The following is a 113,154-nucleotide window of genomic DNA, read 5'->3' as shown; positions in this document are numbered from 1 at the left end:
CTTTTTTTTCTTGGCGTCGGGAATCACCCCTGCGCGCCGGTGCGGCCCGACTCGTACAGGAACCAGACCCGTCGCTCGGCCTCATCGATCCAGTTCTCGATCAGGCTTGCGGTTGCGACATCGCCATATTCGTCGCAGAGCTCGTGCACGCGCCGCATCTCGCGCGTGAGCTGCTGGTTGTCGCTGCGCAACTCCGCCAGCATATCCAGGGGATCGACATAGTCCGCATCGTTGTCGAGGATGCGCTGCTCGCGCGCGATGTGGCCGATCGAGCGCAGCGTCGTGCCACCGATCTTGCGGGCGCGTTCGGCGATCTCGTCGGTCATCGCAAAGATCTGGTCAGCCTGCTCGTCCAGCAGCAGATGATAGTCACGAAAATGGCTGCCCGACATGTGCCAGTGAAAGTTCTTGGTCTTCAGATAGAGCGCGAAGACGTCGGCGAGCAAAGCGCGCAGCGCGGCGGGAATGTCGCGGTTCGCGTTGGCGCCGAGATCGGTCGGGCTTTGAAGGTCTGCTTTGGTCATGTTCGTTGATCCTTCGGTGAGGAGACGACCCCTTAGCAGCGCTGCACGGGTGGTTCTTTCGTCATGCGCGCGACGATTTCGAATTCGCACGCGGAGCGGAAGTGGGACCGATGCTATTTCCACACCGTCATTGCGAGCGCAGCGAAGCAATCCAGAATCTTTCCGCGGAGGGACTCTGGATTGCTTCGCTTCGCTCGCAATGACGGAGGAGGACGAACCAATCCCTACACCGGATCGAACGCCCGGATCGGTGGCAGGTTGCCGGTGAACTTCTCGACCTCGACCGTCGTCAGCTGCCCCGTGCAGCCCTGCGCGAAGGACGAGGTGCCGATGTCGCGGGTGAGTACGTTGGGATTGCCGTGAACGCAGAGCGGGGCGTCGTCCTCAGGGTCCATCGGATCGTACCAGGCGCCGGTCGGAAGCTGCACGACGCCGGGTGCGATGCCGTCGGTGACGTGGACGGCGGCAAGGCACGCACCGCGGTCGTTGAACAGCCGGATGATGTCGCCGTCCCTGATGCCGCGCGCGTCGGCATCGCGCGGATTCATGCGCGCGACCTCGCGGCCGCGGTGCTTTGCGGCCAGCGAATGGCCGCCGAAATCGAGCTGGCTGTGCAGGCGCGTGACCGGCTGGTTGGCGACGAGGAAGCACGGTGCCCCTCGCTTGGGCATGTCGGTCTTCTCCAGCCAGACCGGATGGCCGGGGCAATCGGCATCGCCATGGGCGGCGATCTTGGCCGAGAAGATCTCGATGCGGCCGCTCGGCGTCGGCAGCGCGTGATTGACCGGATCGTCGCGGAAGCGGCGCAGCCGGCCGCCATCGTCGGGCTGCTGAGGCACGACCAGACTGCCGCGCTCCCAGAACTCGGCGAAGCTTGGCGCTTCGAGGCCGCGCTTGGCAAGCGAGGCGCGGGTCGGCTCATAGAGATATTCCAGCCACTGGCGCGACGTGCGCCCCTCGGTGAAGGGTTCACGCGCACCGAGACGCTCGGCGAGATCGGCGAAGATCTCATAGTCGTCGCGCGCAAGGCCGAACGGCTCGGCGATCTGGTGCATCGCGACCATGAGAGGATCGTTGGTGGAATAGCCGATGTCCTCGCGTTCGAGCGTCATCGTCGAGGGCAGCACGATGTCGGCGTGCCGCGCCGTCGCGGTCCAGGCGAGCTCGTGCACGACGAAGGTGTCGAGTTGCGCAAACGCCTTGCGCAGGCGGTTGATGTCCTGGTGGTGGTGGAAGGGATTGCCGCCGGCCCAATAGACGAGGCGGATGTCCGGGTAGGTGCGCGTCTCGCCATTGTAGCGATAGGTGGTACCGGGATTGAGCAGCATGTCGGCGATGCGCGCCACCGGAATGAAATCGGCGACACCGTTGCGGCCCTGCCCCAGCGTCGGCCCCGGCACGTCGTTAACGCGGCGGCCGTAATAACCGATCGCCCCGAGCGAATAGGCATAGCCGCCGCCGGGCAGGCCGATCTGGCCGAGGGCTGCCGCCAGCACCATGCCCATCCACACCGGCTGCTCGCCATGTTCGGCGCGCTGGAGCGAGTGCGAGACGGTGATCAGCGCGCGCTTTCCGGCGAGGCGGCGCGCCAGCTTGCGGATCGTGCTCGCATCAACGCCCGAGATCGCGGCGGCCCATTCGGCGTGCTTGACCTGCCCGTCGCTCTCGCCGGTGAGATAGCGCAGGAAGACCGGCCACCCCTCGGTGTAGCGATCAAGGAAGGCCTGGTCGTGGAGGTTCTCGCTGACCAGCGTATGGACGATGCCGAGCATCAGCGCGGTGTCGGTGCCGGGCACGCAACTCATCCATTCGGCACCGGCCTCGACCGGCAGATCGTCGCGCAGCGGGCTGACCAGGATGAACTCGCAGCCGCGCTTGCGCGCCGCCGCCATGGCCCCGCGCTCGACATGTTTGCTGATCGAGCCGCCGGCGACCATGGAGTTCTTCAGCGCCATGCCGCCGAAGGCCAGCACGATGTCGGTCTCGGTCGCAATCTGCTCCCAGGTGACGTTGCGCTTGGTGATGTCCTCGTAGCCCGCCAGGATCTGCGGCAGCAGCACCGAGGACGCACCGGAGGAATAAGTGTTCACCGAACGTACATAGCCGCCCATCGCGATGTTGAGGAAGCGATGCACCTGGCTCTGGGCGTGATGGAAGCGGCCCGCGCTCGACCAGCCATAGGAACCGCCGAACACCGCGCCGGGTCCGCGCGTGTCGCGGATGCGGCAGAGTTCGTCGCCGAGAAGGTCGAGCGCCTTCTCCCAGCTCACCGACACGAATTCGTCGCGGCCGCGGCGATCGTCCGGGCCCGGACCACGCTCGAGCCAGCCGCGGCGGATCGCCGGCTGCGCAATGCGCGCCTGATGGCGGAGCGCGCCGGGGAAATTATCGATGATGCCGTTCGGATCGGGATCGCCCGCATAGGCCCTGACCTCGAGCCCGGCCGCGCCGTTACGCGCCGAGAACACGCCCCAGTGGGAGGTGTGCGGCTTGAAGCCGTCCGAGAGGTCGAGGCCGGGGTCGGGGAAGCCAATCGTATCGTCCATCGCGAGATCCTTGTTCCGGGCGTGGCACGGTTCAGCCGCGCCCCGAGTCAATTCCGGTGGCAGTATACCGATCCACCCCCCGATGTCGTCGGGGTCAGGGTCGGCGGAAATGCTGGGCTCTCGTGCGCAACTACATCTTGGTGAACATTCGGCCAGCGATCGACGACGATTCCACCGCCAATTTATTCTTTTATTTTCAAAGCCTTATCGGATCGCATTCAGAGTGCCTGGGTCGAACCATTTGCAGGCACGCGAAATCTCCTGCAGCGACACCGAAATGGAAATGTGCGATATGCCGCCCGTCCCCTCAGCAAACATCGGCCTCATCATGATCCAGCGCGTCTTGCCCTACGAAGGACTGCTCCACGAGGTGGTCGAGCACAACGGTGTGCTCTACATCGGCGGAATCGTCCCCGAGGACACCAGCCTCGACATGTCGGGCCAGGCCAGCGACGTGCTTGGGCAGCTGGCGCGCCTGTTGAAGACTCTCGGATCCGATCTAGCCAACGTCCTTCAGGTGACCATCTACATGACCAACCTGAAGGAGAAGGCCGAGTTCAATGCGGCCTGGAAGGCGCATTTCGCAGAAGCGCATCTGCCGGCGCGAGCCGCAATCGGCGTGGCCGACCTCGGTCCTGGCGTCAAGCTCGAGATGACCGCGATCGCCGCGCGACAATAGCGGCGTACAGCTTTGGGGCTCGCTTGCGTCGTTCCAAAGTCAGTCCAGCTTGATCCAGACGCCCTTCGTTTGCAGGTATTCGTCGAGATGCTCGGTGCCGCCCTCGCGGCCATAGCCGCTCATCTTGTAGCCGCCGAACGGCATTGCGGGATCGAGCGCGTGATAGGTGTTCACCCATACCGATCCTGCGCGCAAGCTGCGCGAGATGATGTGGGCCTTGCTCACATCGCGCGTGAAGACACCTGCCGCGAGCCCGTACGGTGTCGCATTGGCTCTTTCCACGGCCTCGTCGAGGGTGTCGAACGGCAGCGCGGAAATGACCGGGCCGAAAATCTCGTCCCGGGCGATCTGCATGTCGTCGGAGACGCCGGCGAACACCGTCGGCTCGACGAAGTTGCCTTTGGCGAGACTGCCCTCCTTCGCGCGCCGGCCGCCGGCCACCACCTTCGCGCCCTCGTCGCGTCCGCTTTGCAGGAAGCCCTCGACCTTGTCGAGCTGGCGCTGGGACACGAGGGGTCCGATTTCCGTCGAAGGATCGGCGCCATCGCCGATCTTCAGCGCCGAGGCGAACTTGCCAAGCCGCTCGACCAATTCATCATGGATTTTACGCTCTACGAACAGGCGTGAGCCGGCGATGCAGATCTGGCCTGAATTGGCGAATGCAGCCATCGCGGCGATCGGCACGGCCTTGTCGAGATCGGCGTCGGCGCAGACGATGACCGGCGACTTTCCGCCAAGCTCAAGAGACACCCGCTTGAGGTTGCCGGCCGACGCGCGGATGATCGCCTGTCCGGTCGCGGTGGATCCCGTGAAGACGATCTTGTCGACACCGGGATGTTCGGCCAGAGGCGCGCCGGCTTCAAGCCCGGTTCCGGTCACCACGTTGACGACGCCGGGCGGCACGCCAGCCTCGTTCATCAGATCCGCGATCAGCAGCGGCGTCAGCGGCGCCTCTTCCGAGGGCTTGAGGACGATGGTGCAGCCGGTCGCGAGCGCGGGTCCGATCTTCCAGACCGATGCGGCCGTCGGCGCATTCCACGGAATGATGGCGCCAACCACGCCGATGGGCTCCTTCCGCGTGAACGAGACGATGTCTCCCGGAAGCGAATTGTCGACCGTCTGCCCGTGGAGCGCGGTCGCCATGCCGGCGTAGTATCGCAGCATGCCGATCACGCGGAGCTTGTTCGCCCGCGTCCGGGCGATCGGCATTCCCATATCCGCCGTATCGGATTGGCTGATCTCCTCCCAGTGCTTCTCGAACAGGTCGGCGATCCGCAGCAGCAGCGCCTGCCGCTCGAACGGTTTGAAGCGGCTCCATGGTCCGACGAAAGCGCGACGGGCAGCAGTGACCGCGGCATTGATGTCGGCGGCCTCGCCGCAGGGGACACGACCGATGACTTCGCCTGTCGCGGGGTTGCGCGTCTCGAAGACCTTGCCCGAGCGGGCATCCACCCACGCGCCGTCGACGAACATCTTTCGGGTTCGGCCGTCGACCGGAAATCGGATCTCAGCTTTCGTCATCGCAGTACTCCTGTCTCGACCGAGGCGATGGACCGATGCCCCGCCGTTGTTTGTTTTCGTGCTTTCATAGCGGTGATTCTTTGCCTCGGGCAGAGGCCGCCAATGTCAGGGCTGACCGGCCTTGGAAGGATCGATCGATATCTGGCGCTTCAGGGTGCGCAGGCCGAACGTCGTCCGCGACTGCCGGATGCCCGGGATCCTGTACAACGCCTGTCGCAGGAAGCGCTCGTAGTGATCGGTGTCCCGCACCACGACCTTGATGAGATAATCGTACTCGCCGGTCACCAGATAGGCTTCCATCACCTCCGGAATTCGCGACAGCGCAGTGCCGAAGCGCTCGAGCACCTTGTCGTCGTGCTTGTCCAGCGAGATCTCGACGAAGGCGATGTTGTTGTATCCCAGATTGGCGTGATTGAGCACCGCGACATATTTCTCGATCGCGCCGTTTTCCTCCAGGCGCTTCACCCTGGTCCAGCACGGCGAGCTCGAAAGCCCGACCTGCTCCGCCAGCGCACTCGTCGTCAAGCGGCCGTTCTCGCAAAGCGCCGAGAGAATCCGGCGATCCAGCTGATCGAGCTCCTCGACGGGGCCGCGCTTGGATGGCATCAGTCAATCCTTCTGTCTTTTTGTATTCTGACGGGAAAACCTTCCGCAAATTCGGCCAACACACCCGAAATTTGGGAAATTTTCTCGAACTGAGAGATTATCATTGTGCCGGGAGAGAACGCGACATGCAACCTCGACAGCGCCGGTCCGTCAGCGTGGTCGCCACCACGTCCGACCCCTTTGACGGGATCGTCCGGCTTGTCCTGGACGCTGCGCGTTTCGGCTTTGGCCTCGACCAGGTCTCGATGATGACCCGCTCCGATGGCGGCCGGACGATACGGATGGTCCTCGATGTCCAGCCTGCGGCCGATTGCGCCGACATCGCTGAACGGTTGTCACGCCATCCCGCGATCACCGACCTTCACGTCGCAGAGTTCGCGCGCGAGGACTCCGGTCGGCCGGGCGCCGTCTCTTTAGAACCGGCAAACGAGCGGATGCTCCCATGACCAGCCCCACGCCCCTTCATTTTCATGTTCCGGAGCCTGCAAGCCGACCGGGAGGCAAGCCGGATTTCTCAGGCGTCTCGATTCCGAAGGCAGGCTCGGTCCGGCGCCCGCCGGTCGACGTGCCGCCCGAAGAGATTCGTGATCTCGCCTACTCGATCATCCGCGTGCTCAATCACGAGGGCCGGGCAATCGGGCCATGGGTGCCTGATCTCGCCCAGGACGAGCTCGTCGCCGGCCTGCGCCACATGATGACGCTGCGCACGTTCGACGCGCGCATGCAGATGGCGCAACGGCAGGGAAAGACATCCTTCTACATGCAGCACACCGGCGAGGAAGCGGTGAGTTGCGCGTTCCGCATCGCTCTCGGTCCTGATGACATGAACTTCCCGACCTACCGCCAGGCCGGCCTGCTGATCGCGCACGACTATCCGCTCGTCGACATGATGTGTCAGATCTATTCCAATGAGCATGATCCGCTAAAGGGCCGGCAATTGCCCGTGATGTACTCTTCGAAAAAACACGGCTTCTTTTCGATTTCGGGCAACCTCGCCACGCAGTTCGTCCAGGCGGTCGGCTGGGCCATGGCGTCGGCGATCAAGCGCGACAACCGCATTGCCGCCGCCTGGATCGGCGACGGCTCGACGGCTGAGTCGGATTTCCATGCGGCGCTTGTCTTCGCCTCGACCTACAAGGCGCCGGTCGTCCTCAACGTGGTCAACAACCAGTGGGCCATCTCGACCTTCCAGGGCATCGCGCGTGGCGGCTCGGGCACCTTCGCGGCGCGCGGCCTCGGCATCCCCGCGCTCAGGGTCGACGGCAACGATTATCTTGCGACCTACGCCGTCGCCAAATGGGCGATCGAGCGTGCCAGGCTCAACCTCGGGCCAACACTGATCGAATACGTCACTTACCGCGCCGGCGCGCATTCGACGTCGGATGATCCTTCCGCCTATCGGCCGAAGCACGAATCCGAGGAGTGGCCGCTGGGCGATCCCGTGATCCGGCTCAAGCAGCATCTCATCGCAGCCGGCGCCTGGTCGGAAGAGCGCCACAAGCAGACCGAGGCCGAGGTTCATGCCACCGTCATCGCCGCGCAGAAGGAAGCCGAGGCTTTCGGCACCCTGCATTCCGGCGGCAAGCCCTCGGCGCGCGATATCTTCGAGGATGTCTATGCCGAGCTGCCGCCGCATCTGCGGCGCCAGCGCCAGCAGATCGGAGTCTGAGCCGTGCCGCGCATGACGATGATCGAGGCAATCCGCTCGGCGCTCGACGTCTCGATGGCCCGCAACGACGACGTCGTGGTCTATGGCGAGGACGTCGGCTTTTTCGGCGGCGTGTTCCGCTGCACGCAGGGGCTGCAGCAGAAATACGGCGTCTCGCGCTGCTTCGACGCGCCGATCAGCGAATCCGGCATCGTCGGCACCGCAATCGGCATGGCGGCCTATGGACTGCGGCCCTGCATCGAAATCCAGTTCGCCGACTACATGTATCCGGCTTACGACCAGATCGTCTCGGAGGCAGCGCGCCTGCGCTATCGTTCGGCCGGCGACTTCACCTGTCCCCTCGTCATCCGCATGCCGACCGGCGGCGGCATTTTCGGCGGGCAAACCCACAGCCAGAGCCCCGAGGCGCTGTTTACGCACGTCTCGGGACTGAAGACCGTGGTGCCCTCCAATCCCTATGATGCGAAGGGCCTCCTGATCGCGGCCATCGAGGATCCGGACCCCGTCATCTTTCTGGAGCCGAAGCGGCTCTACAACGGCCCGTTCGACGGTCATCACGATCGCCCGGTCACCGCATGGGCCAGGCATGAGCTCTCCGAAGTGCCGGAGGGACACTACACCACGCCCCTCGGCAAGGCCGTGACGCGACGCGCTGGCGAAGCTGTCACCATCCTTGCCTATGGCACCATGGTTCACGTCGCTCTCGCTGCCGTCGAGGAGACGGGTGTCGATGCCGAGGTGATCGACCTGCGCACCCTGCTTCCGCTCGATCTCGAGACGATCGTGGCTTCCGTCGCCAAGACCGGCCGCTGCATCGTGCTGCACGAAGCAACGCTGACCTCCGGCTTCGGCGCGGAGCTGACGGCGCTGGTGCAGGAGCACTGCTTCTATCATCTCGAAGCGCCGGTGATGCGCGTCACCGGCTGGGACACGCCCTACCCGCATGCGCAGGAATGGGACTATTTCCCCGGCCCTGCCAGACTCGGGCAGGCACTGCGCGATATCGTGGAGACACGCTGATGGGCGAGCGCAGCGTCAAGCTCCCGGATATCGGCGAAGGCATTGCCGAAGCCGAACTGGTCGAATGGCACGTCGAGGTGGGCGATCTCGTTCGCGAGGACGATCTGCTTGCCACCGTGATGACCGACAAGGCCTCGGTCGAAATTCCCTCGCCGCTCGCGGGCGAGGTCAGCTGGATCGGCGCCAAGATCGGTGAAGCGGTGGCGATCGGCTCCACGCTCGTGAAACTCAAGGTCGCCGGCGATGACGCCTCGGAGCCGGCAGACGAGGCGCCGACGAAAGACGTAGCAGTGCCATCGCCCGTGACGAAAGCCGAAGCTCCGGATGCTCGGCCGGCGTCCCCTGCCCGCGTTCCCCCCGCGGCGATCGAGGCCCGGCCGGCGACCACATCGGCAGTCCGCCGCGCGCCGGGCGAGAAGCCGCTGGCCTCGCCCGCCATACGCCTCAAGGCGCGCGAAGCCGGCATCGACCTGCGTCAGATCCACGGCACCGGCCCCGCCGGACGCATCACCCATGAGGACATCGACGCCTTCCTGTCGCGCGGACCGGCGCCGGTCCACGGTCGCGGCATGACCCCGAAGACCGCCGTCACCGACATCAAGGTGGTCGGTTTGCGCCGCCGCATTGCCGAGAAGATGGCGCTATCGAAGTCCCGCATTCCGCACATCACCATCATCGAGGAGGTCAACGTCTCGCCGCTGGAGGATTTTCGCGCGTCGCTGAACAGGAAGCCGGCGCCGGAGCATCCCAAGCTGACGCTGCTGCCCTTCCTGATGCGCGCCATGGTCAAGGCACTTGCCGAGCAGCCCGCGCTCAACGCGCTCTATGACGACGAGGCCGGCATCGTGCATCAGCACGCCGGCATCCATATCGGCATCGCGACCCAGACCCCGGCGGGCCTCGTCGTGCCTGTGGTGAAGCATGTTGAGGCGCGCGACCTTCGGGACTGCAGCCTCGAGCTGAACCGTCTCGCGCAGCGCGCCCGCGAGGGCACCGCGACGCGCGAGGAACTGACGGGATCGACGATCACCATCACCTCGCTCGGCGCGCTTGGCGGCCTTGCGACCACGCCCGTGATCAACCACCCCGAGGTCGCCATTGTCGGCGTCAACAAGATCGCGGTGCGTCCGGTCTGGGACGGCACGCAGTTCGTGCCACGCAAGATGATGAACCTCTCCTCCAGCTTCGATCACCGCGTCATCGACGGATGGGACGCCGCCGTCTTCGTGCAAAGGCTCAAGGAGCTGCTGGAGAACCCGGCGACGATCTTCGTCGACCCCTGAGGCAGAAGAAGCAATGACCGAGATCACCTGTCAGCTTGTCGTTATCGGTGGCGGCCCCGGCGGCTATGTGTGCGCGATCCGCGCCGGCCAGCTCGGCCTCGACACCGTCCTCGTCGAACGCGGCAAGCTCGGCGGAAGCTGCCTGAACGTCGGCTGCATTCCCTCGAAGGCGATGATTCACGTTGCCGAGGAATTCGAGAAGCTGACCGAGGCCGCCAGCAGCAAGACGCCGTTCGGCCTGACGGCGGCAGAGCCCGCGCTGGACTTCAAGCGGGCGATCGCCTGGAAGGACGGCATCGTGCAACGGTTGAACAACGGCGTCGCCGCGCTGCTCCGCAAGGCCAAGGTCAAGATCGTTCAGGGCCATGCACGCTTCCGCGACGGCAAGACGATCGTCGTCGAAACCGAGACCGGCCCGAAGACGATCAAGGCCGAGACGGTTGTGATCGCAACTGGCTCGGCACCCGTCGAGCTGCCGTCCCTGCCGTTCGGCGGCAGGGTCATCTCCTCGACCGGTGCACTGTCGCTCGCAGAAGTGCCAAAGTCCCTTGTCGTCGTCGGCGGCGGCTATATCGGGCTCGAGCTCGGGACCGCCTTCGCCAAGCTGGGGAGCAAGGTGTCCGTGGTGGAGGCGCTGGACAACATCCTGCCGCTCTACGATGCCGAGTTGACGGCTCCGATCACAAAACGCCTGAGCGCGCTCGGCGTCGAGGTGCTGACCGGCGCCCGGGCGCTCGGCCCGACCGCCCGAGGCGACGGATTGCGAATCGAGACGGCCGATGGCCGCGAGCGCAGCCTCGCGGCTGACAAGATTCTCGTCACGGTCGGGCGCGCGCCGGTCACGGCCGCATTAGGGCTGGAGCAACTCGTGCTCGACATGGACGATCGCTTCATCCGGATCGGCCAGCATTGCGAGACCTCGATGCGCGGCATCTATGCGATCGGCGATGTCACGGGAGAGCCGATGCTGGCCCATCGCGCCATGGCGCAGGGCGAGATGGTGGCGGAAATCGCCGCCGGCATGCCGCGCGCATGGGACAAGCAGTGCATCCCGGCAATCTGCTTCACCGATCCCGAGATCGTCTCCGCCGGCTTGTCACCGGAAGAGGCTCGCCAGGCCGGCATTGACATCAAGGTTGGACAATGTCCCTTTGCAGCCAACGGCCGCGCGATGACGCGCCATGGCGAGCCCGGCTTCGTGCGCGTCGTCGCCAGGGCCGACAATCAACGCGTCCTTGGTATCCAGGCCGTTGGACAGGGCATCTCGGAGCTTTCTGCCGCGTTTGGCCTGGCGATCGAGATGGGCGCTGTCTTGCAGGACATCGCCGGCACGATCCACGCGCATCCCACGCTGGGCGAAGCGATCCAGGAAGCCGCATTCAAGGCACTCGGCCACGCGATCCACGTCTAGGCCTGCCCCCGGGCGGAGGCCAGACGAAGGGCGCCTCAGGCACCGATGACCTTGGCCATCGGTGCCAGCGTGACGCCCGCTGCGTCAAGGCGCGACTTCAGGCGTTGCGCCATCGCGACCGCGCCCGGCGTATCGCCATGGACACAGACGCTGTCGATGCGGGTCGGCAACTGCGCTCCCGACAGGCACGTGATCGCGCGGTCCTCGATCATGCGAATGACCCGTTCGGACGCGACCTCGGCATCATGAATGACGGCTCCGGCGAGGCGGCGCGACACCAGATTGCCGTTGTCGGCATAGGCGCGATCGGCATAGATCTCGCGCACCAGCGGCAGGCCGAATTTCTCGCCGGCCCGCTCCGTCTCCTGGCCGGGCATCACCACGAAGATCAGGTTGCGATCGATGGTGCGGATCGCACGCGCCACGGCTTCGGCGAGGTCGCGATCCTCCGCGGCGATGTTGCCGAGCGCACCGTGGGTCTTGACGTGGCGAACGGAGTGACCGGCGTCGGACGCCAGCGCCATCAGCGCGCCCACCTGGTAGAGCACGATCTTCTCGATGTCGGCTGGACGCTCGCCCTGGATGGGCCTGCGGCCAAAACCCCAGAGATCGAGAAAGCCGGGATGCGCACCGGCTTGCACGCCATTGGCCTTCGCCTCGCTCAGAGTGCGATGCATGACGAGCGGATCGCCGGCATGAAAGCCGCAGGCGATGTTGGCGGAGGTGACGGTCCGCAGCATCTCGGCATCATCGCCGAGCGTGTAGACGCCGAAACCTTCGCCCATGTCGCAGTTCATATCGATCAGAGTCATCATCGTCCTCATTTGGCGTGCAGGTTCGATATACCCGTGATACGCGGTGCACGTCACGACAAATTCGGCGCACGAAGCCGCGGCAGGTCCGCCGAGATCACGATTGCGATCTTTGGATATCCTCCGATCCAGCGTAGCGCCATGCCCACGAGCGACCAATTGCTGGCGCGCAATCTCATTGACGGTGTGATTTCGGCACTCGATTGAACAGAGGTTGGCGCCGAGCGCCCTCGCGTCACTTCGGGTTTGGTTCCGTCAAGCCTGCGCCCGGCTCGTCTAGCCGCCCATCCCTTGCCAGCCGGACCGCGTTTCCGAGCGCACGCGCCACGTTCAGCACCTCCTGCTGAAATTCGCGGTTTTGGTCCAGCTCCCGATGCGACGTGGCATATGTCTCCATATAGCCGACGTAACCGTCGAGCTCTCCGAAGCGCCCCGCCGAGATCAGGTGCATGTCCGTCAGCCAGTCCGACAGGCTTCTGCGCACACCCTCGGTGCCGACACTGTCGCCGTGAACCACAAGACCGAAATGGCGGCCGGCGAGATGACGCGGATAGGACCAGCCTTTCAGCTCGATCGCCTTGGCTTCATCCGCCTTCTTGCCGTGCGTCGAGGTCGGATCGGGATTTCCCCCATCGGCGCACACGAGGCGGTCCATCATCGCCTTGAGTCCGGCCGGGACATGATACCAGTTCACGGGCGCTACGATCAGGATGCCGTGGGCGGCGACCCAGAGCGGATAGATCTCATTCATCCAGTCGCTGGTTTGGCCCAGCGAGTAGTTCGGATAGCAGCTGCACGGCCAGTGGCAGAGCGGCATGGCGGTGGAAACGCAGGCTTTGCAGGGATGGATGCTCTTGCCGAATTCCGAGGTCAGGCGGGAGAGATCAAGGATATCCACCGCAAAGCCCATCTCGATGAAGACGGGCTCGGCCATCTTGACCATGCGCCAGGTCTTGGACATCTCGCCAGGACAGGTGTGCTCGCTGCGCGCCGACCCGTTGATGATGAGGACGCGGGAAGGCGCACTGGCGTCATCATGCCGCCGCTGGGCCTCGAGGACCGCAGACCGGGCATTCAGCCAGTCAACCGCAAGATCGTAATCCGGATCGGAAAAGCCAGCCCCCGCCTTTCGGGTCACCGGCGCCTTGCGCGAATGACTGTAGGCATCCCAGGCCGCTCCGATCACAGCATCCAGCTCATGCTGCAGGGGCGCAAACGAGGGATCAACAAACTGGTCCCTGTAGCGGCGCTCAAACTCCTCGCGCGACAGTTTGACGGGCGGCATCCCCTTGCGAATGTCCGGATCCGTCATGCCGCCTCCTCTGGATATCGGTGCGATCCGATCAACCGGAAAGTGCCGCGAGCGGTTCCTAAGGCAGGAGGGCCGAAGCGGAAAAACGCCCGTGGACGCAACATATCCAGCGCCGGGACGTTTCCCGACGAGGGAGCGTTGCGACAGATGGCTCGCGTACTTATCGGAACCTCGGGCTGGCACTACGCCTCGTGGCGAGGCCCATTCTTTCCAAGCGATTTACCGCTGAAACAGCAACTCAGCTATTACGCCGGTCAATTCGATACCACCGAGCTCAACGGCGTCTTCTACCGCACGCCAACGCCAGAAGCCGTCAAAAGCTGGCGGTCGCAGGTCGATGGAGATTTCGTATTCGCGTGGAAAGCTTCCAAGTTCATCACGCACTGGAAACGCCTGTCCGACAACTCCAGAAACAGCCTTGCGCTGCTGGAAGACCGCATTTCCTTGCTCGGTCCGGCGGCGGGGCCGATCCTGTTTCAACTTCCGCCCCAGTTCGAAGCAAATGCCGACCGCCTTGCCTCCTTCTTCAAGCTGCTCTCCAGCAAGCGCCGCTACAGTTTCGAATTTCGTCATCCGAGCTGGTATCAGCCTCGCATCCTGCGAATGCTGGCCGACGAGAACATTTCGCTTTGCCTGTCGGATCATCATGACGCACCGGCGCCGTGGCGACGGACAGCGGATTTCGTCTACGTGCGCGGTCATGGACCGAGCGGACGCTATTACGGCCATTACCGTCGGCCGGTGCTTGCCGAATGGGCCAAGCGCATCAATTCCTGGAAACGCCAGGGCTGCGACGTCTATGTCTATTTCGACAACGACCAGAAAAGCGCAGCACCAAGCGATGCCCTGAAGCTTCGGTCGCTGCTATAGGTCGCGCGCAGGACCGCATTGCTATTCGCGCCAGAATTCCGCGAGCTCCTCCGCGGTCACCAGATCGACCTGGCCATGGAAGCGCGTGCGATACATCGTCATGAGTGCGTCATGGCCGACGTCGGATGAACTGCACAGAGCGTCCTCGACGATTACGACCCTGAAGCCGAGATCGACCGCACTCAAGACCGTCGACAGAACGCAAACATCGGTTTCGGCGCCTGTGATGACCACCGTCCCGATTCCTTTTTCGATCAACGAGGTTGCCAGCGCCGGATTGCTGAACGCCGAATAGGCCGGCTTGTCGATGATGCGAGCGGGCGGAGCGTGGCGTGCCAGGGCCGGCACCAGGTCAAGCGCCGATGCCGGGAGATGGTCGCGGGTGGCCTGCTCCCAACGCCGGAAATAGCTCCGCCACTGCCCGGGACGATCCTCCGGGTGTTGCGGAGTGATGAAGCGCGAAAACACGGTTCGAGCCTCGTAGCGCGATACGACCGTGACGATCGTCGGCAGGACTCGCTCCATCCACGGAGTCTCCCAGAGACCGCCGGGAGCAAAGATGTTCTGCATGTCGATGCAGAGATGAACGGCGTCGCGAATCTCCGCGACCTCCGACTTGTTATCCCTCATTATCTTCCACCATCCGCCTGCATGACCCGTACTCACGAGCCCAACCGCCTGCGCCAGAGGGTGCGGTGCGGCGCGCGGACTACCGGCCACTGCAGGCCTGCCCAAGAAACCTGAAACAAGAACGCTGGTTCCAGTACGCATCCGCGAGGAACAAGCAGGAGCCTGGCTTCTTAACCGGACAGAACGACGTTGGAGGTCAGCATGGGCGACACCACGATCAAGAAAGTTTCGGCCAGCCACTCCCCGGTCGGGGAGATGGGACAAACGTACCTGGTCTCCGGAAAGCACGTTTCAATGCGCTTGTGGCAGAACGAGGCGCCGCAACAGGGCGCGACGACGCAGCGAGAATACGAGACTGTTGGCTATGTCATTGCGGGGCAAGCCGAGCTCACGCTTGAAGGGCAAACGATCAATCTGAAGCCCGGCGATTCCTGGCTTGTTCCAGCACAGGCGAAGCACGCCTACCGGATTCAGAAGACCTTTACCGCGGTTGAAGCGACAGCACCGCCGGCGCAGGTGCACGGGCGCGACGATTGAACGGCCGCGCCGACCGGCGCGAAGGTGCACCGGCCAAGCCGTGACGTCGCGATGCTCCTCGCGCCGATTGTATGGCCTTGGATTATGTAAACCGGCGCAGCAGAACCAGCCGCCTCCTCTCCTGAAAGGTACGTAACGCTGACCGCTCCATGAAGCGACCGTACCGCCACAGGGCGTGATGTCGTGTGGCCAGCCGTCCTGGATCACCCCACCGGCCTGATTAGGAACCCCCGCGACGAAACCGAATTGGTACCGCACAATTCGGAGGACTTCGCATGGATGGAATCATTTATCTCGTTGGGTTGATCGTGATCATCATGTTCATCCTGTCTCTGTTCGGCTTGCGGTGATCATCATGGAAACGCTGGTGAGAGCCGAAGACACGACGGTGCGCGAGCAAGGTCGACTGCAGCCATGGAGCCTGCAATGGTCGCCTGTCATTGCCGGCGCCTTGGCAGCATCGGCGCTTTCGCTGATCCTGATCTCGTTTGCGACCGCCCTCGGGCTTGGCGTCGCCTCGACGGCACCGACTTGGCGAGACGCATCGTTTGCGCTTTGGCTGCTCTCGGGCGTCTATCTGATCTTTCAAGCCCTCATCAGCTTCGGATGTGGCGGCTATTTCGCCGGACGCATCCGGGCGCCCTATGCTTCCGTCAACGAGGACGTCGCGACCCGTGACGGGATGCATGGCGTCGCCTCCTGGGCGCTTGCCGTCGTGATTGGCGCCGTCCTGACCGCATTGGTTGCGTGGGCGGCCAGCAAGCCGTCATCGACGATGCAGGCGCCTTCGTCTTCCGAACCATCGGTCCTGAGTTACGAGCTCGATCACCTGTTCCGCGCGCCGCGTCGGCCGCCGAACGTGGATCTAAGCGCCGAAAGAGCTGAGGCCGCGCGCATCCTGATGACGTCGTCCAGCCACAACGGCGTTCCGACCGACGATCGCGCCTACCTCGTCCAGCAGGTCACCGCGCTGACCGGCCTGACCGGACCAGATTCGGAGAAGCGGGTCGATGCGACGATTGCGAACGCCAAGCAAGCCATTTCCAGGGCGCGTGCGGCGAGCATCATCCTGGCTTTCTCGGCAGCCGCTGCATTGCTGTTTGGAGCCGTTGCCGCCTGGGCCGGCGCCGCGGCAGGCGGACGCCACAGGGATGGCGCACCACTTTCCGCCTGGATGATGCATTCAAATCGCTGGTCAAGCCGCCCGGCAAAGACGCCGCAGTCCATGCCTTAACGCGAATTGAAACACGATCGCAAAAAAGGGCGCTCCGGTAACGGGGCGCCCCTTTTTCAGAACACGACAAGGCGAGCGCGATCAGCAGCCCTCGTCGTCGGCAGCGGTTGACTTGCTGGCGTCGGCCGCAGTGGATTTGGTCGATTGCTCGGCCGCCGTCGGCTGGCTTTGCATCTGCCGCTGGGCATCCTGCGACGAGGTCGCGGTACCCTCGGTCGCCTTGTTCATGGCCGAGGTCGGCGGATGCTCCTTGGCATTCGATGAAGCAACTCCCGTCGTTTCACCGGCTTTTCCTGTTGTCACCGGCCCGGAGCCGGCATCCCGGCTGGCCGTATTGCACGGACCACCGAGCGCGATGGTCGAGCTGAGCGCCAGCAGAGCGCCGACCAACATTGACTTTTGAAACATGACAATCTCCTTCCTCGCTTTCACCGGCTAGTGCCTGGCGGAGCCGGGTTCCGCCATCTTGCTATGCTGCTCAACGTCGTGCCGCACCCCACGTTCCAGGCGCGGACGCGCGCCGCTATCGGTCACCCAACTTCGCAGCTTCTACCTTAGGCCGCTTCGCTGATTTCTGCCGAAGCTGATCCATGCGGCATTGCAGAGGCTTCTTGTCCGGGCGCCAGCGCAGGATCTTCGTGCCGTGGCGAAACCGGCCGCCGGACACATGGTCGTAGCAGACCTCGACGACGTGAACCGGCCGCACCGGCTGCCACTCGGCAGATCGCCTGGTCGACCATCGGCTGGGCCCGCCCGGGGTCTTGCCGGTGAAGCTGCTCCTGCTGATGATCTTCTCGAATTTCTCGGTGAGGCCAGGCCTGTCCGACACCTTGATCGCCGACGTGAAGCCGACGTGGTGCAGGCGGCCGGCCTCATCGTACAGCCCAAGCAGCAGCGAGCCGATCACCTTCCGTCTGCCCTGCTTCTTCTCGCCATATCTGAAGCCGCCGACCACGCAATCGGCCGATCGCAGCAGCTTGATCTTCTGCATCCCGTCCCGCGTGCCGCTGCGGTAGGCAAGGTCCAGCCGCTTTGCGACGACGCCGTCGTGGCCGTCCTCGATATACTGCAACCACCGTTTCGCCTCGGCAAAGTTGCGGTTCGCCGGCGACAGTTCGAACACGTCGTTGCCCCGGAAGTAGCGCCGCGCGAATTTTTCGAGCGCGAGCCGCCGTTTTGCCAGCGTCAGCGCTGCGACATCCACCTCCGCCGATCGCAGCAGGTCGAAGGCAATGAAGCGCGCCGGCGTTTCCCGGGCAAGGCGCTTGATCCGGCTGGCTGCCGGATGGATACGCTGAAGCAGGGCATCGAACGAGTAGCCGTCGTCGAGCTGGACGATCAGCTCCCCGTCGAGCACGAAGGAGCCGGCAGATATGGCTGATGCGGCGGAAGCGACTTCCGGAAAATAGCGGACGAGGTCGCGGCCGCCTTTCGACTGCATGCGAACGCCTCGGCTGTCGCGAATGAGCAGGCAACGGAAGCCGTCCCATTTCGGCTCGTATTGCCATTGCGCCCCGCGCGGAAGCTCGGTGACGGATTCGGCTTCCATCGGCTCCATGGTCAACACTCGCAAGACGCCTTGATCAGGGAGACGTTGTTCGTCCCCGTTCAAACAGGTTTGGCTGGATGTGCCGTCCGCGGATGACGGTCGTGCAGCAGCCGCGCAAGCGCTTCGCGCTCCGAGGCATGCCCCTTCATCGCCGTCTCGAACAGCGCCTCTTGGACATCGCGCGGCATATCACCCCACACGTCCATGGCGGCCCGGCCCAGCAAATAAGCGAAGCGTTCGTCGGCCATGTCGATCCTCCCTCTCGTGCCTGAGGATAGGAACTGCAGGCGCCTGCCCGCGTTCCAACCCATTAATTGGAAACGGAGGCATTGACGGACATGGGGACAACGCGAAGGCGTCCAGTGCGGCCTAGATGTCGACGCGCAGAATGGATTGCCGGGGTCGCGGCGTGAGCTCGGAGGCCAAACATGGGCAAGACGAGGGGTTTGCAGCAGCGGATCGTCGGCACGACCAAGCAGGCCGTCGGTGAGGTCATCGGAGACCAGGATCTGCACGAGGACGGCAAGACGCAAGCGCAGCGTGGCCGCGAAGAGCAAGACAAGCCGAGCGAACTCAATCCGTTCAAGAAACTCAACAAACTCACGTGAGTGCAACCGCGCCGCCCGCCGCTCCAGCCGGGCCGACCGAGGCAAGCGCAGCGGCGCGCGTGGGGAGCCAACGCCGTTCGCGCTGGATCGCCGCGATCGAGCTCGGCCTGATCAGCAGCACGTTTTCGACGATCGTCAGCCAACTGTTCGCGGCGCGGATCGGCCGTGATGCGGCGGTCGATTGGATGACGGTTGCGACCATTCCGACTGGCGACTGGGCCATCACTGCCGAACCGGCGTGGAGCGCGATGCTCGCCGGGGTCGCCTTTCACCAATGGGCGGACTTCTCCTGGGCGTTGCTGTTCTTCGGCGTGCTCGGCCGCTGGACGGCGAACCTGCGACCGCTCACGATCCTGCTGCTCGCGCTGCCGTGGGCAGCGGTCTCCTCAGGCATGGAGTGGTTCGTGCTGGTGCCGCTGTTTCCGTTCTGGCAGCCGCTATTCACGCTGCAGCAGCCGTACTGGATCGGGCTGCTTGTCCATGGCTCGTCGGCGATGATGTATCCTCTGTTCGCTCGGCTGCGCTGGGCACGAGGCAACGGGCCGGGGCAAGACTTGCGCTTCACCAATGCCTGGATCACGGGGGCGTTCGTCGTCATTGCTCTGCTCGGAACGATCGCGCTGTTCGGCAACCATGGCTACGAGCCGCCGTGGCTTGGCCACGACAGGGATGCGGACCAGACCTATATCCGCCACATGACCGCGCACCACGCCCAGGGCATCGAGCTGGCGCGGCTTGGCGCCGAACGCGCCCAGGATTCGCATCTGCGCGCGCTCGCTATGCTGATGGTCGCAAGCCAGACCGGCGAGAACCGGATCTTCGAGAACTGGTGGCTGAGCTGGTTCGACACGGAGATGCCGGATTGCGACGCGCAAGAACGTGCCGCGATGCCCGGCTTCCTGACGCCGGCGGAGATGCGACAGGTGAAGACAGCGCCGCCCGGCCAATTCGACACGACGTTCGTCGAAGCCATGAGCAGGCATCACAAGGGTGCGGTCAAGATGGCCGACCAGATGTGGCATAGCCGCGGTGATCTGCGCTTGCGCGTGATGGCTCATGCCATTCGCCACGAGCAGCAGGGCGAGATCGCGCTGATGCAAGGCGCGAGCGGCCTTGCCGCGGTCACCACGGGTTTGCGGAACATGCTCGGCGACAACGTCAATTGAGTGCTGGGGAGCTTGATCCGAGCATCGCTCGCCAGCGGGCACCGCGACGAAATCCGTCCCTGCAGGGAGATTTCAACAACTCTAGCCAAGCGCCTGGCTGGCAAGCGCGTAGGTTACCGGCGTCTGTCCGGAGCGATCATTGGGATCACGAAACTCTCCCCCCAGCGACATCGTCGTGACGGTGTCGAAAAAGACAAGCCCACACCGGGCCAGGAAGGAGCAGAACTCACCGTCGGCCAGATGCGTGTCGATCCTCAGAAACTGTCCTTCATGAGCCGCGACATGCGGCGCGACGACCAGGATCGCATCCTCGTCGCTTGACGCAACGACGGGCCCTACGACGTGCCCTCGCCCAAACGGGCGGCACAATGCGAACGCTTCGAGACGACCATGCCGATAGAGTCCGAACCCCGCGGATTGTCCGAGGAGCGCCGCAAGCAAATCGAGGCGCGAGGCGCCAAACGCCTGCGCATCCAGTTGAGCGATGGCCGGAAGGTCTTTCCGAGTCAGCTCCCGCAGCTCGCCCCCTTCGGAAGGATTCGGCACTTCGCCGGATCGCTGCACCTCGGCTTGGCGCTGGAACACCGTTCGTTCGCGACGAAAGCCGAGCGACAGATAGAGCTTGCGCGCTGCACGTGTGGCATTGAGGCGGAGATTGCGTCCCTTGGAGGCGGACAGAATGCGCTTCATGAGCCACTGGGCTGTGCCAAGCGCCTGAAGACGGGGCGAGGTGATGACCATGCCGACGGTGGCGAAATCCCCCCCATGGGGAAACCACATGGCCGATCCCAGCACCCGCCCGATTTCATCATGAACGACGATGCCGTGGCCGGTGTCACGCAGAAACTGCCAGTCCTCCGGGCGGTGCGGCCAGCCGACACCGATCGAGAGGGTGTAAAGTTGATCGAGCTCGACCGTGTCGATGTCAACCGCGCGCGCATCGAATGCGTCGATCGTCAGCGAACGGGTCGTGCGGGATTTCATGTCTCTCCCTGGTCGGCCTGACATTGGTCGCAGTAGCGTCTTCCGACGTCGCTCCGGAGCCGCTGCGGCGCTCAGCATAAACCGCGCTTCGCCGCAGATTACGTTTCAGAACAGCCATCTGGCGAAACAATCCACCAAATCGCGATTGCATTCGGCACCGGATCGAACGCCACTCCGATAGCATAGTGCAATCGGGTGAATTCGCCATGCCCTGCGTGCCGAAATCCCCGGCGGACAGCGCCGCTCGCGCGGTCATCGACAACTTCAAGCGATATGAAGCGGTCTCGACCTCGTCGGGCTCCTGGATCGGACTTGTGGTTACTTAAGAGGAGCCCAACTTGCTGCTGAAACGGATTGATCCCACCCCCACTTTCGCCCCGAAGGAATCCGGCCCGATCCCGGAGCGGCTCATTGCCGGCGCGCCGCACTTCAAGACCTGGGCGCAGGACGAGGCCAAGGGTGAGCTGGTGCATACCGGCGTGTGGGAAGCAACGCCGGGCGAGACGCGCTCCATCAAGGGCGAGACCTTCGAATTCTGTCACATCCTCGCCGGCAGGATCGAGATCACGCCGGATGGCGGTGAGCCAATCACGTTCAGGGCAGGCGACAGCTTCGTCATGAAGCCCGGCTTTACCGGCGTTTGGAAGACCATCGAGACCGTCCGCAAGATCTACGTCACGGTGTCATGAGCCCTGAGCTTCGATCCCGACCGGATTCAGCTGCCGATGGGCCACTTCATCGGTGATCGGCTACGGGAGTCTCCCGGTCTGCTCCCGCTGCACCGGCCTTCGGACGGCGCGCTCTACGAGCGCACCGAGGCGATCACGACAGCCGTACTTTCCCGTCTCTCCTGACCAAAAAGGCGCAACAGATGCAGAACCTGAACGACCAGCAGCTCTTCCGCCAGCAGGGCCTGATCGGCGGCCAATGGCAAGCGGCGCTCTCGGGCGCGACGATCGACGTGATCGACCCGGCGACGCAGGCCGATCTGGGCACTGTCCCGAATATGGGCCGCGATGACACGCGCGATGCCATTGCTGCCGCCGCGAAGGCTTACACCGCCTGGCGCACAAAAACCAATGCCGAGCGCGCCGCGCTTCTGGAAGCCTGGCATGGCCTCATGATCGCGCATCTCGACGATCTCGCGCGCATCCTGACGCTGGAACAGGGCAAGCCGCTGGAGGAGTCGAAGAGCGAGATTCGCTACGGCGCTTCCTTCGTCAAATGGTTCGCGGAGGAAGCCCGTCGGATCGGTGGCACCACGATTCCCTCACCCACTCCGGACCGGCGCATTGTCGTGCTCAAGGAGCCGGTGGGCGTGTGCGCGATCATCACGCCCTGGAATTTCCCGAACGCCATGATCACCCGCAAGGTGGCTCCGGCGCTCGCCGCGGGATGCACCGTCGTGATCAAGCCATCGGACTTCACGCCCTATTCGGCGCTGGCTCTCGGCGTGCTGGCCGAGCGCGCCGGCATTCCCGCCGGCGTCATCAACATCGTCACCGGCCTGCCGAGCGAGATCGGCGCCGAGATCATGGCCAACGAGACGGTGCGCAAGATTTCATTCACCGGCTCGACCCGCGTCGGTTCGCTGCTCATGCGCGGTGCCGCTGACAGCGTCAAGCGCGTGAGCCTCGAGCTCGGCGGCAATGCGCCCTTCATCGTCTTCGACGACGCCGATCTCGACCTCGCGGTCGAGGGTGCAATCATGTCGAAGTTCCGCAATGGCGGCCAGACCTGCGTCTGCGCCAACAGGATCCTCGTGCAAGCGGGCGTCTACGACGCCTTCGCGGCCAAGCTCGTCGCCCGCGTCAAGTCCATGAAGGTGGGGTCGGGCTTCGAGCCGGGCGTGGCGATCGGGCCGATGATCAACGAAGCGGCGATCAGCAAGATCAACCGCCATGTCGCCGACGCACTGTCCAAGGGCGCGCGTATCGCCGCGCAGGCGGCGGGCTTGCCCAAGGGTCCGCAATTCACCGCGCCGATCGTCCTGACAGGGGCGACCACCGACATGGTGCTGGCGCATGAGGAGACATTTGGTCCCGTTGCGCCCCTCTTCCGCTTCGAGACCGACGAGGAGGCGATCGCCATCGCCAATGCGACGCCCTTCGGCCTCGCCGCCTATTTCTATACCCGCGACCTGAAGCGGTCCTGGCGTATTGCGGAGGCGCTCGAAGCCGGTATGGTCGGCCTCAATACGGGCATGGTGTCGACCGAGGTGGCGCCATTCGGGGGCGTCAAGCAATCCGGCCTGGGTCGCGAAGGCGCGCAGATCGGAATCGAGGAATACCTCGAGATGAAGGCCTTCCACATCGGCGGATTGGGCTAGGCGGCGGCAATGGAGAGGGCGCATGACCGTGCCCTCTCGCGCATTTGGGTGACGGTCCGGGACGGCTCAGCTCCCGACGCTACTGAACGCGATCGAGCATCTTGTAGTATAGTCCCACCAGCGGCAGGAACCACGGCTTGCCGAAATGACCGGGCACCGCAGGCCAGTCGAGGCCCTTCATGGGGTTTCGGTCTTCGCGTCCGAGCATCGCATCGGCCATGGTCATGCCGAGATGGGTCGACAGTTGCGCGCCGTGACCGGCATAACCCATCGCGTACCATAGCCCGTCCTGATAGCCGGCGCGCGGGAAGCGGTCGCTGGTCATGTCGACGAGCCCACCCCAGCAATAGTCGATCTCGATGCCAGCGAGCTGCGGGAAGGTTCGCGTAAGACCGTCGACGAGAATGGCGCCGCTCTTTGCGTCGGAACGCTGGTCCGATGTCGCCGAGAAGCGAGCGCGCCCGCCGAAGATCAGGCGGTTGTCAGGAGCAAGCCGAAAGTAGTTGCCGACATTCATCGACGTGACGCAAGTGCGGTTGCCGGGCATGGTCGCCGCGATTTCCGCCGCGTCCAGCGGACGGGTCGCGACGATGAAGCTGCCGACGGCGACGAGGCGTCGCCGGAAGTAGCCAAAATTGGGCGTGGTATAAGCGCCCGTCGCCAGCAGCACCTGATCGGCGGTGACGCTGCCGCGAGGCGTCGTCAGGCGATGGCGCGATCCTTCGCGTGCCTGCGCGGTGACCGGCGCCTGCTCGAAGACGATCGCGCCGCGGCGCTTGGCGGCCTCCGCCAGTCCGACGCCATAGCGTCCCATATGCATCATCGCGCTCTTCTTCGAGAGCATCGCGCCAAAGAAGGGTGAGCCGATCTCTGCGCCGAGATCCCGGGCAGACAGCAATGCGGTGTCCGGATCAACCTCGCGATGGACCGCTTCGAAATTGCGCGCAATCGCGTCGAGATGCTTCGGCTTGGAGGCGAGCTTCAGCTTGCCGGCGCGGCGAAAATCGCATGCGATGCCCTCCTCCGCGATCAGCGCCTCGAGCGTGTCGATCGAGGCATCGAGTGCGTGGTACAGCGCGACGGCTCGCTCCTTACCCAATTCCGCCTTGGCGGCGAGATAGCTGTGGGCGAGACCGTTGTTGAGATGCCCGCCGTTCCGGCCCGATGCGCCGCCGATCACCCGGTCTGCCTCGAGCACGACGACCTTCGTTCCCGCCTTGGCCAGCTGGCGCGCAGCCCCCAGGCCCGTGAAGCCGCCGCCGATCACGGCGACGTCATAATGCCCTTCGACGGGACCTTCGGAGCCGCCGGAAAAGCGCGGTGCGGTATCGTGCCAATAGGAGACGTATTTCACCGCAGATCCCGCCGGCTCAGAGTCCGAACACGCCGGGCAGGCTGCCGATGTCCTTGATCTCGACATAGCCGTAATAGGGGTTGGCGGGCTCGTGCCCCCGATTGACCCAGACCTTGTTCTTGATGCCGAGGTCGTGCGCCGTCATCAGGTCATAACGAAAGGACGAGGAGCAGTGCACGATGTCCTCAGGCCCGCAGCCCAGCGTATCGAACATGAACTCGAAGCCTTTCATGCGAGGCTTGTAGGATCGGGCCTGTTCGGCGGTGAGCGCGGCGTGAAAAGGCGCCCCGAGCTTGGCAACGTTGGACGGCAGCTGCGCATTCATGGCGTTGGAAAGGATGACGAGCGGAATCTCCTTGGCGACCTTGGCAAGGCCGGCAGGAACGTCGGGATGCGGTCCCCAGCTCGGCACGCGGTCATAGACCAGCTGCCCATGCTCGGACTTGAAGGAGACACCGTTGCGCTTGCACGCACGCTCCAGCGCATTGTGGATCACGTCGGCATAGGGCTTCCAGTCGCCGAGAATCTCGTCGAGCCGATACGCCGCGAAATCCCGCACGAGCGCAGCCATTTGCGGTTCAGGAAGATGCGCGCGATAGAGGTCCTGCGCCGCTTCCGCCATCTGGAAATTCGTCAGCGTGCCGTAGCAGTCGAAGGTCACGTATTTCGGGCGAAACTGGCTCATCATCCTATCCTGGTGCGCTCGCGCAATGTCAGGGCTGCAACAATAGAACCTCAACGCGGCATAAGATGCGGCTTTTTCGCCGGCTGCGGTGGAAGATATCGTTCCCGCCGGGCCCTTCAGACGATCTGCACGTCACCAAGATAAGAAACTGGTGCCGGACAGGAACACGAGTCAATGACCCAGAGCACCATATCGCTCACGGCCCTTCGCCCCGACCATCTCGAGGGCGCGTTGCGCCTTTCGCGCCAAGCCGGATGGCCGCACCGCCTCGAGGATTGGCAATTGGCGCTCGATCTCAGCGCGGGGTTTGTCGCCCTGGATACGAATGCTTCAACCGTTGTCGGAACGATCCTGATGACGCCCTACAAGCGGGATGTCGCGACCGTCAACATGGTCATCGTCGATGAAGCCGCCCGCGGCCGCGGATTGGGACGCAAGCTGATGGAAGCGATCATCGAGCAGGCGGGATTGCGCGCACTGAGGCTGGTCGCGACCGGCGAGGGCCTGCCGCTCTATCAAAAGCTCGGCTTTTTCCGGACCGGAACGATCATCCAGCACCAGGGAACGGTCTTGCCCGTCGCCACGCCCGCCAATGTCCGGCCGGCCGAGTCGCACGACATCTTCGGGATCCTAGAGCTCGACAGAAGCGCATTCGGCGCAGACCGCAGATGTCTGCTTCGGACGCTCGCGGAGGTCGGCCAACTGGCCGTACTCGATCGTGGCCAGGGGATCGCTGGATTTGCGATGTCGCGCGGCTTCGGCAGAGGTGAAGTGATCGGACCTGTGGTTGCAGCGAATGTCGACGACGGAAAAGCTCTGCTCAGCTTTTTCATGGCCCGAAGCGAAGGGCGTTTCGTTCGCGTGGATACTGCCGAAACCGCGCAATTGAGCGCCTGGCTTGCGGAGCGCGGGCTGATCCAGGTTGGCGACGGCATCGCCATGCAGCGCCCCGTCGCGGTGCAGTCCAGCCCCTCCACATTCACGACATTCGCCCTCGCCAGCCAGGCTTTTGGATAAGCGGAGACTTTGATGCTGAGCAATTCGCTCATCGAGCTCGACCGGGCTCACCTCATCCACCCGGTCGCGTCCTACCGGGGCCACGAAGCCGCCGGCGTCAAGGTGCTGAAGTCGGCCAGGGGAGCGATCGTGACGGACGCTTCCGGACATCAGCTGATCGACGGCTTCGCCGGACTCTGGTGCGTCAATGCCGGCTATGGGCACGAAAGCATCGTTGCGGCCGCCGCCAGGCAGATGCGGGAGCTTCCCTACGCGACGGGCTATTTCAGCCTCGGCTCGGAGCCCGCGATCCGGCTTGCGGCCGAATTGGCACAGCGCGCACCCGGCGACCTCAACCATGTCTATTTCACGCTCGGCGGCTCCGACGCCGTCGACAGCACGGTCCGCTTCGTCCGTTATTACTGGCACGCGCGGCGCGAGCCGCAGCGCGAGCATTTCATCTCGGTCGAACAGGGCTATCACGGGTCGTCGACCGTCGGTGCCGGGCTGACGGCCCTGCCCGCCTTCCACGCCGGATTCGGCGTGCCGCTCAGCTGGCAGCACAGGATCCCCTCGCACTATGTCTATCGCAATCCGGCCGGCGAGGACGACGACGCCATCATCGCAGCCTCGCTGGCCGCGCTCGACGCGAAGATCGAGGAAATCGGCGGCGCGCACCGCGTCGCCGCGTTCTATGCCGAACCGATCCAGGGCTCGGGCGGCGTGCTCGTACCACCGAAGGGCTGGATGAAGGCCATGCATGCGCGGTGCAAGGCGCATGGCATCCTCTTCGTCGCGGACGAGGTCATCACCGGGTTCGGCAGAACAGGGCCGCTGTTCGCATGCAGCGAGGACGACATCATCCCCGACCTCATGACCGTCGCGAAGGGATTGACCTCGGGATACGTCCCGATGGGCGCAGTCCTCATGTCGGATCGCGTCTACGACACGATCGCCGATGCGGCGGGCTCGAGCGCGGTCGGCCACGGCTACACCTACTCCGCCCATCCTGTCAGCGCCGCGGTCGCCCTGGAAGTGTTGCACCTCTACGAAAGCGGCCTGCTCGAGAATGGCGCGAGGGCGGGTGCCCGTCTGATGGCTGGCCTTCAATCGCTCAGGGATCACCCCCTTGTTGGAGACGTGCGCGGCCGCGGCATGCTGGCCGCCGTCGAACTCGTCACCGACAAGCAACGCAAGACGCCGCTTCCTGCCGCGGCCGAGCCGGCAAAACGCATCTTCGACCGGGCCTGGAAGAACGGCCTCGTCATCCGGGCCTTCCCCACCGGCGTGCTGGGTTACGCGCCGCCGCTCTGCTGCTCCGAGTCGGAGATCGACGCCATCATCGCGCGCACCGCCAGAACGCTGGACGATACGCTGGCTGATGCCGAAGTTCGCGCCGCACTGCGATAATAATAGGCATGCACAACGAACCGGCTGGAAGCAGGTCCGAAACACTGGAAACAGCGACATCTTCGCAATTTTGTGCCGCGGCTCGCGGTTTTTTCGGCCAAAGCCGCGGAACTATCCTGCGAGACTTTGATCGCAGGAAAGAAGTGCAGTTCTGAGTGGAAACACGGCACCGTCGTTACGACGGACCGCGCCGGCATCCACCACAACGGCGCGGCAGAACAATCTGCCGCTCACCGCAACACGAGCCGTAGCCTTAGCCAGCGAGGGGATTGACATGAACGACACGACGAACTGGTCCTGTTCAGACGATGCCACGATCGAGAACGCCATTCGGCGCGGGGCTTCGCGCCGCGATCTTCTGAAGCTGATGCTCGCCAATGGCGTGGCCATGGCTGCGGCCGGCACGATCTTCGGCCGCGCGTCGGAAGCAGTGGCGGCGACGCCGGTGAAGGGCGGCGCCCTGAAGGCCGCCGCCTGGTCCTCGTCGACCGCCGACACGCTGGATCCGGCCAAGGCCTCGCTCTCGACCGACTATGTTCGCTGCTGCTCCTTCTACAATCGCCTGACATTTCTCGACCAGAGCGGCGTGCCCCAGATGGAGCTCGCCGAATCGATCGAGAGCGGCGATGCCAAGACCTGGACGATCAAGCTCAAGAAAGGCGTCACCTTCCACAACGGCAAGGAGCTGAGCGCCGACGACGTCATCTTCTCGCTGAAGCGCCATCTGGACAAGGCAACCGGATCGAAGGTCGCTGCGATCGCGTCCCAGATGACCGACTTCAAGGTCGTCGACAAGACGACCGTCGAGGTCACGCTGGCGAGCCCCAACGCGGACCTGCCGACGATCCTGTCCATGCATCACTTCATGATCGTGGCCGACGGGACCACCGACTTCTCCTCGGGCAACGGCACCGGCGCCTTCAACTGCAAGCAGTTCACCCCGGGGGAGCGCTCGATCGGCGTGCGGAATCCGAACTACTTCAAGGGCGGCCCGAACGTCGATTCATTCGAATTCTTCGCCATCCCGGATGAAAACGCGAGGATCAATGCCCTGCTGTCCGGGGACATTCATCTCGCCGCCTCGATCAACCCGCGATCGGTCCGCCTCCTCGACGGCAGGGATGGCTTCGCGCTGTCCACGACCACGTCGGGCACCTACACCGACCTGAACATCCGCATGGACATGGCGCCCGGCAACGTCAGCGATTTCGTCGAGGGCATGAAATACGTGGTCAACCGCGAGCAGATCGTCAAATCGGCCCTGCGCGGCTTCGGTGTCGTCGGCAATGACCAGCCGGTGTCGCCCGCCAACGTCTATCACAATGCGGCGCTCAAGCCGAAATCGTTCGACCCTGACAAGGCAAAATTCCATTTCCAGAAGGCCGGTGTGCTCGGCCAGACCATCGAGGTCATTACCTCCGAGGCGCCCGGTTCGGCGATCGACATGGCCATGATCATCCAGGCAAGCGCCGCCCAGATCGGCATGAAGCTCGATATGAAACGCGTGCCCTCTGATGGCTACTGGAGCAATTACTGGCTGAAGGCGCCGATCCATTTCGGTAACATCAATCCGCGTCCGACACCCGACATCCTGTTCTCCCTGCTCTACAAGTCGGATGCGCCGTGGAACGAGAGCCGCTTCGTCTCGGAAAAATTCGACAAGATGCTGCTCGAAGCCCGCGGCTCGCTTGATCAGGCCAAGCGTCGCGAGATGTACAATGAGATGCAGGTCCTGGTGTCAGAGCAAGCCGGCACCATCATTCCAGCCTACATCTCCAACGTGGACGCCATCACTGCCAAGCTGAAGGGGCTGCAGCCCAACCCGCTCGGCGGCATGATGGGCTACGCCTTCGCCGAATACGTCTGGCTGGCCGCCTGACCGGCACAAGGCAAGGTCGCAGCTCGGGGTCCTCGGATTGGAACCCGAGCTGACCATAATGAGCGGCGTGGCGTGGGAGGACGAATGTGAGAGGACAAGTTTCGTCGCTCGTGGTGAGGCGGCTTCTCATCGCCTTGATCACACTCGTGATCGTTTCCTTCGCCGTCTTCTTTGCCACCACTCTCCTGCCGGGCGACACGGCCACGATTCTGCTCGGGCAGTCCGCGACACCTGAAGCCGTCGAGGGCCTGCGCAAGGCGATGCATCTCGACGATCCCGCGATCATCCGCTTCCTGAGATGGGTCGCCGGCCTGTTCCAGGGCGATTTCGGCAAGTCTTACGCTAACAACGTCCCGGTCGCCACTCTGATCAGCGGACGGTTCGTCAACACGTTGAAGCTTGCGGGATTGACCGCTGCGATTGCCGTGCCGCTCGCGCTGACGCTCGGCATCACCGCTGCGATGTGGCGCGGCACGCTGTACGACCGCATCGTGACCGTCGGAACCATCGGCATCATCTCGGTGCCGGAGTTCATGATCGCAACGCTGGCTGTGCTGCTCTTCGCGGTCTACCTCAAATGGCTGCCGGCGCTTTCTCTCACCAACGAGGTCAAGTCGCTCCACGACCTGGTGCGGATCTACGCGATGCCTGTCATGACGCTCACATTCGGCGTTTCCGCGCAGATGATCCGCATGACCCGCGCCGCCGTGGTCGAGACATTGAACACGCCCTATGTCGAGATGGCGCTCCTCAAGGGCGCCTCGCGCCCCCGGCTCGTGCTGCGACATGCACTGCCGAATGCACTCGGCCCCATCGTCAATGCGATCGCGCTCTCGCTGTCGTACCTGCTCGGCGGCGTCATCATCGTGGAGACCATCTTCAACTATCCCGGCGTCGCAAAGCTGATGGTCGATGCCGTTTCGACCCGTGACCTGCCGCTGATCCAGACCTGCGCGATGATCTTCTGCCTGGGTTATCTGGCACTGATCACAGCCGCCGACATCATCGCCGTCGTGTCCAATCCGAGGCTCCGATGACGAATCCGACCTCGTCAGGCTGGCTCAGCATGCGCTTGGGCTATCGCTTCAATCTCGTGGGCGTGTCGGCCCTTGGCATCATCCTCCTCTGGGCCGGCGTCGCCCTGTTCGCTCCGCAGATCATTCCGCATTCCGTGGGCGAGATCGTCGACACCGACTATTTTGGCCCCGTGAGCCGGGACCTGTGGTTCGGCTCCGACTATCTCGGCCGGGACATCTTCTCGCGCATCCTGATGGGCGCACGCTACACGCTCGGCATCTCGCTCGCCGCGGTCTCCATCGCCTGCTTCAGCGGCGTCGCGCTCGGAATGACTGCGGCAGTCGCCGGAGGGTGGTTCGACAGCATGCTGAGCCGGTTTCTCGATGCGCTCAACTCTATACCCAGCAAGCTGTTCGGCCTCGTCGTGGTCGCCGCGGTCGGCTCGTCGATCCCGGCACTCATTGCGACGCTATCGGTGATCTACACGCCCGGCGCCTATCGCTTTGCTCGCGCCCTCGCCGTCAACGTCAATACGATGGACTTCATGGTGGTCGCCCGAATTCGCGGCGAACGCCTGCCCTATCTCATTGCCTCCGAGATTCTTCCTAACATTCTCGGTCCCGTGCTCGCCGATCTCGGCCTGCGCTTCGTCTTCATCGTGCTGCTGCTCTCCGGCCTGTCCTTTCTCGGGCTCGGCGTGCAACCGCCCTACGCGGATTGGGGCGCACTAGTTCGCGAGAACATCGGCGGGCTGCCCTTTGGCGCACCGGCGGCGATCTTCCCGTCGCTCGCGATCGCAAGCCTCACCATCAGCGTCAACCTTCTGATCGATAACCTGCCGCGCAGGATCCGCGACCGGAGCGCCGAATGACGGGAAACCTGGTCGAGATCCGCAATCTCAGGGTTGAGGCAACGACCGACGCCGGCAGGCGGGTCGAGATCATCAAGGGCGTCAGCCTCGACATTGCCGAAGGCGAGATCGTCGCCCTCATCGGCGAGAGCGGCTCGGGCAAGACCACGATTGCCATGACGCTCATGGGCTACGCCCGGCAGGGCTGCGCGATCACCGGCGGCGAGGTGCGTGTGGGCGGCGTCGACATGGTGAAGCTTTCGGAAGCGGAGCGCGCCGGCATTCGCGGGACGAGCGTCGCCTATGTGCCGCAGAGCGCTGCGGCCGCCTTCAACCCTGCGCTCACCATCATGGATCAGGTCATCGAGGTGGCGCGGATCCACAGGCTCATGTCGGCCACTGAGGCACAGGCGAAAGCTCTCTTGCTGTTCAAAGCCCTCTCGCTGCCGGAGCCCGAAACGATCGGCAACCGCTACCCGCACCAGGTCTCGGGCGGTCAGTTGCAGCGCCTCGCCGCCGCGATGGCCCTGATCGGCCAACCGAAGGTCGTCATCTTCGACGAGCCCACCACGGCGCTCGATGTCACGACGCAGGTCGAGGTGCTGCGGGCGTTCAAGTCCGTCACGGCGCAGCACAACATCGCCGGCGTCTACGTCTCGCACGATCTGGCCGTGGTCGCCCAGATCGCCGACAGGATCGTCGTGCTCAAGGACGGCACGGTCCAGGAAATGGGGACGACCAACGATATCCTCGAGGGGGGCCACCACCCCTACACCAGGGAGCTGCTGGCCGCGTTCAGGCCAAAGACTCTGCAGCGGCAGCCTGACGGCGAGGGCGTGACGAACCGCCCGTTGCTTGAGGTCGACAATCTCACGGTCGGCTACGGACCTCGCTCGCGCGATGGACAGCCGCTGATCAATGCCGTCCAGGCGGTCAGCCTCAAGCTGGATCGAGGGCGGAATCTTGGCATCATCGGCGAGTCCGGCTGCGGCAAGTCAACGCTTGCCCGGGCGATTGCCGGCATCCTGCCGGCCCATGCGGGCGATATCGTCTTCAACGGGCGCGAACTGGGAAAGGCCGGCCGCAACCGCACCCGCAACGAGCTCCGCCAGATTCAGATCGTGTTCCAGCACGCGGATACCGCACTCAACCCGGCGAAGTCGGTGGAAGACATCCTGAGGCGTCCCCTAGCCTTCTATCATGGCATGAGAGGCAAGACGCGCGATGCGCGCGTCAACGAACTGCTCGATCTGGTCCGCCTCCCCAAATCCGTGCGGCATCGATTGCCGGGAGAACTTTCAGGCGGCCAAAAACAGCGGGTGAATTTTGCCCGGGCACTCGCCGCCGAGCCGACGCTCATCCTGTGCGACGAGATCACATCGGCCCTCGATACGGTCGTGGCGGCCGCGGTGGTCGAGCTGCTGAAGGAGCTGCAGCGCGAGCTCGGCATCTCCTACATCTTCATCAGCCACGACCTGTCGGTGGTCGAGGCGATCTGCGACGAAATCATCGTGATGTATCGCGGTCAGAAGGTCGAACAGATCGCGTCGACCCGCCTGGCAGCACCGGAGCACCCTTATACGCGGCTGCTGCTCTCTTCGGTGCCCAAGCTCGACACCGGCTGGCTCGACAATCTGGAACAGGATGCCGAACAGGTGCGGGCCTATTGCCATCCGTAGGCGCAGCCGGATCAAGCCGGAAACAGGCTGGTCAGCGGCATCTGCGAGCGGACGATGGGCGACTTGAGGACGACGAAGCTGAAATACTTGTCGATGCCGATATCCATGTCCGTCAAACGCTCCATGATCGTCTGGTACTCGCCGATGCTGGCGGTGACGAACTTCAGCATGTAGTCGTAGCCTCCCGAGACCAGATGGCATTCGATCAGCTGGTCGACCTTGTCGACCGCCGACAGGAAACGAGCGAAGTCGATCTGTCGATGGTTCTTCAACGTCACTTCGGTGAACACCGTCAGCGTCTGTCCCAGCTTGCGCACGTTGATCTGGGCGGCATACCCCTCGATGTACCCCTCGGCCTGCAGTCTCTTCACGCGCATGAGACATGGGCTGGGCGACAGATTGACCAGCTCGGCAAGCTCGACATTCGTGATGCGACCGTTCTTCTGGAGTTCGTGGAGGATCTTGATGTCGATCCGGTCCAGCTTCATTGGCGACTCTCCATTGAGCGCGCGCCGGAAGGCGCAGCAGAAAATTGGGCACAACGAGCCAAAAGCTCACTTATCCTGCATCCATTGTCCACCACTGAGATCATACCGATCGATTAGAACACAGTTTTGCTGCCCCCCGAGTATGCAGCATAAAGTGCTGAGCTGCCATCGAATCCGGCGCCGCGCGGGGCGATCCCCGGCTTACGATGCGCCCAGCGAAATCCAGGAAGCCAGAATGCCCGCACCACTCAGCCACATCGAGACCTCGCCGGAGCTTCCCCGTGACGCCGACGTGGTGGTCATCGGAGGCGGCATCATCGGGGTGTTCGCGGCCTATTATCTCACCCTGCGAGGGCTCAGCGTCGCACTCGTGGAGAAGGGACGGATCGGAGCCGAGCAGTCCAGCCGCAACTGGGGCTGGTGTCGGCAGCAAAATCGCGATGCCCGCGAGCTGCCGATGGCGACAAGGAGCCTCGACCTGTGGGAGAGCTTTGGCACCGAAAGCGGCCAAAGCACCGGTTTTTCTCGCTGCGGCCTTCTGTATCTCAGCAACGACGAGGCCGAGCTCGAGGGCTGGGCGCGCTGGCGCGACTTCGCTCGGACGGTCGGCGTCACCACGCAAATGCTCGATGGGACCGCGGCAACGCAGCGCGGCGTGGCGACGGGGCGATCCTGGAAGGGCGGCGTCTTCTCACCAACCGACGGCATCGCCGATCCCGCCAGGGCTGCACCGGCGGTGGCGCGCGCGATGCTCAGGCGCGGGGGCACGGTGCATCAGATGTGCGCAGCGCGCGGGCTGGAGACCGAAGGCGGCCGCGTGAGCGCAGTGGTGACGGAGCGCGGCACGATTCGCACGCGTACCGCCATATTGGCGGGCGGCGCCTGGTCCTCGTCCTTCTGCCATCAGGCCGGCATCCGCCTTCCGCTCGCCTCGATCCGCTCGTCCATCCTGTCGGTGTCGGAAGGTGCGAAAGGCCTGCCGGACGCACTCCACACTGCCGCTGTTTCGGTGACGAGGCGTGGTGATGGCGGTTATACGCTCGCCATCAGCGGCCGGGGCCGCGTCGATCCGACTGCGCAGCAGCTGCGCTTCGCCCCGCAATTCCTGCCGATGTTTCTGCGGCGCTGGCGCAGTCTGCTCCCGGGCGGCCTCGAAGGCGTCTGGTCCGGACACGAAACGCTCCGGCGTTGGCGCCCGAGCGAGCCGACACCGATGGAGCGCATGCGCATTCTGGATCCCGCGCCCGATCAGAACACGATCGAGCTCACGCACCGGCGCGCGCTCGAACTGTTGCCCGCACTGAAGGACACCAAGATCACCGCCGCGTGGGGCGGCTACATCGACTCGACGCCCGATGGCGTGCCGGTCATCGGAGAGACGTCCGGCCTGCCTGGGCTGATATTGGCCGCAGGCTTCAGCGGCCACGGCTTCGGTATCGGTCCCGGAGCCGGGCACCTCATCGCGGATCTCGTGACTGGCGCCGCGCCGATCGTCGATCCCCAGCCTTATCGGCCAAATCGATTTGCCGGACTTGCAGTCGGAAAGGTCTCTGACTTCTAGGGATCGCAACCGAGAGGCGCGTTGCTGCGAGACCATGGGGCGCAGGCTCAGCCGATACCGATCTTGCGCGCCGTCGCATTGACCATGTCGCCCCAGATCTTCTCGTTCGTCAGGAGCAAATTCGAGGATAAGTTCGCGTCTGGTGCCTGCTCACGTCGACCGGCTCGATCCGCACCTGCACGTCCTTCGGCTTCGCCTGATAGGGCGAGGACGTGATCAGGATCTCGGCGCCGGCCTCTGCATAGGCCGCAGCATTCGCCGCGTTGACACCGCCGGCGGCGGCGATGATCGGACGGGCGCGCGTATAAGCCATCGACGCCATGCGCCTGACCAGTGCGGCAATCTCGGCTGGCGAAAACTTCTCGGCCTGGATCACGTCGAAACCGGCGACTGCCGCGGCAAGCGCGGCATCGGCCGTCTTCACCTCGATCACGAGCTTCTTCTCCGGCGCCGCTCGGCGCAATCGCTCGACCGCCTGAAATAGCGGCAGATCGCCGAGAAACGCGCGGTGCTCGGGAAACACCAGCACCGTCTCCGAAAGACCGAGCCGGTGCATGACGGCGCCGCCCGCCTTCACGGCAGCTACCGCAAAGCGTTTGGTGCCCGGCACGTTCTTGCGCGTGCAGGCAACTGGAATCTGCGGCGCGACCGCCCTCGCGGCGTCGACGATGGCGCGGGTCTCGCTGGCCACGCCCGACCAGATCTCGATCAAGGTCTGCGCGACTTTCCAGCTCCGCAGCAAGCTCGCGGCCGGACCGCGTGCCTGAAGGATCGGTGCGCCCTGCTCCAGCGCCGTGCCGGAGGCGGCGAACAGCTCCACTTCGCAGCCGGCGAGCGTGATGATCGCGGCGGCATCCTCTGCGAGCGCCAATACCATCGGCGCGCGCGCGGCAAACTGCATGACGCCCCCGGTCGCGCCGATTCCGAGCGCCTCGGTGGTGAGATCGCCGTAGGGCACGTCGTCCTCCAGCAGGCGCTCAAGCTCGGCGCGCGACGCAACCGTCGTCATATCGTGCTTCCCTTCACTGCTGTCGGCTTGCCGACGACTTTGTCGCAAACCCGACACGGATCGTCGGTCCCGCCGCCGCGAGGGGCAGGAAGTTCCGCTTTTGACGCCCATTTCTGCAAGCCGCGCACCAGACTCCGGTCGGCGCATCCGGCACGCCGATTGCTGAGCCCATCATGGCCGTCACCTCGCAGCAATCAGGCTGGTGCGGAGGCGGTTACCGTCCGCTGGAGTTCATCATGAAACTGTTTCGTACGATCGCCGTCGTCGCAGGTTTTCTGCTCGCATCCATCGGGGCGCAAGCCGCGCAGACTAATGTTGCCGTCGCCGCCAACTTCACCGACGCCGCCAAGGAGATCGCCGCCGTCTTCAAGCAGAAGACCGGACACGAGTCGCGCTCAACTTGTCGGCATCGCTGCAAAAAGATTCCGTCGCACTTGCACGCTTTGTCATCCAATCCACGGAATTTACCGTCGAAATGCGCGACACGCTCGAATCTGAGATTTCCGCATTGATCCAGCGCAAATCGGCAAGGTTTCTTTGGAGGCGGGCAATGGCCGCATGATCATACGTGCTGCCCTCCGTTGATCGGTACTTCCGCACCTGTGACATAGCTGGCCGCCTCCGAGCACAGGAAGAAGATCACCTTGGCGACCTCGTCCGGCGTGCCGACACGGTGCAGCGGGATGATCGGCGCCAGCTGCGCCTCGGTCTCCGGCGACAGAATGTCGGTCTTGATCTCGCCGGGCGCGATCGCGTTGACGCGAATTCCGAACGGCGCGTAGTCGTGCGCCATCTCGCGGGTCAGGCATGCGAGCGCGGCCTTCGACGTCGCGTAGGCCGTGCCGGCAAATGGATGCACCCGGGAGCCCACGATCGAGGTGACGTTGACGATCGAGCCGGCCGCCCGCTTCAGCTCGTCGACCAGGCCCTGCGCGAACAGAACCGGCGCGAGCAGGTTGACGTGGAACACGCTCATCCAGGTTTCGACCGGCGTCGTCAGCGAATTCAACCGCCTGCCGTCAGCGGCCTTGGGCGAAATCCCGGCATTGTTGATCAGTGCATGCAGCGGCCCGCCCCCGAGCCGCTCCTTGATCTCGGCAACCGCGCGCGGCAGCGCGCGATGATCGCTCAATTCGACCTGCACATGGTTGTCCGTCCCTGAATCCCAGGGGCACCGTTCACCGTCGAACGGTTGCCGTGAACAGGTGATGATCCGCCAACCGGCTTCCGAAAACAGCTTCCCCGTCGCATGGCCGATGCCGCGGGACGCGCCGGTCAGCACCAGCGTTTTCCGCTCGCCATGTTGCGCCCGCGACTTGTCGCCGTGAAACGGACACAGCGAGACATCGGGTGCCGACGTGCCCGCAGGTGCACCATCGCGCTTCAGGAGATCGAGCGTCATGTCAACTCCTCACCGCGTCCGACCGGACACCAGACAATGACAATGGGAGCAACTTTGCAGGATTTGGGCCACGCCCTGCCGCCCGATCGCTGCGGTTTTCGCGGTGGGATGTCGGCTTCGCGACATGCTGCAAGGTTTGCAACAGGCGCGCGTGCGCTTTCGAACCAAAGAGCGCCATCCCGGCGCAAACTCCGTTCCTGAATGCCGACCGGCAGTTGAGAGCTGTTTTTCAATCATTCCAAATGGCCCGGCTCTTGCTCTTCCTGTTCCAAGCTTGATCGCGCCCTGCTGCACTTTCCATGCAACGTGGTTTCAGATGCCCCAGCCGAACGACCACCGACTCTTTGCCGTTATCCTCGGCACCAACGAGATCGCATCTGCGATCGCTCTTCAGCTCGTCCGCGCTGGATATTGCGTGGTGCTATCCCACGATCCGGATCCACCGGTGATCCGGCGCAAGATGGCCTTTCACGATGCACTCTTTACCGACACCGCGCAGCTCGAGGACATTGTCGCCGAACGTGTCGATGATGGCGTGCAGGTCTATCAGGCGCTCCGCCGGCCGCCGCAGGTCATGGTCACCTGGCTCGGCCTGCTCGACCTGCTTCCGGTTCGTCACATCGACCTCCTGATCGATGCCCGCCTCCAGAAGCGCCGGGTCACGCCCGATCTCAGGCGGCTCGCCCGGCTGACCATTGGTCTCGGCCCCGGCTTCTCGTCGGACTTCAATTGCGATGTCGCTGTGGAGACCCGGCCGGGCAAGATCGGGTTCGTCACCGACGCGCGCTGGACCGACGCCGCCGATGGTGTCGCGAGTTCGCTGGGAGATGTCGGCGCAGAACGTTTCGTCTACTCGCAGTTCGCGGGTCGCTGGCACACGCCGATCGAGATCGGGACCCGCGTCTACAGGGATCTGGTGCTCGGCCATCTCTCCGGTGTTCCGCTGCTTGCGCCGCGCGACGGTATTTTGCGCGGCATCGTCCGCGACGGCAGCGAAGTTCCTGCCGGCGTGAAGCTGCTGGAGGTCGATCCGCGCGGCCGCGATGCCCAATGGACGGGAACGGACCAGCGCGGGCGCGCCATTGCCAATGCTGCGACCGCCGCCGTCAGGCTCCACGCCGCGCGCCGCTCGACACACAGGAACCCGGCATGATCGTCTGCTCCTGCAACGTCATCAGCGATCACGACATCAGAGGGGTGGTGTCGACCGGCGACGAGCTTTGCTCGGCCGCGCAGGTCTACGGTTGCCTTGGCTGCACGGTCCGGTGCGGGCTGTGCTCCCATTCCGTGAGGCGAATTCTCGAGGAGCGGCCGGCGCGCGACATCCGATATGCGCCGGTCTTGGAGCCATAGCCGCCCTCACCGGGCGGGGTCCGGAACGAATGGAGTTTGCAACATTCTGGCCGTGCGGCGTCCGACCACAAGGCTTCAGGGCGAGACCAGCTTTTTGAGCAAGAGTACGTGTGCCTCTTGATGGAAGTGCTGCGGGATCGCCTGGATCCCGCGACCGACCCGGATGATCGAAATCAATGTATCGAACGTCTCCTGATAGAGCGCCTGATGCGTTTTTGGTGCGGCCATGATAAGCTGCAGGCCGAGCTGATGGCAAAACCGGATGATCTTGTAGATATTGTCCGGATCGAGTTTCTCGAAAGCCTCGTCCATCAGCATAAGGGCCGATTGGGGCGGCGCATCGCGACTGCCTCCAAGGTGATTGAAGTAGGCTGATGCGGCTGCAACGCCAAGGCAGATATAGAACGGGACGAACTTCTGCCCGCCACTCGCCTTGCCGCGACGCTGCTCGAGATCCGAGATTCTGCGGTAGCCTGCTCCGGATCGCAGATATCGATGCTGAAACGAAAGTAACTCCGGTAGTCCGCCAGCTCACGAATGCGGCGGCGATGCTGGGCATCGTCGCCATTCTCAATCGTCAGCATATCGATCAACTCTTTGATCTTCATCTGGTCCGGATCGTTTGGATCCGGATTGCTCTGCATCAACGCGGTGGCCATTGGCGCCACGATGTCGAGCCGATCGATCCTCGCCAGACCTTTCATCCGCTAGACATCATGAGCTTCTCCTGACGCACTTCAAATAGTGGAGGCAGCCCAAACCGGCGGAGGCTGCCGGAATCGAAGTCATGATGGGCTCTATGGGGTTTGCGGCGTTTCGTGGCCGACCACGGCACGGTATGGTTAGCCCCCCTCAACGAGACCTTGCCGCTCCACGGCCCGGCATTGCCGGACTGTCGAGATCGCGTCCAGAAACAATCTGAAACAAAATTCTTCGCCATTTGGCCCGAATCTTGGACAAACAAATCGCATGGCCATTCCCAATCCCAACATCCTTGTCGTCGAGGACGACCGCGAAACCCGGACGTTGATTGCGAAATACCTGCGCAACAACGCCTGCAACGTCACGGCCGTGAGCGACGGCCGCGAGATGTCGCGCGCCATGGCCGACCACCGCGTCGATCTCATCATCCTCGATGTCATGCTGCCCGGCGAAGACGGTCTCAGCCTCTGCCGCAAGGTGCGTTCGGAAGCGCAGACGCCGATCATCATGCTGACAGCGCGCGGCGAGGACGTCGACCGCATCGTCGGTCTCGAGATGGGCGCGGACGATTATCTGCCCAAACCCTTCAACCCGCGCGAGCTGCTCGCCCGCATCAACGCAGTGCTTCGCCGCCAGGCCGCCGCGCAAGCGGCGAGCGCGGTCCAAGGCGCGAGCACGCTTGCCTTCGAAGGCTGGCGCATCAATCTGCGCCTGCGCGAATTGCGCAATCCGGATGGCGCGCGCGTCGCGGTGACCAGCGCCGAGTTCGATCTCTTGCGCACGTTCTGCGAGCGGCCCGGCCGCGTGCTGTCGCGCGACAGCCTGCTCGACCTCACGCAAGGGCGCAACGCCGGCTCGTTCGAACGCTCCATCGACGTGCTGGTCAGCCGCATCCGGCGCAAGATCGAGCCCAATCCGCAGGATCCGACCATCATCAAGACGGTGCGCTCCGGTGGCTATCTGTTCACGCCCAGAACCGAAGCGGTGGGCACGCAGGCGGCCGCGGCGGCCTTGAGCGGCTGACATGCGGCTTTTGGGATTTTTTCATCTCAGGAGCATCAGCGGTCAGATCGCCGCGCTCGTAGTGGTTTCGATCCTCGCGCTGCATCTCATCATCACCGCAGGATTTCTGATCACGCGGCCGGACCGCGCGACGGCGCCGCCCGACAGCGAGCATGAGTTCGTCACTGCTGCGCGCCTCCTGTCCGCGGCAGGCGCCAGCGAACGGCCGCGCCTTCTCGCCGACATCGCACGCGCCTTTCCGGAGCTACGGGTCGAGCAGATCGCGCCCGGCTCCGCCGCAGCCGTCGGCGGCATCGAAGCTCCGCACCTGCACGGCATGCACCGCCATGTCGGTGAGGGTTACAAGGTCGTCGCACTGGCCCCGGACGGCGGCTCGTCGCGGATCGGCATCCAGCTGCCCGACGGCACGATCATCGCAGGCCACGTCGGACGAGGACGGCCGCCCTGGTTGTGGGGTAATCCCTGGATATCGACCTTGCTGTCTGCCGTGATCAGCGTGACGCTGCTCGGCGTTTGGGCTGCGCATGCGCTGGCGGCGCCGCTATCGTCGTTTGCCAAGGCCGCCGAGGATTTCAGCCTCGATCGGGCGGCCGAGCCGCTGCCCGGGCGTGGACCCGAGGAGATCCGCTCGGTCGCGCGCGCGCTCAACCGCATGCAGGAACGGATCGCGCGGCTGATGTCGGATCGCACGCGGATGCTGGCCGCGATCAGCCACGATCTGCGTACGCCGATCACGCGGCTGCGCCTGCGCGCCGAGTTCATCGAAGACGAGGGCAACCGCAAGCGCATGCTGATCGACCTCGACCAGATGCGCTCAATGCTCGAATCGGTGCTGTCGCTCTTGCGCGACGACCGCAAGATCGAGGCCGTGACGCTAGTCGATATCGCGAGCACGCTCCAGCTCGTCGCCGACCAGTTCGGCGACATGGGCCATGTCGTGCATTATGACGGGCCAGCTTCCGCGAGCGTCGTCGTACGGGCCGACGATTTGCATCGCGGCGTCACCAACCTCGTCGAGAACGCGGTGCGATTCGGCGCAGAGGTGAAGATCCGTCTCAAGATATCGGGCACAAGACTCGTCATCGACGTCGAGGACGACGGTCCCGGCATTTCGGATGCACGCAAGCAGGAGATGCTGGAGCCGTTCGTGCGCGGCGACGATGCCCGCACCATGGACGACTCCACGGGCTTCGGGCTCGGCCTGTCGATCGCACGTGCGATCGCGATCGCCCATGGCGGCGAGCTGTCACTGCATGATCGCGAGCCAAAAGGCTTGATCGTTCGGATGCAAATGCCGGTGAAGCAGCGGACGTCCGCGGCAGCGCCAATGTGCGATCAACCAGTTCTCGATCGAGAGAGCCTTCTTTCTTGATCGGCCTCCAGCCCGAGCGGGACGGCTTCCACTTTTCGTTTAGATTCTCATTTGCTCATTGAGCGACGAATGCACTCGCAAGACTCCCGCTCCCCCGTTCAGAACGAGGCTTCCACAAGGCCTTGTTTCACTTCAGATAACTCGCAAGATTCAGGCTCAAGATCTTCCCGAGAGCAGAATAGGACGCCGTGAGTTGCGACTCGTATGTCGAGAGCTCCGCCGTAACGGCGGCGACGTCGACACTGGTGAGATCGCTCGACAACATTTCGGCATAGCTCTTGTAGTCGGTCTGGCGCGCGCTCGCCGTCTCGATCGAGGACGCCGCGCTGGAAAGCTTCGCCTGCACGGCCGCCGTGTCGTCGAGTGCCGTGCTGGCGAGATCAAGCGCGCTGGAGATGTCCGCGGATGACAGCGAGGTGCTGTTGGCCACGAATTTCAGCACACGCATCACCTCCTCGAACGCCGAATTGTCGGCGGTGACACCATAGGAGACGGTCTCACCGGCGCCGACACGCACCGACGCGATCTCGTCGTCGCCGCCGTAGTAGCTGCTGTCCGCCGTAGTGAGGGACCCCGCCCCCGACGAAAAGCCCGTGAGATCGACCGGGGCCGTGTCCGTCTTGCCGCCGGCAAAGACATATTGGCCGTCATACTGCGTGTTCACGATCGACCCCATCTCCTCCAGCATCTGCTGGGCGGAGCTGATCACCGAGGTCGTCTCGGTCGAGCTTCCGGTCGAGGCGGCGCTGAGCTGGGAGCGAAGTTGAGTGATGATGTCGGTCATCGAGCCGACCGCCGAATACATCACCTGCACCTTGCTGTCGGCGAGCGTCGCGGCATCGATATAGGATTGCGCGCGCGTCACCGAAACCTGGAGGTTGACGACGTGCTGGGCGTCCGGGCCGTAGCCGCCGAGATCGCTCGAGATGATGCCCGACGATTCCTGGACCTGCTTCTCGGCCATGACCGCCTGCACGCGCAGCGCGTCGGAGATCATCTTGCTCGACTGCGCGAAGGTCGCGACCCGCATCGCCACCATGCCCCGCGGCCTCCTATGTCGACTGCACGGCGGAGAGCAGCGCCGAGTACATGGAGTTGATGGCCTGGATCAGCGCGGACGCTGCCGAATATTTGTTCTGGAGCGTGCTGAGTTTCGCCGATTCCTCGTCGAGGTTGACGCCCGACTGCGACGACAATGATTCGGCGTAGGTCGACTGCGCGGTCTCCTTGGCCGTGTAGTTGGTGGAGGCCTGAGACGACTTGCTCGCGACGTCGGACACGACGGCCGAGGCGTAATCGGCGAGGGAGCCGGTGGTGGCGGCGAGCCCGCCGGCGGAGGAAAATGTCCGGGACTCCGTCAAGGCATCGTAGAAGGCATTGACGACCGTGGCAGATCCCGAGGACAGCACCGTGCTGCCGACCGTCGGGCTCGACGAGGAGTCCAGCGTCGCAAGCTGAAGCTCGTTGGTTCCGGACAAGATCTTGCTGTTGACCGCGATATCCGACGCGCTCGTTCCCGTCACCAGATCGTTGAGACCGAAATACTCCGAAAATCCCTCGCCTGAGCTTCCCACCGAGCTCGTCATCTCGTTGATGGCGACGCCATTGCCGGAGCCGGTGGCGGTGATCGAGAGATGGCCGTCGGAATCGACAGATGCGGAAAGCCCGGAGATGCCGTTGATCGCGGTGACGAGATCGCCGACCGTGGAATAGGACGAGAGGTCGAGATCACCGTAGGACACCAGATTACCGCTCTGGTCGGTGGCGGCGATGCGCACCGTGCCGGTGGCGGAGAGCGCCGTGCTGCTGGTGCCGGCAGACGTACCGGTCAGGCTCGTCGGCGCCGGCACCGAAGAAGCGCTGTTCGAGACGCCGTTCATGGCCGAGGCGAGCTGCTGTGCGAGCTGATCGAGCTGGGACTGCGCCGCCGGCAGGGTTTTGTCGCGAAGCGTGACGAGCGCGCCGATATCGCCTCCTGATATCTGGGAGGTGATGTCCACTCCGTTCACCGTGATCGCGCTGAATCCGCTCGACGACGAGCCGGCCGTGTACGTCGTCGATGCCGTTACGTTGGCCGCAGCAGTATAGCTGATCGTGTGCGCGGAGCTATCGACCAGCGCCTGACCGGACGTCGTATAGATCTGGAGATCGCCGTTCGACGCCGTGAAATAACTGATGTTCATCTTGGAGGCGACGTCCTGGAGCGCGGTGTTGCGCTGGTCCTCCAGGTCCGCCGTCGACTGGCCGGCCGCCGCCGTCTGCTTGATCGCGGCGTTGAGATCCGCAATCTGCTCCAGATCCGCATTGACGTCGTCGACCGAGGACGAGATGTCCTGGTCGGCGTCGCCGCGGAGCTTCTGGATCCCGCTCGACGTCTCCCGCAACTGGCTCGCGACGTCGTCGAGCGCACTGACGACGTTGGATTGCAGCGAGGCGCTGCTCGGCGTGCTCGCCAGCGACGACAATGCCGATTCCAGCGTGGCGATGCTGTTTGCGAGCGAGGTTCCCGTGGAGCTACCATCGGTGCTGCTGGTCGAGCCGTAGAGTTTTTCAAGCGAGGTCAGATAGGTGTTGGTCGTATCAGCCGATCCGAGATCGGAGGTCGCCCCGACCAGCGACTTGAGCAGCAGCTTGTCGACCGTCGAAGTGATGCCCGTCACCGTGACGCCGGTGCCGACGCCGTTGGTGACGCTGCTCGACTGGTTTGCGGTCTTTGTGGTGTAGCCCGTCGTGTCGGCGTTCGAGATGTTCGACGACGTCACGCTGATCTGCACCGACGTGGCCGACAGCCCGCTGAAGGCGATCGATCGTGCGATATTGAGTGACACGGCGGGACCCTCGAATCGTCAGGCGCTGCGGCTGGTGCCACTGGAGACGGGGCGCGCGGCGACCCGGCCGGAGGCGCCATAGGGCGACACCGCCGCGATCTGCTCGCGGATCGCCTGCATGACAGCCTCGATCCGGCGGTTGCTCGCCTCGATCGCGGCGCGCAGGCGCACCAGATTCTCGTCCATCGCCGCGCGCAGCTTCAGGATCCGCTCCATGAGCTGCTCGCGCAGGATCCGATCCGGTACGTTCAGGCTGGTCGTGCCCACCGCGCACTCGGCAACTGTCCGTTCGAACATCTCGGCCAGACGGTTCTTCTCGTCGACCTGTTTCAGGCGCGAGGCCGGCAGGCCCTTGGCGAGCTCCACATTCTCCTCGGCGACCAGCGCGGTCAGAACGTCGATGAGTGCGATCAGCGACTTGATCCGTGTATCGCCGCTTGCGGGGCTCGTTCCCGTGGCTTTGGCTGCAGTCATGGTCATCGCCTTCTAGTTATTCCGTTTGCCGCGGCCGGCCTGCGCGTTACGCAGATAAGCGCCGATCGCGGTCTTCCTAACGGTTGCTTGCCTCATCTCGCTCTCGACCTCCGCGCATTCGCGCAGCAGGCCACGGCGCGCCGTCTCGACATCGTCGATCAACGCGAGCAACTGCCTGCGGTCATCGCCCTTGGCCGTCGCGGCCCGCGCCACCAGTCGTTGCAGCCGGCGCAGCAGCGCCTCTCCGGCCACGCTCGCTTTTTCGCCGGGCATCGCTCACCTCATCGCCGAGATCAGGGTGTCGTACATATTGCTGACGGTGGAGATGACCTGGGACGCCGCCGAATAGGCCTGCTGCGCCGAGATCATGCTCGAGAACTGGCTGGCGGTGTCGGTGGTCGAGGACTCCAGCTCGCTACCGAAGATGGTGCCCGCGCCGTTCTCGCCGGAGGCCTGCAACACGGCATTACCCGACGTCACGGTTGCCGAATAGATCCCGTCGCTGGAGGCGGCGAGCCCGTTGGGAGCGGCGAAGGTCGCCACCGCGATCTTGTAGATCGCGATGGTCTGGCCGTTGGAATAAGTGGCGTTGACCACGCCGTTATCGCCGATCGCGATGCTGGACAGCTTGCCATAGGACAAGCCGTCGGAATCGATACTGGTGACGTTGACGGACGGCGTGGTCTCGCCGGAGGCATATTGCGTGAGGCCGTCAGTCTTGCCGGCGGCGCCGAAATCCAAGGTGACGGTGCTGTTGGCAGCGCCATCGGTCCAGCCTGAGATCGAGACGGTCGCCGGGTCCGGGCTGGTACTGGCGAGCGAGCCGTCGCTGTTGAAGGTGATGTCGACCGTGCCGGAAGCCGTGCCCGTCCCGGTCGTGGTATCCGAGGTCGAGGTCGGGTTGGCGAAGCTCGCACTCCAGGTGTTGGTCCCAGTTTTACTCCAGGTAATCTGCATCGAATTCGCAGCACCAAGCGAATCGTAGACCGTCATCGAGCTGGTATAGGTGTCGCCCGTCGCGGCGTCCGACGGCAGGTTCGCCGCGATCGTGGTCTTGGTGGTGGCGCTGCCGCTGGTGGAGGCGACCTGGGTGTTGATCGCTTCGAGATTGCTCGCCGATTCACTGCCCACGACGTTGCCGTCGGCGTCGGTGCGCCAACCCTCGAGGTAATAGCCGTTGTTCTGGAGATAGCCGGCATTGTCGGTGGTGAAAGCACCGTTGCGGGTGTAGGCGACGGCGCCGCCCGACTTGGCGTCGGTCACGACGAAGAAGCCCGAGCCCTGAATCCCGACGTCGGTGGCGTTAGAGGTCGCAGCCAGCAGGCCCTGCTGGGTGATGTTCGCGCGGCCTGAGACGGTGACGCCTCCCGAGGCGTAGGAGGTCGTGTTGCTCGAGGCCGTCACGAGCGCGTCGAACATCCCGGACGTCGTCTTGTAGGCGGTTGTGTCGGAATTGGCGATGTTGTCGCTGATCATCGACAGGGACTGGCTCTGCGCACTGAGCGCCGAGATCGCCGAGGATAATGCGCCGCTGAGACTCATGATAAAACTCCGAAATTGATCAGGATGTGACGCCGATGATGTTGGCGGCGCTCACGGAAATGCCGTTCACGGTCAGCGAGGGTGTGGAGGTCGAGGTGTCGATGCCGGTCACAGTGCCGGTGACGGTCGTGTAGTTGAGGACCGAGTTTCCGGAGGAATTCGTTGCGGTCACAGAGATCGTGTACTGGCCGCCGTCGGCGAGCTGCTTGCCGCTGGAGTCCTTGCCGTCCCAAGTGAAACTGTTGGAGCCCGAATTCCCGGTTCCGGTGCCGGTATAGACGACGTTGCCGGATGAATCCGAGATGCTGATCGACACGTTCGAGGCGGCCGACGACAGCGAGTAACCGAACGTCGCCGAGCCGTTGCTCAACGTCGAGGTGTCCGTCTTCGCCTCGACGGTGTGCCCGATGTAGTTCACGGAATTCAGCGTCACGAGGCTCGAGAACGAGCTCGCAAGCGAATTGAGATTGGAGTTGATCGACTGCTGGGAGGTGAAATTGGCGAAGGAGGTGAGCTGATTGACGAGGTCGGTGGTCGAGGTCGCATTCAGCGGATCCTGGTTCTGCAGCTCGCTGACGAGCAGGCTCAGGAAATCGCTGGATGTCAGCGTCGAATTGGACGACGTGCTCGACGACGACGTCGTCGTGGTGGCGGTCGACGCAGAACTCGTTGCGGAAACGGTCATCAGAAGCTCCGGCTTTCTTGCGCTGCCGGCGACCTGCGGTCGGTGGGCGGCGCTTGAAATCTGTGTGCTGATGAAACGGGTGGGCGTGCGGATTCAGGCGGCAATTCGCGCGTACGGAAACGGCTTTCGACACGGCAAAATCTGCCGCGTCCGCCGTTCACGAGAGCGATGAGTTTAGGCTGATTTGTTGCCGCGACGAGCCGCGCCACGTCTTCTTGCTTGCAGCAGAGCAATCGCAGGCGAGGTGAGCGCTTGGAGACGCTTGCGCTTCCAAGGCGGCATCATGGCCGGGCCTGTCCCGGCCATCCACGGCCTTTCCCCCGGCGCAAGATCGTAGATGCCCGGGCCAAGCCCGGGTACGACGCCCCCCGTGGTCAAACGTGGTTGCCCTGCCGCAATTGCGGCGAGACGAAAATGCGAAATATCAGAAAGAACCGTTCAGCTTCCCGCCGTCTCGCCTTCGGTGCGCGGCTCGGCGGCGTCGCCCCTCATTTTCGCCGCGGCGGCGACGATGCGATCGGCGAGGCCTGTGGGTGCGCGGACTGCAGGTGCGGCGAGTGCATCGCGCAAGGCGCGCGCCTCGTCCAGCAAGGCTTGCGCGGCGGACGATCGCGCCAGCAACTCCTGGGCGGGCAAACGCCGATCATCGGGCCAGAGGGAGAGATCCTCGCCCAGCCGGTTGATCAGTTCCTCAAACTCAGTGACGTCCATCGCCCACCGATCCCGCCTCGGTCAGGTCCGTCATAGAGCATTGCAGGCGCCGCGGAAACCCGATTTCGGCGGACTGAGGCGCCAAAACCGCCCGCAGCACTACGGGAAGCAACCGGAACGGAGGCCAAGATGATTGCCGGCACTCCGCCGCCGGCAAGCTGGAGCTTTCAGCCCGTGCGGGCCGAATCGGCGGGCCTGGCCTTGCTGCTCCGCAAAGTGGCATCGACGAATTCCCACGCCTCCCTCAGCTCGGTCAGCCCGGCAATGATCCGCCGAAAACTCTCGCGGGCCTGCGGCCGGCCGTAAGCCCTGAGGCTCGCCAGGATCAAAGCGTTGTAGGTCTGGAACATTCGTTCCGCCACCGCCCCGCCTTTGGTGAAGTCGAGATTGTGGCTCAGCCCACGCAAGATCGCGGTCGCCTTCATCAGGTGCTCGTGCGCCTCCTCGAAGCGCCGTTCCTCCTGAGCGTTCAGCGACTTCTGGAGCAGGGTGATCGTGCCGCCCAGCAGCATCGAGACCGCCTTGAGCGGCGGCACGCTCGTTGCCGTCCCCCGATAGGCCTGATTGGCCATGTACGCCGTCGGATTGTTCATCATTAGTTACTCGAGCTGGAATTGAGCAGGGCCTTGAGATAATCGAGCGTGCTGTTGGCGCTCTCGATCGCCGCCTGGTATTTCGCATATTGCGTCTCAAGCTGCGACTGCAGCGTCGACGCCGCGCTGTTGATGTCGTCGACCCTCTGCTGGAGCTCATCGTCGCGGGTCGTCAGACTGGTGATCTGCGTTTGCAGCGCGCCTGATGACGACGAATAGTCCTTCGCGATCTGATAAAGCTGCGTTGCAATGCCCGAGGTCGACGTCACCGCGATCGATTGCGAGGTCGAGCCGCTATAGGTGAAGGCCATGCCGGCGTAGATCGAGCCGGAAGCGCCGATGATCGTGGTGCCGCTGATCGTGAATAGCGAGGAGTCGCCGCCGACCGAGGCCGAAGTGAGGTTGCCGTCGGAATCGACCGCCAGATCCAGGGTGAAGGATTGCGGCGACGTTCCGGTGTTGACGACGCTGAGCTGGCTCGACGACGTCGTGGTCTGCGCCGACAGCAGCTTGGTAACGCCGCTCAGGTTCGTGCTCAGGATATCGGACAGCGTGCCGGTATCCAGCTCGAGTTCATTGCTCTCGTTGAAGGACAGGCCGAGATCGGCCATGGTCATGCCGCCCACGGTCGTGTTCAGGGCATTCTGGAGCGCATCCATGATGTTGCGCATGGTTCCGTCGCCGAACAGCACCGCGCTCGAGTCCGCAGTGCCGTCGGTCGTGGTCGCCTGCTGGGCGATCACCTCGTCACGGAAGGCGTTGTAGTTGGTGACGAACGTCTCCAGCGTCGATTGGATCTGGCTCGTGTCGGTCTCGATACTGATGTTCAGCGTCGCGCCGTCCGGCGTCTCCTGAAGCAGGCTGAAGGTGACGCCGCTCAGGACGTCCGAGATGTCGTTGGTGTCGCGGGTCATCGCGATGCCGTCGAGCGTGAACTCGGCCGCCTGCGCCTCCTGGAGCACGTCGGTGAAACTCCCCGAACTGTCGGTCACGCCGAGCTTGTTCAGGATATCGTCGCCGGACGTGCTCGAATAGGTGATGTCGGCGGCGTCCTCCGTGCCCGTCAGCACCATCTGGAACGACGTGCTGGAGACCTGCACGATCGAGGCCTGGACGTTGGTCGTCGAGGTCTGGGCATTGATGGCATCGACGACGTCCTGAAGCGACATCGTGCTGGTGATGGTGATGTCGGACATGCTGCCGCCCTCTAGGCCGATGGAGAACGTGCCGGAGTATCCGAGTTCGTCGGTCTGGCTCGATTGCGAAGCACCGGATACCTTCTGCGCGGTGGCGAGCTGACTGATCGTGAGCGTGTGGTCGCCGATCGCGGCCCCGCTCTTGAGCGTCATGGAGAGCGCCGACGAGGCGCTCACGTCGCCGGTGGAACTGATGCTCGCCGCGCGCGTCGCGAATGCGCTGGTGGACAACGAGTTGACGACCGCCGTCGAAAGCGACGCCAAGCCGGAGTACAGCGTCTTCAAATCGCTCTGGAGCGTCTGATAGGCCGAGATCTTGGCTTCATTGTTCGTGATCGTGGTCGTGATCGTGTCCGCCTGCGCGGTCTTCGCGTCGACGGCGGATTGGATCAGCGCCGTCCAATCGATGCTGCTCGAATTGGTGGTCCCACTCGTCGTGACCGATACGCCCGACGAGGTCGTCGTACTTGTGCTGCTGGTGCTCGAACTGACGCTGGCCACTTTGCTCGGTCGTCCCTGACAGAGAGAGCCGGGTCGGCATCATGCCGGCCCGGCAGTTGACTATCATTTCAGGAGGCTGAGGAGGTACTGCGGCATCTGATTGGCGGCGGCCAGCGCCGACACGGCAGCCTGGGTCTTCACCTCGGCCGAGGACAGCTTGGACTGCTCGGACGCAATATCCACGTCCTCGATCGCCGAGTTCGCCGACTGGAGATTCTGCGTCTGGGTCGAGATCGAATCCGACGAGAAGTTGAACCGCGATTCCTGTGCGCCGATCGAAGCGCGCGCAGCGGAGACGGTGTCGATCGCGGTATCGAGGGCGTCGAGCGCCGATGTCGCACCGGACTGGGTGCTGACGTCGAGCGTCGAGACGGCGAGCGAGGATGCCGTCAGGCTCGTCAGCTGGATGGTGATCGTGTCGGAGCCGTCCGAACCGACCAGCACGGACACGCCGGACGAGAACACGCTGGATCCATCCAGCAGGCTCTGGCTGGAGTAGCGGGTGCCGGTCGCGATCGAGTCGATTTCGGAGTTGAGCTGCGAGAATTCCGATTGGATATAGGCACGGCTGGAGTCGGTCGTGGTACCTGAGGCAGATTCGGAGGCCAGCGACTTCATGCGCGCGAGGATGTCGGAAATGTTCGAGGCGCCGCCGTCGGCGGTCTGCAGGATCGCGGTGGCCTGCGAGGCGTTGGTCGCCGCCTGCTGCAGCGTGGTGACGTCCGAGGAGATGCGCGTGGAGATCGCAAGGCCCGCGGCATCGTCGGAGGCCGACGTGATGCGCGAGCCGCTCGACAGCTTCGAGAGCGAGCTGCTCTCCTGCGCGGCGTTGATGTTGAGATAGCGGACCGCGGCGTTGGCGGCGGTATTGGTGTTGATTGCGGGCATTGAAAGCTCCTGTGCTGATGGGCATGGCGTGCCGCATCGTTGAAGACGATTGACGACGCAGACCGCAGCCCCGTCCGTTCGCTCAAACGGCGGAGTGCAAGGAGATCAGGCGCGGAAATTTTCGCGGGACGATTTTTGTGGTTAGCAATCGGTAAACGCGGTGCGGATGTCGCGTTCGTGCTTGCGCAGGAGCTGGCGAAGCTGCTGGCGGCCGCGCTTGAGCAGCGACTCGACCGCGGCCACCGTGGTGTCCATCACCTGGGCGATCTCGCCGTTGCTCATGTTCTCGTGGTAGGACAGGATCACCGCGATGCGCTGCTGCTCAGGCAGGCGCTGCATCGCCACCTCCAGCATGCCGTTCAGCTCGTTGCGTTCGATGATCTCGACGGCCCCGGGCTGGCCATCGGCAATTTCCGGCACGGTATCGACATTCTCGTTGCGCGGCTTGCGGCGCAGGTCGATGCAGCGGTTTGAGATCACGCGGTAGAGCCAGGTCGAGAATTTGGCGCGGCCATGCTGCCAGCGTCCGCGATGGCTCCAGATCTTGAGCATGGTGTCCTGCACCACGTCCTCGGCGTCCGCCGCGTTGCCGACGATGCGGAGCGCGATCGCGTAGGCGCGATCGATGTGACGCTCGACCAGCATGCGGAATGCGACTTCGTCTCCGGTAGCGAGCCTGTCCAGGAGCTCGCTGTCCTCGTCGTAGACGACATCGGCGGTATCAGGTGCGCTGTCCGGCACGAGCGGCACCGACGGCATCACCGGCACCATCGCATCGACCGGCACCGTCGTCGTGATCTCGGCCTCGGCGGGAGCCCAGACATCAGCAGCGTAATTCATCCCGCAACCTCCAACCCGCAATGCCGGGAGCGCACATGCCACACGGCTTCCAGGCGTTGAACGCGGCACCAAAACAATCCAGGCGAAGAATTTTTGTTATTTTTCAAGATGTTATCCGGTACGTTTTGCCGAGCATCGGGCAATAATTGCCGACCGCGCGATCCTTTCGCGCTTCAAACCTGCAATCATCACATCATCTCGCGCCATGGCGGATCATCCATCCTTGGACAGAAGTATTCGGGAGAAAACGCTGACATTACGCGGCACTAGGCGATCGAACACGACACGCGCGCTGCGCGTGAAGAAGAGATTGTTTCCGAGTGTGAATGACAGCTGGACGACCTTCGCACCCGGCAATTTTTTCCGAATCACCATTTTCGAACCTAGCGATTTTTTTGAATCTGTCAGTCGCGACGAACGCGATTTCGAATCGCGCGTGAACTTTTTTCGTATACGTGGCGCCTGACTCGACACATGCGCACGTTAATCGTCCTTGTGGACGGGGAATTGCAGCATGAAGATCGCAACGAGCGGCACGGAGCGCCGCACGCAAATTGTTTCTGCTTGGTCATTCGATGTTTTCGATACATTTCTGCTTCGCGCCTGCGCGACGCCGGATGGCGTATTTGAAAGGACTTACGAGCTTTCCGGCATTTCAAGTTCTTGTCCTGGTGTTTCCACGAGTTTCGTTCAGCATCGCATCCAGGCCGAAGCGCGTGCGCGCCGAACGGCAAAAGAAACGCGCGGCGCGAGCGAAGTGCACATCGCGGAGATCTATTCCTGTTTTCCGTTCAGGCTGTTCGGCCTTTCGCGACGCGACCTGAACGATCTGGTCGAATCAGAATTCGCAGCCGAGCTCGAGCTCTGCCGCGCCAATCCCGACATGCTTCGGCAATACCTGGACATGAAGCGCGCGAACCGTCGCGTCGGTTTCATCTCCGACACCTATTGGGACTCCGACCGGCTGGCGCGGTTGCTGCGGGCCTGCCATCCCGGACTCACATGGGACTTCCTCTATGCGTCCTGCGACCATGGCAGCAGCAAGAGCGAAACCTTGTTCGCCAGATATCTCTCGGAGCAGGGTATCGATGCCGGTTCCTCCTTTCACGTCGGCGACAACGAGAAGGCCGACATCAGGGGGGCGAAGCGCCACGGCATCCGCCCCCGCTATTATCCGCAGGCCACGCCACAACTGGCGTCGACCTTTCAGCGCGAGACCGCCCTGTTCGAGCTCCTGTGCCAGGGCGCGCCCTCGCGGCTGGACCACGGCGCACGCACCTTGCGGCGCATGGTGGCCGCACGCAGCGCCGAGAGGTCGCCGGCCTTCCACCTCGGCGTGACCGTGCTCGGCCCGGTGATGACGGCATTCGACGCTTTCATTGCCAGGCGCTGTGAAGAGGCCTCCGGCCCAGGGCGGACGGTTGTTCTCGGCTTCCTCGGCCGCGACGGCTTTCTGTCGCACCAGATCTGGCAGCAGCTTCACGGCACCACATCGGCCTATATCGAGATCAACCGCCGCGTCAGCCTGATCGCCTCGGCGGACACGATGCAGCCGCTCGTCGATCTCCTCAGCAAGGTCTTCAAGATCGACGCGTCGACATTCGGCGACATGCTCAAGGTCATGCCGGCGAGGGTCGCCGCGTTCTTTGCCGGCTTCCCGGACGGGATCGCCTCCGGCGAGGAACTCGCCGGGGCGCTTCCGGGACTGATGAATCCAGCCGAAATCGTCGAGCTTGCCGCAGGCTTGCGCGCGCGGCTGCTCGCCTATCTGCGTCAAGCCGTACCCGGGTTCGACGACTGCACCGATCTCGTCCTCGCCGATCTCGGCTATTCCGGCAGCGTGCAGAAGGCGCTGCGTCGCATCTTCGACCTCGAAGGCATCGGGATCCGCCTCCACGGCGCCTATCTGATGTCGCTCGACGACGCCTTCGACGACCTCGCCGAGGAGGACAGCGCCGAAGGATTCATCTCCGACCTCGTGGTCACCCCTCACGTCAAGCGCATGCTGATCCGCAACGTCGCGCTGTTGGAGCAGATCTGCTGCTCCGCCGACGGCTCGGTGCGCGACTATGACGGCAACCAGGTGCTGCGCGAGATCAATCCGCGCCCCGAAAGCCAGATCGCGCTGGCCGCCGAAATCCAGGCCGGCGCTCTCGCCTTTGCAGAAACCGCCGAAGACGTCGCCCTCGATTTTGGTCTGAGCCCCTATGCGACACCCGACGTCGCCGCGCGCTGGTGCGCGGCAACCTTGGCGCGCCTCTTGCTGCTGCCCGACGATGACGAGCTGGCGCTGCTGGGCGAACTGAAGCACGACGTCAATCTCGGCACCCATGCGCTGGCGCCAATGATTGACGGCGACTTCATCCGTCGGCAGATCACCGCCCGCGGCCTCTCAGCCGCCTGCACGGCATCGGCGCCGCCGATGTGGCTCGCAGGCTGCTTTGCGCGGCTATCGCCGTCCCATGCTTATCTCTATGCGCTGTTCGGCGCGAACCGCCTGCCCGCCGACGTCTTCGGGGAGAGTCCTTGCGATCCGGTCCAGATCGGCCTGTTCCACGGCAATGGCGAAGCGACGCTGGAGGCGGTGACCGTTCACCGCACCGGCCTCGGTGAGCTGCGCCTGCGCATTCCGCTCTCGCGCGCCATGGGCATCACCACGATCGCGCTGCCGCTGGCGAAATTCGCTGCCGAAGGCCTGCTGCACGGCGTGACCATCCAGTCCGCCGACACGGTACGCGATGCTGCCGAGAGCCAGGACGCGATCGGCATCGCCGCCGACAGCCTGGTCTATGCGGGCGTGCGGCGGAACGGCGCGCATTATAGCACCGAGGACGGGGACGGCTGCCTGCTGATCCCGGTCGCCCCGATGGCGCAGGAGATCGCGGTCTACTCCGTCGCAATCACGCCGCTCGGGTCCGTCCCCAAATAGTGCGCCTGATCGCGCTGCCCGGGCCGTTGAAGTCCAGGGGCCGGCGACGTCAGGGGCTGGCGACGTGAGGGGCACGGAATTGACGGACGAGACGCACGCGAATCTTGATCGGCTGCTGCAATCGGGCGGCATCCGGCTTGGCGAGGCCCAGCGCGACCGCCTGAGCTGGCTGGTCGGCCAGTACGGTACGCCGGCGCTCGACGGTATCCCGGACGGACGACGCAACGGCGTCGTCATTCTCAAGGAGCCGCTGAGCGGCGCGGCAGCGGAGCTGTTCTACCGCTCGCTCAATCCCGGCTGCGCCCTCGTCATTCCCAGAAGCGAAAATCCGGGCTTTGACTTCCTCAAATCCAAGCTGACCGAGTTCGGCACCGTCGGCCCCTGCGGCGCGGACGGCCCGCACGAGATGTGGTGGGGCGGCACCGGCTGGCCCAAACTCCTCGCCGCCGCCGATGAGTCCGGCATCCGCCCGCGGGTCGTGTCCTGTTACCCGCGCGGCGGTGACGAGGCCGCGTCGCTGCGCCTGCGTCAATCGATCGAACGCCTGCGGCTCGATTGCCATATCGAGCCGGTCGGAACCCAGTTCGGCGATCGCCTGCTCTGCTTCGAGAAGGCCGAGTTCATGGTTCGGATGTGGACCAAATACCGCGAGCCGCTCCTGTTCGTCGAAACCGACGCCGTCTTGCGCGCGGCGCCGCTTCTGCCGTCGTTCCTAGGCTGCGACGTCGCCGTCCACAAGTGGAATCGCTGGGAGATATCGGCGCGCATGCTCTATCTCGGCCGCTCCGCACGTGCGGAGCGGCTGCTTCGCACGTGGCAACAGCTTTCCGCCTCCTATCCCGCAATCTGGGAGGGCTATCTGCTCGATCAGGCCTGGAGCCTGACGTCGTCGCAGGTGCCGCTCGACACCGTATGGCTGCCGCGATCCTATCACGCGCTGAAGGGTGATCTCGGCGCCTCGCGCGCCACGATCCTGCATGACCAGCAGACGACGACGCTTGAGCTCGGTTCCGATCCCGGCTTTGCGAGCATGGTGCGTGCCGCCCGTCGCGCCGGCCGCACCGGCGCCCGCGACGCCTTCATGGTGATGACCTCGAAAGCCGAGACCGGCAACGGCATCGCCGTGATCCTGCGCAACGTCTCGGCCAACGATGCCGGCGCGGTGGCCGCGACTGTGGAGGCCGTGACCGGCGCCTATGCCGCCGATTGCGGCGGGTACAGCCGGCTCGAGCTGTCGCTCTGCGCCTGGCAGGACGACGTCGGTGCCGCGCGCGAGGCCGCCGCGCAGGCGCGCTACCGCATCCTGGAGATCGCGCCGGGACAGCGCATCGCCAACGACTTCTTCGCCGCCCACGCTTCCGACGATGCGGTCATGCCCGCACGCCGGCTTTTCCCTTGACGGAGATCCGAGATGCTCAAGACCATCATCCTGCTCACCGACACCGTGCAACAACAGCAGCCGCTGGCCAATCTGCTCCGCGAGCACAATCGCGATCTCTCCTTCTGCTCGGCGCTCCGCGCATCGGACCTCAGCGCGACCAAGCCTGACGTGCTGAACGAAGCACGGCTGATATCCTTTGCGGCCGATGTCGCAGTTCCCGAGAAGCTCCTGCTCCAGCTCGGTTATGGCGCCTACAAGTTCTACGCCGCGCCGGTGCAATATCCGGGCTTGCCACCGGCGCCCGACGAGAGCGACGACGATCCGCGCTGCTATTCCGTGATCGCGCAATCGATGATGATCTGGCCGGATTTCAAGAAGGTGGTCGGCCTGGAGACCGTGACGATTCCTGACGGCACCGTTGCTGCCGAGCGCGAGCGGATGGTGTTCTCTCGCCTTGCGTACCTGTTCTGGCAGATGTCGGGCATGATCGCCGGCGAGGCTACCGATCTCCCCGGCATCATCGAGTCCAGCGAAGGCCGGCGTCCGGCGCTCGCGATGATGAACTAAGGGCCGCCAGCGCGGTGCGAGGCTGCGCGGAGCGCCAGGCGGTGCTCCGGCGCCGCGACCGCGATCGTCCGGCCCCCGCACGGCAAGGCCGCAGTCGCGCAGCTCCGCGTGCCCAATTCTCCGACACTGGCATCGACATCGATGCTGGCGCGCCGCCTGCTCATGTGAGCGTGGCGTTCGACGGGGCGATCGGCAAGACCCTTCGCATTACCTGGCCCCCAGACCGTCCACGATGACCATCGACAAATGCGGTCATGGCCTGGACTGCCGTCGAGCTCTGCCACGCCCAAATGAGCGCTTCGCTTTCGCAGGATCTCGTTGGCCTGCCAATGCTCGCGACTCTCTCCTAGATTGACGCGATCCTCTCTCGACATGCAGCGGCGGGCGTCCAACTAGAACGAAGTGCCACCCCCAAACCTGAACTCCTGAACCGTGTCGTATTTGCCCTTCGTCAGCGGCACGGCGTAGTCGAAGCGCAGCGGCCCGAACGGCGAGGCCCAGATCAGGCCGACGCCAACAGACGATCGCACCGTACTGCTGTCGTCATATTGCAGTCCGCAGGTTGGACACACCTTGGTGTTGACTTCGCCGGTGGCCGACCATGAGGTCGGGCCCTGGTAGCCCCAGAGCGATCCGGCATCGGCGTAGACTGCGCCCTTCAAGCCGACTTCCTTGGGCAGGAACCAGAACGGCATCTGCAACTCCATCGACGCGCCCCAGTATTTCGTGCCGCCGAGCGCATCGCCGTTGGACCCGTAATTGTAATAGGTGATGTCGCGCGGACCGATGCCGTTGGAGGCGAAGCCGCGCACGAGGTTCGGCCCCATCTGGAAATGATCCAGCATGCGCAGGTCCTGGTTGCCGAGCTTGCTGAGGAGACCGCCCTGGAGATGGATCACGCTGACGATATCGGACACGAGCGACGTATAGTACTTGGTGTCCATCGCCGTTTTCAGATAGGTGACGTCGCCGCCGACACCCGCAAAATCCTGCCTGAAGTCGACCAGCAAGCCGTCGGTGGGGTTCTTGGTGTTGTCGAGCGTGTTGTAGTTCAGCGTGTAGCCGAGCGCCGACGTCCAGGTCGCGCCGTTCGCCAGCTCTCGCCGGACCGGCAGGCTCGACTCACCGTCGCCATAGCACCCGTATCCGTAAACGCCCGAATCCGTGGAATTAGTCGGGTCCACGCCGCCCAAGACGCTCTTGATATAGGCCGGCGTCGGATTGAAGGCCAGCGACGTGTTCGACGCATTGTTGTTGCAATTGTTGTAGGCGCTGGCGAGCGTGATGCTCTGCTGATAGAGCGAATAGCGCAGCTGGAGTGAGAGGTCCTCGCGCAACGCAAAGCCCAGGCGCGGAGAAAAGCCCAACGTCGTCACACCGTAACTCGTATAGCTGTTCGACTTCTGCTGCTTCCAGTAGGTGTCGAACCCGAGCGCCAGCCGGTAGTCGAGCAGATAGGGCTCGACGAAGGACAGCGAGATGCCGCGCGAGTACTGGCCGTAGCTCACCGAGGCCTTGGCATAGAGCCCCTTGCCGAGCAAATTGCGCTCGGAAATCGAGACTTCGGCCAGCGCACCGTCGCTGGTGGAATAGCCGCCCGAGATCGAGAAGTCGCCGGTCGACTTCTCCTCCATGTCGACGATCAGGATGACGCGGTCGCTCGACGAGCCCGGCTCGGTGACGATCTTGACGCTCTTGAAATAGTCGAGGTTCTTCAGCCGCCGCTCGGCCCGGTCGACCAGGGCGCGGTTGTAGGCATCGCCCTCGGAGATGTCGAACTCGCGGCGGATGACGTAGTCACGCGTGCGGGTGTTGCCGCGCAGGTTGATGCGCTCGATATAGGTTCGCGGGCCCTCGTCGATATTGAACACGACGGAGACGGTGTGCGCCTCGAAATTACGGTCGCCGCTGGGCCGGACGATGGCGAAGGCATAGCCGCGTCGCGAGGCTTCGATCTGCATCTCCTCGGTCGACTTCTCGACCGCTTCCACATTGTAGAGCGAACCGGTACCGACGCGCGAATAGGAACGCATCGAGCTCGCGTCGAAGTTCGGGATGCTGGAGCGGAAGTCGAGCGATCCGACGCGATATTGAGACCCCTCCTCGATCTTGAAGGTGACGTTGAAGCCCTTCTTCTCCGGATCGTATTCAGTGAGCGCGGCGACGACCTGGACGTCGGCGAAACCGTTCTTGAGATAGAAGCGACGAATCAGGTCGCGATCGGCCTCGACGCGGTCGGGATCGTAGATGTCGTTGTTGCCGAGGAAGCTGAGCAGGTTGCTTTCGTGCGTCTTGATGACGTCACGCAGCCGCGCTGCCGAATAGGCGTTGTTGCCGATGAACTCGACCGACTTCACGCCGGTCTTGACGCCTTCCACGATCGTGAAGATGAGATCGACGCGATTGCTCGGCTGCTCGATGACTTCGGGCGTGACGCGCACGTCGTAGCGGCCGGAGCGGCGATAGATCTCGGCGATTCGCAGCGTGTCGGACTGCACCAGCGCCCGCGAGAAAGTCCCGCGCGGCTTGGACTGGATCTCGGCCGAGAGCTGTTCGTCCTTGATCTTCTTGTTGCCCTCGAAGGCGATGCGCCCGATCACGGCATTTTCCACCACCGACACCACGAGGCGGCCGCCGGACTGACTGATCTTCACGTCCTGGAACAGGCCTGTCCCAATCAACGCCTTGAGACCTTCATCGATCGCCGGTTGATCGAGACGTCCGCCCGGGGCGGGCCTGAAGTAGGAGCGCACGGTCTCGGCCTCGACGCGGCGATTGCCCTCGACGACGATCGTCTCCACCGCCTGCGCGGCCGCCGGCTGCGGCAACAGCGCGACAGGAACTGAGCTCGCAATCGATACACCGCACATCACCACCGCGATCAGCCAGGGCCGCAAAAACGACATTCCACACCTCAAGAGCACCTAGCCTGCTCTGAAACGAGACGGCTGTGGCCGTGGTGTGGCTTTGTGATTTCTGGATTGTTTCCGGTCGTTCAATTTGATTGGCGGATCAGCACGCAAGCGCAGGAGCCATGACGTTCGCGCGAGCCTGCCCGAGTGACCGAACGGCATTGAGCCCGCTGCGCACACGGGTCGCCCATGCAGACCTTCAGCAACATTGCGCAACGCCCGGATTCTTTACAGAGGCTCAAGCCGGTGCGAGAGGCGACGACATCAGGAACTCGCATGGGTATTCGTCGATGAAAGCGCGTGTCATGACCAGAACGGTGCTGGTCGCCCTCCTCGCCTCAACCTTGGCCGCTCATGCCGGGACGACCGGCAAGCGCGATCAACGACAGACGACACAAAATACGGTCTATGAGTACGGTCCGCGCGGCCCCAACCACTCCTATCAGTCCGGTCCGCACACGCGGGTCTATGTCAGCAAGCGATCCTGGCTGGACGGCGGCACCGAGGTACTTCCCGGCGATCGCAAGTTCACCGACTATGCCTTTCCGCCCGGCGTTTCGTTCGCACGCAGCAACAACAACCGGCCGCTCGACCGTCAGCCCCTGAATCCGGATTCGGACCTGGGCGGATTTGCGCAGAGGATTCCGATTTCGTGGTGATCGGATTCGCGTGTCCCGGACGCGATGCAGCGCGAAGCGCTGCGGCGCAGAGCCGCGACCCACGCCACACGGATCGCTCGGAGAGATGGGCCCCGGCTTTGCAGCGCACCGCACCGCACGATGCTTCGCATCGCCGGGGACGCTGCGCTGCGTCCGGGGCACGAGAGCGGAATGTAGCGCATGCACTCTCCTCCTCGTCATTGCGAGCGCAGCGAAGCAATCCAGAATCCCTCCGCGGAAAGACTCTGGATTGCTTCGCTGCGCTCGCAATGACGAAGGTGTGGCGATGGCTCGTTCTCCAAGTATCACTGTCATTCCCCGCGACCCGGCTACGCCAAGGCTTCGCCGGGGTTGAGGTCCAGGGGCGCCGAAGCTTTAGCGTAGGCGGCAGGCGGGGAATCCAGTACGCCGCGGCCTCTCGGCTCAATCACTGCCGTCTCGGAGTACTGAATCGCCCGGTCAAGCCGGGCGATGACAGTGCGTGTGTGGTGGCAGACACACCTTCGCAGCCTCGCGGCGCGTTTCGCCCGAGCTTTGCTTCGTCACTCCACCCTCTCGATCCAAGAGGGCACAGGGAAGGCCGGGTGCTCAACCAGCACCCGCGGTCTGCTGCGCAAAACATAGCGCAAGGAAGACCGCACAGCAGCATACAGGTGTAGCCAATCACTCGGCCTTCCCTGCGCGATGGTCGGACGGCTTATGCCGTGCTCTCCCGGGAGCCGAGTTCGTTCTGGCCTCCCTCACTCCTGCGAAATTCACCGGCGCGGCGCCGGTTGACGCGACTGCCGCCTCCGCAAGAGCTTCACCGTAGCAACGACGGTCAGGACCACACGGTTTTGCCGTACGCACGGCCCGCCATTTCGCCGCAGTTTTCCCAGCCCTGTCGACGGAGCCGGAAACTTACAGGCGAGACGAAGCCTAGCAGCGCCGTTCGTCCGCACGCAGTTTCGGGCTCACGGAGAGCAATCCGCCCTGCCCGCACTTCTCGTGCACGACGCTGCCGCGTCCACCGCAAGCCCGGCTCGCGACAATGACGACCTCATGATCGCCCCTCAAGAATGAGCCGGGATGGGCGATCCATACGTAATTTCCGAATTTCTGTAAAGTAGAATATTTTTGCAGAGAGGGATTGACGCAGCCGCAAAACAGGGTCGATGTCTTGCTTGGCAGGCACCGTGCGGCGGCGCGAGATGCCCCGCAACATCTGTTTACATCCAGCAACATTCCGGCTGCCGAAAGGCCACGATCGCGCGGCTACTGGGGGCCTGTTCATCCTACCCTTCCGAAGGCCAATGGGCCACCGCACGTCCCGCGGCAAGGCTCATGGATCTCAGCCGATTTGATGCCGTCACACTTGTTCGTCGCAGTTCCCGCGCTATCCGCAGAGGAGAACCATCACCCGACGCCGTCCCCATTGCGCGCCGCCCTGTCGCGCGCCGGATCGGCTTGCGTCGCGCTGATGTTGGCTGCCGCACTGGCTGGCTGCGCCGTCGGGCCGGATTATGCCGGGCCGCCCGGGCTGGCCATGCCGTCGCACTGGAGCGCACAACCAACTTCCCGGCGTCAACCCGGCACGCTGGATCGCTGGTGGATGCGCCTGCGCGATCCCCTGCTCAACCGGCTGATCGAACAGGCCGTCGAAGCCAACCCCAGTGTTGCCAAAGCCAAGGCGGTCGTGCGCGAGGCGCGCGCAACGGTTCAGCAGACCGGCGCAGGCCTGTTTCCCTCCGTCAGCGGCTCGGCCTCGGTGACCGACAACAAGACCAGCGCCGGCTCCGCCTCGGCCATCGTCGACACAGCGCCCTACACGCTGCACCAAGCGAGCTTCGATTCGAGCTGGGAGCTCGACCTGTTCGGCGGCACGCAACGGAGCATCGAGGCGGCGGTGCGCGGGCGACAATCGGCCGAGGAGGATCTGCGCGATAGCCTCGTCACGCTGATCGGCGACGTTGCCGCCTATTACGTGGAGGCGCGCGGCTACCAGGCGCGGATCGCGCTGGCGCGGCGAACATCGGTCTCGCAGCGCGACACCGAAAAGCTCACCCGCAGCAAATACGAGGCCGGCAGCGGCAATGCCGTCGATCTCGCCAAGGCGACCGCACAAGCCGCGAGCACGGAGGCGAACGTTCCGACCTATGAGGCGGCGCTTGCGGCCGACATTCACCGGCTCGGCATCCTGCTCGGACGGCCGCCCGACGGCGTCGCTTCGCTGATGGCACAATCCGCGCCCGTGCCTGCACCGCGCATGCCGTTGCCCACGGGCCTGCCCGCCGATCTCCTCATGAGCCGCCCCGACGTCGCCAGTGCCGAGCGCAAGCTCGCCCAGGCCACCGCCAGGATTGGCGCCGCCGAGGCCGACCGCTATCCTGCGGTATCTCTGACCGGCTCGGTCGGCACCTCTGCGCTGAGTGCAGGGGATCTCGCAAAGTATTCCAGCGTAAGCTGGTCGGTGGGCCCCTCTGTCACGGTGCCGGTCTTTGATGCGGGCAAGCGCCTGGCGACAGTCAGGATTGCCGAAGCACAACGCGACCAGGCGTTCGCGACGTTCCATTCGACCCTGCTCACCGCGCTCGAAGATGTCGAGAATGCGCTGGTGTCGCTGTCGCAGGAGCGCATTCGCGCGTCCAAGCTGGCCGAGGCAGCAAAGAACTATCGCGAGGCCGCCCGGCTCTCGCGGTCGCTGTTCGAGACCGGTAGCGCGAGCTTCATCGACGTGCTGGACGCCGAACGCTCGCTCTATTCGGCTGAGGATTCGCTGATCCAGAGCAAGGTATCCGCGGCCAAGGACTACATTTCCCTCGCGAAGGCCCTCGGTGGCGGCTGGTCCGATCCGGTCGACATATCGACGCCGATCATCGTGGACACCAATACAGGACCACACTTCCGGGAGACGGCGAAGTGACTGATATCATCACCGCCAAGCGCGTGAAGATTGCCGCCGCGGTGGTTGCCGTCGTGGCAACCGGGGTGGTCGCCGCCATGCGCTTTCCGGGGACGTCGAGCAAGGGGCAGTCCTACATCACCGCGCCGGTCACCGTCAGCGATCTGCGCGAGGAGGTGCTCGCCAGCGGCACGCTCAAGCCGGCGCGCCTGACTGCCGTCGGCGCGCAGGTGTCGGGCCGCATCACCGCCCTCAATGTCCGCGTCGGCGACACTGTCAGGGCCGGCGACGTTATCGCCCAGATCGACCCTGTCACCAAGCAGAACGATCTGCGCAACTCGGAGGCGTCGCTGAAGAATTATCGCGCGCAGAAGGCCGAGAAGGAGGCCGCGCTGGTGCTGGCCGAGGCGAACCTCGCGCGCCAGCAGGCGACGCTGGCGCAGCGCGCGACCTCGCGCAGCGATTTCGACAGCGCGGATTCGACGGTGCGGCAGACCCGCGCCCAGATCGCCGCGCTCGAAGCCCTGATCGTGGGAGCCGAAGCGAGCGTCGAGACGGCGCGAGTGAACCTGGACTACACCAGGATCACCGCGCCTATCGACGGCACGGTGCTCGCCACCGTCGTGCAGGAGGGACAGACGGTCAACGCGGTGCAGTCCGCTCCGACCATCGTCGTGCTCGGCCAGCTCGAGACCATGACGGTGCGGGCGGAGATCTCCGAGGCCGACATCGTCAAGGTCAAGCCGGGCCAGGCGCTCTATTTCACCATCCTCGGCGACCAGGACCATCGCTACGAGGCCAGGCTGGAGCAGATCGAGCCGGCTCCCGAGTCGATCAAGAGCGACGCCAGCTTCTCCTCGACCACCACATCGAGTTCGAGCACGAGTTCGAGTTCGTCGAGCTCCACCAGCACCGCCATCTACTACATCGGTGTTTTCAACGTCCCCAACAAGGATCTTTCGCTGCGGACCTACATGACCGCCGAGGTGCACATCATCACCGGTGAGGCCAAGCGCGTGAAGGTCATCCCCGCGCTCGCGCTGATGCGCAAGTCAGACGGCCGCAGCACCGTCCGCGTTCTCGATGCGTCGGGTGACGTGCGCGAGCGCGAGGTCAAGACCGGCCTCAACGACCGCACTACGGTCGAGATCAGGTCCGGCCTCGACGATGGCGACCGGGTCGTCACCGGAGAAGCCAGCGAGCAGACCGCATCGAGCAGCATGCCCGGCGGCCCGCCGGGAGGACCCTGAGATGGCCGATCCGATCATCGCCCTCGAGAACGTCAGGCGGGAATTTGCGGCCGGTGACACGCGCGTGGTTGCGCTCGACGATTTGTCGTTGAACATCCAGCCCGGCGAGATGGTGGCGATCATCGGCTCGTCCGGATCGGGCAAATCGACGCTGCTCAACATCTTTGGCTGCCTCGACCGCCCGACCTCGGGCACATATCGTGTCGCCGGCAAGAACGTCTCCGAACTCGACGCAGACGAACTGGCGGCGCTGCGGCGCGGGCATTTCGGCTTCATTTTCCAGCGCTATCATTTGCTCGGCGACCTCTCCGCCGCCGAGAACGTCGAGATCCCGGCGATCTATGCCGGAATGAAGACCCGGGAGCGCCGCACGCGCGCAGAGCGGCTGCTCGCAAGGCTCGGTGTGGACGACCGGCGCGGCCACCGCCCGAACCAGCTGTCGGGCGGCCAGCAGCAGCGCGTCTCGATCGCACGGGCGCTGATCAACGGCGCCGAAGTCATCCTGGCGGACGAGCCGACCGGCGCGCTCGACCGGCGCAGCGGCGAGGAGGTCCTTAAGATCCTGAAGGAGCTGCACGGCGAGGGACGGACGATCATCATCGTTACCCACGATGCCGATGTCGCCGCGCGGGCCGAGCGCACCATCGAACTGCGCGACGGCAGGATCGTTTCCGATCGGCGCACCGAGACCGCAGGCGCATCGGCCCCGGCTGTTGCGGCGTCTCGGGCCTCACGGGACAGCGGCGCCGGCTGGCCCGGCGCGTTGCGGCGCCTGCGGGAAGCCTCGCGGATGGCGCTGGTTGCGATGGCCGCGCACCGGCTGCGCGCCTTCCTGACTATGCTCGGAATCATCATCGGCATCGCCGCAGTGTCCTCCGTGGTTGCGCTCGGCAACGCCTCACAGCGCAAGGTGCTGTCGGACATTTCGAGTCTCGGCACCAACACGATCGAGGTGTTTCCGGGCAAGGATTTTGGCGACGCGCGCGCCGGCAAGATCAAGACGCTCGTCCTCGGCGATGCCCGCGCGCTCGGCCAGCAGAGTTTCATTGCCGGGGTCACACCGACGGTCTCGACCAGCACGACGGTGCGCTACCGCGGCAACGAATCGAACGTGCTGGTCAACGGCGTCGGCGAGAGCTATTTCCAGGTCAAGGGCGCCAAGCTGGCGAAAGGCCGCCTGTTCGACTCCGCCGCGGTGCGCAACATCGAGCGGCAAGCCGTCATCGACGACAACACCCGCAAGACCTTCTTCGCCGATGACCAGAACTCGGGGATCGGCCGCGTCATCTGGCTTGGCAAGGTGCCCTGCCGCATCGTCGGCGTCATCGCCCAGCAGCAGGGCGGCTTCGGCTCGAACCAGAACCTCTCGGTCTATCTTCCCTACACCGCCGTGCAGGCGCAGTTCACGGGCGACCGCTCGCTTCGCAGCATCCTGCTCCGGATCAGCGACGAGATCTCGACCGCGCTGGCGCAGGATGCGGTCACCACGCTCCTGACGCAGCGGCACAACGTCAAGGATTTCGTCATCCTCAACACCGACGACATCCGCCGCACCATCACCAGCACGACGCAGACGCTGGCATTCCTCGTGGCGGCGATTGCGGTGATCTCGCTGGTCGTCGGCGGCATCGGCGTGATGAACATCATGCTGGTGTCCGTCTCCGAGCGAATCAGCGAGATCGGCGTGCGCATGGCGGTCGGCGCCAGGCGCAGCGACATCCTCCAGCAGTTCCTGGTGGAGGCGACCCTGATCTCGTCCATCGGCGGCATCGCCGGCATCCTCGTCGCGATCCTGCTCGGGATGGTGGTCAATATTGCGATGCCCGGATTCCAGGTCAGCTATTCACTGTTCTCGATCGGCGCCGCATTCCTGACCTCGACCGGGATCGGGGTGGCCTTCGGCTTCTTCCCCGCCCGCCGCGCCGCCTTCCTGGATCCCGTGGTAGCGTTGAGCCGTGACTGACCGTAGGATTGCAAACATGACCGTAGTTCTTCGGGCGAGACAATCGTCCGCAAATCGATCAACGATCGGCAACCCCGATGCGATCTCAAACATGACCAACGGCACGCAGAGCATTCTGATCGTCGAGGATGACCGGCAGACCCGCGACCTCATCGCGCGTTATCTGCGCGAGCATTCGTTCGCGGTCCACCTGGTCACGAACGGCAGGGAGATGGACCAGCATCTGTCGCAAAACCGGGTGGACCTGATCGTACTCGACCTGATGCTGCCTGGCGAGGACGGCCTCAGCCTCTGCCGCCGTCTGCGGATCGACTCCACGACGCCGATCATCATCCTCACCGCGAAGGGCGAGGATCTCGACCGGATCCTCGGTCTCGAGATGGGGGCGGACGATTATCTGCCGAAGCCGTTCAACCCGCGCGAGCTTCTCGCCAGGATCAATGCCGTGCTGCGCCGCCAGGCGAGCGGCCGTGCCGCCGGCGGCGCCGCGACACGCCTGAAGTTCCTGGGCTGGATCATCGATCTTCGTTTGCGGGAGTTGCGCGATCCCGAGGGCGCGCAGGTGCCGCTGACCAGCGCCGAGTTCGATCTGCTGCAGGCCTTCTGCGAACGGGCCGGCCGCGTCCTCACTCGTGACAGTCTCCTGAGCATGACGCGCGGCCGGCCCGGCGGCAGCTTTGGCCGCAGCATCGACGTGCTGGTCAGCCGGCTCCGCCGCAAGCTCGACCGCACCCAAGACACGTCCGTAATCAAGACCGTCCGCACCGGCGGCTACATCTTCACGCCGGTGGTGGAGGAACCATGAGACGCGCCGCCGACATCCTGGCGCTCTTCAGCTTCAGGCGGATCAGCGGCCAGATCGCCGCCTTGATCCTGGGATCGCTGATCCTGATCCACGTCCTGATCGCTGGCTATTTTCTGCTCAACCGCCCGAGCGCCCTGATGGACCGCCCCGTGGAGCAATTCGAGCTGATTGCGAGGATCGTCGCCAATACGCCGCAGCGAGAGCGAGATCTCGTTCTTGAAAACGCCAGCCGAACCTTTCCGGCACTGAAGCTGCAATTGAAGAAGGATGTTTCCGCCTCCACCGCTCCATCGCCAGAGCGGACGCGCCTGACCACCCCATCGGCTATTGAAGGCCCGGTCGAGCTCATTCGTGGCTCCACACCGGAAGACAATCGCCTCTGGTTCTATTTGGCAAATGGCGACGTGCTCGAGGCAACGATCGGGACATTCAAGATGCCTGCCTTCGTGAGCGGCCTCTGGACGAGCACACTCCTGTTCCTGGTGGCGAGCGTGACGCTGCTCGGCGTTTGGGCCGGCCGCGCACTCAGCTCGCCCCTGTCGGCCTTCGCGCGCGCGGCGGAGGAGTTCAGCCTGAACCGCTCGTCCGCGCCGTTGCCTGAAAACGGCCCGGAGGAAATCAAATCCGCGGCGAGAGCTCTCAACCGGATGCGCGAACGCGTTACCGCACTGATGAACGACAGAAGTCGAATGCTGGCCGCCATCAGCCACGACCTGCGCACCCCGATTACGCGCCTGCGGCTACGCTCGGAATACATAGAGGATCCGGCACAGCGCACCCAGACTGTACGCGACCTCGATCAGATGCAGTCGATGCTCGAGTCGGTGCTCTCGCTGCTGCGCGATGAAAGCGCTGCCAGACCGACACTGGTCGACGTTGCCGCGCTGCTCCAGATGGTTTGCGACCAGTTCTCCGACAGCGGCCACGCGGTGAACTATCTTGGTCCGGACAGAGCCGCATTCATCGTCCGACCGGACGAAATCATCCGCGCAGTCACAAACCTGGTCGAAAACGCCACTCGCTTCGGAACCGAAGTCGGCGTCGAGCTCTTGATCTCCGGAGACCAGATCATCATCGACGTCGTCGACGACGGCCCTGGAATACCCCATGAGAGGAAGGCGGCGATGCTGGAGCCCTTCGTACGAGGGGAGGAAGCCCGCACCATGGATGAAACGGCGGGATTTGGCCTCGGCCTCTCGATCACGCAGGCGATCGTGACCGCGCATGGCGGAACGCTGCTGCTGCTCGACAACGAACCGAGGGGTCTTCGCGTCCGCCTGCTGCTTTCCAATGCGGGCCGTAGTCACGACTGAAACTGCCGATCCGAAGGCCTAGACGGCCTCGAACGCTCGCTTCAGAACGAGGTCCCTCCCCCGAACCTGAACTCCTGGACGTGTCGTATTTGCCCTTGGTGAGCGGCGTCGCATAGTCAAGGCGAAGTGGTCCGAAGGGCGAGGCCCAGATCAGGCTGACGCCGACGGAGCTGCGCACTACCTTGCTGTCGTCATACTGCAATGCGCAGTTCGGCATGCAGGCGAATTCACTTCACCCGTGGCAGACCAGAACGTCGACAACGCGCGCCGGGCAATTATCCGTGCAGAGCGACTCAACGCCGAACTGATTGAAAATATCGACAGGCTGTTCGCACCTTTTCCTACGGCGCTGGCGAACTCGATCAAAACCACGACCAGGACTTGCGTGATACCCGCGTCATGCTGCTTGATCGGGCTGGGTGCGACTTGCTGACGATCTGCGACATCACTGGGCATTCATACCGAAGCGCGCAGACCATCGTGAAGCACTGCCGCGCCCGCAATGCGGCTCGCGCCGATTCCGGTATCGACAGGCTTGAATTGCAGGTGCGGAAGGAAGGCATGAAGAGCTGAACGCAGACCAGTAGGTCTCATTTGGCTGCGCCGTTTCAGCTGTGGATAGGCTTCGCCCCTAATTATCCGACTCGTCGCACGGCGTGCGACGTACGACCATTAAAAACGTCGCACGAGACCAGGTTTGTTCTGCCGAGGAATTTAAAAAAGCCCTTGCGGGCCAATCTCTTAAGGGTGGTGGGCGCACCAGGGCTCGAACCTGGGACCCGCTGATTAAGAGTCAGCTGCTCTACCAACTGAGCTATGCGCCCGAAAGGCCGGTCAAAGCCTTGCGAGGCCGGTCGTTTAGCAAAGCGATCCGGGTCTGGCAAGCGATGCAATGAAGGTTTTTCCACAGTCCCCAAAAAGCGAAAAGCCGCTGGATTCCAGCGGCTTCGCCAAGGTTAATCCCCGGGAAATCCCGTGCTAGCTCAGAGCCGGCCCTCGCGGTCCCGGTCCGGGCCGCTGTCGCGGTCGAAACGGTCGCGGTGGAAGTGCTCCATGCCCCTCTCCATCATCCGGTCCATGCCCCGTTCCATGAAGTGGCGGGGCGGGCCGTCCTCGCCGCCGCCGAACGGGCCGCGGTGGCGGGTCAGCACGGCGAGGCGCCGCTTCTGGCCCTCGTCCAGGGTCTTGTAGAGCGGATCGGCGGCATCGGCGATCTTCTTCAGGGCGGCGGAACTGGCGCCCATGTCCTCGGCGCGCTGGCGCAGGCGGGCAATCGGATCGTCCGGCTTGTCGGCGCTCCCGGCATCGCCCGGGCCGGCATTCGTGCGCGCATTGGCGCGGTCGATGCGCAACTTGGCGAACTCGCGCACGGCAGCCTCGACCGGCGGCCACAGCTTCTCCTGATCAGCGTTGAGCTTCAGCCCGGCATGGACGGCGGCGATCCGCGCGTCGACGAAGGCGGCGCGGTCCTCCGGGTTCATGCGGATGTGGCGGAAGTGCTCCATCCACGGGCGATGAAATTGGGCATAGACCGCGCCCGAGCCGGCGATGCTGAGCACGGCGATGGCGGCGATGGTGAACTTCCTCATACGAACCTCCTCTGGAAGGATGCCCGTGAGGATGAGCGCGAGGAGGATGACGCGCAACTTACAACTTGGACAGGAAAGCCGTTCTTACAGAGATGTAACTGCCGTGAATGCCTGTTCAGATGCATACTGAAACGATTTGCAACAAGGGCTTCCGTGCCGGCACGGAAGCCCTTTGCTCATGCGTTATTTATCCGCGCGTCACACTAAGTCAGTTCGTCGTGCTCTTGGCTTCCTTCAGGAATTCGTCGATCAGCGGCTGGCCGACGCGGCTCGCCGCGTCCTTGTAGACCGGCTCCATCGCCTTGCGCATCGCCTCGTCCTGCTCGCCCGTGAGCTTGATGATTTCGCTCTTGCCGCTCTTCTTGATCTCGGCGAGCGCGTCGTCGTTCTCCTTCTGCGACTGCGCGTTGTTGAAGTCGGTGGCTTCCTTCATCGCCTTCGACAGCTGGTCGCGGATATCGGCCGGCAGATCGTCCCAGAACTTCTTGTTTACGATCACGGCGTAGCCGATGTAGCCGTGATTGGTCTCGGTGATGTACTTCTGCACCTCGTGCATCTTCTGGGTATAGATGTTCGACCAGGTGTTCTCCTGCCCGTCGACCACGCCGGTCTGCAGTGCCTGGTAGACCTCGCCGAAAGCCATCACCTGCGGCAGCGAGCCGAGCGTCTTGAACTGGGCCTGCAGCACGCGCGAGGACTGGATGCGGAACTTGACGCCCTGATAGTCGGCGGGCGCAATCAGCTTCTTGTTCGCGCTCATCTGCTTGAAGCCGTTGTCCCAATAGGCGAGGCCGGTGATGCCCTTGGGCTCGAGCTGCTTGAGCAGCCGCGCGCCGAGGGGCCCTTCCGTCACCTTCCGCAGCGTCTTGAGGTCGGGCAGGATGTAGGGCAGATCGAACACCTCGAACTCGCGGATGCCGAGCGGGCCGAACTTGGAGTTCGACGGCGCCAGCATCTGCACGCTGCCGAGCTGAAGCGCCTCGAGCTCTTCCTTGTCCTTGTAGAGCGTCGAGTTCGGATAGACCTCGACCTTGACCTTGCCGCCGGTGTACTTCTCGGCGAGCTCCTTGAATTTCTCCGCGCCCTTGCCCTTCGGCGTGTCGGTGGCAACGACGTGGCTGAACTTGATGATGATCGGCGATTGCGCCAGTGCCGGCCCGGTCAGTGCCAAAGCCGCAATCGATGCCGCAGCCCAAATGAGTTTCCGCATGCTTCCTCCAGTACGCTTTTGTGGGGCGCGGACCACCGGCCCCAAGCCTTAAATGCTTGGGAGGCAGGTTTATCGGGAAGCAGGCTGGGGCGCCATTGCCCCTTAGCAGGGGTCTCCCTGCAAAAAAGCGGTATCCGGGCGGAAACATCCGCTACGGCGATCAACAAAAACGCGGTGCCGAGAGCACCGCGTTTCCGCCGTTTCATCCAGAGCGTGAGCGTCAGCTCGCCGCCGCAGCCGTCACCGTGTCGCGCTGGCGCTTCATGACGATCTTGTTCAGCGCGCCGAGATAGGCCTTGGCCGAGGCCACCAGCGTATCCGGGTCGGCCGCGCGCGCCGTCATCGAGCGGCCGTCCTGCGACAGCCGCACCGAGACCTCCGCCTGCGCGTCGGTGCCTTCGGTCACGGCGTGGACCTGGTACAGCTCGAGCTTGGCCTCGTGCGGCACCAGGCGCTTGATGCAGTTGAACACCGCATCGACCGGACCGTTGCCCTCGGCCTCCTCGATCTTGATCTGGCCGTCGACGTCGAGCTTCATGGTCGCGCGCTGCGGGCCATGGGTGCCGGCGATCACGGTCAGCGAGGTCAGCTTGATGCGGTCGTGCGAAGCCGCCATCTCCTCGTCGACCAGCGCCTCGATGTCCTCGTCGTAGATGTCCTTCTTGCGGTCGGCGAGCGCCTTCATCCGCGTGAATGCATCTTCCAGCTGGTTCGGGCCGAGCTTGTAGCCCATCTCCTCCAGCTTGTGCACGAAGGCGTGGCGGCCGGAGTGCTTGCCCAGCACCAGCGAGGACTGCTTCAGGCCGACCATCTCGGGCCGCATGATCTCGTAGGTCGAGGCGTCCTTCAGCACGCCGTCCTGGTGGATGCCGCTCTCATGCGCGAAGGCGTTCCGGCCGACGATCGCCTTGTTGTACTGCACCGGGAACGAGGTCGCCGCCGACACCACCTTCGAGGCGCGGGTCAGCTGCGTGGTGTCGATCTTGTTCCAGTACGGGAATTTGTCGTTGCGGACGTTGATCGCCATCACGACCTCTTCGAGCGCAGCGTTGCCGGCGCGCTCGCCGATGCCGTTGATGGTGCATTCGACCTGGCGCGCGCCGCCGACGATGCCGGCCAGCGAGTTCGCCACGGCCATGCCGAGGTCGTTATGGCAGTGCACGGAGAACACCGCCTTGTCCGAGTTCGGCACGCGCTCGATCAGCGTCTTCATGAAGTGGGTGTATTCCTCCGGCACCGTGTAGCCGACGGTATCGGGGATGTTCACCGTGGTGGCGCCGGCCTTGATGACGGCTTCCACGATGCGGCAGAGAAAATCCATCTCGCTGCGGGTGCCGTCCTCGGCCGACCATTCGACGTCGTCGATCTGGTTGCGGGCACGCGCGACCATGGCGACCGAGGTCTCGATCACCTGCTCCGGGGTCTTGTTCAGCTTCACCCGCATGTGCAGCGGCGAAGTCGCGATCACGGTGTGGACGCGCCCGCGCTTTGCAAATTTCACCGCCTCGGCGCAGCGGTCGATGTCGGCGGGATGGGCGCGCGACAGGCCGGCGATGACGGCGTTCTTGGAGCGGCGGGCGATCTCGCTGACCGCCTGGAAGTCGCCTTCCGAAGTGATGGGGAAGCCGGCTTCGATGACGTCGACGCCCATATCGTCCAGCAGCTCGGCGACCTCGAGCTTCTCCTCGAAGGTCATGGTGGCGCCGGGGCACTGCTCGCCGTCGCGCAGCGTGGTGTCGAAAATGATGACGCGGTCCTTCTCGGACTTGTTCACGATGGCCATTTCAAATTCCTTTTGAGCTTTTGCGCCGTTCAATCTGCAGGGCGCCTGAGGTGTCCGGTGATCTCGACCAGCCCCTGAGCGCCCAGGCGCGTTGCGCCCAGCCGGCCCTCAGGGGCAGCTAAGAAGAAGCCCGCCAAGAAGGAGGGTGGGCAGCGCGGCCGGGATCGTGGCGGCGGCCAGAGCCACCTCCTTCGAAATCCCATCGATTTGGCCGCGAATCAGCATTGCCAGACCCTTTTGAGCCCTCAAATCCTCGGTCAAAATCGTTGACGGTTGGTTGCCGGGAGGCTCGATGGGCCTGTTTCTAGACGAGAAACGGGCGCAACTGCAACGCCAAAAGATGGTCAGAATGGCTGACCTGGTTGGAGTTTGATCGCGTCCCCTCGGCAAGTGCCAGTGTCGGCCCCGTCATCCTGAGGCGCGAGTGGCGCGATGCGCCCAGCATCGCGCCGGGAGCCTCGAAGGATGAACGGCCGAGATGCATCCGGGTCGTCGCCCTTCGAGGCTCGCCATGCGGCGCTATCGCGCCGCAGGGCGCGCAGGGTGACGGTAATGTCGGAGAGTTCGCGGTGGACTCCGCGTCCTTGCGATGCAAAGGCCCCGGACTGCGCTTCGCTCCGTCCGAACAACGGAGCAACGTCAAGCTACCCCGCGCGGCGGGCGCGGGCCCTGTTTTCCCAGCGATCCAGCATCTGGCCGAGTTCGCCGGTGGTCACCTTCGCAACCGCGTTGGAATTCGCAGCCTCGTTGGTGTTGGCGGGCGCGCCGGCGTGCAGCCAGCCCGGCTCGGTATATTCGCGCCAGCGCCGCGCCTCCGCCCGACGTTTGCGGGAGGCGAGATCGCGGGTGAAATAGCCCGCGGCGAACGCGACGGCGAGCGCAATGACCAGTGCAACAACGGCTAACACAGTGAACTCCGGAAATTGCCCCGCGCACCGTTCTGCCAGCATCGCGCGCGAGGTCAAGGCTTGACAGACCTCAAAACCGGCCCCGGTTGACCGCCCGCAGGCGAGGCGAATTGTCGCCTCGCATCTCGCACATCCGCAATGCGGCAATGTTGCGGCGATCTCGCGGCATCGCGCGAAGGCTGCGAACCTGCCCCTCGCAACCGGACGCGGACCGGACTAACCTTCGCCTCGCTCGGCCGGATCAACCGGCCAGCCGAACATCACCGGGAGGACGCGATGACACGCCAGGAAGCTCCTGAGCAGGAGCAGCGTGCGCAGGATGCTGCGCTTTCACGACGAACACTTGTCCGGGGACTGGCGCTCGGCGCCGCGGCCACGATGGCCGGCCCCGCACTGGCCCAGACCGGGCCTGCCGCACCGCCGACGACGATCACGACGCCGCCACGCGATTTCGGCCCGGGCGGCGCACCGACGACCTATTTCTGGGACCCCGACATCATCGCGGTCGATCCATCCTTCAACGATCTCGCGCAGCCCAACACCGCGATCAAGCGCCTCTATACCGGCCTGTTGTGGGCGGAAGGTCCAGCGTGGAGCGCACAGGGACGGTATCTGCTCTGGAGCGACATTCCCAACAACCGGCAAATGCGCTGGACCGAGGACGACGGCCGCGTCAGCGTATTCCGCTCGCCCTCCAACAACTCCAACGGCAACTCCTTCGACTTCCAGGGCCGCCAGCTCTCCTGCGAGCACCTGACGCGCCGGGTGACGCGCTACGAGCATGACGGCACTGCCACGGTGCTGGCGGATTCCTATCAGGGCAAGCGGCTGAACTCGCCGAACGACATCGCGGCGCATCCCGACGGCAGCTACTGGTTCACCGATCCGCCCTATGGCGGCCAGCTCTACGAAGGCGAGCCAGACGTCGCGGGCGGGGCGAGCAATGCGGGCGGCAAGCTCAATCCGCGGATCGGACAGCCGGCCGGCTTCGTGCCGGGCAAGCGCGAGCTGCCGACCAACTGCTACCGCATCGACCCCTCAGGCCGCATCGACCTCGTCGTGACCGAGGACCAGGTGCCCGATCCGAACGGCCTGTGCTTCTCGCCCGACTACAAGAAGCTCTACATCGCCTCGACCGGCAAGGGACCGGGCGACACCGGACCCGGCGGCAAGGGCGAGATCTTCGTGTTCGACGTCGGCACGGACAACAAGCTCTCCAATCTCAAGAAGTTCAGCGATTGCGTGATCGACGGCGTGAAGTGCGGGCCCGACGGCCTGCGCTGCGACGTCAACGGCAATCTCTGGGCCTCCAGCAATGCCGGACGCGCCGTCGGCTACAGCGGCGTGACGGTGTGGTCACCGGAGGGCAAGCTGCTCGGCCGCATCCGCCTGCCCGAAGTGTGCGGCAACGTCTGCTTCGGCGGCCCCAAGCGCAACCGCCTGTTCATGGCCGCGAGCCAGTCGCTCTACGCGGTGTACACGGCGACGCAGGGCGCGGGGCCGGGCTGAAGCGCAGCGGCCTTTACGACACGGCGCCGGCGTGCCTCGCCGGCGCCGAACTGTTTTGATCGATGCGTCAACCGGGGCAACGGAGGTGACTTCCAGGCCGAGCGCGTGATAATTGAACCATGGCAGAGAAAATTCGCGTTGTGGTTCTCTATGGCGGCAGGTCCGGCGAGCATGAGGTCTCGCTGAAGTCGGCGGCCTCCGTATTCAGGCATCTCGATCGCACCCGCTTCGAGGTGATCCCGGTCTCCATCGACAAGGAGGGTCGCTGGCAATGGAACGACCTTCGAGCTCTCGATCAGGCGCAGGCGGTGTCCTTGCCGATCCTGCCCGACGCGCCGGAGATACGGCTCGCCAGAGAGCCTGATGGACGCGTCGCTCTCATGCCGATTTCCGCAGGAACGATGGACGCGCTCGAGATCGACGTCGTCTTTCCGGTCATTCACGGCCCGCTCTGCGAGGACGGCACCGTGCAGGGCCTGCTGGAATTGGCCGACGTCGCCTATGTCGGCTCCGGCGTTCTCGCCTCCGCCGTCAGCATGGACAAGGATGTCGCCAAGCGGCTCGCTGAATTCGCCGGCATTCCGGTCGCGCCCTATCGCGTGCTCACCCGCAAGGCCTTCGTACAGGACCGATCCTCGTCGCTTGCGAAGGCGGTCGAGGGCCTGAGCCTCCCGGTGTTCGTCAAGCCGTGCAACATGGGCTCCAGTGTCGGCATTCACAAGGTCAAGACCTGGGAGGCGCTCGGAGCCGCGCTCGACGATGCGTTTCGCTACGACGTAAAGGTGCTGGTCGAGCAGGGCATCGACGCGCGCGAGATCGAGGTCGCGGTGCTCGAGGGCGAGACGCTGTTCGCGAGCCTCGCCAGCGAGCTGAACCCCAACGCCCATCACGAGTTCTATTCGTACGAGGCCAAATATCTCGACCCCGACGGCGCCCGCGTCGACCTTCCGGCCCAGCTCGACGTGGCACAGATGGAGCGCGTGCGGTCGCTCGCCACCCAGGTGTTCGCGGCGCTCGAATGCAGCGGCTTCGCACGCGTCGACTTTTTCCTCGACCGGCAGACCGGCGAGTTCTGCTTCAACGAGATCAACACCCTGCCCGGCTTCACCTCGATCAGCATGTACCCGAAGATGATGGAAGCCTCGGGCGTCCCCTATGGCGAACTGCTGACGCGTCTTGTCGAGCTGGCGCTGGACCGGTACCGGCAGCGGCAATCTCTGGAACGGGGTTACGCGAGCTAGGCGCCGGCGCGATCCGCCGGCGCCCGATCTGGCCGTCCCCCGGCTGACCTCAGCTGAGGTCATCAGCGGAGGCGGCACGGCCCGCTAATCATCGCCACGCTTCGGCGGCGCCGGCACAGCGGTCCGATTGGCGGGCACGATCTGCGGCTGGAACGCGAACACCTCGCGGCTGCGGTCGTCCACGAACACCTTCAGCCAATGCACGTCGTTGTTGCCGTTCGCCTGATTGTCGCCGAAGGTCTCAATCCGGACGAAGTTTTCGAGTCGCCGGCCCTTGGCATCGAGAAATGGCCGGTCGAGACGGAAGTAATGGGAGTCGCCATGAACGTAGGCGACGGGCCTGCCGAAGGCGACAACTTCATCGCGCAGCGCAACCAGGAACGCCTGGAAGCCGTCCGGATTGGCGTCCGTTTGCGCAAGCGTCTTCGGGTCACGCAACGGCGCACGGGTTCCATCTGACTGATCCCAGCCCGGGTTCGCCTGCGAGATGAACATGATGGCCGCTGCGCGATATGTTCTCGCCACTTCGAAGGTCTGCTGCATCCAGAGGATGTTGGCATTGTTACGCACGGCCCATTCGGCGTCGTCGGGGAGCGTATCGCAACGATTGTTGCACGATCCCTGGATGTTGAGTGTGGCGTAGACCACGCCTTTCATGATCCAGCGGCGATTCTCGACGCAGCCGGTCAACTGGTTGTTGTGATCGAGGCACAGCTTGTCATGCTGCACCTGCTGCTTGATCGGCCGCTGGCCAAGGGAATAGTCGGTGCTGAAGAAAATCTTCCGCTCGTAGTCGAGCCTGTCGCGCGAGTTGAACGAGCCGTTCGCCGGGCGATCGCAGTCGGTCCAGTCATTGTCGCCGGGGGTCACCATCGCAGCCGACTTCAGAGAATTGAAATATTTGAGCCCCTGCTGATAGAGAGCGTCGCTGCACGTCGTGGGGGTCACGGATCCCGGCGTGCCGCTGCCGGCTTTGAGGTCGCCGTCATGAACCGTGAAGGCCAGCTTCTGGTCGTTCATGTCGGCGATCAGATTCGGCACGCCGACCTGCGCCTGGAGGTCGGAATATGGCAAATCGCCCCACAGCCCCATGGCATAGGCCCGGCTCTCGCCTCCCCTGCCCCGGTCATCGTCGTCAGCGCGCACGCTGACGATCGAACAAATCGCAAAGCAGGCTACAAGCGGGAGAAAGCCCATCTCGCGCAGCTTGCCGTAGGCGCCTTCCAACTTCCCTTCACCACGTCTCGTCACGGTCACCCTCCAGAACAGCTTTGGACAAAGCGCGGCTCACCGCAGGCACCAACGTTGAGTTGTCCTGCGCCAAGCCCGATCTACGAAAATGAGAGGAAGCCCCACCTGCGGCTTCAAATTGCCGCAGTGAACGTATCCACCGGGTATGACGCCCGCGTGAAACATTTTGAAACACGGCAAACCTGATTAAGTCGCAAGCTGCGGGATCGACAAGGGAGAGAGCATGCGCGTTGTGGTCTGCGGCGGCGGCGGCGTGATCGGGGCCTGCACGGCTTATTTCCTGCGGCGCCGCGGCATCGACGTGACCGTCGTGGAACGGACCGAGGTCGCCGCTGCTGCCTCCGGCAAGGCCGGCGGCTTCCTGGCCCAGGACTGGTGCTCCGGCACGCCACTCGACGCGCTGGCCCGGCGCAGCTTTGCGCTTCACGCGCAACTGCCCGGCGAGATCGCGGGCGATTGGGGCTACCGGCCGATGATTGCCTATAGCGGTTTCGTTGCTTCCGACGGCGATGCGCGGCGGCATGCACCATCGGCGCTCGGCTGGCTCGGCGACGGCGTCGTCATCGCGCAGCGCATCGGCACGGCGAAGACAACCGCGATCGTCCATCCTCGCAAGTTCACATCGGCCGTGATGGACGCCGCGCTTGCGCTCGGCGCGGGGCTTCACCCTGGCCGCGTCACCGGCATCGGGCGCGATGGCGATCGTGCAACGGGTGTCGAGGTCGAAGGCAGCATGGTCGAGACAGATGCCGTCGTGATCGCGATGGGGCCCTGGTCGCTGCTCGCGGCGCAATGGATGAGCCTGCCCGCCGTCTACGGCCAGCGCAGCCCGAGCATCGTGTACGATACCGCCAACGACGTGCCGGCCGATGCGTTATTCCTGGAGTATGAGGAAGACGGCAACGTAGTCTCGATCGAGGTCTTCCCGCGCGCCGATGGCAGCACACACATCACCGCGCTTTCCGACATCGCACCGCTGCCGCTCGATCCCGCCGCCGTGACACCGGACGTCGATGCGATCGCGCGGCTGCAAAGCATGTCCGAGCGGCTGTCACCGCTGTTCCGTCCCGAAAAGATCATCGCGCAGCAGGCCTGTTTCCGTCCGGTGACCGAGGACGGCTTGCCGCTGATCGGCAAGGTGCCGCGGAGCGAAGGCCTCTATGTTGCGACCGGACACAATGTCTGGGGCATCCTCAATGCGCCCGCCACCGGAGAAGCGCTGGCGGAGTTGATCGCCGAGGGCGCAACGCGCGAGGTTGACTTGTCGCCATTCGATCCCGCCCGGCTGACACCGCTCGATCCATCCCTGCTGCAGGCACGCTGAACCGCTTGACGACAGCGGCCGCCGATCGCTCGCAGCCGGCCCGCGCATCCACGTCAGGCCCATCGCTCCGCGGGAGCGGTGGGCTTTTTTCGTGTCTTTCGCAGCTGCGTTGTGCCCGCCGCCGGCGCCCATCGACCTTGGGCGATGTTGACTTTCCGCCGCCCCCCTCCCCATACTTTGCAAAAAATAGCAACTAACGGTTTTGAGGGAGGATAGGATGCCGACTTCACGCAGGCAGCTGCTGAAGACCTCGGCGGCTGCCGCCGCCGCACTCAGCCTCGATTGGACCAGGGCCCAGGCGCAAGCCGAGACATTGCGCATCGGCCTGATCTACGACCTCACCGGCCCGTTCGCCGCCGGCGGCTCGGTCGCCTCGTCGGTCGGCGCGCAGATCGCGATCGATCTCGTCAACGAGAAAGGCGGTATCGGCGGCAAGATCAAGATTGCTCCCGTCGCCGCAGATTCCCAGAGCAAACCCGACGTTGCGATCAACGAGGCCGAGCGCCTGATCAGTCAGGAGAAGATCGACATCCTCAACGGCGTCTATGCGAGCTCGCATGCGGTGCCACTCGCGGCCAAGGTCGAGCAGCAGAAGAAGATCCTCTGGATCACGACCGCGGTCTCGACCGCCGTGTTCAAGGACAAGAACCTGCAATACGTGTTTCGCGCGCAGATCCATTCGGATCAATACGGGCAGGCCTTTGCAAGCTTCATCACTGAGCATGCGAAAGCCAGGCTCGGCATGGACCCGAAGGAGGTCAAGGTCGCGTTGATCCACGAGGACGGCCCCTATGGCGTCGGCGTTGCCTCGGCCGACGACGCCTATGCCAAGCAGGCCGGCATCCAGGTGGTGTTGCGCGAGGGTTACTCGGCTTCCGCGCCCGATCTCTCGGTGCTGGTCACGAAGATCAAGCGCGCCAAGGCCGACGTGATCTCGCATGTCGGTTACAACCCTGACATCACCTTGTTCCTGCGCCAGGCGCGCGAGAGCGGATTGCGCTTCAAGATGCTGTTCGGGGCGGGCGCCGGCTACAGCCAGCTCGACAAGCTGCGCGCGACTTTCGGCGCCGACATCGACAATTTCTGCAACATCGATCCGGTGCCGGCGCAGCTGCTCGATCCTGCCAAGCTCGCGCCCGGAATGGGCGATCTGATCAAGACCATGGTCTCGCGTTACCAGGCCAAGACCGGCGCCACCGACGTGCCGCCGCACTGCTCGATGGGCTTCAACCAGACCTGGGTACTGCTCAACAACGTGCTGCCGGTCGCCAAGGAGAAGTACGGCAGCTTCGAGCCAGAGGCGATCCGCAAAGCCGCGCTCGACGTCGACATTCCCGCCGGCGGCACCATCCAGGGCTATGGCGTAAAATTCTTCCCGCCGGGCACACCGCTCTCCGGCCAGAACGAACGCTCGACGCCGGTGGTGATGCAGAATGCGGGCGAGCACATCTCGGTGGTGTGGCCGACCAACATCAGGACGCAAGAGCCGGTATTCCCACTGCCGAAGGGCTCGACTTACGGGGCGTGAGCGAGGTCATGCTACACGAGCGGTGCACCCTCTCCCCTTGTGGGAGAGGGTGGCTCGCCGCGTAGCGGCGAGACGGGTGAGGGGTCTTTCTCCGCGCGTCCAACTCTCATTGGGATGCGCGGAAACAACCCCTCATCCGGCGCCATAGCCGAAGCTCCGCTTCGGCGTTCTGAAGAACGGCGGCCGAAGGCCGCCTATGCCACCTTCTCCCGCAAGGGGAGAAGGGGTGACAGCGTGCCTGTGGAAACACGCTGCTTTCACAACACCACCCTTCTTCCCTCCTCCGCCGCCCAATAGCCGGCGTAGTTCACCTTGATCGTCTCGTAGGCCAGCGCGAGGTCCGACAACGGTTGCCGCCCGGTCGCGGCGCATTCCATGAAGTCCTGAATCTCCTGCAAGTATCCGCGCGTCCATTCCTCCTCCAGGCAGACATATTGCCAGCCGGTCTTGCGGTCGACCTTTTCGGTGATGTAGACGCTCGCGAGCTTCTCCTCGCTGGTCTGGTAGCTCATCAGATGCGTGTTCGGCGTGATGTTGGCAAACAGCGAGCCGCCGCTCGTGTAGGTCTCGATCAAATTGCGCACGCCGCCCATGATCATGTCGCCGGAGAACACTGTGGCCTTGGTGCCGTCGGAGAACGTGGCGGTCAGTGTGCCCCAGTCCTCGACATCGACGGGCTTGGCCTTGATGTAGGCGCGCTCCTCCGGCTTGAGCACGGCGGTGACATTGCCGACATCGCCGGTGACGCTGGCGACATGGGTGCTCTCGCCGCGCGCCTTGGCCTCGACCTGCTTCAGATACAGCACGGCCGAGAGCGGATGACAGCCCATGCGGATCAGCGAGCCGCCGCCGGTCATCGCCCATTGCGCGGCATGCGCGGCGTGCGAGCCGGAATGGCTCTCCTCGCCCTTCATGAACAGGATCTTGTCCTTCGTCGCCCTGATGATCTCCGCGGTCTTGCTCACGGCCGGCGCGTAGATCCAGTCCTCGGCATACATGAACAGCTTTCCGGTGCGCTCGATCGCGGTCCGCGTCCTGTCCATCTCTTCGATCACGCGCTCGTACATCAGCGCCTTCGGCACGTGCTTGCCGATCGGCTGCTTGTCGCCTTCCCGGCCGAAATAGCCAGCGAACGGCTTTTCGCAGATCACGTGCTTGCCGGCCTGCATGCTGGCGACGATCATCTCCGCATGGAGGTTGGGCGGGGTACAGATGTCGATGACGTCGAGCTCGCGGTCGGCAATCAGTTCGGCAAAGCTCCGGTAAACACGCGGGATGTTGTGATGTCGGGCGAACGCGACAACCCTGTCGCGGCGCGCGGCGACCGCCGCGACCTCGACGTCCACGCCATAGACACGCCGGAACGCATACATGTGCAACTCCGACACGAAGCCGCAGCCGACGAGTCCCACCCTTATCCCAGCCATAGCGCCCCCTTGCTTTGGGCGGCACTATAGCGCGCTCGTAGGCCTAATCCACCGAGACGCGCACCACGCCCGCGCTCATCATGCCGAGCGCACGGGCCGCCGGCACCGAGAGATCGACGATGCGGCCGCGGATGAAGGGACCGCGATCATTGACGCGGCATTGGATCGAGCGACCGCCATAGGACACCTTGAGCACACTGCCAAACGGGCGCGTGCGGTGGGCGCAGGTCATTTCGCCGCGACCGGCCTTTCCGTATCCGTAATATGAGGCCAGCCCACTTTCGGCATTTGCTATGGAAATGAAGGCGAGAGAAGAAAGAGAAGAAATCGTCACACAAAACAATGGGGTCAACTGCGCTCGCACGGCACCGCTCCCGGTTGGCCCTGCCCCGGCGCTGCAAACGTCGATTGTTCCCCTAGGTTCCGGGAACTGCCGGGCAATGCCCGGCAGTTCCATCACACTTTGTTACTGTTTGTGAAACACAAGCGTACGGACCTCGATGCTTTCGCGCGGCGCCGCGTCGGCCGGCGTGGTCGGATCGATGAACGCGGTATGCGGCCCGAAACGGGTGCGGCCGTCGGTTGCGGAATCGTAGCACTTCAGCAGCAGCGCCTCGTCCGGCGTCATCTCGGGGAAATAGAACCAGCGGTGGTTCGGATTGTATTTCACCGAATAAGTCTCGCCGCGGCGGTTGGGATAGATCAGGTCGGAGGCGACAAGATCCTCGGGCTTAACCGTCGTGCCGTCGGCCATAGCGAGCGGTGAATCGCGCAAGGGGCCGCGGATCGGCCGCCACAGATTGATCACCTGCACACGCCCCTTCAGCAGCTCCTCGGCTTCATCTGGCAGATGCTCACGCACGCGGTTGGCGCCGGAGACTACGGTCTGGTCGACATGGACGCGTGTCGCCGGCTGACGCGGGCCGCCGTCACGGATATCTGGCGCACCTTCGACACGCTTGCGTACGGTGTGGTCGAAGATGAGGACACGATCGGCCTTCAGCGTCGCGCGCAGAAAGGCTTCGACGGCGGGATAGTAGACCGCCCTCACCTCTTCCTCGTTGTAGAAATCCTTCACCTGCGTCGGGTGACGCACCAGCGCAAAGCCCTCGCGATCGAGCGAGAAGTTTTGCGCGATCAGCCGCGCATCGAAGATCGGGACCTGGTGCGGCTCCGGCAGCGACGTGCTCTTCGGCTCGCCCGGCGGCGGATCGAAGGCGTAGGTGCGCGGCTTGGCCGATGTCGGCGCGAGATAGTTGAGTTCGGCGGTGACGAAGGGAAGCGATTCGATTTTTGTTTCTTGCAGGCCCATGGCCGGTCTCCCGATGTGGTCGTCGGATTGATTTTTGCGGGAGTGCACCGTGCCGCAAGGGAGGTGGAGCAAATAGCAATGGTGATGTTGTCAGCGGAGAGAATGCAGAAGGAATGTGTCGAGAACGGCCGTCGCTCTGGCGATGTTCTTCTCGCTTCACGGATGCTTGAGGGGCTCGTGAGCTCTCGCACCCACCACTGTCATTCGGGGGCGCCCGCAGGGCGAGCCCGGAATCCATCGGGCCGCAATATTTGCAGCTGAATGGATTCCGGGCTCGCGACTTCGTCGCGCCCCGGAATGACACCGGCACCGGCACCCGTTTCACGCTGCACCGCGTCCGAGACACAAGAGAGCGCTACAACCCCGCCTTCGCGATCGCGTCCGCAAACGAGCGGTCGACGATCTCGGTTGCATCGAGCTTCTGCTTGATCAGGCCCCAGCGGAAATACAGGTCGATCGTGCTCTGCTCGTCCGCGACCACGCCGTCATCGATCGGCGTAATGCGGATCTTGGCTCGCGACAGCCAGTTCTGCGGCACGGCGGTCGGGATGTTCATCAGCCTGCCCCAGGTCGCGGCGTAGCTGTCGATGTTGTTCAGCGACCACGCCCGCGCCGCGGTGAGGCGCCGGACGAAATCGGTCAGCTCGGCGCGCTTGTCGCGGATGGCGTCGGGCCGCGCCACCTGGAAGCTCAGGCCCGGTGTCAGGCCTTCGGAGGTGATGATGCGGCGCGACCTGAACAGCACCTCCTCCTGGCTGACATACGGCTCCCAGGTCGACCACGCATCGACAGAGCCTTGGGTGTAGGCGATCTTGGCGTCCGACGGCGCCAGGAACGCGATCTGCACGTCACTCGCACTCCAGCCGTTCTTCTCCAGCGCGGCGAGGATCAGCTGATGGCCGATCGAGCCGCGGCCGGTTGCGATCTTCTTGCCGCGCAGATCAGCAAAACTCCTGATCGGCGAAGTCTCAGGCACGAGGATTGCGAGCCCCTCACGCGTTTGCCGGATGGCGGCGATCGCCTTCACCGGTGCGCCCGAGGCGGCGGCGAAGGTGAAGGGCGCATCCCCGACGAGACCGGTCTCGATCGCACCGGCACTGAGCGCTTCCAGGAGCGGCGCGGCCGCCGGAAACTCCTTCCACTCGATCTTGTAGGGGACGTCCTTGAGCACGCCGGCCGCTTCCATCACGGCCTGCGCATTGCCCTTCTGGTCCCCGACGCGCAAGGTGGTTTGCGCCGCTGTCACCTCCAACGAAGCGAACAGCAGCGCGCCGGCCAGCATGGGGCGGATCATTCCGCGGCCTCGCCGCGCACCGCCTGGCGCTTGGCGATCAGCTCGCGCGTCAGCGGGATCAGCTCGCGGCCGTACTCGATGGCATCGATCAGCGGATCGAAGCCGCGGATCAGGAAATGGCTGATGCCGAGATCGTAATAATCGCCGAAGACTTCGGCGACCTGCTCGGGCGTGCCGACGAGTGCGGTGGTGTTGCTGTTGGCGCCGGTGAGCTTTGCGATCTCGGTCCAGAGCCGCTTGTCGATGCGGCTGCCCTGGTCGGCGAGCGCGAGCAGGCGCCGCGCGCCGGCGGTGGCATGGCCGTCGGCGGGCTTGCGGTAGCCGGTCTTGTCCTGAAGCGCGGTGGCGCGGGCCAGGATCTCCTCAGCCTTCTCCCAGGCCTGCTTCTCGGTCGGGGCAATGATCGGCCGCACCGACAGGCTGAAGCGCGGCGTCGGCCGCCCCTGCCGCACCGCCGCGTTGTGCACGCGGGAGGTCACGTCGCGTACCTGGGCATAGGATTCGCCCCACAGTGCAAAGGTGTCGGCGTGCTTGCCCGCAACGTCGATCGCCGCGTCCGAGGCGCCGCCGAAATAGATGCGGATGCCTTCGGGACGATAGGGCTTCACCTGCGAGACGGCATTCTCGACCTGGTAGTACCTGCCCTTGTAGCTGAACGGCTTGTCGCTGCTCCATTCCAGCCTGAGCACGTCGAGGAACTCGGAGGTGCGGGCATAACGCTCGTCCTTGTCGTCGAGCGTATTGCCGTCCTGCCGGAGCTCGGTGGCGTTGCCGCCGGTGATGACATGGAGCGCGACACGGCCGCGGGAAAACTGGTCGAGCACGGCGAACTGCCGTGCCAGCAATGTCGGCGCGGTGAAGCCGGGCCGCTGCGCGATCAGCACGTTGAGCTTCTCAGTGTGATTGAGCACGTGCTGGGCGACCTGGAGCGAGTCTGGCGTCGTCGAATGGAACGCCAGCAGCGCACGGTCGAAACCGGCGTTCTCGTGCGCCTTCGCCACCGTCTCGATGTGAGTTGGATCGAGCACCGGGCCCTCGCGCACGATGGTCTCTGACGAATTGTTGTTGCTGATGAAGCCGATGAATTCGATCGACATGATCGTCTCCCTGTTTTCTCTAGAGGCCGAGTGCGGCACGGCCAAGGCCGATGCGGGTGGAATCGTCCTGCGGAGTGTGCACCCGCCCGCACAGCACGTCGCGATAGTGCCGCTCCAGCGGATTGACCCGGGTCAGGCCGTGATTGCCGGTGAGCGACAGCGCGTCCTCGACGACGGCGACCGCGTTATTGGTGACCGTCAGCTTGATGACGTTGGACTCGGTGCCGGAGAGCTCGACACCATCATCGAAGTCGCCGGCAAAGGAGGCGATCAACCGCGCGTTGACCGCAAGCCGCGCCTCGATGGCGCCGAGGATCTCCTGCGCGCGGGCCAAAGTCGCGAGCGGCGCCCCGAGACTGGCGGGCACGCGCTGCTTCAGGAACGTGATCAGCCAGTCGCGCGCGGCGCGGGCGACGCCGTCATAGATCGCGGCGACGAAGACGGTGTGGACCGTCGCCTGCGTGACGTCGAGCGTGCGCCAGTCAGCCGGCTTGCGCACGTCGATCTCGGCATCGAGCGGGATCACGACATCGTCGAAGATGACGTCGTGGCTGCCGCTGGCGCGCAGGCCATGATGATCCCAGGTCTCGACGATGCGCGTGCCCGGCAGTCCTGCCGGCACCAGGAACTGGCCGACGCGCGGCTCGGCCTCGTCGGTCCGCGCCCAGACCAGGTACCATTTCAGGATCGGCGATCCCGTCGAATAGATCTTGTGGCCGGAGAGGCGCCACCCAGTTTCAGTGCGCCGCGCAATCGTCGCCGGCAGGCCGCCGCGCGCGGGCGAGCCAAGCTCCGGTTCGACGCGTAGCGCGTTGACGAGCGCAAGGCCCTCGACGCTCTCGCGCGCGAGCTTGCGCGACAGCCGCGTCGGCCAGGTCGGGCTGCGCGCCATGACGAGATGATTGATGTAATGCATCGACAGCACCAGCGCGGTCGACGGATCGGCCTTGCCGAGGATGCCGATGACGCGCGCGGCGTAGCGCGCCCCCGCCCCACCGCCGCCATGGGCCGCCGGCACCGTCAGCGACAGCAGGCCCGCCTCGGACAGCTCGCGAAAATTCTCGAACGGAAAGCTGCCGGCGCGGTCGTGTTCGGCCGCCCGCGCGGCGAAGGTTTCGGCCAGCGCCTCGGCGCGGGCGATGTAGTCGGGTTCGCTGTGAGTCGTGCGGCCCTTGGCTGCAGGCGTTACCATGTGGCGTCCAACCCCAACAGACCGAGGATCTGGCGGCGCAGATCGGCGAGATATGGATCGCCGCGATGGCGCGGATACGGACGGTCGACGCGAATGTCGGCCTTCACGCGCGCGGGACGATCGCTGAACACGATGACGCGGTTGGCCAGCACCAGCGCTTCCTCGGCATCATGCGTCACCAGCAGCGTGGTAAAGCCCTTGCGCTGCCACAGCGAGACAAGCTCGGCCTGCATGGTGATGCGGGTGAGCGAGTCCAATTTTCCCAAGGGCTCGTCGAGGATGAGTATCTTGGGATCGTTGACCAGCGCACGCGCCAGCGCGACGCGCTGGGCCATGCCGCCGGAGAGCTGGTGCGGATAGGCATTGCGGAAGGACGACAGCCCGACGAGATCGAGCGCATCATCGACACGGTGGCGCTGGCTCTTGAGAATGCCCTGGGCCTCGAGGCCCAGGGCGACGTTGTCCCAGACCGACCGCCAAGGAAACAGGGTCGGATCCTGGAACACGACCACGCGCGAGGGATGCGGACTTCTGATGCGCTCCTCGTCCTCCCGCAGCCGTCCTGCCTTGGGCTTGTCGAGGCCGGCAACGAGCCGCAGCAGAGTGGACTTGCCGCAGCCGGAGGGGCCGAGCAATGCGACGAACTCGCCGGGCTCGACCGAGATGCTGACGTCGCTGAGTACCGGCAGCTCGGCCCCGTCGATGTCGAAGGCGTGGCTGACCTGCTCGATATCGAGCGCAGCGCCGGCGGCGGGCGGAGTGGCAATCTCGGCCAATGCGGCTGCAGCTACCATTTGACGGTCCCCTTCTGCCAGACCAGGAGGCGATCGCGGATCGCAAACAGCAGCGTGATCGCGCCGGAGCAGAGCAGCGACATCACGATCAGCGCCGCATACATGTTGGCGTAGGCAGCCCAGCCCTGTGCCCATTGCAGGTACCAGCCGAGCCCGGCCTTGACGCCGATCATCTCGGCAACGACCAGCACGGCGAAAGACGAGCCGAGCCCCATGAACAGGCCGACGAAGACGTGCGGCAGCGCGGCGGGGATCGCAACCTTGAGCACCAGGAAGGACGGCTTGGCACCCAGCGTGCGCGCGACGTCGTAATAGGCGTTGCTGACGCTCGCGACGCCCGACCAGGTCAGCACGGTGACGGGAAAGCCAGTCGCCAGCGCGATCAGGAAGGTCGAGGCGCTCCAGCTCGACGGGAAGGTGAAGAAGGCGATCGGCAGCCAGGCGGTCGCCGGCAGCGGTCCGATGAAGCGCAGCACCGGATGCACCCAATAGCCGACCGCGCGCGACCAGCCGATCGAGACGCCGGTCAAAAAGCCGATCGTCGCGCCGATCAGATAGCCGCCGAGCTGGAGCTTGATCGACGCAAAGACGCTGTCGAGCAGCTTTGGCAGATCGTCGGTATAGACCTCGATGATCGCCTGCGGCGGCGGGAAGAACGGCAGCGGCAGCCAGGCAAACTTTGCGGTCGCGACCTCCCACAAGGTCAGAAAGACGCCGAGCGCGACGAGCCAGGGCGCACGCTTGCGCAATGCCTGTCCAGCCGAGCCGAGATAATCGGCGCCGACGGTCCCAAACAGCGCTACGGCTGCGATGATGAAGGCGGCGATGCCGAGCGAATGCGTGCGCGACCAGTCGCCGACGTCCTCCCACCACAGGCAGGACAGGCCGAAGGCGATCCAGGCGATGCTGGCGAGCACGCCGACGCCGGATTCCCGGATCCAGGTCGCCAGCAGCGGCGCGCGCGAGGTGCGCGGCGCGCTGGAGGCAAGCCCGTCAGACAGCGAATACGTCGACATAGATGCGCTCCGCGAATTTGGCGGTGTCGGTGCTCTGCTTGAAGACCTGCACGCTCTTGAGATCGTCGGCATAGGCCTTGAGCTCGCGCTTCAGGACGTCGCCGACGGGATGATGATGGTGGGTGTGGTAGCGCACCATGCCCTCGATGTCGGCGAGCGTCGCCGCCTTCGGCGCGTAAGGCTGGAACGATTTCGCCGCGACCGCAGAGTTTTGCGAGGTGAACATCGCGGCATCGAGCAGCGCCTGGGTGATGGCGCGCGCGACCTGCGGCTCCTCGCGCACCAGGCTGCCGCGCAGGCCGAGGATGCAGCAGCTCTTTTCGCGATATTCGCCGTCGAGATTGGAGGCGACCTCCTTGTATTGCGTGTCCTTGAGCCAGAGATAGGCGAGCGGGTCGGAGGACAGGAACGCCTGCACCTCGCCCTTCTCCACGGCGACGTTGAGCAGATTGCCGGGATAGGCGCGCCAGTCGACGTCCTTCACCGGATCGATGCCGAGCTTGGCGAGCTGGATCGAGAAGAAGTTCTTGTCGGGCCCGGCAAGATCGCCGACCGCGACGATCTTGCCCTTGAGGTCGGCGAGCCTGGCAACGCCGGAATCGGTGCGCGACAGCACGCGCATGCAGCCGCCATGGGTGCCGGCGGCGATCTTGACGTCAAAACCCTGCTCCAGCGGCTTCAGCCAGCGCAGCGCCATGCCGAGGCCGGCATCGCTCTTGCCCGTCGCGATCGCCTCGAGCAGCTGGTCGGTCGAGCCGGAATAGTTGACGAGCTCGACGTCGAGATTGTGCTTCTGGAAGAAGCCGTGCTCGATGGCGACAGGGACCGGCGCGAGACAGACTGCGCCGGCATTCCACGACAGTTTCAGCTTGCGCGGCGCGCCGGTCAGCGCGGGCGCCTCGGAGGCCGTGCGGCACAGCGGAAACTCCGAGAAGTCGACGCCAGGCGCGATGGCGCGCGGCGCGAAGGCCTGCGCTGCACCAAAGGCGCCAAGCGGCGCGGCGAACGCCGCAGCCAGCCCCGCCTGGAGCAAATGACGCCGGTCAAGGCTGGATCCTCCGCGCTTGTTGTCGTTGTCCATCAGCCCCGCTCCTGAGTTGGCACAGCTCCGCCGTTCGCACAGCGCATTGCGTTGCGCATGTTCCGTACGGAGATGCGTTGAGAGAATATTCTTCGTCGGCGCTTCCCGCGCCGCGTTGATGCGATGCGCAAATCATGCGGCGTGCGAACCGCATCGTCAATGAAATGGAATTTCGAATGTGACGCGAAGCGAAGTCATTCTCTCCATCGGCGCGTGCGGGAACGATGAAAGGATTTTCGCCGGTGCATCGGCATGCAACGTAAGTAAGCTGCGACTCCTTCGCCCGCTGCATCCGTATGCATCTTCCGCCGCGCACCCTACGCGTTCTCGAAAGCCTCGCTTCGTTGAAACGTCCTTGCCGATCGCACCCGCAATACGGTTGGCCATTTCATTGACTGCGCATTGCGCAATCATAGACTTGATCGTCTCGCTGCATCGTCCGCATCACGCCTCGTGAGCGACGCAACAAGACGGATCCAATGAGCATCAACTCCCACAACCATTCCATCACGCGCCGGCTGGCGGCCTCGTTGCTGGCCGCCGCCATCACCTTGTCGACAGTGGCAGCATCGCTCGCCGCCGACACCGTCGTGCTGCGCGTCGGCGACCAGAAAGGCGGCAACCGCTCGCTGCTGGAGATCTCCGGCTATGCGAAGGACCTGCCCTACAAGATCGAGTGGTCGGAATTCCCCGCGGCAGCTCCAATCCTCGAAGCGCTCAACGCCGGCGCGCTCGATGTCGGCTACACCGGCGATCTCTCGTTCCTCTCGGTCTATGCCGCCGGCGCGCCGATCAAGGCGATCGGCGGCACGCGCTCGGATGCGAAGACGCAGGCCATCCTCGTGCGCCAGGATTCGCCGATCAAGTCGGCCGCCGACCTCAAGGGCAAGCGCCTCGCCGGCACGCGTGGCGGCTGGGGCCAGTTCCTGATCGACGCGACGCTGGAGAGGGCGCAGATCAAGCTCGAGGATGCGACCTTCGCGCCGCTCGGCCCGGTCGACGCCAAGATCGCGCTGGCCGCAGGATCGATCGACGCCTGGGCGGTGTGGGAGCCCTATGTCTCGTTCGCGACCTTGAAGGACAAGGCGCGCGTGATCGCCGACGGCGAAGGCCTGACGCCGACCATCACCTTCATCGTCGCCTCCGACAATGCCATCGCCACCAAGCGCGCGGCGGTGCAGGACCTGGTGCAGCGCTTGAACAAGGCGCGGCTGTGGTCGCTCGACCACCTCGGCGAATACGCCAGGAACACGGCCGAACTGACCAGGCTGCCGGAGGACGTGCTGCTGTCGGCCTACACCGCGCAGCGCACCAGCCCGATCGTGATCGACGAGAACGTGGTGAAGGAGATCCAGGCCGCTTCGGATCGCTCGACGCGCTACGGCATCCTGCCGAAGACGCTCGACGTCAGCCAAGCCGTCGACCGCAGCTTCACCGCCGCGGCCGCGGGATCCAACTAAACGGAGGCGGCGGGATGCACAGGCCTCGCCTCAAGGCCGGCCCGCTGCATCTCGCCGCAATCGTGCTCATGCATTTCGCCTGCATGAGCCTGATCGTATGGCTCTCGCTCTAGCCGCGCAAGATCACCAAATCACCAATAGGCGCGGTAGTAGTGACGCGCATACGGCCGATAGTACCCGTAGTAGGGCCGATAGTACCGGCGGTAGCCATAGTATCGCGGATAGCCGTATCCGTAGCCGTAATAGGCCGGCGCGTAACCATAGCCGTAGCCCGGATATCCATAGCCGCCATAATACGGTCCGCCGTAATAGCCGTAGCCGTAAGGCGCGCCGGCGGCGATGGCGCCGCCGATGATCGCGCCGGCTGCGAGGCCACCGAGACCCCAGCCCCATCCGCCGCCGCGCCAGTGCACCTGGGTGACGTCGTCACCGGCCGCAGCCTTGATGGCCGCGACATTGGTCGGCAGCGGGGCTGCTGCGGCCTGCCCGACTTGGCCGACCATGACCGCGCCCGCCAATGAACAGGCGATTGCCGTTGTCCAGATCCTCATCGTCTTGCTCCCTATCTGACGTTTCGCTTGGAAAAAGGATCGCAGGTCTATGATCGGGCATCGTTGCGCCAAGTCAAAGCCTCGATTTTGCGTGCGGCGCACAAGAGAGCGAGTGCATGCCTCATTTGTGGTCAAGCGGGATCGCGACGATATGACACCGATACGACGGCGCCGGGTCCCGGCGACCACGGCAAAGCATTAAGCTTCCCGCGCGTTCGCAACCAACAACCATCTTCCTGATTTACTATTCGTACCGTTACTATCGGTTCCAATGATGCGCGGCCGGGAGGCATCTCGCGTCGCGCCGGAGGTGTGGGAGGATGACATGAGTGCCGTGGGTAATGAGCCGCTCGCCCGTCAGGCGCTGGCGTTCGTCCTGGCCGGGGGACGCGGCAGCCGGCTGCTGGAGCTGACCGACCGGCGCGCCAAGCCCGCGGTCTATTTCGGCGGCAAGTCCCGCATCATCGATTTCGCGCTGTCGAACGCGGTGAATTCCGGCATCCGCCGCATCGCGGTCGCCACCCAGTACAAGGCGCACAGCCTGATCCGCCATCTGCAGATGGGCTGGAATTTCTTCCGCCCCGAGCGCAACGAGAGCTTTGACATCCTGCCTGCGAGCCAGCGCGTCTCCGAGAACATGTGGTATGTCGGCACGGCGGATGCGATCTACCAGAACATCGACATCATCGAGTCGCACGCATGCCGCTTCATCGTCGTGCTGGCCGGCGATCATATCTATAAAATGGACTACGAGGTGATGCTGCGCCAGCACGTCGAGAGCGGCGCCGACGTCACCGTCGGCTGCCTGGAGATGCCGCGCACCGAATCCTCCGGCTTCGGCATCATGCATGTCGACGAGAACGGCTGGATCCAGCAATTCCTGGAGAAACCGAAAGATCCGCCGCCGATGCCAGGCAAGCCGGACGTCTCGCTTGCCAGCATGGGCATCTATGTCTTCAACGCAAAGTTCCTGTTCGACGAGCTCAAGCGCGACGCCGAGGACCCGAGCTCGAACCATGATTTCGGCAAGGACATCATTCCCTATATCGTCAAGAACGGCCGCGCCATCGCGCACCAGTTCTCGACCTCGTGCGTCCGCTCCGGCAGCGACGAGCGCGCCTATTGGCGCGACGTCGGCACGGTCGACGCCTATTGGGCCGCCAACATCGACCTCACCGACGTGGTGCCCGAGCTCGACCTGTTCGACCGCGCCTGGCCGATCTGGTCCTATGCGGAGATCACCCCGCCGGCGAAATTCGTTCATGACGAGGAGAGCCGGCGCGGCCAGGCCGTGAGCTCGCTGGTCTCGGGCGGCTGCATCATCTCCGGCGCCTCGCTGCGCCGCTCGCTGCTGTTCACCGGTGTGCGCATCAACTCCTATGCCAATGTCGAGAACGCCGTGATCATGCCCTACGTCAATGTCGGGCGCGGCGCGCGCTTAAAGAACGTCGTGATCGACCGTGGCGTCGAGATACCCGAGGGCCTCGTCATCGGCGAGGATCCCGAGTTCGATGCCAGGCGCTTCCGCACCACCGAGCAGGGCATCTCGCTGATCACCCAGCCGATGATCGACAGGCTCAATACATGACGCCTGTTCGCGTCCTCGCGGTCGCCTCTGAAGTCTACCCCATCGTCAAGACCGGCGGCCTCGCAGATGTCGCCGGCGCGCTGCCGATTGCGCTGAACGCGCATGGCGTCGAGATGCGCACCTTGATGCCGGGCTATCCCGACGTGATGCGGCTGGTGTCGGGCGCGGAGGAAGTCCGGCGCTGGCCGGATTATTTCGGCGGGCCGGGCCGGCTGCTCGCCGGCTCCCATGACGGGCTTGATCTGTTCGTGCTCGACGTGCCGCATCTCTACGCGCGGCCGGGCAATCCTTACGTCACAGCTGAAGGCGTCGACTGGCCAGACAACGGCGTGCGCTTTGCGGCGCTGTCGCGCGTCGCAGCCGATATCGGTCACGGCCTCGTGCCGGCCTTCGTCCCCGACATCGTGCATGCCCATGACTGGCAGGCCGGGCTCACGCCGGCTTACCTCCACTATGACAACCGCCCGCGCCCGGGCACCGTGATGACCATCCACAACATGGCCTATCAGGGCAAGTTCGCGCGCGAGCTGATCGGCGCGATCGGCCTGCCCTGGGATTCCTTTGACGTCAATGGCCTCGAATATTTCGGCGGCATCAGCTTCCTCAAGGCCGGCCTGCAACTCGCCGATCGCATCACCACGGTGTCGCCGACCTATGCCCATGAGATCCAAAGCGACGAAGGCGGCATGGGGCTCGGCGGGCTCTTGCGCGCCCGCGCGGGCGCGCTGAGCGGCATCCTCAACGGCATCGACACCGAGGTCTGGAATCCGCAAACCGATCCGCACATCGCCTATCGCTTCGGCGCGGAGGACCTGACGTTCCGGGCCGCGAACAAGGCGGTGCTGCAGCAGCAATTCAATCTCGACTCCTCGGATGAAGCGCCGCTGCTCGGCGTCATCAGCCGGCTGTCCTGGCAGAAAGGGCTGGATCTCCTGCTCGAGGCCATTCCGACCATTTTGCGCGAAGGCATGCAGCTGGCGCTGCTTGGCAGCGGCGACCGCGATCTCCAGGATCGCTATCAGGCGGCCGCCCGCGCCAACCCCGGCCGGATCGGGGTGATGATCGGCTATGACGAGATCCTGGCGCATCTGATCCAGGCCGGCTCGGACGCGCTTCTGGTGCCGTCACGGTTCGAGCCGTGCGGCCTGACCCAGCTCTGCGCGCTGCGCTATGGCGCGGTGCCCATCGTGTCGCGCGTCGGCGGCCTCGAGGATACCATCGTCGATATCGGCGAGGCCGACAGATCGGGGCGCGATGCCACCGGCTTCAAGTTCGGCCCGGTGACGGCGGATGCCTTCGCCGGCACGCTGCGCAAGGCCAACACCACCTTCCACGACAAGCTGACCTGGCGGCGGCTGCAACGAAGCGGCCTTGCGACCGACGTCTCCTGGCGCAAGCGCGCCGGCGACTACGCCGCACTGTATCGCGACTTGATGGCGGCCCGCGCGGCGTAGCGCTGGGCATGACCATCGTCGAATCCATGCTATAGAATCGGCATGGAACCCCTCATGATCAAGCTGATCGGCTTTGCCGCCGCCACCTGCACCACCGTGGCCTACGCGCCGCAGGCCATCAAGGTGTGGAAGACCCGCTCCACCGGTGACATCTCGCTCGGCATGTTTCTGGTCATGGTGCTGGGCCTGGCGCTCTGGCTCATCTATGGCCTGCTCTCGGGCGATGGCCCGCTGATCGCCTCGAACGCCGTCACCATGCTGCTCGCCGGCGGCATCCTGGTGATGAAGCTGCGATACGGGTGAGGCTGCCCCTCTCCCCTTGTGGGCGAGGGTGGTTTCGCGAAGCGAAGCCGGGGTCCGCTCGGGCTTGTCTCGGAGCGCTCATTTTCGAGTGTCCCCAACCCGTCACTTTAGCGAGTGATCAAGGTCACTGACGTTGTTGTCCACGTGCATAGTGTATTCGTCGTCGAACGCACACAAGCGTCGATTTGCACAACCCAACGGAGGACACCATGAACGAGATCGTAACCTCGATGGTCGAGCTTGATGAAACCGCGCTCGATGCAGTCAGCGGCGGCGGCAAAAACGAAGCTTCCGTCGTGTTTGGCGGCAAATGCCACAATCCGACGCTGATAGATGTATTCGTTGAAGCCTTCCGCAATGCTGGCGGGACCGGTGGTTACCTTACTGCGGGAGCATTGAACGGTTCGCGCCCGTGCTAGGTCACTGAGAGCAAATCTGATGGGTTGTGCCGATTTCAGATCGGAACTGGCACTACGCTTTCTCGCGCCCACCAAACACATACGACGCCATCGCGACGCCCGCGACCTCGTCGACGAAGACACGTTTGCCCAAATCGCTGCCGGCGGCACCGGCAGCGACCATCAGCGGCAGCAGATGGTCCTCGCGCGGATGCGCCAGGCGTGCGCTCGGCGCGTTCTCCCAGTCGACCAGCATCGCGTTGCGGCGCGCCGCATCGGGGTTGCTGATCGCCTCGTTCAGATAGGCCTCGAAATCATACGAGACCGGCTTCGACTCCGGCCGGTTGAAACCGCGCATGTTGTGATAGGTGAGCCCGCTGCCGACGATCAAAATGCCCTCGTCACGCAGCGATGAGATCGCGTCCCCGACCTTGATGTGCTCGGCCGCATCGTAGCTCGACTTCAGCGACAGCAGCACGATCGGCATGTCGGCGTTCGGATACATCAGGCCGAGCGGGACGAAAGTGCCGTGGTCAAAACCCTGGTTGGGATCTTCGCGGCAATCGAGGCCCGCGTGCTTGAGCAGCGCCTTCACCCTGGCTGCAAGCTCCGGCTTGCCCGGTGCGGGATATTTGAGGTGATAGGTATGCTCGGGGAAACCGTAATAGTCGTACACCATCGGCGGATGCGCCGAGGTCGACACGGTGAAGGCGTCGGCCTCCCAATGCCCGGTGATGACGAGCACGGCCTTCGGTCGTTCGGGGAGAAGCTGCGGCAGGCGGCCGAACTCCTCGGCCGTCTTTGCATATTGCACCCGCCGGTCCTCCATGAAGGGCCAGGGGCCGCCGCCATGGGACAGGAAGAGGGTCGGAAATCGCGTCATGGGTAAAGGCTCGACTCAAGGACAACATACGCGCGTAGCGGCCGCAGGCGACCGGCGGCGAGCATAGGCAAACCTGTATGGTTAGCAAGTCGTTAACGATTTGCCTTCCAAAATCCCCGCCGTGGCCGAAGGAGTCGGCCAGAAGACGAGGACGTGAGATGAGGAAGTTTGCGCTGGGGGACGTCGTCAACAGTGACAAGGGCCGCCGCGGCGTCGTTCGCGCCGCCTTCAAGTCGCGGGAAGGCCAGCAGTTCTATGCCGTCGAGAAGGACGGCGCGATGGACTATCTCGAGGAAGACCGGCTGAGCCCGGCGCCGCGCGTCGAACTCGCGGCCTAAGTCCAACTCATTATGTCGCGCTAGCGCGCGAGCCGGTCGAGACGCTCCGCGAGGGGATCGTCGCCGCTCGCGATGCGATCGTTCGCGATCAGCAGCAGGCGGTCGCGGTCTGCGGCCGCGTCCCAGCGCGGCAGGTCAGGACCGTTGGGATCGCCGCTCCTGGCGAAGTTGATCCAGTAGGTGCGCATGCGGCTTGCGATCTCGCGATCGCGCCGCGACAGGATGCCGGCACCGGGGACGCCTTCCGCGCCGAAGATGAATTGCAACTCGCGTCCGTGACCGCCCTCGGGATTGGCGCGCCGGGCCTCCGGCACATAGGCGAAGCGATAGCGATAGGTTGGCGCGCCGGTCGCGGCATGCAGGCGCGCAAGCAGCCTCACCGGCTCGGAGAAGAGCTTGTCGGTGTAGACCCGTGCGGCAAGATCCGAAGGCCTGGCGAGGTCGGGATAGAGCTTGCGCAGCTGTTCGGGTGTCGCGCCTGACGATGCAAGCGCCTCTGCGATCTCGGGCTCGCTGTCGAAACCCGTTTCGTCATCGTTGGAGCCGATGATCACGGGAATCCGCCCTTCATGCCCGGCCGCAAAGCCTGCGGCAATGTCCTCCGTCACGAGGCTTCCATCGATCGCGGGCGCGAAGCCGTGAGGAGATTTTGCGAGCAGCTTGCTTTCGGCGGCGAGCAGCCGCGCCGGCGCGATGGCGCGCGGGTCGGTGCCATCCTGCCCGAGCGTCGCGACGAATTGCAGACCGAAGGCCTCCGCCTCCTGCCGGGAGCGCAGGCGCACGCGGCCGGGCAGCGATTGCAGGATGGCTTTCTGAAACAGCTCGCGCTTCTCGCCGCACAGCATCAGCAACGCGATCGACGTCGCACCCGCGCCACTGCCGAACAGCGTGACGTTGCCGGGATCGCCGCCGAACGCCGCGACATTGTCGTGCACCCAACGCAGCGCCGCGACCTGGTCCATCAGACCGTAATTTCCGGAGCCGCCTTCCGACAGCGTGGGATGGCTGAGCCAGCCAAACACGCCGAGACGATAATTCACGGTGACCACGATGAGGCCGGCTTGCGCCAGCCTGGCGCCGTCGAACAGCGGATCGTTCACGGTGCCGCTGACAAAGGCGCCACCATGGATGAACACCATCACCGGCAGCGGGCCGTCGACGCCGAACGGGCGAAACACGTTGAGCGTGAGGCAATCCTCGCGCGCACCGGACAGCGACGGTTGAAGGCACGGCGCACCGTACTCATAGGCCGTGCGCATCTCCGAGCTTTCAGGCGTGACCTCCGGCGGACGCCAGCGCAACAGCCCGACCGGCGGGGTCGCATAAGCCAGTCCCTTGAAGAAGGCCACCTCGCCCTCGACGCCGCCGAGCATCTGACCTTCGCGCGTCAGCGCAAACGGAAACTGTCCGACCGGCTGGGCCACGGCCAGGCCGGCAAGGTAAAGGAATGCGGAAGCCGTAACGAGCGCGAGCAGGGACCGCATCTTGGGGAATCTCGATGCGCGAAGGTTTCCTGCAAAGTTATGTCCGCGAGCGCCGGCGAGGCAAGCCGCGTCTTACCTCTCCCCGCTTGCGGGGGAGAGGTCGGATTGCATCGAAGATGCAATCCGGGTGAGGGGGTACAGGTCCATCCGCACGTGCGGAGAGAAGCCCCTCACCCCAACCCTCTCCCCGTAAGAACGGGGCGAGGGAGCGCACCTTCGCCGCGGCTAAACGCTCAGCTCGATGGCAACAGCAGCTAACCGCCCTTGGCCAGAATCTCCGCGAGCGCGCGGCGGGCGATGATGCCGAGCTCACCGAGCGTGGAGTGTCCCGACTGTGCCGCCTCGATCAGGCGCTCGGCAATGAACCTGCGGCTGTCATGATCGCCGCCATGGGGCAGTTGGCGGCACGTCTGCTCCAGGACGACGTCCATGTTGGCTCTGGTTCGCTCACTCAACTCTGTCATGACGCCCGGCCGGCACGCGTGGCTTGTAACCGCAAGCATACACAGAGGGATCAGCCATGATTAGACCGGGTAATCACGGCCATTGTGCATCGCGATGCGTGCAATGGAGCAACGTTCGCGCCGCCAGAATGACGCGGCAAACGACTACCGGGGATTGCACTTGTTCTGATGACAAGCCGAGCCTGCAGGACTAGCCTGCCGGCAAAACAAAACGCACGGGAGGAAATGCCATGCCAGAAGCAATGGTTGCTGCGCGTGAGTCCAAAGCGGCGAGTGGAACAACAGAGCAGGTCGACGTCGCCGTGGTCGGCGCCGGATTTGCCGGCCTCTATCTTCTCCATCGCCTGCGCAAGGCCGGGTTCACGACCATCGCCCTCGAAGAGGCCGGCGATGTCGGAGGAACCTGGTACTGGAACCGCTATCCCGGCGCGCGCTGCGACATCCAGACCATCGACTACAGCTACACCTTCGATCCCGACCTCGAGGCGGCCTGGACCTGGTCGGAGAAATACGCGACCCAGCCCGAGATCCTGCGCTACCTCGGCTTCGTCGCCGACCGCTATGATCTCCGCCGCGACATCCGCTTCAGGACCAAGGTCACCGAAGCCAGGTGGGACGAGGCTGCCGAGCGCTGGCAGCTCACCACCGACAATGGCGCGCCGGTCTCCTGCCGCCACTACATCATGGCCACCGGCTGTCTCTCCGCGCCGAAGCCGCCGGAGATCGACGGCGTCAAGGATTTCAAGGGCGAGGTCTATTTCACCGGGCGCTGGCCGCATGACGGCGTCAATCTCGCGGGCAAGCGCGTCGCGGTGATCGGCACGGGCTCGTCGGCGATCCAGTCGATCCCGCTGATCGCCGAGCAGGCCGCGCATCTGACCGTGTTCCAGCGCACGCCGAATTTTGCATTGCCGGCACATAACGGCCCCGCTCCCTCCGACCGCATGAGCCTGCTGCAAGGCGACCGCGCGGCCTATCGCGAGCAGGCGCGCCAGTCGATGGCTGGCGTGCCCTATCCGCAGCAGACGGTCGTGAGCTGGCAATTGAGCGATGCCGAGCGTCGTGAGCGGTTCGAACGCGCCTGGGCGGCCGGCGACCTCGTCCACATCCTGACGCAGCTCTGGGCCGACCAGGCCGTCGACGTCGACGGCAACAAGATCGTCCAGGACCTGATCCGCGAGAAGATCCGCGCCGCCGTCAGGGATCCCGAGACCGCCGCGGCACTCACGCCGCATGATCATCCCTTCGGCGCCAAGCGGCCGTGTCTCGACACCAATTATTACGCGACCTACAACCGGCCAAACGTCACGCTGGTCAATCTGCGCCAGGAGCCGATCAAGGCGATCACGGCGAGCGGCATCTCCACCAACGGCCGCAGCTTCGACCTCGACGTCATCGTGTTCGCGACCGGCTTCGACGCCATGACCGGCGCGATCCGCGCCGTGCATCCGATCACCGGACGCGGCGGCAAGTCGCTCACCGACGTCTGGGCGCAGGGGCCGCAGACCTATCTCGGGCTCACGGTGGAAGGCTTTCCGAACTTCTTCATGATCACCGGCCCCGGCAGCCCGTCGGTGCTGTCGAACATGGCGGTGTCGATCGAGCAGCATGTCGACTGGGTCGTCGATCGCCTTGCCGCATTGCGCGACGCCGGCTTCACCACGATGGAGCCGACCGAGACGGCACAGGCCGCCTGGGGCCGGCACATGGCGGACTGCTCGATGCTGACGCTGCACCGGCTCGCCAACACCTGGTACACGGGCGCCAATGTGCCCGGCAAGGTGCAGGGCCTGATGCCCTATACCGGGGGCGTCGGCCCCTATCGCAGCATCTGCGACGAGGTGGTCAGCCGCGGCATGCTCGGCTTCAGGCTCACCGGCCCTGATGGCGCCGCGCAATGCAATGACGGCGAGGTGGTGCGCCTGCAGCCCGACGTGCGGCTGGTGCTGAACCTGCTGGCAACGCTCAACCTGCCGCCGATCGAGTCGATGGGCGCAGAAGGCGCACGCGCCTTCGTCAACGAGTTCAACAAGAGCCGTCCCGCCGGACGGCCGATCGGCGACATCGTCGACGGCACCCTGCCCGGTGCCGACGGTCCGCTGCCCTATCGTGTCTTCAAGCCCGCAACAGCAGGACCGCATCCGGTCGTGGTTTACTTCCACGGCGGCGGCTGGGTGCTCGGCGACGAGCAGTCGGACGAGCCGTTCTGCCGCGACATGGTGCGCAGGACGGGCATGATGTTCGTCAGCGTCGGCTATCGCCACGCGCCGGAGCATCGCTTCCCGGCTGCGGCTGAAGACGGCTATGCGGCCACGCGCTGGATCGCCGAGCACGCCGCCGAGCTCGGCGGCCGACCGGGGCCGGTGCTGGTCGCCGGCTGGAGCGCCGGAGGCAACATCGCCGCCGTCACCTGCCAGCTCGCGCGTGATCGCGGCGGGCCCGAGATTGCGGGCCAGCTTCTGATCTGTCCGGTCACCGACTGCAGCTTCGATCGTCCCTCCTACAACGACAATGCGACCGCCTATTTCCTGACGCGCTCCCTGATGTACTGGTTCTGGGACCTCTATTGCTCGCCGGCCGACCGCACCGATCCGCGCGTCTCGCCGCTGCGCGGCAAGGTCGAAAGGCTGCCGCCGGCCTTCGTCGTCACCTGCGAGTTCGATCCGCTGCGTGACGAGGGCATCGCCTATGCCGAGGCGATGGCAGCCGCGGGCGTCCCGGTCGAGCAGTTCAGGGCGCGCGGCCATTTCCACTCGTCCTTCACGATGGTGGACGTGGTGATCACAGGCGCGCCGGGCCGGGTGCAGATGGCCGAAGCCCTGCGGCGCTTTGCCGGGCTTCCGCCGGAGGTCAGTCACAGTGACGAGCGCAGCCAAGGTGATACCAGCCCGGGACACAGGATCGCGGCGGCCGCGAGCTGAGCTGCAACGGATCGGCGGGCTACGGCTGGTGCTCCGGCAACAACAGCGAAGCCGCGATGAGGCCGCCTGCCGATCCAGACGCGGCAAGAAGCCAGGGCCACACGTAGCCGGTGGCCATTCCTTGGTCCGGTATCGTTGCGCCGAGCGCCGCGATACCCAGTGCAAATCCAGCCTGACGCATGACCACAGTGACCGCCGAAGCCATGCCTGTCTGCGCCGGAGGCACCAACGCGACGATGGCGCCAGATAATTGCGGATGCGCAAGCACTGCGCCTAGGCCGATCAGCAGCATGCCGATCGCCGCCGCAGCAAGAATGACGTCCATGTTCGGGAGCCAACCGCTCGCCGCCAGCACCAGAACGAGATTGCCTGCCAGCAGCACCAGCATCGCCGTCGCGAACAGCCCGCGCCAGCCCCAGCGTTTCGCCAGGCGGGCACCATAGGGCGGCAGCACGAGCATCGGCAATGTCGCGGAGAGCAATGCGACGCCAACCGACGAGCCTGTCCAGCCGAACGCTGCACTCAGGAACGGCGGCAGGTAGACGAGGACAGCCCAGTATCCGATGGATACGGCGACCAGCACCAACGAAATGCCGGCCATGACCGGCCGACCAAACACAGCCGGGTCGAAAATCGGCGCGGGCCGGCGCCGCTGCTGGATCCCGAAGATGACGAACAGGCACACACTGCCTCCGAGACCAAGCGCGATCCGGACCGGTGCCGCACGCCCCATCAGCAGGCTCTCGATCGCAATACCAAGAGCGAGCGTGAGAAGAACTACGCCGCTCCAATCCAGCGGACGGCCGGCGGGATCGCGCGACTCTGCGACCAACCTCGGAACGGCGAGAATGACGAGCAAGCAAAGCGGGATGTTGGCCAGGAATATCCAGCGCCACCCGATCCAGCTCGACACCAGCCCGCCGAGCGTCGGCCCCAGCGCCATGGCAACGCCCGAGATCACACCCATGATCGCAAATGCGCGGGCACGCTCGTCAGGCCGGGCATAGGTGCTCGCGAGCAGCGCAATGCCGCCGGTCACGACGAACGCCGCACCAAGGCCCTGGACTGCGCGGGCCGCCCATAGCTCCGGACCTCCCGTCGCAACACCGCAAGCGATCGAGCCGGCCAGGAACACGATGTTGCCGCCAAGCAGGGCTCGTCGTCGTCCATACCTGTCGGCCAGCGCGCCGGCGGCGAGCAGTCCGCCGGTGAAAGCCAGGCTATAGGCGTCCATGACCCATGCGTAGGCGGCAGCGCCAAAGCCGAGTTCAGCCGCCATGGCCGGCATCGCGACGACAACCCCGGTCACGTCGAATTGCGTCAAAAAAGCCGCCATGCCGAGCGCCGAGGCTGGCAACAGGTCGCGCCAACGGCGCTGTGGCTGCTTATGGAGGTCGGATTCGGCCATCGTTTTCCCATCGGGGAAGGCGTCTGTCCGATATGCACGCGCGCGGGCGTTCCGCGCCAATGCGACGTGTTCACATTGCCATGAAAATAATTCATAGTAATGCAATGCGCTCATTTCCCCCGTTCGATGGCCTGATTGCATTCGAGGCCGCGCTGCGACATGCGAGTGTCACCCGTGCCTCGGTAGAGCTCGGGCTCACGCAGAGCGCGGTCAGCCATCGCCTCCGCAAGCTCGAGGATTTCGTCGGCATGCCCCTGCTCGTTCGGCAGCCGGGCGGCTTGAGCGCCACGCCCGCCGGCATAGCCCTGTCGAATGAGTTGGCGGGTTTGCTCGACAGGATGGCCGATTTCCGCGCGCTGTGCCGCGCCGCCGCGCCACCTCCGGCCTTGAAAGTAGGCGTCGGCGCAGCGCTCGCGGATTACTGGCTCGTGCGCCGCTTGCCCGAGTTTGCGGAAGCCTGTCCCGGCATACCGGTCGAATTGGTCATTATCCAGGGCGATGGACACGCGAGGTCGGCCGATCTCGATGTAAAGGTGCTGTGGCAGCCGGCGGCCGGCTTGAGGCCAACGTCTACGCAGCGCCTGCTATTCCGTGAGCAAGTGTATCCTGTCTGTCACCCGCGCCTGCTGCCGGGTCGGAGGCCACTGACCGACGTGACGCGACTGAGATCATTGCCGCTCCTGCACAAGGGCCGAGCCGGCGAAGACAGCGGAGCCGAGTGGTCATGGACGACCTGGTTCGAACGGTTGGGCCTCGGCCGTCCGCCGCCTGCGGAGATACGGTTTGCGACGATAGCCACCGCCATAGCCGCGGCCCTCGCGGGCAACGGGATCGTGCTCGCGCGCTCGCTGCTGGTCCAGGATGCGCTCAGGGACGGCAGGCTGCTGCGCGTGCTTCCGCCGTCGTGGGACTTGCCATCAAGCAAGGCCCAAATCGTCCGCTGGGCCCCGGCCATGGCAAATGACGCCCGGGTGAAGGCGTTCGTCAATTGGATATTGCGGATTCCGAAAATTCCCGGCGATTGAGCGTCAAGGCTTGAGCATCAAGACTTGCGAGCGGAGGCTGGGACCTTGCGACAGATCAGCCGGGAACCAATTCCCGGCTGCTTCGTTGAATGCTCGTGGCATTGAGATGCAGCGACAAGGTGTAGGCCCCGGCGCGCAAGACCGCGCGCGGGGGTTCTTTTTGCGTGAGGCGGGACGATGGGGGACGTTGTTGCGGAGTCAAAAGTCGATTTCGGCGCACTTGCAGCGCTGCATAAATGGCCGTCCCTTGCCAACCAGCGCCGCCCGGACCGCGAGCCCTACCAGGTGAGCGAGGGGACGCTCGACGAATGTATCTCGGCCTTCATGCAGAAGCCGGCGGCAACCCGACACCTCTATGAAATCCGCACCGCGCCGCAGCCGCCGCTGGTTACCGCCGTTCTCTCACCCGAACACGTCATCGAGCTATCGCGCTGGCGGGAATTTCTCTGACGGCCTTCACAAGCACGTGCGTCGGGACCTTCTTCCGGTTTTTCCCGTTGTCCGAGATCGGAAGCAAAGACGTGAGCGCCTCAAGATGCTTGACGCCGACGTATCATCACCGATCGTACCCTACGGCGCAGACGAGACCCTCTTCGTGGTGATCGATCGCCGCGACGAGGCGACCGAAATCCGCATCGAGCGCAGCGATCTCGAAGCCACCATCGGCGAGCTTGTCGCCGGATGCTTCAACGACCCGATCAAGGTGATTTCGTTCAATACGCTTGAGCATTGGATGAAGGACATCTCGACCGACGTCGCTGGCGAGATTCGTGCGCGCTGCGACATCTACGGCATAGAGCTGCCCGACTATCTCAGCGACTTCGTCGAGAGCCACCGCTGAGCGGGCGTTGTCTCAATTGCGCAGACAGGGAAGCACGTACGCGCGGATGCGCTTAGCGGGTGGTCCGCCAGAGTTATGCGCGCCGATACTTGCCGGTGATGACCTCGATCTCGCGGCGGCGTTCGCCGGCGAAGGTCAGCAGCTTTTCGATCGTCAGCGTATCCGTGATCCTCTTGGCGAGCCGCTCGGCCCGCGCAGCCTGATCTTCGAGATACTGGATCGTGTTCAAGCGCCCGCCTCCCCAAAAGCCCCAAATTGGAGCCCCGAATTGTTTGGGCAGCCATGGTGCTTGAGAAGCGCCTAACAGCCGGTTAAGCGCGGAGCCTCACCTTTGGCGAAAACGCGTCTCATCGCACGACGTCGAGCCGGACATTGGCGAGGCCCTTGTCGACCATGCCGAGCGCCTCGGCCGCGGACGGCGAGATGTCGACCACGCGCCCGCGAACGAAGGGCCCGCGATCGTTGACCCTGACGGTCACGAAGCGGCCGGACGAAACGTCGGTCACGCGCAGCTTTGTGCCGAACGGCAGGCTCGGATGTGCCGCGGTCAATTCGTTCTTATCGAACTTCTCGCCGCTCGCGGTCTCCGTATCCGAGTAGAAGCTGGCGAGACCATGCGAGGCGGTTCGCCTTGCGTCACCGTCGGGGACACGCGCCCGGCTGATCGGCCGCGGATGCAGCGCCGCCACCCTGTGCGGCCGCTCGACCGCAGCCTGCCGGCTCGTGCCGGCGAGATCGGCTTTCTGGCGTCCGACCGGCGACTGCGCGCAGGCCGCGAGCGATGCGGCACCCAGGATCGCGAGCAGCAACCGGCTCGAGCTTGCCAGCGACATCCGGGCAGTTTCGGCACTTGCAATGCGAGACATGATGCGCCCTCCGAACAACCCCAAGTTTCGGTGGGCAATCAGGGCGGAACCTTGTCGGAACAAAAGCGGCCGTGCGGCCGCCATCGTTTCGACGCGGGCTGTGACGATTCCATCACAGTAGATGTCCTGAATCGGGACAGATCGCCGAAATATCAGCCCGATACGGTGCGAAAGATGATCGGACGCGCATCCGGCCGGGCCTCACCGGCACCTGTATCACCCTTCAGGAGCTGAATCAGTTCGCGCCGATAGAGCCGTCGCCAGCCGGTTTTCAGGCTGGCGAGAAAGTCGAGCTCTCTTTGCGTCAGCGTGCACATCGCGCCGTCAGCCGACGAGGCCTCCCATCGGTTTGATCTCAATGCTGCCTGGGAAGACCGTCTCGGCGAGCACCTTCTCCTCGACGCGCAGATGATCCCGGAGCAGGCCTTTCAGCACGGCACGCAAATCCGTGGTCGGCTTGAGATCGCGGTCCTCGAGAAGTTGCGCCGGCTTCAGGCCTGGCCAGTCCGCGATCACGCGGCCGCCGGCGAGCCCGCCGCCGATGAGGAAGGCGACCGTGCCGGTGCCGTGATCGGTGCCTTGCGTGCCGTTGATGCGCGCGGTGCGGCCGAACTCGGTGACGACGGCGACCACCGTCTCGTGCCACACGTCGCCCATGTTGCTTTCGATCGCCGCGAACGCGCCGTCGAGTGCGCCGAGCAGATTGTAGAGCTGGCCAGACGCTGCGCCTTCGGCGATGTGCGTGTCCCAGCCGACGAACCCCATCGCGCCGACGCGCGGGCCGTCGGGCTTGGCGAGATAGCGCGCGGCGGTGCCGGCGGCTTCAGTGAAATAGGCGCGCACGCGCGCGGCGCCGGGTGGCATCAGCGTCGGGTCATCCGACATCGGATCACCGGTTGCGGGCGCGCCACCGAGCGAAGCAAGCTTCATGCGCGCCTGGAGCACGGTCGCAAGCTTCGGATCGGTGTGCTGGTAGAGATCGAGCAGGCGGTTCTGCGTATCCTGGCTCGCCGGCAGGAGCTTTTGCGGCACCCACGTCATGACCGGCGCCGAGCCGCGCACCACCAGCGGCGTCACCGAGCCGATGCCGAGCGCACGGCTGCCGCGCGGGTCGACGCTGCCGCCGGACTCCATCGCGAGCAGCGCGCGGTTGAGCCATCCCGAAGCGGTCGCACCCGGCCTGGTGAATCCGCTCTCCAGCACGTCCTGGCCGTCGAAATGCGAACGCTCGCGATAGGGCGTGGCGGTGGCATGAACGATCGCGGCCTTGCCGCTCTTGTAGAGCCGATGCAGGTTCGGCATCGCCGGATTGAGCGCGAAGAAGGAATCGAGCGGCAGCGCCGGCGGCTTGCCGTCGAGCAGCAGCGCGCGATCGCCGCGCAAGGAGATCCAGTCGGGATCGCCGACCGGCGCGACCGCGCCCAATCCATCGAGCGCGCCGCGCAGGATGACGACGAGCAGGCGCGGATCGCGCCCTTCCGCGCGCGCGATCCGCGGCATCTGGCTCCATGCAAACAGCGCGCCGGAGCCGGCCAGAAGCTCGCGCCGCGTGGGCAGATGACGATCAAGGCCCATGCTCACCTCCTCTGAAAATCCGCCGACATGAACAGAAGCGCGAGCGCCTGCTGCCGGCTCTCGGCGCGGCCGACCGCCTGCTTCACCTCGGGTGCGATCTCGGACGCAAAGACGTCCTCGATGATGATCTGCGGATCGGCCATGCCGGTGATGCGTTCGGCAAAGTTGTTGGCGATGTCGAGCCGCCGGCCGACCCCGTCGATCCAGCTCGCCTCGTCGTCCGGATAGCCCTTGGGCGCGGACGGACGCCACAGCGCTTCGCCAAGCAGCGCCTGGCCGCCGGTGAAGCGGTCGGGATCGACGGTCGTGATACCGGTCGCGCGCACCATGCCGACGCCCCATTCGCCGGGCCGCTTGAGCTTCGAGCGCGGTCCGCGCCATGCGTCGTCCGACGACACCATCGCGATCGCGACCTGCTTGAGGTCGCCCTCTGTGTCGCGAAAGGTCTTTGCCATCTGCGCGATCAGCCCCGGCGGCGGCTCGTCGGCGACGAAGTGCCGCGCCAGCTTGGTCGCGACATGGGTCGCGGTGGCCGGATGCGCGGCGAGGTCGCGCAACACGGCACGGCCCTGCTCGGCGTCCTCCTGCTCGTAGCGCTTGCCGAGCACGGTCTGCCCGCCGGGCTCGTGCAGCCGCGGATTGAAAGTGAACTCGCCGCCATGCTCGGGATTGTCTCCGGGCGGCACCAGCGTCCATCCGGTCATGACATTGGCGAAGCTGATCACGTCGTCCTGGGTGTAGCCGGTGCGCACACCGAGCGTGTGCAGCTCCATGATCTCGCGCGCGATGTTCTCGTTGAGGCCGCGGCTGCGATTGATGCCTGCGATCGAGTTCGCGCCCATCGATTCCAGATTGTCGAGATAGAACAGCATCGCCGGATGGCCTTCGACGGCCAACAAAAGGTCGACGAAGCGACCGAGCGTGTTGGCGCGAACCGCCTCGCGCTCATAGGCGCCGGACATGCTCTGGATCTTGTTGGCCGAGACGCAGAAATGGTTGGACCAGAACCACACCAGCCGCTCGGCGAAGCCGATGTCGGCGACAAGCGCAGCTTCCGTGCGCAGCTTGGCTTCCTGCAAATACATCGGACGCCCGGGATCGGGGACGGCTTCAGCCGCCTGCTTCGCCGCCATCTCGGCGGCGTCCTTGTCCTGGCCCTGAGCTTGCGCCTGGTCTTCCGACATGGCCGGCGCGGCGGCCGCCATCTGCTTCCTGGCCTGCTGCTGCGCCTGCTTGACCCGCGCCGTCCGTCGCGCATTGGCGTCGGCAACGGTGCGGAATGCCTTTGCGCTGGTGGGAAGGCTCGCGGCGGCGGTCAGCACCAGCGGCCGGTCGAGCTCGGCGATCAGCGCGCCGCGCGGGTCTGTGCCCATTGCGGCGATCGATCCCGGCCGCGGCCCCATGCCGAAGCGATGAAGCGCAAGCACAGCCCCGGCCCTTGCAGAATTGCTCATGGCGAACGCCCAATTCTCCCGAGCCTGCCGACACCGCGCCGTACGAGGCTACGAACCGTAATGCTACAAATCGTAACACTTGAGATGTGCCCGGGCAAGCAGAGATTGCAGCATCCCCGTTCGGCTATCGCGCGCCGCCCATCCGATGCGACGGACGGGCGACCGCAACGATCTCTAGAAATTCGGCCCGAGCGCGATCTTGGTGATCGTGCCGTTCCTGACGCCGATCCGCCATTCCGCCGAGCCGTTGGCGAACTGGGCGATGTAGATGTCGCTGTCGAGCGCGGTGACGCCGCGGAACGACACCGCACGCAGCGCGCCGAGCCGCGCCAGGATGGCCTGGTCGAACGGAAGCTGCTGTCGCGTGATGTCGGCGACCTCAGGCGTCATGTGCTCGTAATCGGGCTGCCCCTTCCCGACGCCCTCGATGTAGCGGCGCAGCATCTCCTCGCCATTGGCGATCGGAACGGCGCGGCGCGCGGCGCGCCCCGGCTTTGCGCCGAGGTTTGAAGCTTCGACATTGTGGAAGCGCGTCTGCCGGCCCGGCATCAGGACCTCGAGACACCGCCCCGACTTGTCGGCGATCACCCAGGGATTGTTCACGGTGGTCGTGGCAGCCCAGCTCATGTTGGATCTGACCACGCTCTGGCTCTTGCGATTGCCGTCGGCATCGAGATTGAAGACGCGGATGTCGTCGCCCAGCTCGTTGTAGACCATGATCCTGATCGGCGAGGTACCGGCACGGCCGCGAACGCTCGCCTCCTCCGCGCAAGGCACGATGCCGCCGAGCTCGTCATTGCCGTCGGCGCGGAAGAATACGTCGCCGGCCTTGCCGTCCGGCTCGATCAACAGGCGGAATTCCGCGGTGCCGTTCTCGAACTTGGCGCCGTAGATGTCGTAGCCGCCGGGGCCGACGCCGCGGAAGAAGATCGACTCGAGCGCGCCGAGCGCCACGAACGTCGCCTGCGTCTCATTGAGCTGACGGTGGATCTTGGCAGCCAGCGGTGCGCTCATGCGATCGTAGTTCGGCATGCCCCGGCGCAGATCCTCGATCCCGCGCAGGATCATCTCCTTGCCGCCGGCGACGGGGACCTGTTCGCGGAAACGATCCGGGACCTCCACAACACGGCGCGCGAAGTCGGCCTCGATCGCCTGCGCCGCCGCCGCATCGATCCGCGGCGCCAGACGGGCGCCGAACACCGCATTCTGGACCAGCACGCGCGAGACCTTGGCCTGCTCGTCGCGCAGGAAGATCAGGAGGTTGTCGCCATGGATCGAGAAGACGTCGGCGCCTTCGGCGAGAAGTGCCGCCCGGCCCTGCACGGTTTCCTGCACCTGAAGCCGATCGCCGTCGCGACCCACTGTGAGAACGCGGTTCGGCGCGACCTTGTACCAGCCGACATATTGATCGAGTGGCGCCGGTCCAGTTGCCGGCGTCGGCACCTCGACGAGGCGAACCGCACGTATGTCGCGGCCGTTCATGCGCAGCACCAGCTCGGCCGAGCGGCGCTCCGCATCAGCCGAGAACGTGATCTCGCCAGACGAGGCCGCGTAGGACGCGGTGCCGTCACTCGCGACCGTCAGGCGCAATTTGCGCTGTCCGGTCAGCTGTCCATAGAGCTCGTCGCCCTCGCGGAAGATGGCGAACACCGAGGCCGGGCCCATCGCGTAGAAATTGACGAAGGGACGGTAATGCTGAGCAGGCACCTCGCCGCTATCCGCAACAGTAGGCGCAGGGTCCGGCGTGCGGTAGGCGATCATGCCGGTCGACACGATCACGGCCGGCACGATCGCGGCCGCGATCCACAGCCGCTTGCGCCAGCCAACCGCGACGGGCATCGCGGCGGCCGCGATGATGCGTTCGACACGGGCGCGCACAGTCGAGGCCCGCGCCATCGCGAGCTCGACCGGGCGCGGTTTCACGCTGCTGGCGAAATCGAGCAGGATCTCCGCATAGGACAGCCGGTCGTCGATCACCTCGATCGCCTGCGCGTCGCTGATGATCTCGGCGAGTTCGGCGAGATGCGCCAGTTGCCACCAGGAGAACGGGCTGAACCAGAACACCGCGCGATTGAGCGAGGCCAGTAGGAGGACGTAGAAATCGCGGTTGGCGACATGCGCACTTTCATGCGCGAGCACCGCGAGGCGCTTCTTCGCATCCCACCTTGCGAATTGCGGCGGCACCAGAATGGTCGAGCCGAAGGTGACGGGACCGCCGACGTCGCGGCTGACGCGGATATCGGCATCGATCAACTGCGCACCCTTCATCGGCTTCGCCGCGCGCGCCAGGCGCCAGGTCAGGCCGAGGCCGATGGCGAGCCGCAGCAGCAACAGGCCGGCGACGCCGGCATAGACGATCGTCGCCGCCAGCCACCAGTCGATCGAGACGCCGCCTCTCGCCGGCGGCGCGGCGACGGCGAGAGGCGTGATCGGCAGCGCCGGCTGCGGCGTCTCCAGCATCGCGATATCGGCCGGCCACAATTCGCCCGGCACCGGCATGGACGAGGGCAACCGGTCGATGGTGAGCGTCGGCCAATGCATCACGAATGGCATCGCGAGCGAGGCCATCAGCACGACGACCCACGCCGTCATGTGGACGTGCGGATTGCGCACGCGAAACAGGGTGAGACCGAACCAGACGACGCCTCCCAGCACAAAGGAGCGCAGCGCCGCCTCCGCCAGAGTTGCGATCATTCTTTCTTCACTCCCCTCGCTTTCTTCGCCTTGGCCACCTGGTCGGCCAGCGAGCGCAATTGCTGCTGGTCGAGCATCTTGTTGTCCACCATGCCGACGAGGACCTCCTCGATCGAGCCGTTGCAGAACCAGTCGACGATGCGCTGCACCGCCTTCGCGGCAACGCGCGCGCGGGGTTCGGCGGCGTGGTACACGTAGGTGCGGCCGTCCACCGTGTGGTTGACATAGCCTTTTTCTTCCAGCCGGCGCAGCACCGTGCGCACCGTGGATTCCTTCAGGCGCCGCGACAACCGCTCACGCACGATTTCGGCCGTAACAGGACCATGGGCCCAAACCAGTTGCATGACCTCATGCTCGAGGTCGCCGAGTTCGGGCAAACGATCGTCCATGGCACCTGACCTTGCGGATTGAGTTTTCTTGTAACGCTACAGACTGTCGCATATACGGCCGCGCAACACAACGGCGATTCTACCTGAAATGGTGTTGATGGGCTGACCTGACGGGGGTCTAGAAGCCTCTGAGGAGTCGGATGGAGCTCCGACGCGATTGGCAGAGTGCCCTGCCCCTCACCCGGATCGCACCGGACCATGCTTCGCATCGCCGGGGCAATCCGACCTCTCCCCGCAGAAGAGCGGGGAGAGGTTAAGAAGCGTCAGCGCGAACCATGTGGCTAGTCATCCGACGTCAGGGACGCGCCACTCTCACGCTCCCTCGCCCCGTTCTTACGGGGCCGCGACGAGCTTCGCTCGCGCTGAGAGGGTGGGGTGAGGGGCTATCTCCGCGAACTCGACTCGAGTTGTGGCGCTCAGTACTTCGGCTCGTACATCTGCGACTGCACCAGGGCCCTGACGTCATTGGGCGCGGGTCCGTCGGCGAGGCCGCGCTGATAGGCGACGTCGGCCA

Annotated in this window: 106 protein-coding genes, 1 tRNA gene and 1 pseudogene (1 of these 108 running past the window's edge); 49 read left to right on the top strand and 59 right to left on the bottom strand. The window is 64.5% G+C overall.

The features are described from left to right. Positions 1-23 precede the first annotated feature (23 nt). Both GGD63_RS12135 and GGD63_RS12130 read right to left on the bottom strand, forming a co-directional pair. The gene (locus tag GGD63_RS12135; RefSeq protein ID WP_183242107.1) at positions 24-524 is read right to left on the bottom strand and encodes a Dps family protein; all 501 of its coding nucleotides are present in this window, start codon (positions 522-524) and stop codon (positions 24-26) included. A gap of 224 nt (positions 525-748) precedes the next feature. Then, on the bottom strand, positions 749-3,070 hold the full coding sequence (locus tag GGD63_RS12130) for a molybdopterin guanine dinucleotide-containing S/N-oxide reductase (protein WP_183242105.1): 2,322 nt from the start codon (positions 3,068-3,070) through the stop codon (positions 749-751). 283 nt (positions 3,071-3,353) lie between these two features. Between GGD63_RS12130 and GGD63_RS12125 the strand changes: the two genes are divergently transcribed. Then, the gene (locus GGD63_RS12125; RefSeq protein WP_246785458.1) at positions 3,354-3,749 is read left to right on the top strand and encodes a RidA family protein; all 396 of its coding nucleotides are present in this window, start codon (positions 3,354-3,356) and stop codon (positions 3,747-3,749) included. Positions 3,750-3,788: 39 nt separating this feature from the next. Here GGD63_RS12125 and GGD63_RS12120 read toward each other — a convergent pair whose 3' ends face one another. Then, positions 3,789-5,270 carry an aldehyde dehydrogenase gene (locus GGD63_RS12120; protein WP_183242103.1) on the bottom strand — a complete coding sequence of 494 codons (1,482 nt, stop codon included), beginning with the start codon at positions 5,268-5,270 and terminating at the stop codon, positions 3,789-3,791. Positions 5,271-5,375: 105 nt separating this feature from the next. Beyond that, the gene (locus GGD63_RS12115; RefSeq protein ID WP_183242101.1) at positions 5,376-5,876 is read right to left on the bottom strand and encodes an Lrp/AsnC family transcriptional regulator; all 501 of its coding nucleotides are present in this window, start codon (positions 5,874-5,876) and stop codon (positions 5,376-5,378) included. On the opposite strand from GGD63_RS12115, the gene GGD63_RS12110 reads away from it, so the two are divergent. From GGD63_RS12110 to lpdA, 5 genes are read left to right on the top strand one after another with little or no spacing between them, the layout of a single operon-like run. Next, on the top strand, positions 5,870-6,322 hold the full coding sequence (locus GGD63_RS12110) for a hypothetical protein (RefSeq protein WP_246785457.1): 453 nt from the start codon (positions 5,870-5,872) through the stop codon (positions 6,320-6,322). The genes GGD63_RS12115 and GGD63_RS12110 overlap by 7 nt on opposite strands. Then, the gene (locus GGD63_RS12105) at positions 6,319-7,545 is read left to right on the top strand and encodes a 3-methyl-2-oxobutanoate dehydrogenase (2-methylpropanoyl-transferring) subunit alpha (RefSeq protein WP_183242099.1); all 1,227 of its coding nucleotides are present in this window, start codon (positions 6,319-6,321) and stop codon (positions 7,543-7,545) included. The genes GGD63_RS12110 and GGD63_RS12105 overlap by 4 nt, the downstream gene beginning before the upstream one ends. A 3-nt stretch (positions 7,546-7,548) precedes the next feature. Next, a complete protein-coding gene (locus GGD63_RS12100; protein WP_183242098.1) occupies positions 7,549-8,565 on the top strand; it encodes an alpha-ketoacid dehydrogenase subunit beta in 1,017 nt (338 codons plus the stop codon). Beyond that, a complete protein-coding gene (locus tag GGD63_RS12095) occupies positions 8,565-9,848 on the top strand; it encodes a dihydrolipoamide acetyltransferase family protein (RefSeq protein WP_183242096.1) in 1,284 nt (427 codons plus the stop codon). Before GGD63_RS12100 ends, GGD63_RS12095 begins: the two co-directional genes overlap by 1 nt. 13 nt (positions 9,849-9,861) lie before the next feature. Then, on the top strand, positions 9,862-11,259 hold the full coding sequence (lpdA, locus tag GGD63_RS12090; protein WP_183242094.1) for a dihydrolipoyl dehydrogenase: 1,398 nt from the start codon (positions 9,862-9,864) through the stop codon (positions 11,257-11,259). A 35-nt stretch (positions 11,260-11,294) separates the two neighbouring features. Here the strand turns inward: lpdA and GGD63_RS12085 are convergent, their stop codons facing one another. Together GGD63_RS12085 and GGD63_RS12080 are read right to left on the bottom strand one after the other, a co-directional pair. Beyond that, a complete protein-coding gene (locus tag GGD63_RS12085) occupies positions 11,295-12,071 on the bottom strand; it encodes a LamB/YcsF family protein (RefSeq protein ID WP_183242341.1) in 777 nt (258 codons plus the stop codon). Positions 12,072-12,306: 235 nt separating this feature from the next. Continuing rightward, positions 12,307-13,383 carry a flavodoxin family protein gene (locus GGD63_RS12080; RefSeq protein WP_183242092.1) on the bottom strand — a complete coding sequence of 359 codons (1,077 nt, stop codon included), beginning with the start codon at positions 13,381-13,383 and terminating at the stop codon, positions 12,307-12,309. Positions 13,384-13,530: 147 nt separating this feature from the next. Between GGD63_RS12080 and GGD63_RS12075 the strand changes: the two genes are divergently transcribed. Further along, on the top strand, positions 13,531-14,253 hold the full coding sequence (locus tag GGD63_RS12075) for a DUF72 domain-containing protein (RefSeq protein ID WP_183242339.1): 723 nt from the start codon (positions 13,531-13,533) through the stop codon (positions 14,251-14,253). A gap of 21 nt (positions 14,254-14,274) precedes the next feature. Here the strand turns inward: GGD63_RS12075 and GGD63_RS12070 are convergent, their stop codons facing one another. Next, on the bottom strand, positions 14,275-14,883 hold the full coding sequence (locus GGD63_RS12070; protein WP_183242337.1) for a cysteine hydrolase family protein: 609 nt from the start codon (positions 14,881-14,883) through the stop codon (positions 14,275-14,277). 201 nt (positions 14,884-15,084) lie between these two features. On the opposite strand from GGD63_RS12070, the gene GGD63_RS12065 reads away from it, so the two are divergent. Together GGD63_RS12065 and GGD63_RS12060 are read left to right on the top strand one after the other, a co-directional pair. Next, positions 15,085-15,420: a cupin domain-containing protein gene (locus GGD63_RS12065; protein WP_183242090.1), complete on the top strand. Its 336-nt coding sequence runs from the start codon at positions 15,085-15,087 to the stop codon at positions 15,418-15,420. Between the two features lie 355 nt (positions 15,421-15,775). After that, positions 15,776-16,654 (top strand): hypothetical protein, encoded by an 879-nt coding sequence (locus GGD63_RS12060; RefSeq protein WP_183242088.1) that lies wholly within the window; start codon positions 15,776-15,778, stop codon positions 16,652-16,654. Between the two features lie 81 nt (positions 16,655-16,735). Here GGD63_RS12060 and GGD63_RS12055 read toward each other — a convergent pair whose 3' ends face one another. From GGD63_RS12055 to GGD63_RS12045, 3 genes are all read right to left on the bottom strand, one after another. Beyond that, positions 16,736-17,062: a hypothetical protein gene (locus GGD63_RS12055; protein WP_183242086.1), complete on the bottom strand. Its 327-nt coding sequence runs from the start codon at positions 17,060-17,062 to the stop codon at positions 16,736-16,738. A gap of 115 nt (positions 17,063-17,177) precedes the next feature. Further along, positions 17,178-18,203, bottom strand: a complete 1,026-nt coding sequence (locus GGD63_RS12050) for an ATP-dependent DNA ligase (protein ID WP_183242084.1) — start codon at positions 18,201-18,203, stop codon at positions 17,178-17,180. Positions 18,204-18,262: 59 nt separating this feature from the next. Further along, a complete protein-coding gene (locus GGD63_RS12045; RefSeq protein ID WP_183242082.1) occupies positions 18,263-18,451 on the bottom strand; it encodes a hypothetical protein in 189 nt (62 codons plus the stop codon). Between the two features lie 180 nt (positions 18,452-18,631). On the opposite strand from GGD63_RS12045, the gene GGD63_RS12040 reads away from it, so the two are divergent. Further along, positions 18,632-18,811 carry a CsbD family protein gene (locus tag GGD63_RS12040; protein ID WP_183242080.1) on the top strand — a complete coding sequence of 60 codons (180 nt, stop codon included), beginning with the start codon at positions 18,632-18,634 and terminating at the stop codon, positions 18,809-18,811. 59 nt (positions 18,812-18,870) lie between these two features. Next, a complete protein-coding gene (locus GGD63_RS12035) occupies positions 18,871-19,977 on the top strand; it encodes a DUF305 domain-containing protein (RefSeq protein WP_183242078.1) in 1,107 nt (368 codons plus the stop codon). A gap of 81 nt (positions 19,978-20,058) precedes the next feature. Here GGD63_RS12035 and GGD63_RS12030 read toward each other — a convergent pair whose 3' ends face one another. Then, on the bottom strand, positions 20,059-20,961 hold the full coding sequence (locus GGD63_RS12030; protein ID WP_183242077.1) for a GNAT family N-acetyltransferase: 903 nt from the start codon (positions 20,959-20,961) through the stop codon (positions 20,059-20,061). A gap of 338 nt (positions 20,962-21,299) precedes the next feature. On the opposite strand from GGD63_RS12030, the gene GGD63_RS12025 reads away from it, so the two are divergent. Continuing rightward, the gene (locus tag GGD63_RS12025; RefSeq protein ID WP_183242075.1) at positions 21,300-21,650 is read left to right on the top strand and encodes a cupin domain-containing protein; all 351 of its coding nucleotides are present in this window, start codon (positions 21,300-21,302) and stop codon (positions 21,648-21,650) included. A gap of 182 nt (positions 21,651-21,832) precedes the next feature. Further along, complete coding sequence (locus tag GGD63_RS12020) at positions 21,833-23,290, top strand: NAD-dependent succinate-semialdehyde dehydrogenase (RefSeq protein ID WP_183242073.1); 1,458 nt, start codon at positions 21,833-21,835, stop codon at positions 23,288-23,290. Between the two features lie 79 nt (positions 23,291-23,369). Here the strand turns inward: GGD63_RS12020 and GGD63_RS12015 are convergent, their stop codons facing one another. Next, positions 23,370-24,644 (bottom strand): FAD-binding oxidoreductase, encoded by a 1,275-nt coding sequence (locus GGD63_RS12015; protein ID WP_183242072.1) that lies wholly within the window; start codon positions 24,642-24,644, stop codon positions 23,370-23,372. A 16-nt stretch (positions 24,645-24,660) separates the two neighbouring features. Then, positions 24,661-25,329 carry a haloacid dehalogenase type II gene (locus GGD63_RS12010; protein WP_183242070.1) on the bottom strand — a complete coding sequence of 223 codons (669 nt, stop codon included), beginning with the start codon at positions 25,327-25,329 and terminating at the stop codon, positions 24,661-24,663. A gap of 174 nt (positions 25,330-25,503) precedes the next feature. Here GGD63_RS12010 and GGD63_RS12005 point away from each other — a divergent pair, with 174 nt between their 5' ends. The 6 genes from GGD63_RS12005 to GGD63_RS11980 all read left to right on the top strand — a co-directional run bounded on the left by GGD63_RS12005 (position 25,504) and on the right by GGD63_RS11980 (position 33,160). Then, positions 25,504-26,346, top strand: coding sequence for a GNAT family N-acetyltransferase (locus tag GGD63_RS12005; RefSeq protein ID WP_183242068.1), 843 nt, complete (start codon positions 25,504-25,506; stop codon positions 26,344-26,346). A gap of 12 nt (positions 26,347-26,358) precedes the next feature. Then, complete coding sequence (locus GGD63_RS12000) at positions 26,359-27,735, top strand: aspartate aminotransferase family protein (protein WP_183242066.1); 1,377 nt, start codon at positions 26,359-26,361, stop codon at positions 27,733-27,735. Positions 27,736-28,009: 274 nt separating this feature from the next. Further along, positions 28,010-29,614, top strand: a complete 1,605-nt coding sequence (locus GGD63_RS11995) for an ABC transporter substrate-binding protein (protein WP_183242064.1) — start codon at positions 28,010-28,012, stop codon at positions 29,612-29,614. Between the two features lie 86 nt (positions 29,615-29,700). Beyond that, positions 29,701-30,651, top strand: a complete 951-nt coding sequence (locus GGD63_RS11990) for an ABC transporter permease (RefSeq protein WP_183242062.1) — start codon at positions 29,701-29,703, stop codon at positions 30,649-30,651. Beyond that, complete coding sequence (locus GGD63_RS11985) at positions 30,648-31,502, top strand: ABC transporter permease (RefSeq protein ID WP_183242060.1); 855 nt, start codon at positions 30,648-30,650, stop codon at positions 31,500-31,502. Before GGD63_RS11990 ends, GGD63_RS11985 begins: the two co-directional genes overlap by 4 nt. Further along, the gene (locus GGD63_RS11980; protein ID WP_183242058.1) at positions 31,499-33,160 is read left to right on the top strand and encodes an ABC transporter ATP-binding protein; all 1,662 of its coding nucleotides are present in this window, start codon (positions 31,499-31,501) and stop codon (positions 33,158-33,160) included. The genes GGD63_RS11985 and GGD63_RS11980 overlap by 4 nt, the downstream gene beginning before the upstream one ends. Before the next feature lie 11 nt (positions 33,161-33,171). Here GGD63_RS11980 and GGD63_RS11975 read toward each other — a convergent pair whose 3' ends face one another. After that, the gene (locus GGD63_RS11975) at positions 33,172-33,648 is read right to left on the bottom strand and encodes an Lrp/AsnC family transcriptional regulator (RefSeq protein WP_018642567.1); all 477 of its coding nucleotides are present in this window, start codon (positions 33,646-33,648) and stop codon (positions 33,172-33,174) included. Between the two features lie 235 nt (positions 33,649-33,883). Here GGD63_RS11975 and GGD63_RS11970 point away from each other — a divergent pair, with 235 nt between their 5' ends. After that, positions 33,884-35,209, top strand: a complete 1,326-nt coding sequence (locus tag GGD63_RS11970; protein WP_183242056.1) for an FAD-binding oxidoreductase — start codon at positions 33,884-33,886, stop codon at positions 35,207-35,209. Positions 35,210-35,318: 109 nt separating this feature from the next. Here GGD63_RS11970 and modD read toward each other — a convergent pair whose 3' ends face one another. Next, a complete protein-coding gene (gene modD, locus GGD63_RS11965) occupies positions 35,319-36,218 on the bottom strand; it encodes a ModD protein (protein WP_183242054.1) in 900 nt (299 codons plus the stop codon). 173 nt (positions 36,219-36,391) lie between these two features. Between modD and GGD63_RS40960 the strand changes: the two genes are divergently transcribed. Beyond that, the gene (locus tag GGD63_RS40960) at positions 36,392-36,730 is read left to right on the top strand and encodes a hypothetical protein (protein ID WP_409334058.1); all 339 of its coding nucleotides are present in this window, start codon (positions 36,392-36,394) and stop codon (positions 36,728-36,730) included. A gap of 50 nt (positions 36,731-36,780) precedes the next feature. Here the strand turns inward: GGD63_RS40960 and GGD63_RS11955 are convergent, their stop codons facing one another. Next, positions 36,781-37,620 carry an SDR family NAD(P)-dependent oxidoreductase gene (locus GGD63_RS11955; protein ID WP_183242052.1) on the bottom strand — a complete coding sequence of 280 codons (840 nt, stop codon included), beginning with the start codon at positions 37,618-37,620 and terminating at the stop codon, positions 36,781-36,783. A gap of 316 nt (positions 37,621-37,936) precedes the next feature. On the opposite strand from GGD63_RS11955, the gene GGD63_RS11950 reads away from it, so the two are divergent. Beyond that, positions 37,937-38,773 (top strand): xanthine dehydrogenase, encoded by an 837-nt coding sequence (locus tag GGD63_RS11950; RefSeq protein ID WP_183242050.1) that lies wholly within the window; start codon positions 37,937-37,939, stop codon positions 38,771-38,773. Positions 38,774-39,048: 275 nt separating this feature from the next. On the opposite strand, the gene GGD63_RS11945 is transcribed toward GGD63_RS11950, so the two are convergent. Together GGD63_RS11945 and GGD63_RS40955 are read right to left on the bottom strand one after the other, a co-directional pair. After that, positions 39,049-39,372 carry an SbcC/MukB-like Walker B domain-containing protein gene (locus GGD63_RS11945; RefSeq protein ID WP_409334061.1) on the bottom strand — a complete coding sequence of 108 codons (324 nt, stop codon included), beginning with the start codon at positions 39,370-39,372 and terminating at the stop codon, positions 39,049-39,051. Continuing rightward, on the bottom strand, positions 39,285-39,677 hold the full coding sequence (locus GGD63_RS40955) for a hypothetical protein (protein ID WP_409334057.1): 393 nt from the start codon (positions 39,675-39,677) through the stop codon (positions 39,285-39,287). The genes GGD63_RS11945 and GGD63_RS40955 overlap by 88 nt, the downstream gene beginning before the upstream one ends. Before the next feature lie 265 nt (positions 39,678-39,942). On the opposite strand from GGD63_RS40955, the gene GGD63_RS11940 reads away from it, so the two are divergent. Beyond that, on the top strand, positions 39,943-40,698 hold the full coding sequence (locus tag GGD63_RS11940) for a response regulator (RefSeq protein ID WP_183242048.1): 756 nt from the start codon (positions 39,943-39,945) through the stop codon (positions 40,696-40,698). 1 nt (position 40,699) lies between these two features. Then, positions 40,700-42,070, top strand: a complete 1,371-nt coding sequence (locus GGD63_RS11935) for an ATP-binding protein (protein ID WP_183242046.1) — start codon at positions 40,700-40,702, stop codon at positions 42,068-42,070. A gap of 127 nt (positions 42,071-42,197) precedes the next feature. Here the strand turns inward: GGD63_RS11935 and GGD63_RS11930 are convergent, their stop codons facing one another. From GGD63_RS11930 to fliD, 9 genes are all read right to left on the bottom strand, one after another. After that, the gene (locus tag GGD63_RS11930) at positions 42,198-43,109 is read right to left on the bottom strand and encodes a flagellin (RefSeq protein ID WP_183242044.1); all 912 of its coding nucleotides are present in this window, start codon (positions 43,107-43,109) and stop codon (positions 42,198-42,200) included. A gap of 13 nt (positions 43,110-43,122) precedes the next feature. Continuing rightward, positions 43,123-44,898, bottom strand: a complete 1,776-nt coding sequence (gene flgK, locus GGD63_RS11925; protein ID WP_183242042.1) for a flagellar hook-associated protein FlgK — start codon at positions 44,896-44,898, stop codon at positions 43,123-43,125. Between the two features lie 18 nt (positions 44,899-44,916). Then, positions 44,917-45,372 carry a flagellar protein FlgN gene (locus GGD63_RS11920; RefSeq protein WP_409334056.1) on the bottom strand — a complete coding sequence of 152 codons (456 nt, stop codon included), beginning with the start codon at positions 45,370-45,372 and terminating at the stop codon, positions 44,917-44,919. Between the two features lie 12 nt (positions 45,373-45,384). After that, positions 45,385-45,645 (bottom strand): hypothetical protein, encoded by a 261-nt coding sequence (locus tag GGD63_RS11915; RefSeq protein ID WP_183242038.1) that lies wholly within the window; start codon positions 45,643-45,645, stop codon positions 45,385-45,387. Between the two features lie 3 nt (positions 45,646-45,648). Continuing rightward, on the bottom strand, positions 45,649-46,914 hold the full coding sequence (flgE, locus tag GGD63_RS11910; protein ID WP_183242036.1) for a flagellar hook protein FlgE: 1,266 nt from the start codon (positions 46,912-46,914) through the stop codon (positions 45,649-45,651). Positions 46,915-46,933: 19 nt separating this feature from the next. Further along, positions 46,934-47,599 carry a flagellar hook assembly protein FlgD gene (locus GGD63_RS11905; protein WP_183242034.1) on the bottom strand — a complete coding sequence of 222 codons (666 nt, stop codon included), beginning with the start codon at positions 47,597-47,599 and terminating at the stop codon, positions 46,934-46,936. A gap of 438 nt (positions 47,600-48,037) precedes the next feature. Then, positions 48,038-48,310: a hypothetical protein gene (locus tag GGD63_RS11900; RefSeq protein ID WP_183242032.1), complete on the bottom strand. Its 273-nt coding sequence runs from the start codon at positions 48,308-48,310 to the stop codon at positions 48,038-48,040. Positions 48,311-48,477: 167 nt separating this feature from the next. Then, on the bottom strand, positions 48,478-48,906 hold the full coding sequence (gene fliS / locus GGD63_RS11895) for a flagellar export chaperone FliS (protein ID WP_183242030.1): 429 nt from the start codon (positions 48,904-48,906) through the stop codon (positions 48,478-48,480). Then, a complete protein-coding gene (gene fliD / locus GGD63_RS11890) occupies positions 48,906-50,507 on the bottom strand; it encodes a flagellar filament capping protein FliD (RefSeq protein ID WP_312013199.1) in 1,602 nt (533 codons plus the stop codon). Before fliD ends, fliS begins: the two co-directional genes overlap by 1 nt. Between fliD and GGD63_RS39960 the strand changes: the two genes are divergently transcribed. After that, positions 50,416-50,619 carry a hypothetical protein gene (locus tag GGD63_RS39960; RefSeq protein ID WP_210315788.1) on the top strand — a complete coding sequence of 68 codons (204 nt, stop codon included), beginning with the start codon at positions 50,416-50,418 and terminating at the stop codon, positions 50,617-50,619. The two genes, fliD and GGD63_RS39960, sit on opposite strands and share 92 nt — an antisense overlap. A 44-nt stretch (positions 50,620-50,663) precedes the next feature. Here the strand turns inward: GGD63_RS39960 and GGD63_RS11885 are convergent, their stop codons facing one another. Beyond that, entirely contained in the window at positions 50,664-51,488 is an 825-nt protein-coding gene (locus GGD63_RS11885; protein WP_183242023.1) for a flagellin, read from the bottom strand. A 141-nt stretch (positions 51,489-51,629) separates the two neighbouring features. Then, positions 51,630-52,328 (bottom strand): RNA polymerase sigma factor, encoded by a 699-nt coding sequence (locus tag GGD63_RS11880; protein WP_183242021.1) that lies wholly within the window; start codon positions 52,326-52,328, stop codon positions 51,630-51,632. Between the two features lie 514 nt (positions 52,329-52,842). Here GGD63_RS11880 and GGD63_RS11875 point away from each other — a divergent pair. From GGD63_RS11875 to GGD63_RS11865, 3 genes are all read left to right on the top strand, one after another. Beyond that, positions 52,843-55,257 carry a hypothetical protein gene (locus tag GGD63_RS11875; protein WP_183242019.1) on the top strand — a complete coding sequence of 805 codons (2,415 nt, stop codon included), beginning with the start codon at positions 52,843-52,845 and terminating at the stop codon, positions 55,255-55,257. Between the two features lie 79 nt (positions 55,258-55,336). Further along, positions 55,337-56,656, top strand: a complete 1,320-nt coding sequence (locus GGD63_RS11870; RefSeq protein ID WP_183242017.1) for a hypothetical protein — start codon at positions 55,337-55,339, stop codon at positions 56,654-56,656. 12 nt (positions 56,657-56,668) lie between these two features. After that, positions 56,669-57,205, top strand: a complete 537-nt coding sequence (locus tag GGD63_RS11865) for a hypothetical protein (RefSeq protein WP_183242015.1) — start codon at positions 56,669-56,671, stop codon at positions 57,203-57,205. Between the two features lie 392 nt (positions 57,206-57,597). Here GGD63_RS11865 and bamA read toward each other — a convergent pair whose 3' ends face one another. Beyond that, on the bottom strand, positions 57,598-60,111 hold the full coding sequence (gene bamA, locus GGD63_RS11860; protein WP_183242013.1) for an outer membrane protein assembly factor BamA: 2,514 nt from the start codon (positions 60,109-60,111) through the stop codon (positions 57,598-57,600). A gap of 311 nt (positions 60,112-60,422) precedes the next feature. Between bamA and GGD63_RS11855 the strand changes: the two genes are divergently transcribed. From GGD63_RS11855 to GGD63_RS11830, 6 genes are all read left to right on the top strand, one after another. Continuing rightward, positions 60,423-60,776, top strand: coding sequence for a hypothetical protein (locus tag GGD63_RS11855; protein ID WP_246785455.1), 354 nt, complete (start codon positions 60,423-60,425; stop codon positions 60,774-60,776). 1,342 nt (positions 60,777-62,118) lie between these two features. After that, positions 62,119-63,678: an efflux transporter outer membrane subunit gene (locus tag GGD63_RS11850; protein WP_246785454.1), complete on the top strand. Its 1,560-nt coding sequence runs from the start codon at positions 62,119-62,121 to the stop codon at positions 63,676-63,678. Continuing rightward, positions 63,675-64,907 (top strand): efflux RND transporter periplasmic adaptor subunit, encoded by a 1,233-nt coding sequence (locus tag GGD63_RS11845; RefSeq protein ID WP_183242009.1) that lies wholly within the window; start codon positions 63,675-63,677, stop codon positions 64,905-64,907. The genes GGD63_RS11850 and GGD63_RS11845 overlap by 4 nt, the downstream gene beginning before the upstream one ends. Before the next feature lies 1 nt (position 64,908). Then, positions 64,909-66,870 (top strand): MacB family efflux pump subunit, encoded by a 1,962-nt coding sequence (locus GGD63_RS11840; protein WP_183242007.1) that lies wholly within the window; start codon positions 64,909-64,911, stop codon positions 66,868-66,870. Positions 66,871-66,961: 91 nt separating this feature from the next. Next, the gene (locus tag GGD63_RS11835) at positions 66,962-67,675 is read left to right on the top strand and encodes a response regulator (RefSeq protein WP_183242005.1); all 714 of its coding nucleotides are present in this window, start codon (positions 66,962-66,964) and stop codon (positions 67,673-67,675) included. After that, complete coding sequence (locus tag GGD63_RS11830; RefSeq protein ID WP_183242003.1) at positions 67,672-68,988, top strand: ATP-binding protein; 1,317 nt, start codon at positions 67,672-67,674, stop codon at positions 68,986-68,988. The genes GGD63_RS11835 and GGD63_RS11830 overlap by 4 nt, the downstream gene beginning before the upstream one ends. A gap of 41 nt (positions 68,989-69,029) precedes the next feature. Here GGD63_RS11830 and GGD63_RS40950 read toward each other — a convergent pair. Continuing rightward, positions 69,030-69,243 (bottom strand): annotated as a pseudogene (locus tag GGD63_RS40950) (BamA/TamA family outer membrane protein); the annotation flags it as partial. Positions 69,244-69,369: 126 nt separating this feature from the next. On the opposite strand from GGD63_RS40950, the gene GGD63_RS11820 reads away from it, so the two are divergent. Further along, on the top strand, positions 69,370-69,561 hold the full coding sequence (locus tag GGD63_RS11820) for a hypothetical protein (RefSeq protein WP_183241999.1): 192 nt from the start codon (positions 69,370-69,372) through the stop codon (positions 69,559-69,561). Between the two features lie 175 nt (positions 69,562-69,736). Here the strand turns inward: GGD63_RS11820 and GGD63_RS11815 are convergent. From GGD63_RS11815 to GGD63_RS11795, 5 genes are all read right to left on the bottom strand, one after another. Then, positions 69,737-69,812, bottom strand: a tRNA-Lys gene (locus tag GGD63_RS11815). Positions 69,813-69,971: 159 nt separating this feature from the next. After that, positions 69,972-70,577 (bottom strand): Spy/CpxP family protein refolding chaperone, encoded by a 606-nt coding sequence (locus GGD63_RS11810; RefSeq protein WP_183241997.1) that lies wholly within the window; start codon positions 70,575-70,577, stop codon positions 69,972-69,974. 208 nt (positions 70,578-70,785) lie between these two features. Continuing rightward, positions 70,786-71,787 carry a TRAP transporter substrate-binding protein gene (locus tag GGD63_RS11805; protein ID WP_183241995.1) on the bottom strand — a complete coding sequence of 334 codons (1,002 nt, stop codon included), beginning with the start codon at positions 71,785-71,787 and terminating at the stop codon, positions 70,786-70,788. Between the two features lie 220 nt (positions 71,788-72,007). Continuing rightward, positions 72,008-73,570 carry a 2-isopropylmalate synthase gene (locus GGD63_RS11800; protein WP_183241993.1) on the bottom strand — a complete coding sequence of 521 codons (1,563 nt, stop codon included), beginning with the start codon at positions 73,568-73,570 and terminating at the stop codon, positions 72,008-72,010. A 644-nt stretch (positions 73,571-74,214) separates the two neighbouring features. Then, on the bottom strand, positions 74,215-74,478 hold the full coding sequence (locus GGD63_RS11795; protein WP_183241991.1) for a hypothetical protein: 264 nt from the start codon (positions 74,476-74,478) through the stop codon (positions 74,215-74,217). A gap of 276 nt (positions 74,479-74,754) precedes the next feature. On the opposite strand from GGD63_RS11795, the gene GGD63_RS11790 reads away from it, so the two are divergent. After that, positions 74,755-75,987, top strand: coding sequence for an SMP-30/gluconolactonase/LRE family protein (locus tag GGD63_RS11790; protein ID WP_183241989.1), 1,233 nt, complete (start codon positions 74,755-74,757; stop codon positions 75,985-75,987). A 119-nt stretch (positions 75,988-76,106) separates the two neighbouring features. After that, a complete protein-coding gene (locus tag GGD63_RS11785) occupies positions 76,107-77,228 on the top strand; it encodes a D-alanine--D-alanine ligase family protein (RefSeq protein WP_183241987.1) in 1,122 nt (373 codons plus the stop codon). Between the two features lie 84 nt (positions 77,229-77,312). Here the strand turns inward: GGD63_RS11785 and GGD63_RS11780 are convergent, their stop codons facing one another. Continuing rightward, a complete protein-coding gene (locus GGD63_RS11780; protein ID WP_312013185.1) occupies positions 77,313-78,479 on the bottom strand; it encodes a hypothetical protein in 1,167 nt (388 codons plus the stop codon). A 223-nt stretch (positions 78,480-78,702) separates the two neighbouring features. Here GGD63_RS11780 and GGD63_RS11775 point away from each other — a divergent pair, with 223 nt between their 5' ends. Both GGD63_RS11775 and GGD63_RS11770 read left to right on the top strand, forming a co-directional pair. Further along, a complete protein-coding gene (locus tag GGD63_RS11775) occupies positions 78,703-79,803 on the top strand; it encodes an FAD-binding oxidoreductase (protein ID WP_183241984.1) in 1,101 nt (366 codons plus the stop codon). A gap of 217 nt (positions 79,804-80,020) precedes the next feature. Next, the gene (locus GGD63_RS11770) at positions 80,021-81,331 is read left to right on the top strand and encodes an ABC transporter substrate-binding protein (RefSeq protein ID WP_183241982.1); all 1,311 of its coding nucleotides are present in this window, start codon (positions 80,021-80,023) and stop codon (positions 81,329-81,331) included. A gap of 257 nt (positions 81,332-81,588) precedes the next feature. On the opposite strand, the gene GGD63_RS11765 is transcribed toward GGD63_RS11770, so the two are convergent. The 9 genes from GGD63_RS11765 to GGD63_RS11725 form a co-directional block, all read right to left on the bottom strand. Further along, the gene (locus GGD63_RS11765) at positions 81,589-82,758 is read right to left on the bottom strand and encodes a Gfo/Idh/MocA family protein (RefSeq protein ID WP_183241980.1); all 1,170 of its coding nucleotides are present in this window, start codon (positions 82,756-82,758) and stop codon (positions 81,589-81,591) included. A gap of 43 nt (positions 82,759-82,801) precedes the next feature. Then, positions 82,802-83,122, bottom strand: coding sequence for a septal ring lytic transglycosylase RlpA family protein (locus tag GGD63_RS11760; RefSeq protein ID WP_183241978.1), 321 nt, complete (start codon positions 83,120-83,122; stop codon positions 82,802-82,804). A 102-nt stretch (positions 83,123-83,224) separates the two neighbouring features. After that, positions 83,225-84,070 carry a CmcJ/NvfI family oxidoreductase gene (locus GGD63_RS11755; protein WP_183241976.1) on the bottom strand — a complete coding sequence of 282 codons (846 nt, stop codon included), beginning with the start codon at positions 84,068-84,070 and terminating at the stop codon, positions 83,225-83,227. 355 nt (positions 84,071-84,425) lie between these two features. Further along, positions 84,426-85,364, bottom strand: a complete 939-nt coding sequence (locus GGD63_RS11750; RefSeq protein ID WP_183241974.1) for an ABC transporter substrate-binding protein — start codon at positions 85,362-85,364, stop codon at positions 84,426-84,428. Continuing rightward, positions 85,361-86,461 (bottom strand): LLM class flavin-dependent oxidoreductase, encoded by a 1,101-nt coding sequence (locus GGD63_RS11745; protein WP_183241972.1) that lies wholly within the window; start codon positions 86,459-86,461, stop codon positions 85,361-85,363. The genes GGD63_RS11750 and GGD63_RS11745 overlap by 4 nt, the downstream gene beginning before the upstream one ends. 19 nt (positions 86,462-86,480) lie before the next feature. Further along, positions 86,481-87,653: an acyl-CoA dehydrogenase family protein gene (locus tag GGD63_RS11740; RefSeq protein WP_183241970.1), complete on the bottom strand. Its 1,173-nt coding sequence runs from the start codon at positions 87,651-87,653 to the stop codon at positions 86,481-86,483. Further along, positions 87,647-88,447, bottom strand: coding sequence for an ABC transporter ATP-binding protein (locus tag GGD63_RS11735; protein ID WP_183241968.1), 801 nt, complete (start codon positions 88,445-88,447; stop codon positions 87,647-87,649). The genes GGD63_RS11740 and GGD63_RS11735 overlap by 7 nt, the downstream gene beginning before the upstream one ends. Continuing rightward, the gene (locus GGD63_RS11730; RefSeq protein ID WP_183241966.1) at positions 88,441-89,463 is read right to left on the bottom strand and encodes an ABC transporter permease; all 1,023 of its coding nucleotides are present in this window, start codon (positions 89,461-89,463) and stop codon (positions 88,441-88,443) included. Before GGD63_RS11730 ends, GGD63_RS11735 begins: the two co-directional genes overlap by 7 nt. Further along, the gene (locus tag GGD63_RS11725; RefSeq protein WP_183241964.1) at positions 89,441-90,544 is read right to left on the bottom strand and encodes an ABC transporter substrate-binding protein; all 1,104 of its coding nucleotides are present in this window, start codon (positions 90,542-90,544) and stop codon (positions 89,441-89,443) included. Before GGD63_RS11725 ends, GGD63_RS11730 begins: the two co-directional genes overlap by 23 nt. Positions 90,545-91,023: 479 nt before the next feature. On the opposite strand from GGD63_RS11725, the gene GGD63_RS11720 reads away from it, so the two are divergent. Further along, the gene (locus tag GGD63_RS11720; protein WP_183241962.1) at positions 91,024-92,004 is read left to right on the top strand and encodes an ABC transporter substrate-binding protein; all 981 of its coding nucleotides are present in this window, start codon (positions 91,024-91,026) and stop codon (positions 92,002-92,004) included. Between the two features lie 131 nt (positions 92,005-92,135). Here the strand turns inward: GGD63_RS11720 and GGD63_RS11715 are convergent, their stop codons facing one another. After that, on the bottom strand, positions 92,136-92,555 hold the full coding sequence (locus tag GGD63_RS11715) for a hypothetical protein (RefSeq protein WP_183241960.1): 420 nt from the start codon (positions 92,553-92,555) through the stop codon (positions 92,136-92,138). 325 nt (positions 92,556-92,880) lie between these two features. On the opposite strand from GGD63_RS11715, the gene glgC reads away from it, so the two are divergent. The 4 genes from glgC to GGD63_RS11695 all read left to right on the top strand — a co-directional run bounded on the left by glgC (position 92,881) and on the right by GGD63_RS11695 (position 96,319). Then, complete coding sequence (gene glgC, locus GGD63_RS11710) at positions 92,881-94,143, top strand: glucose-1-phosphate adenylyltransferase (protein ID WP_183241958.1); 1,263 nt, start codon at positions 92,881-92,883, stop codon at positions 94,141-94,143. Next, positions 94,140-95,597 (top strand): glycogen synthase GlgA, encoded by a 1,458-nt coding sequence (gene glgA / locus GGD63_RS11705; protein WP_183241956.1) that lies wholly within the window; start codon positions 94,140-94,142, stop codon positions 95,595-95,597. Before glgC ends, glgA begins: the two co-directional genes overlap by 4 nt. 42 nt (positions 95,598-95,639) lie before the next feature. Then, positions 95,640-95,900, top strand: coding sequence for a SemiSWEET transporter (locus GGD63_RS11700; protein ID WP_183241954.1), 261 nt, complete (start codon positions 95,640-95,642; stop codon positions 95,898-95,900). Positions 95,901-96,109: 209 nt separating this feature from the next. Then, complete coding sequence (locus GGD63_RS11695) at positions 96,110-96,319, top strand: hypothetical protein (RefSeq protein ID WP_183241952.1); 210 nt, start codon at positions 96,110-96,112, stop codon at positions 96,317-96,319. Between the two features lie 52 nt (positions 96,320-96,371). Here GGD63_RS11695 and GGD63_RS11690 read toward each other — a convergent pair whose 3' ends face one another. After that, complete coding sequence (locus GGD63_RS11690) at positions 96,372-97,181, bottom strand: class III extradiol ring-cleavage dioxygenase (RefSeq protein ID WP_183241949.1); 810 nt, start codon at positions 97,179-97,181, stop codon at positions 96,372-96,374. A gap of 158 nt (positions 97,182-97,339) precedes the next feature. Here GGD63_RS11690 and GGD63_RS11685 point away from each other — a divergent pair, with 158 nt between their 5' ends. Next, complete coding sequence (locus tag GGD63_RS11685) at positions 97,340-97,519, top strand: hypothetical protein (RefSeq protein ID WP_027547875.1); 180 nt, start codon at positions 97,340-97,342, stop codon at positions 97,517-97,519. A gap of 20 nt (positions 97,520-97,539) precedes the next feature. Here GGD63_RS11685 and GGD63_RS11680 read toward each other — a convergent pair whose 3' ends face one another. Both GGD63_RS11680 and GGD63_RS11675 read right to left on the bottom strand, forming a co-directional pair. Beyond that, positions 97,540-99,003 carry a carboxylesterase/lipase family protein gene (locus tag GGD63_RS11680; protein ID WP_183241947.1) on the bottom strand — a complete coding sequence of 488 codons (1,464 nt, stop codon included), beginning with the start codon at positions 99,001-99,003 and terminating at the stop codon, positions 97,540-97,542. A 254-nt stretch (positions 99,004-99,257) separates the two neighbouring features. Beyond that, positions 99,258-99,506: a hypothetical protein gene (locus GGD63_RS11675; RefSeq protein ID WP_183241945.1), complete on the bottom strand. Its 249-nt coding sequence runs from the start codon at positions 99,504-99,506 to the stop codon at positions 99,258-99,260. A gap of 191 nt (positions 99,507-99,697) precedes the next feature. Here GGD63_RS11675 and GGD63_RS11670 point away from each other — a divergent pair, with 191 nt between their 5' ends. After that, on the top strand, positions 99,698-102,388 hold the full coding sequence (locus GGD63_RS11670; protein ID WP_183241943.1) for an alpha/beta hydrolase fold domain-containing protein: 2,691 nt from the start codon (positions 99,698-99,700) through the stop codon (positions 102,386-102,388). 19 nt (positions 102,389-102,407) lie between these two features. Here GGD63_RS11670 and GGD63_RS11665 read toward each other — a convergent pair whose 3' ends face one another. Beyond that, positions 102,408-103,796, bottom strand: a complete 1,389-nt coding sequence (locus GGD63_RS11665; RefSeq protein ID WP_183241941.1) for an MFS transporter — start codon at positions 103,794-103,796, stop codon at positions 102,408-102,410. A gap of 80 nt (positions 103,797-103,876) precedes the next feature. On the opposite strand from GGD63_RS11665, the gene GGD63_RS11660 reads away from it, so the two are divergent. The 3 genes from GGD63_RS11660 (at position 103,877) to GGD63_RS11650 (ending at position 105,662) form a co-directional block, all read left to right on the top strand. Then, positions 103,877-104,821 (top strand): LysR substrate-binding domain-containing protein, encoded by a 945-nt coding sequence (locus GGD63_RS11660; RefSeq protein WP_246785452.1) that lies wholly within the window; start codon positions 103,877-103,879, stop codon positions 104,819-104,821. A 177-nt stretch (positions 104,822-104,998) separates the two neighbouring features. Next, a complete protein-coding gene (locus tag GGD63_RS11655) occupies positions 104,999-105,271 on the top strand; it encodes a hypothetical protein (RefSeq protein WP_018640806.1) in 273 nt (90 codons plus the stop codon). A gap of 85 nt (positions 105,272-105,356) precedes the next feature. Further along, positions 105,357-105,662, top strand: coding sequence for a hypothetical protein (locus GGD63_RS11650; protein WP_027572940.1), 306 nt, complete (start codon positions 105,357-105,359; stop codon positions 105,660-105,662). Positions 105,663-105,735: 73 nt separating this feature from the next. On the opposite strand, the gene GGD63_RS11645 is transcribed toward GGD63_RS11650, so the two are convergent. The 8 genes from GGD63_RS11645 to GGD63_RS11610 all read right to left on the bottom strand — a co-directional run. Next, positions 105,736-105,891 (bottom strand): hypothetical protein, encoded by a 156-nt coding sequence (locus GGD63_RS11645; protein ID WP_018640808.1) that lies wholly within the window; start codon positions 105,889-105,891, stop codon positions 105,736-105,738. A gap of 118 nt (positions 105,892-106,009) precedes the next feature. Further along, the gene (locus tag GGD63_RS11640; RefSeq protein WP_183241939.1) at positions 106,010-106,528 is read right to left on the bottom strand and encodes a septal ring lytic transglycosylase RlpA family protein; all 519 of its coding nucleotides are present in this window, start codon (positions 106,526-106,528) and stop codon (positions 106,010-106,012) included. A gap of 152 nt (positions 106,529-106,680) precedes the next feature. Then, positions 106,681-106,845, bottom strand: coding sequence for a hypothetical protein (locus GGD63_RS11635; RefSeq protein WP_183241937.1), 165 nt, complete (start codon positions 106,843-106,845; stop codon positions 106,681-106,683). Positions 106,846-106,852: 7 nt separating this feature from the next. Further along, entirely contained in the window at positions 106,853-108,103 is a 1,251-nt protein-coding gene (locus tag GGD63_RS11630) for a DUF1501 domain-containing protein (protein ID WP_183241935.1), read from the bottom strand. Between the two features lie 2 nt (positions 108,104-108,105). Continuing rightward, positions 108,106-109,557, bottom strand: coding sequence for a DUF1800 family protein (locus GGD63_RS11625; protein WP_183241933.1), 1,452 nt, complete (start codon positions 109,555-109,557; stop codon positions 108,106-108,108). 174 nt (positions 109,558-109,731) lie between these two features. Beyond that, entirely contained in the window at positions 109,732-112,251 is a 2,520-nt protein-coding gene (locus GGD63_RS11620; RefSeq protein WP_183241931.1) for a M56 family metallopeptidase, read from the bottom strand. After that, positions 112,248-112,640: a BlaI/MecI/CopY family transcriptional regulator gene (locus tag GGD63_RS11615; protein WP_183241929.1), complete on the bottom strand. Its 393-nt coding sequence runs from the start codon at positions 112,638-112,640 to the stop codon at positions 112,248-112,250. The genes GGD63_RS11620 and GGD63_RS11615 overlap by 4 nt, the downstream gene beginning before the upstream one ends. A gap of 416 nt (positions 112,641-113,056) precedes the next feature. Further along, positions 113,057-113,154, bottom strand: partial view of an NAD-dependent malic enzyme gene (locus GGD63_RS11610; protein ID WP_312013175.1) — the 3' end only. 1,555 nt of this gene lie beyond the right edge of the window; the window shows 98 of its 1,653 coding nt (coding positions 1,556-1,653); its start codon lies beyond the right edge, outside the window; the stop codon is at positions 113,057-113,059.

It is taken from the genome of Bradyrhizobium sp. cir1 (assembly GCF_014198245.1).
GTDB lineage: Bacteria > Pseudomonadota > Alphaproteobacteria > Rhizobiales > Xanthobacteraceae > Bradyrhizobium.
This window is presented reverse-complemented; position numbering and strand designations above follow the sequence as displayed.

What these genes read in the sequence shown, in the direction of transcription:
- GGD63_RS12005 (WP_183242068.1), top strand. Translation starts at nt 25,504, where the DNA reads ATGACCCAGAGCACCATATCGCTCACGGCCCTTCGCCCCGACCATCTC.
- GGD63_RS12045 (WP_183242082.1), bottom strand. Translation starts at nt 18,451, where the DNA reads ATGGCCGACGAACGCTTCGCTTATTTGCTGGGCCGGGCCGCCATGGAC.
- GGD63_RS12065 (WP_183242090.1), top strand. Translation starts at nt 15,085, where the DNA reads ATGGGCGACACCACGATCAAGAAAGTTTCGGCCAGCCACTCCCCGGTC.
- GGD63_RS11875 (WP_183242019.1), top strand. Translation starts at nt 52,843, where the DNA reads ATGAAGATCGCAACGAGCGGCACGGAGCGCCGCACGCAAATTGTTTCT.
- GGD63_RS11745 (WP_183241972.1), bottom strand. Translation starts at nt 86,461, where the DNA reads ATGTCGATCGAATTCATCGGCTTCATCAGCAACAACAATTCGTCAGAG.
- GGD63_RS12125 (WP_246785458.1), top strand. Translation starts at nt 3,354, where the DNA reads ATGTGCGATATGCCGCCCGTCCCCTCAGCAAACATCGGCCTCATCATG.
- GGD63_RS12050 (WP_183242084.1), bottom strand. Translation starts at nt 18,203, where the DNA reads ATGGAAGCCGAATCCGTCACCGAGCTTCCGCGCGGGGCGCAATGGCAA.
- GGD63_RS11765 (WP_183241980.1), bottom strand. Translation starts at nt 82,758, where the DNA reads ATGGCTGGGATAAGGGTGGGACTCGTCGGCTGCGGCTTCGTGTCGGAG.
- GGD63_RS11830 (WP_183242003.1), top strand. Translation starts at nt 67,672, where the DNA reads ATGAGACGCGCCGCCGACATCCTGGCGCTCTTCAGCTTCAGGCGGATC.
- GGD63_RS11865 (WP_183242015.1), top strand. Translation starts at nt 56,669, where the DNA reads ATGCTCAAGACCATCATCCTGCTCACCGACACCGTGCAACAACAGCAG.
- GGD63_RS11690 (WP_183241949.1), bottom strand. Translation starts at nt 97,181, where the DNA reads ATGACGCGATTTCCGACCCTCTTCCTGTCCCATGGCGGCGGCCCCTGG.
- GGD63_RS11670 (WP_183241943.1), top strand. Translation starts at nt 99,698, where the DNA reads ATGCCAGAAGCAATGGTTGCTGCGCGTGAGTCCAAAGCGGCGAGTGGA.
- GGD63_RS12055 (WP_183242086.1), bottom strand. Translation starts at nt 17,062, where the DNA reads ATGTTTCAAAAGTCAATGTTGGTCGGCGCTCTGCTGGCGCTCAGCTCG.
- GGD63_RS11840 (WP_183242007.1), top strand. Translation starts at nt 64,909, where the DNA reads ATGGCCGATCCGATCATCGCCCTCGAGAACGTCAGGCGGGAATTTGCG.
- GGD63_RS11810 (WP_183241997.1), bottom strand. Translation starts at nt 70,577, where the DNA reads ATGAGGAAGTTCACCATCGCCGCCATCGCCGTGCTCAGCATCGCCGGC.
- glgC (WP_183241958.1), top strand. Translation starts at nt 92,881, where the DNA reads ATGAGTGCCGTGGGTAATGAGCCGCTCGCCCGTCAGGCGCTGGCGTTC.
- GGD63_RS11655 (WP_018640806.1), top strand. Translation starts at nt 104,999, where the DNA reads ATGGGGGACGTTGTTGCGGAGTCAAAAGTCGATTTCGGCGCACTTGCA.
- GGD63_RS11750 (WP_183241974.1), bottom strand. Translation starts at nt 85,364, where the DNA reads ATGATCCGCCCCATGCTGGCCGGCGCGCTGCTGTTCGCTTCGTTGGAG.
- GGD63_RS11995 (WP_183242064.1), top strand. Translation starts at nt 28,010, where the DNA reads ATGAACGACACGACGAACTGGTCCTGTTCAGACGATGCCACGATCGAG.
- GGD63_RS12095 (WP_183242096.1), top strand. Translation starts at nt 8,565, where the DNA reads ATGGGCGAGCGCAGCGTCAAGCTCCCGGATATCGGCGAAGGCATTGCC.
- GGD63_RS11660 (WP_246785452.1), top strand. Translation starts at nt 103,877, where the DNA reads ATGAAAATAATTCATAGTAATGCAATGCGCTCATTTCCCCCGTTCGAT.
- GGD63_RS11700 (WP_183241954.1), top strand. Translation starts at nt 95,640, where the DNA reads ATGGAACCCCTCATGATCAAGCTGATCGGCTTTGCCGCCGCCACCTGC.
- GGD63_RS11985 (WP_183242060.1), top strand. Translation starts at nt 30,648, where the DNA reads ATGACGAATCCGACCTCGTCAGGCTGGCTCAGCATGCGCTTGGGCTAT.
- GGD63_RS12080 (WP_183242092.1), bottom strand. Translation starts at nt 13,383, where the DNA reads ATGACGGATCCGGACATTCGCAAGGGGATGCCGCCCGTCAAACTGTCG.
- GGD63_RS11720 (WP_183241962.1), top strand. Translation starts at nt 91,024, where the DNA reads ATGAGCATCAACTCCCACAACCATTCCATCACGCGCCGGCTGGCGGCC.
- GGD63_RS12060 (WP_183242088.1), top strand. Translation starts at nt 15,776, where the DNA reads ATGGAAACGCTGGTGAGAGCCGAAGACACGACGGTGCGCGAGCAAGGT.
- GGD63_RS11935 (WP_183242046.1), top strand. Translation starts at nt 40,700, where the DNA reads ATGCGGCTTTTGGGATTTTTTCATCTCAGGAGCATCAGCGGTCAGATC.
- GGD63_RS12040 (WP_183242080.1), top strand. Translation starts at nt 18,632, where the DNA reads ATGGGCAAGACGAGGGGTTTGCAGCAGCGGATCGTCGGCACGACCAAG.
- GGD63_RS11975 (WP_018642567.1), bottom strand. Translation starts at nt 33,648, where the DNA reads ATGAAGCTGGACCGGATCGACATCAAGATCCTCCACGAACTCCAGAAG.
- lpdA (WP_183242094.1), top strand. Translation starts at nt 9,862, where the DNA reads ATGACCGAGATCACCTGTCAGCTTGTCGTTATCGGTGGCGGCCCCGGC.
- glgA (WP_183241956.1), top strand. Translation starts at nt 94,140, where the DNA reads ATGACGCCTGTTCGCGTCCTCGCGGTCGCCTCTGAAGTCTACCCCATC.
- GGD63_RS11695 (WP_183241952.1), top strand. Translation starts at nt 96,110, where the DNA reads ATGAACGAGATCGTAACCTCGATGGTCGAGCTTGATGAAACCGCGCTC.
- GGD63_RS12010 (WP_183242070.1), bottom strand. Translation starts at nt 25,329, where the DNA reads ATGAGCCAGTTTCGCCCGAAATACGTGACCTTCGACTGCTACGGCACG.
- GGD63_RS11755 (WP_183241976.1), bottom strand. Translation starts at nt 84,070, where the DNA reads ATGGGCCTGCAAGAAACAAAAATCGAATCGCTTCCCTTCGTCACCGCC.
- GGD63_RS11665 (WP_183241941.1), bottom strand. Translation starts at nt 103,796, where the DNA reads ATGGCCGAATCCGACCTCCATAAGCAGCCACAGCGCCGTTGGCGCGAC.
- GGD63_RS12105 (WP_183242099.1), top strand. Translation starts at nt 6,319, where the DNA reads ATGACCAGCCCCACGCCCCTTCATTTTCATGTTCCGGAGCCTGCAAGC.
- GGD63_RS11905 (WP_183242034.1), bottom strand. Translation starts at nt 47,599, where the DNA reads ATGACCGTTTCCGCAACGAGTTCTGCGTCGACCGCCACCACGACGACG.
- GGD63_RS40960 (WP_409334058.1), top strand. Translation starts at nt 36,392, where the DNA reads ATGGCCGTCACCTCGCAGCAATCAGGCTGGTGCGGAGGCGGTTACCGT.
- GGD63_RS11950 (WP_183242050.1), top strand. Translation starts at nt 37,937, where the DNA reads ATGCCCCAGCCGAACGACCACCGACTCTTTGCCGTTATCCTCGGCACC.
- GGD63_RS11740 (WP_183241970.1), bottom strand. Translation starts at nt 87,653, where the DNA reads ATGGTAACGCCTGCAGCCAAGGGCCGCACGACTCACAGCGAACCCGAC.
- GGD63_RS11920 (WP_409334056.1), bottom strand. Translation starts at nt 45,372, where the DNA reads ATGACTGCAGCCAAAGCCACGGGAACGAGCCCCGCAAGCGGCGATACA.
- GGD63_RS11615 (WP_183241929.1), bottom strand. Translation starts at nt 112,640, where the DNA reads ATGGACGATCGTTTGCCCGAACTCGGCGACCTCGAGCATGAGGTCATG.
- GGD63_RS12115 (WP_183242101.1), bottom strand. Translation starts at nt 5,876, where the DNA reads ATGCCATCCAAGCGCGGCCCCGTCGAGGAGCTCGATCAGCTGGATCGC.
- GGD63_RS12085 (WP_183242341.1), bottom strand. Translation starts at nt 12,071, where the DNA reads ATGACTCTGATCGATATGAACTGCGACATGGGCGAAGGTTTCGGCGTC.
- GGD63_RS11955 (WP_183242052.1), bottom strand. Translation starts at nt 37,620, where the DNA reads ATGACGCTCGATCTCCTGAAGCGCGATGGTGCACCTGCGGGCACGTCG.
- GGD63_RS11630 (WP_183241935.1), bottom strand. Translation starts at nt 108,103, where the DNA reads ATGGGCCTTGATCGTCATCTGCCCACGCGGCGCGAGCTTCTGGCCGGC.
- GGD63_RS11620 (WP_183241931.1), bottom strand. Translation starts at nt 112,251, where the DNA reads ATGATCGCAACTCTGGCGGAGGCGGCGCTGCGCTCCTTTGTGCTGGGA.
- GGD63_RS11835 (WP_183242005.1), top strand. Translation starts at nt 66,962, where the DNA reads ATGACCAACGGCACGCAGAGCATTCTGATCGTCGAGGATGACCGGCAG.
- GGD63_RS12020 (WP_183242073.1), top strand. Translation starts at nt 21,833, where the DNA reads ATGCAGAACCTGAACGACCAGCAGCTCTTCCGCCAGCAGGGCCTGATC.
- GGD63_RS11805 (WP_183241995.1), bottom strand. Translation starts at nt 71,787, where the DNA reads ATGCGGAAACTCATTTGGGCTGCGGCATCGATTGCGGCTTTGGCACTG.
- GGD63_RS11915 (WP_183242038.1), bottom strand. Translation starts at nt 45,645, where the DNA reads ATGCCCGGCGAAAAAGCGAGCGTGGCCGGAGAGGCGCTGCTGCGCCGG.
- GGD63_RS11625 (WP_183241933.1), bottom strand. Translation starts at nt 109,557, where the DNA reads ATGAGCAATTCTGCAAGGGCCGGGGCTGTGCTTGCGCTTCATCGCTTC.
- GGD63_RS40955 (WP_409334057.1), bottom strand. Translation starts at nt 39,677, where the DNA reads ATGAAAGGTCTGGCGAGGATCGATCGGCTCGACATCGTGGCGCCAATG.
- GGD63_RS11790 (WP_183241989.1), top strand. Translation starts at nt 74,755, where the DNA reads ATGACACGCCAGGAAGCTCCTGAGCAGGAGCAGCGTGCGCAGGATGCT.
- GGD63_RS12070 (WP_183242337.1), bottom strand. Translation starts at nt 14,883, where the DNA reads ATGAGGGATAACAAGTCGGAGGTCGCGGAGATTCGCGACGCCGTTCAT.
- GGD63_RS11980 (WP_183242058.1), top strand. Translation starts at nt 31,499, where the DNA reads ATGACGGGAAACCTGGTCGAGATCCGCAATCTCAGGGTTGAGGCAACG.
- GGD63_RS11650 (WP_027572940.1), top strand. Translation starts at nt 105,357, where the DNA reads ATGCTTGACGCCGACGTATCATCACCGATCGTACCCTACGGCGCAGAC.
- GGD63_RS11715 (WP_183241960.1), bottom strand. Translation starts at nt 92,555, where the DNA reads ATGAGGATCTGGACAACGGCAATCGCCTGTTCATTGGCGGGCGCGGTC.
- GGD63_RS11725 (WP_183241964.1), bottom strand. Translation starts at nt 90,544, where the DNA reads ATGGACAACGACAACAAGCGCGGAGGATCCAGCCTTGACCGGCGTCAT.
- GGD63_RS11930 (WP_183242044.1), bottom strand. Translation starts at nt 43,109, where the DNA reads ATGGTGGCGATGCGGGTCGCGACCTTCGCGCAGTCGAGCAAGATGATC.
- GGD63_RS11800 (WP_183241993.1), bottom strand. Translation starts at nt 73,570, where the DNA reads ATGGCCATCGTGAACAAGTCCGAGAAGGACCGCGTCATCATTTTCGAC.
- GGD63_RS11730 (WP_183241966.1), bottom strand. Translation starts at nt 89,463, where the DNA reads ATGTCGACGTATTCGCTGTCTGACGGGCTTGCCTCCAGCGCGCCGCGC.
- GGD63_RS11775 (WP_183241984.1), top strand. Translation starts at nt 78,703, where the DNA reads ATGCGCGTTGTGGTCTGCGGCGGCGGCGGCGTGATCGGGGCCTGCACG.
- GGD63_RS11635 (WP_183241937.1), bottom strand. Translation starts at nt 106,845, where the DNA reads ATGTGCACGCTGACGCAAAGAGAGCTCGACTTTCTCGCCAGCCTGAAA.
- GGD63_RS11785 (WP_183241987.1), top strand. Translation starts at nt 76,107, where the DNA reads ATGGCAGAGAAAATTCGCGTTGTGGTTCTCTATGGCGGCAGGTCCGGC.
- GGD63_RS12075 (WP_183242339.1), top strand. Translation starts at nt 13,531, where the DNA reads ATGGCTCGCGTACTTATCGGAACCTCGGGCTGGCACTACGCCTCGTGG.
- GGD63_RS11970 (WP_183242056.1), top strand. Translation starts at nt 33,884, where the DNA reads ATGCCCGCACCACTCAGCCACATCGAGACCTCGCCGGAGCTTCCCCGT.
- GGD63_RS11770 (WP_183241982.1), top strand. Translation starts at nt 80,021, where the DNA reads ATGCCGACTTCACGCAGGCAGCTGCTGAAGACCTCGGCGGCTGCCGCC.
- flgE (WP_183242036.1), bottom strand. Translation starts at nt 46,914, where the DNA reads ATGAGTCTCAGCGGCGCATTATCCTCGGCGATCTCGGCGCTCAGTGCG.
- GGD63_RS12030 (WP_183242077.1), bottom strand. Translation starts at nt 20,961, where the DNA reads ATGAAATCCCGCACGACCCGTTCGCTGACGATCGACGCATTCGATGCG.
- GGD63_RS11680 (WP_183241947.1), bottom strand. Translation starts at nt 99,003, where the DNA reads ATGCGGTCCCTGCTCGCGCTCGTTACGGCTTCCGCATTCCTTTACCTT.
- GGD63_RS12130 (WP_183242105.1), bottom strand. Translation starts at nt 3,070, where the DNA reads ATGGACGATACGATTGGCTTCCCCGACCCCGGCCTCGACCTCTCGGAC.
- GGD63_RS11675 (WP_183241945.1), bottom strand. Translation starts at nt 99,506, where the DNA reads ATGCTTGCGGTTACAAGCCACGCGTGCCGGCCGGGCGTCATGACAGAG.
- GGD63_RS12120 (WP_183242103.1), bottom strand. Translation starts at nt 5,270, where the DNA reads ATGACGAAAGCTGAGATCCGATTTCCGGTCGACGGCCGAACCCGAAAG.
- GGD63_RS11685 (WP_027547875.1), top strand. Translation starts at nt 97,340, where the DNA reads ATGAGGAAGTTTGCGCTGGGGGACGTCGTCAACAGTGACAAGGGCCGC.
- GGD63_RS12000 (WP_183242066.1), top strand. Translation starts at nt 26,359, where the DNA reads ATGCTGAGCAATTCGCTCATCGAGCTCGACCGGGCTCACCTCATCCAC.
- GGD63_RS11940 (WP_183242048.1), top strand. Translation starts at nt 39,943, where the DNA reads ATGGCCATTCCCAATCCCAACATCCTTGTCGTCGAGGACGACCGCGAA.
- fliS (WP_183242030.1), bottom strand. Translation starts at nt 48,906, where the DNA reads ATGATGAACAATCCGACGGCGTACATGGCCAATCAGGCCTATCGGGGG.
- GGD63_RS11885 (WP_183242023.1), bottom strand. Translation starts at nt 51,488, where the DNA reads ATGCCCGCAATCAACACCAATACCGCCGCCAACGCCGCGGTCCGCTAT.
- modD (WP_183242054.1), bottom strand. Translation starts at nt 36,218, where the DNA reads ATGACGACGGTTGCGTCGCGCGCCGAGCTTGAGCGCCTGCTGGAGGAC.
- bamA (WP_183242013.1), bottom strand. Translation starts at nt 60,111, where the DNA reads ATGTCGTTTTTGCGGCCCTGGCTGATCGCGGTGGTGATGTGCGGTGTA.
- GGD63_RS11640 (WP_183241939.1), bottom strand. Translation starts at nt 106,528, where the DNA reads ATGTCTCGCATTGCAAGTGCCGAAACTGCCCGGATGTCGCTGGCAAGC.
- GGD63_RS11900 (WP_183242032.1), bottom strand. Translation starts at nt 48,310, where the DNA reads ATGGACGTCACTGAGTTTGAGGAACTGATCAACCGGCTGGGCGAGGAT.
- GGD63_RS11735 (WP_183241968.1), bottom strand. Translation starts at nt 88,447, where the DNA reads ATGGTAGCTGCAGCCGCATTGGCCGAGATTGCCACTCCGCCCGCCGCC.
- GGD63_RS12135 (WP_183242107.1), bottom strand. Translation starts at nt 524, where the DNA reads ATGACCAAAGCAGACCTTCAAAGCCCGACCGATCTCGGCGCCAACGCG.
- GGD63_RS12110 (WP_246785457.1), top strand. Translation starts at nt 5,870, where the DNA reads ATGGCATCAGTCAATCCTTCTGTCTTTTTGTATTCTGACGGGAAAACC.
- GGD63_RS11850 (WP_246785454.1), top strand. Translation starts at nt 62,119, where the DNA reads ATGCCGTCACACTTGTTCGTCGCAGTTCCCGCGCTATCCGCAGAGGAG.
- GGD63_RS11880 (WP_183242021.1), bottom strand. Translation starts at nt 52,328, where the DNA reads ATGAATTACGCTGCTGATGTCTGGGCTCCCGCCGAGGCCGAGATCACG.
- GGD63_RS11855 (WP_246785455.1), top strand. Translation starts at nt 60,423, where the DNA reads ATGACCAGAACGGTGCTGGTCGCCCTCCTCGCCTCAACCTTGGCCGCT.